We start from the raw sequence: 111,250 nt of genomic DNA on the forward strand, positions 1-111,250 counted from the left end.
TCAGCAGGGCTCGTTACAACTTTGATTGGAACAAGCAGTTTGAGCTTTCACTTGATCCTGAGCGGGCCAAGGAGTACCACGACGAAACTCTTCCGGCCGATATCTACAAGCAAGCGGAATTCTGTTCGATGTGTGGACCTAAGCATTGCCCGATGCAAACTAAAATAACCGATCAAGATTTAGAAAAGCTTGAGGCAAGGCTGACAGTGAATTCCTCTAAAATTTAAATATAGTATTAGGCTATGGATGCACTTGAGTTAAAATATTTACCTAAGATGTGGTCCGATTGTTTTTCGGGCAAAATCAACTCATTGCTAGAGCTAGAATTAATCTTATATCATAAATTTGCAAAATCTCCAGATACTGGATTAAATTTTCGAAGATTTTATCGATTATTTGAGCCTTTATTTCTAAATTTATCTCATCAATATTTTAGTAAGCTTAGTGATAATTTTTTTGAAAATCGATTTTTTCAAATTGCACAGAAAAAAAAATTAAAAAACTTCCTTGCTTCGTCTCAAAAGATAATAGTCTTAAAGGGTCCTATCGATTTAGCGCACGGCAAAGTACTTGAAAAACAAATTAGTAATCTTAATGAGCTAGAAAAATCAAAGGTTAGACTTTTCCTTATCGATTACGTCCCATCAAGTGAATTTGTTGTCAACAATACTTTAGGGGTTCCAATTTTTGCATTGGGTGATATCACGGCTTTAAAAGACAGGTATGCAATAATTGCTTTTGCTATCTATCTTCTTTCTCATCATTCAGGCAATAAATCTGAAGTAATATGGTGGGGTATACCATTTGGGATTGTATTCACATATTCACTTTCCGAGATATTTATAAAAAAGCTAGACAAAGCTAAAGATTTTTCTGGCACTCAGATCAAGAGATCATTGTTAACCGTCAAGCATCACTATTCATTTTCTAAGATCTATCTTGATCGTATATATACTAGTACACCGTTGGTCAAAGGATTTGAACAAATATTTTGCCCCGAGATAAGTGTATTTAAGCCTTCTTTCTATTGCAAAGAGGATCTTTTGCCTGGCCAATTAGGTAATTCAGAAAATAACAAATTCAATAAGATTGCTCGTCTACTACGTCAAAAAAAGGAAGAGAATTGTTTAATATTTTCTTCAGTGAGTCGTAGTGAAAAAACTTGTGGAAGGGAGTATTTAGTGACTGTTCGCCAAATACTTTCTAATGTTCAAAATTCAATATTTTTGTGTTTTGGAAGATCACTTCCAGACGAATATACTGAACTAGCAAAGGATTTTGGTTCAAACAGAGTCATTTTTTTGGGGTGGTTGACTCCATCAGTAACCATTAGCGTTATTCAATTTTTAGATTTGTTTCTCGACTCATATCCTTTCGGTGCAGGAATGACATTTGCTTCTGCAGGTTATCAAGGAATTCCTATTGTATCGACCAAAGATTTTGTTAATGACTCGCCATCTTCTGTTTCTATCTTATATTATTATTTTAAAAAAAACATATTCTCTAATATGTCTGGATCACTTTCTGAGATGTTATTTGGCACCTCTTCTACTATGGCTGCAAGGTCTGTTGCCTTGCTGCAATCGCCAGACCAAATTCAGTCTCTCGGTCAAGAGACACGCTCTCTAATTAAGGCAGTTTTTAATGACCAATCAAGTCTTCTTAGAGTTTCAAAAAAATGAGACATAAAGTTTCCACATCATCATACTATTCGCCACAAGAACTGAATTCTTTTGGATTTAAGTCTGTTGGTCATAATGTATTGGTAAGCAGTAAGTCTTCAATTTATGATGCCCATTTAATAGAACTGGGGAATAATGTAAGAATAGATGACTATTGTTGTATTTCAGGGAATATTGTTCTGGGTAATCACTGCCATGTGACGCCGTTTTGCTTGTTAGCAGGTGGCGAAAAGGGATTACTTGTTGGCAATTATTGTACATTTGCTTACCGTGTGAGTGTTTTTACCCAGTCAGATGATTACTTCGGAAATAGCATGGTTAATTCGACAATCCCAAAGAAATTTAAAAATGAATTCAAGAAAAATATATCTATTGAGGACCATGTAATTATTGGGGCTAACTCTGTTGTTTTACCTGGTTGCTCTCTAGCCGTTGGCACTTCCGTAGGTGCATGTAGCCTAGTTACTAAATCTACAGAAGCATGGGGTATTTATTATGGAAGTCCAGCACGTCGAAGAGGGGAGAGATCTAAAAAAATCTTAAAAATTACTTCTCAATTTGAGCAAATAATTTAAAATAAAATCAATTTTTTCATTATGAATAAAATTCCTTTTAACTCGCCCTTCTTGACGGGCAAAGAGATTGAATATATTCAAGATGCTCACCAAAATGGACAGCTTGCTGGTGATGGCAAGTATACAGAACTTTCTTCATCGCTGATTTCTAAGTTATTGGGTAGTGGCGATACTTATCTGACACATTCTTGTACAGCCGCCTTAGAAATGATTGCCATATTATTAGATCTCAGGCAAGGAGATGAGGTCATAATGCCGTCCTTTACTTTTGTCTCAACTGCAAATGCATTTGTGCTGCGTGGTATAACACCAGTGTTTGTTGATGTCGATCCAATAACATTTAATATCGATCCATCAAAAATCGAAGATGCTATTAGTTCAAAAACTAAGGCAATTATGGCAGTTCATTATGCGGGAATTTCCTGTGACATGGACGAATTAATTAGCATTGCAAAAAAATATAATCTTAAAGTTGTCGAAGACTCTGCACAAGCGCTGCTTTCAAAATACAAAGGCCAAAGCCTAGGAACGATTGGTGAACTCTCTGCTTTTAGTTTTCATGAAACAAAAAATGTAATATCTGGCGAAGGAGGAGCTCTAGTGATTAATGAATCTACATTCCTTGAAAGAGCTGAAATCATAAGAGAGAAAGGAACCAATCGAACTAAATTCTTTCGTGGCGAAGTTGATAAGTATACTTGGGTTGATATTGGATCATCTTTTTTGCCGGGTGAGATTATATCTGCATTTTTATATTCGCAGCTTATAGAAGCTCGCTCAATTACAGACAAACGAATCAGCCATTGGAACAAGTACCATAAATATCTTAAATCGTTAGAGTTAGAAGGTAAAATTAGGAGACAAATTGTTCCAGATTTTTGTGAACATAATGCACATATGTTCTTTATTATTCTAAATAGTCTTGATGAGCGAACACAGCTTATGTCTTATCTTAAATCCCAGGGTATCCAAGCAGTTTTTCATTATGTTCCTCTTCATTCCTCACCAGCAGGAATAAAATATGCGAAGAGTATTGGATCATTTGACAATACGCATACAGCTTCAACTTGTCTGCTAAGACTTCCGCTGGGTTGCAATGTAGATGTTGAACGAATCGTTGACGCAATAAATAAGTTTTTTATGTCTTAGATTCGAAGTAATCTTTTAAGTCTTTTTCATTTATAAACCTATTAATACTTTCGCACCATAGTTCATCCGGCAACTTTCTATGCACAATAGTATTTTGATAGAGATATGATTTGTCTCCCTCACCCGCCCAAGTTGCACTAGGCTTATCTTGAGTAAATACAACTGTTTTAATGCCCAGTGCCGATGAAATTTGCGCTATACCAGTATCACATGTGAAGAAATAATCACATTGATTAATAGCAGCAATAGTGTCAAAAAAGTTTCTTTTTTCAGACAATTCTTGTTGGCATGAAACAAAGCTTTCTTTAAAATCACATACATCAAGCTGCTCAGATCCATACCCATTTTGAAATGAGGCTAATTTGTAATGATCTAAGTTAGAGACTATTCTTAAATCCTCTAATTTAAAGCTTCTATTTGGATGGAGTGGACTTATTTGCTTTGTATTCCAGCATAATCCTATTAATTGTATTGAACCATCCTTTACTGAATTCATTTGTGCTCTCCAGTAGCTATCTAAATTTGGTTTAACATTGATGCTTTTTTCATGACGGAGTGGATGAGAGAAAATATCTTCATTCATGGCCATAATAGGCTCTGTTCGCACTAACTTAATTCCTGTATTTTGCTCCTGTATAAATTTTTCTCCGCCTTTAATCGGATTGTCTGAAAATAAGCAAAAGTCAATATTTTTTATTGACTCTGCAAGTTCATGAAACTGTGGCTTTGTGATGATTCCAATTCGCTTGGCATATTGACGTAAACTATTAATCTGACGAGACGCTAATACACATTCACCTACGCCGTTCGCAACAATCAGAATTGAGTCTTCTTTAGTTTGTCCATTCCAATAGAGTGGATTTTGTTTATTCAAGCATAAAAGATTTTTATTAAACGCTATTTTTGCATCTTGCCGCGCATTTGTGGTTTGATGAATTACTCCTAATAAGAAGTAAATGTCGTGGTTGTACGGCTCTTTCAGCATTGCTTCTAACAACAGCGAGGCTGCGTGCGTATAGAAGCTTTTAGAATACATAAATTTTGCAGTTATCAATAATAGCTTTGCGTTGGAGCTTATATTGCTTAAGAGCATCTTCGATTTCCAATAATAATAATCTGGGTCTGATATAGTCTTTGAATTATTCGAGTTAAATAACTCTTTAATTTTATTGTGTACGGCTCTCTCTTTCTCCTTCTCTTCGGCAGGGAAAATGTACAAGTTTTTGGTAGACATTTTTGATGGTGGTTAAATAAATTATACTCCTCTGATATATTTTGTATGATCAAATGCTATGGATCGTAGGGTGGCTACATAGCTTTACAGATCTGCCCATGCTCTTTTAATATGGTCTTTTAGCTAATGATCACCTGTCCTGTCTCTGTTGGAGAATTATTTGACAAGATCTCGATTTTGCAAATTAAGCTCAGGTATTTTCATGGCGAGGCAATTATATCTTCTATTACTAATGAAATGAATTTACTCTTGGATCAAAAAAATAATTTAACTTGCCACCATAGTGAGTCCTTGTTAAATGACTTGTACAATAAGCTGGTTGATGTTAATTTGGCTATATGGGATAATGAAGAAGATAAGAGAGCTCTCGATAGAAAACAAAGTTTTGGCAAAGAGTTCATCGAGGTAAATAAGCTTTCTTACAAGCTAAATGACCAAAGGGCGATACTTAAAAAGAAAATTAACGAAATCTCCGAATCTGAAATTCGCGAATTCAAGAGCCATGCATCCGTAAATCAGGATCTAGGCTAAAAAGAATTTCTGAGCATAATTCTCTAATGTTTATATTTGGCTTCCATCCCAATTCATAAAGTTGATATGCATCACCCATATAGACTTGTTTGGTTGTTTCTTGAGATTTTATTAGCGGTGGTTTTATATTAAGTAAGTCCATCATTATCTCAATTATTGCTTTTGCGCTATAAACTTTTCCGCTCGCTATTATTATTTCATTGCCATCGTATTTTTCTGCTATTAAAACCAATGCTCGCATTAGATCTGACGCATGGTTCCATTCTTTAACGATTCCTTCATTTCTAAGTGATATATAATCTATTTTGCCATTTCTATATTCTATAACATCCTTGGCAAGCTGCATTATTAGGCTAGATTTACTTCTATACTGGCTTTCGTGGTGAAATAAATGGGCAGTTATAGATTGAACTCCTATATTACTGTAGTACTTTGCCAGGTTCATCGTATTTATTCTCGCTAATGAATACGGGTTGTCTAATCTGTACGAACTTGAACATTTGATCTCTTTCTTTGTGTCTTCAGCTTTGAAACAATATGCTGAAGATGCAATTATAGATTTTGCTTTAAGTTCATTTTCTCTAACACTCTCAAGGATATTAAAAGTGCCTTCGTAGATAGTGCTATATATATCTGAAAAACGTTGTGGGTCTGTGCTTGGAATTCCTGCCAAGTTAAAAATATATCTAGGTTTGTATTTATTGATTATATTGTTGACTTGCCATCGATTTCTAATGTCAATTCCGCCCTCATGCCGATGACTTCTATATGAGATTGTTTCATAGTTAGCGAGATGTTCACTTAAGTAGGTCCCATCTTGATCAGAAAAGCCGAATATGATTGCTCTATTCATATTTCAGCTTCTTTGCAAAATCAAGAATCAGATATGCATCAGGTCCTTTATCAAAATTGAGTGGGAATTGATCATCATTTTTATCATCAAAGGTCGATTTGCTTTCTATTACCTCCGCTATAGCACCAAGAGTGATTGTATTACTTGCACCTATTTCTTGTATTTGCTTCATTATTTGAAAGTCCTTGATTATTCCTGCAATATATTCTGCCGCCCACTCGACGTTACAGTAGGCATACTTCGTGTTCTTTGAGTAATACACATGCTCATTATTAATAATGTCATGTAAGGTATCTTTATCTCTAGCTCCTCCGTACATTGGGCCAAGTCTTATTACTTTTCCTTTTTTTTCTATCCATGACTTTTCTGCATGGCACCTATTTCTGCCGTATGCAGTATTGGCTTCGGTTCTACATGATAATGATGATATCAATAGCAAATTCGATGACTTATGACGATTCATAATTTCACTTGTCGTTGCAAATATTGCTTCTTTATCTTCTTCTGGATGTGTATTTGCATAAAAGCGCCTTGCTGAGTTTGCACAGTGAATAACAAGATCATAGTGATCTTTTGTCTCTACTTGATTAAAGTTATCGCGTCCAACGCCCTTAACATTATGGCCGGAAGCCTTTAAAACTTTAAAAAGTTGACTTCCAACATATCCTTTAAAACCATAAAGCAGGATGTTCATGTCTCAGTAAATTTCATTTACAATAATTGGCTCCTTGCACTCATCCCAAGGCTTTGTCAAAAGACTAACACAAAGTGATGTATCGATTGCATGAAATGAGTGAGAGACCCCGATAGGAGTCCTAAAACACATCCCTGAAGTCGCCAGTAAATTTAAGCTCTCGCCACTACATTTGTCTTCAGTAGTGAGTAGTAGCTTTCCTTCAACAACCAAAAAATATTCAATAAATTCAGGGTGGTAGTGATTTCCTCTTACTTTGTCAGGTTTGATGACGACCAAATTGAATTCTTTGATGTCATGATCAGGTACCCATGTAAATATTCCTCCTCTTCCATCCTTGACTGTAGAGGGGTTGCATGAGTGTTTGAGGATCTCGATTTGTCCCAGCTTGCCGATTACTTCAACTTTAGACATGATTAATAATTAGATTAGGAAGAGGTTGGATCACAGTTAATTTCTCTAAAGTATCCGGTTTAAGCTTACTGATTAAATTCAGGAAATGGTTGTGATAATAATAGGGCAACGATATCAATGCCGATGGATTATGATGATCCATTTCTTTTTCGTCAAAAACTTTGATATTGCTTCCTAGCATTGACGTCCCAATCTTTTTGGGGCTATTATCAAATACACCTTTGATGATTGATTCATCGAGGTTTAGGAATTGAAGCAACATATTCCCTTTTGTGCTTGCTCCAAAGCCATAAATGTTTTCGCCTCTATTGTCCATGTATTCTAGGAGAGCAGAAAAGTTTTTCCTGAAATTATGAGATTTTTCGTTGAATTCAATCAAGGAAGATTCTTCATTCGTATTCCTTCTTCTTTCGTTTTCGATAATACTCTTGACGCTTCTTGTTATTGTTTTCCCCCCGCCGTTTGTTGATTTCTTTTTAATGAATGCTCTTATGCTTCCTCCATATACATCAATTACTTCCGCATCGAATATTTCAAGGTTGCAAATATCCATTAAATGCGACAGCGATTGGAATGTGTAATAAGTCACATGTTCGTGCACAATATTGTCTACCACACAGTTTTCAATCATTGAGGCCGCATAACTCATTTGGATGCACCATATTGTCGATTCATCCATTATGCTCGCAACATTGGTTGTGAACTCTACCGGATTGTGTAGATGATAAAACATAGCTGTTGACGTGATTAATCTTGGCGGCTTATTGAATCTTTGCTTGTATGCTTCAGCAGAAAATAATTCGTTGATGTATGTATAGTTATCGTCTATGCAGACTTGCTGAATATTTTGTGCTGCATCAATGTTTACTTTTTGAATTCTTGTTTCGTCATACAGTGCTAAAAATGTCCCATCATTTCCGCCAATATCTAATATCACATCATTGTCCACTAGGTTTTCTGTTAGCCTCTTGTTGCAAGAGTCTCTAAGGTCTGTAAGGATTGACCTCATTGAAATCGTTGTCGAGGTTTGATACGGATATTTGGCGAAGACGTCGTCTAGTGATATCGGATTGCTGAGTTGGATCAGATTACATGATCGATTGCTGCACTTGGTGACATTTAAGGAACTTGCTTTTAGTCTCTCCCTGAATGGGTCATTGGAATTGCAGAAGATTGCGCTTGGATATTGTTTGCCAATTTCTACGATGTCTTCTAGTAGTTCTGATCCACATACAACACAATTTGCCATTTTCCTTGTTTGCACTTTCTACATCTTACTCCATTCATCCCACTCTTCTTGGCTGTGCTTCCTGATTGTCTCCCCCCATCTCTCATCATGTTGGGCAGTTGTGTTGAGACCATTGTCACGCTGCATTCGGCGCACTGCCATTTGCTAAAATCAATCAATATCTGAGATTATGTCTTCTAAAACAGCATTGATAACAGGTGTCACTGGCCAAGATGGCGCTTATTTGGCCGATTTCTTGATTGAGAAAGGTTATGAAGTACATGGAATTCGCAGAAGGTCTTCTTCATTTAATACAAAACGGATAGACCACCTCTATCACGACATACATGATTCGGGCTTTAACTTTCACTTGCATTATGGCGATATGGCTGATTCGCTCAGCCTTACTAATGTCATAGCCAAGGTTCAGCCAGACGAAATTTACAACTTAGCCGCTCAGTCACACGTTATGGTGAGCTTTGAGCAGCCTGAATATACAGCTAATGTTGATGCCCTTGGTACTTTGAGAATACTTGAGTCCATTAGATTATTAGGTCTGCAAGATAAATGTCGTTTTTATCAAGCTAGTACTTCAGAGCTGTTCGGTAAGGTTCAGGAGATTCCTCAATCTGAAAGCACTCCTTTTTATCCGCGTAGTCCCTATGCTGCGGCAAAACTGTATGCTTATTGGATCACTGTTAATTATCGAGAGTCATATGGAATGTATGCTTGCAATGGTATTCTATTCAATCATGAGAGTCCGCTAAGGGGCGAAACATTTGTAACCCGAAAAATAACAATGGCATTGGCTAGGATTAAGTTGGGACTGCAAGATTGTCTTTATTTGGGTAATTTGGACGCTATGCGTGATTGGGGTCACGCAAAAGACTATGTAGAGATGCAATGGCTGATGCTACAGCAAGAGTCGCCTGTCGACTATGTAATTGCAAGTGGATGCCAATTTTCGGTTCGTGAGTTCGTCTCGAAAGCTGCCCATAGTCTGGATATTCCAATTAGTTGGCATGGGACAGGCTTGGACGAGTATGCAGTGGATTGGCAGGGTAAAAAGATTGTTCAAGTTGACCCCCTTTATTATCGCCCCGCTGAGGTTGAAACGCTCCTGGGAGATCCAGCCAAGGCTAAAGCCGAGCTTGGTTGGTCGCCGCGGCATACATTTGATGAATTAGTTGAAGAGATGGTTTTGCATGATCTTGAGTTGGCGAGACGTCAAATAGCCGCTGAATCCATGTGATGATTTTCGCTTGCAAAGGATTATCCTTGGCATGGGGGTCAATGTTTTTATAATTTAATTGTCTTTTAGCGGTTTTAGTTAGCTAATTCAGGATATTTGTTGTTTCATTTGTTCGATAATTGCTTAGAAAATTTTGTGGTCTCTTGTTTTATCTTTTCTCGTTGTGAATGTCTCTCTCTTTTGCGCCTCTCTCTAAAAATTCAAATAAAAAGCTCCATTGATTTGGGGCTTTTTATTTGAATTTTTAGCTGCCTGATCAGCCAAGCAAAGCTTTTGCTTTGGATACCACGTTCTCTACCGTGAAGCCGAATTCTTTGAGGCAGGTGCCGCCAGGAGCGGAAGCGCCGAATCGGTTCATGGTGACGCTGTCGCCATCAAGCCCGATGAACCGGTGCCAGCCGAAGGATTCAGCAGCTTCCACCACCATGCGCTTGCGCACTGCGTTGGGGAGCACTTCTTCCTTATAGGCGTCGGTCTGTTCGTCGAACAGCTCAACGCAGGGCATGGACACCACGCGCACCTTCTTACCTTCAGCGGTGAGCTGCTTGGCGGCCTGGACGCAGAGGTCCAGTTCGGTGCCGGTGCCGATCAGGATCAGATCAGGGGTTCCAGCGCAGTCTTCGAGCACATAACCACCGAGAGCCACCTTATCGATCGAGGAGTTGGCCTGGTTGGCCATGCCCTGGCGGCTGAGGCAAAGGGAGCTGGGGCGCTTGCGGTTCTCGATAGCCACCTTATATGCACCGCTGGTCTCGTTGCCGTCGCCAGGACGGAACACCAGCATGTTCGGCATCGCCCGCAGGGAGGGGATGGTTTCGATTGGCTGGTGGGTAGGGCCGTCTTCGCCGACACCGATGGAGTCGTGGGTCAGCACGTAGATCACACCCAGCTCACTCAGGGCCGACAGGCGCATGGAACCGCGCATGTAGTCGGCGAACACCAGGAAGGTGCCGCCGTAGGGGATCAAGCCGCTGTTGTGGTATGCGATGCCGTTGAGGATGGCGGCCATGGCGTGCTCGCGCACACCGAAGTGCAGGTAGCGCTTCTCAGGGCTGCTGGCCTGATAGGAGCCTGTCTCTCCCTTGATGTCGGTGTAGTTGGAGTGGGTGAGGTCGGCGGAGCCGCCGATCAGCTCGGGCAGGTTCGGGCCGAGAGCACCCAGGCAGATCTGGGAGTGCTTGCGGGTGGCCAGGCCACCGTCTTCGGGGGTGTAGGTGGGCAGATCCTTGTCCCAGCCCTCGGGCAGCTCACCGCGCAGCATCCGCTCGAACTCGGCGGCTTCAGTGGGGTACTTGGTGCGGTAGGTGGCCAGGGTCTGGTTCCACTCGGCTTCGAGGCTGGCACCGCGATCGATGGCCTGGCGGAACTGATCGTAGGCGTCCTGGGGGATCTCGAAGGGGGCGTAGTCCCAACCCAGTTGCTGGCGGGTCAGGGCTGCTTCCTCTTCACCGAGTGCAGCACCGTGCACACCGGCGGTGTCGGCCTTGTTGGGTGAGCCGTAGCCGATGGTGGTGGTCACCTTGATAATCGACGGCTTGTCGGTAACGGCCTTGGCGGCTTCGATCGCCTTGGCGATGGCGTCCACATCGGTGTTGCCCTCGGCCACGTGTTGCACGTGCCAGCCATAGGCCTCGTAGCGCTTCAGCACGTCCTCGGTGAAGGACACATCGGTGCGGCCATCGATGGTGATGCTGTTGTCGTCATACAGGGCGATCAGCTTGCCCAGCTTCAGGTGACCAGCCAGGGAAGCAGCCTCAGAAGAGACCCCTTCTTGGTTGCAGCCGTCACCCATCACCACATAGGTGTAGTGATCCACCACGGTGGCGTCGGCCTTGTTGAATTTGGCGGCCAGGTGGGATTCAGCGATGGCCAGGCCAACAGCGTTGGAGATGCCAGCACCGAGGGGGCCGGTGGTCACTTCAACGCCGGGGGTTTCAAAGGTCTCGGGGTGACCTGGAGTTTTGGAGCCCCACTGGCGGAACTGCTTGATGTCCTCGATCGTCACCGAGTCGTAGCCGGTGAGGTGCAGCAGCGCGTAGAGCAGCATGCAGCCGTGGCCAGCTGAGAGCACGAAGCGGTCGCGGTTGAACCACTTGGGGTTCTTGGGGTTGTGCTTGAGGAACTTGTCCCAGAGCGCGTAACCCATGGGTGCGCAGCCCATCGGCAGGCCGGGGTGGCCGCTGTTGGACTTGTTGATGGCGTCGACAGCCAGCATCCGAATGCTGTTGATGCAGAGCGTGTCGAGTGACGCGGGCGCAGCGACCATGGTGTTAAGAGGAAAAGTTGGAGCGATTTTGACGCACGGCGTGAGCCCGAAGGCTCAGCTGGCGCGTTTGAAAGCCAGGCAGACGTTGTGGCCGCCGAAGCCAAAGGAGTTGGACAGGACGGTCCCCAGTGTCTGATCCCGGGCCTGATTGGGCACGACATCCAGATCACAGTCGGGATCCGGGGTGGTGTGGTTGATCGTGGGGGGCACGACGCCCTGTTGCAGCGCCAGCACGCAGGCCACGGCCTCGATGCCGCCGGAGCCACCCAGCAGGTGGCCGGTCATCGATTTGGTGGAGCTCACCGGAATCTGCAGCGCCCGATCACCCAAGGCGCTTTTGATCGCCGAGGTTTCGTTCTTGTCGTTCGCCGGGGTGCTGGTGCCGTGGGCGTTGACGTAGTCGATCTCGGAGGGATCAATGCCGCCATCGGCCAGGGCCAGGCGCATCGCCTCAGCACCACCGACGCCGCCCGGCGTGGGTGAGGTGATGTGGTGAGCATCGCAGGTCATGCCGTAACCCACCACTTCGCCGAGGATTGTGGCGCCACGGGCCTGGGCGTGCTCGAGGGTTTCCAGCACCAGCACGCCGGCGCCCTCTCCGATCACAAAGCCATCCCGCTCCTTATCGAACGGACGGCTGGCCGTGGCCGGGTCGTCGTTGCGGAACGACAGGGCCTTGGCGCTGGCGAAGCCGGCCACCCCCAGCGGGGTGATCGCTGATTCGGCGCCACCGCACACCATCGCGTCCGCTTTGCCCAGCTGCAGCAGCCGGAAGGCATCGCCAACGGCGTTGGAGCCGGCAGCGCAGGCCGTGGCCACCGCAGAACTGGGGCCCTTGGTGCCTAAGGCAATGGCTGTCAGGCCCGTGGCCATGTTGGGGATCATCATCGGCACCGTGAACGGGCTCACCCGTCCAGGGCCTTTGCCCTCCAGCACGTGGGCTTGGGTCTCCATCGTCAGCAGACCGCCGACGCCAGAACCGATGATCGTGCCGATCCGATCCGCATTCGCTTCGTTGATTTCAAGGCCGGCATGGGCCACAGCCTGTTTGGCTGCCACTACGCCGAACTTGCAGAACCGATCCCAGCGCTTGGCTTCCTTCGGTTCGATGAAGCCGGACGGATCGAAATCCTTCACCTCCGCCGCAAAGCGACAGGCGTGCTCGGATGCATCGAACAGGGTGATGGCTTCAACTCCGTTGCTGCCGGAGGTGAGGCCGTTCCAGTAGTCCTGAACCGTGTTGCCGATCGGTGTGACCGCGCCGAGGCCGGTGATGACGACGCGATGGAGACCATCCACCATTGCGTTGCTCAGGCCTGTTTGTCTTCGATGTATTTGACGGCGTCACCAACGGTGGTGATGCCTTCAGCGGCTTCGTCGGGAATCTCGATGTCGAAAGCCTCTTCAAGAGCCATCACGAGTTCCACGGTGTCCAGAGAATCAGCACCCAGATCGTTCTGGAAGTTGGATTCGGGCTTCACCTCTCCGGAGTCAACGCTCAGTTGCTCCGCAACGATCGAGCGCACCTTTTCGAGAATCGCTTCCTGGGACATAGCCGTGGCAACGGGACGCTGCATCTTACGGGCACGCCTTCAGTTCATCCCTCGCCAACGACCGCGTCGTTAACAACGGTGACGGCCTGGCCATGGACCCCCAAAGGGCGGGTACGTTTGCCGCAAGCCTTCGTATGCATCGGGCACATGTCCCACGCCGTCAAGATCTACGACACCTGCATTGGCTGCACACAGTGTGTTCGCGCCTGCCCTCTCGACGTTCTTGAGATGGTGCCTTGGGACGGCTGCAAGGCCGGCCAGATTGCCTCGTCCCCTCGTACCGAGGATTGCGTGGGTTGCAAGCGCTGTGAAACCGCCTGTCCGACTGACTTCCTCAGCATTCGCGTCTACCTGGGTGACGAGACCACCCGCTCCATGGGTCTGGCCTACTGATTTGCCCCGTTTCACCTCATAAGCTCGGCCCGGCTTCAGCCGGGCTTTTTTTGTATGTGCGGAATCGTCGCCCTGGTGGGCTCCCGAGAAGCGGCGCCTCAGCTCCTGGAGGGCTTGCGGCAGCTGGAGTACCGCGGTTACGACTCCGCTGGGATTGCCACGGTGGCTGCTCAGGAGCAGCTGACCTGCCTGCGTGCCAAGGGCAAGCTGCGCAACCTCACCGCTCGTTTTGAAGCAGAAGGGGCCCCCGGCCAATGCGGCATCGGCCACACCCGCTGGGCTACCCACGGCAAACCAGAAGAGCGCAATGCCCACCCGCACCGCAGCAGCGATGGCGCGGTGGCGGTGGTGCAGAACGGAATCATTGAGAACCACCGGGCCCTGCGGGAGCAGCTCGAGGCTTCAGGGGTGGTGTTCCAGTCGGAGACCGACACCGAGGTAATTCCCCACCTGTTGGCGGCGGAACTGCAGCAGCTGCAAGCCGGGGGCGGCCCCCCTGGTGGTGGGTTGTTGCTCGAGGCCCTGCAGCAGGTTCTCCCCAAATTGCAAGGGGCCTATGCCCTGGCGGTGATCTGGGATCAGGCGCCGGGGGCATTGGTGGTGGCCCGCAAGGCGGCCCCTCTGTTAATTGGTTTGGGGGAAGGGGAATTCCTCTGTGCCAGCGACACGCCGGCCCTGGCGGGCTTCACCCGCACGATCCTGCCGATGGAAGACGGCGAGGTGGCCCTGCTCTCCCCCCTCGGGGTTGAGCTCTACGACGCGGCAGGGGTGCGCCAGCAACGCATGCCCACCCAGCTCAGCGGTGTGGATCACGTGGCCGACAAGCGCGAATTCCGCCACTTCATGCTCAAGGAGATCCATGAGCAACCGGAGACTGCAGAGTTGTGGGTGGCGCGCCATCTGCCCCAGGGACTGCCGCCGGAACAGCCAGTGGCGCTGCCAATGGACGATGCCTTTTACGCCGGGATTGAGCAGATTCAGATCCTGGCTTGTGGCACCAGCCGCCATGCCGCGATGGTGGGGGCCTACTTGCTGGAACAGTTCGCCGGGATTCCCACATCGGTGCACTTCGCCAGTGAGTTTCGCTATGCGCCGCCGCCGCTAGCTCCCCACACTCTCACCATTGGGGTGACCCAGTCTGGTGAAACAGCCGACACCCTGGCTGCCCTGGCCATGGAGGCAGAGCGGCGACTGGCTCATGGGGATCCAGCCTTTGCCCCCCGCCAGCTGGGGGTGACCAACCGTCCGGAGAGCTCCCTGTCACGCCAGGTGCCCCACATCCTCGACATTGGGGCCGGCATTGAAGTGGGCGTAGCAGCCACCAAGACCTTCCTCGGTCAGCTGCTGGCCTTCTATGGTCTGGCTATGGCCTTTGCGGCCCGCCGTGGTGCTCGCCCCGCGGCTGAGATCAATACTCTGGCGGACGAATTGCGCGGTCTGCCCCAGCAGTTGCGCCAGCTGGTTGATCTCCACGACCAACGCTCCGAGGCCTTGGCCTCTCGTTTTGCCGACACCCAGGATGTGATCTTTCTGGGCCGGGGCATCAATTACCCGATCGCCCTTGAGGGGGCCTTGAAACTCAAGGAGATCAGCTACATCCACGCCGAGGGCTATCCGGCCGGTGAAATGAAGCATGGTCCGATCGCCCTGCTCGATTCGCGGGTACCGGTGGTGTCGATCGCAGTGCCCGGTGTGGTGTTTGAGAAGGTGCTCAGCAACGCGCAGGAAGCAAAGGCCCGCGACGCCCAGCTGATCGGTGTGGCGCCCCAGGGGCCCGACACCGATCTGTTCGATGAATTGCTGCCGGTGCCCTCGGTGAGCGAGTGGATCAGCCCCCTGCTCACCGTGGTGCCGATGCAGTTGCTGAGTTATCACATCGCCGCCCATCGCGGCCTGGATGTGGATCAACCCCGCAACCTGGCCAAGAGCGTCACGGTGGAGTGAGCCTCAGCTGGCGCTGATGCTCAGATCGCTACGGCCATAGCGGTCCTGGAAACGGACGATGTCGTCTTCGCCGAGGTAAGTGCCGCTCTGAATCTCGATCAGCTCCACCGGGATCCGGCCAGGGTTGGACAGGCGGTGTTTGCAGCCCATCGGGATGTAGGTGCTCTGGTTTTCCCCCACCAGCTGCTCTTCACCATCACGTTCCACCAAGGCCGTGCCCTTCACCACCACCCAGTGCTCAGCACGATGGTGATGCATCTGCAAAGAGAGGCTGGCGCCGGGTTTCACGGAGATTCGCTTCACCTGCCAGCGGCTGTCTTCCACGACACCGGTGTAATGACCCCACGGGCGATAGATCTTTCGGTGTGCTTTGCCCTCCGGACTTCCCTCGGCCTCCAGTTGCTTCACCACGGTCTTGATGTCCTGGGCTTTGGAGCGATCCGCAATCAGGACGGCATCGTCGGTTTCAACCACCACCAGGTTTTCAACTCCCAGCCCCACCACCAGTCGGTGTTCGCTGCGCAAATAGCAGTCGCGGCTGCCTTCGGCGATCACATGGCCCTGCAGCACATTGCCTTGGGAATCCCGCTGTTCTGAGGTTTCCCAGAGCGCGCTCCAGCTGCCAACGTCGCTCCAGCCCGCATCCAGCGGCAGCACACTGCCCAGTTCTGTTTTTTCCATCACGGCCACGTCAATGGCCACGTTGGGACATTTGGCAAAGGCCTCCCGTTCCAACCGATGGAATTCCAGGTCAGCCGTGTCTTGTTCGAGAGCCGCGCGGCAGCAGCTCACCACTTCCGGGGCCAGTCGTTCCAGTTCCGCCAGCATGGCGCTGGCGCGGAACAGGAACATGCCGCTGTTCCAGGTGAAGCGGCCGGTGGCCAGGAATTGCTCCGCTGTGGTCTGATCGGGCTTCTCGACGAAACGCTTGATCGGCACATGGGCGGGTCCCCCAAGGGAGAAGGGTTCGCTGGCTTCGATGTAGCCGTAACCGGTTTCCGGAGCCGTTGGCACGATCCCGAAGGTCACCAGACGTCCCTCTTCGGCGGGTTGGCGGCCAGCGTCGATGGCCTGGCGGAACTGGGCGGCATCGCGGATCAGGTGATCCGCCGCCAGCACCAGCAGAAGGGGGTCCTCGCCGTTGGCCGTGGCCTGCAACGCGGCCACCGTTACCGCAGGAGCGGTGTTGCGGCCCATCGGTTCCAGCAGGATCGCGTTGGGCTCCACGCCGATCTGCCGCATCTGTTCGGCCACGATGAAGCGGTGGTCTTCATTGCAGATCAGCAGGGGGGCCGCCAGGGCATCAAGGCCATAGAGCCGCTGTTGGGTCTGTTGCAGCAACGTGGCCTCGCTGTCTCCGCTCAACGGCCAGTACTGCTTGGGGTAACTCGCCCGTGACAGCGGCCAAAGCCTTGTGCCGGTGCCTCCGCAAAGGATCACAGGGATCAGCGGTGTGGAGGCCATCACGTCCTGAAAGCGGTGACCCAGATTCGCTTGCTCTAGGGGCTTCTGTCGATGCCCTGAAAAAGATCTGTCAGAGCTCCAGAAGGCCCGGCGGTGGAGTGAGGAGCAGCCAGCCGTCCTCCAACTGCACCACCGGCACGATCGCCTCCACAAAGGGAATTAACAGCTTGCGGCCTTCGGATGTGGTGATTTCCAGCAGGTCGTTGCCGCCGTTGATTAGGTCGCTCACTGTGCCAACGGCAGGACCATCGGCTGTGAGCCGCGCCTCCAGGCCCAGCAGATCGAGCAGGTGAAATTCCCCCTCGTCCAATTCGGGGCGGTCATCCGCAGACACCAGCAGTTCCTGGCCAACAAGGGATTCGGCGGCGCTGCGGTTTTCGATTCCTTCAAACCGCACCACGAAGAGCGACTTGCCAGGCAGTTGCCGGCCCTTCTTGAGTTGAATCTCTGTCGGCTCACTCCCCTTGCGGCTGCGCAGCCAACGGGGCCCGGGAGTCGTAAACCGCTCGGGGAAATCGCTGGCGGGGTTCACGCGAAGTTCCCCCTGCAGCCCTTGTATCCCCACGATCTTGCCGACGCTGAGCCAGTCGTTGCTCTCCGCCATGCCATCCGCCACGCACTCTGCCGATAATGGCGCCAGACCCGTACGCGAACGAGCCATGGCGCCTGCAACCGCTCCGATCCTCCCTGGCTCCACCGTCACCGTGGCGGATGCCACCTCGATCTACAACGGCTACACCGGCTTTGTGCAGCGAATCAGCGGCGACCGTGCGGCCGTTTTGTTCGAAGGTGGAAACTGGGACAAGCTGGTGACCCTGCGGTTGAAGGACCTCCAGCCGGCCTGAGGCGATGGACATTCACCGAAGCCTGCGACAACGGCTGCAGTCCACGGTGCTGGAAGCCAGCACCCCGGCGGGCAAGGCCTACAACGCTGTCATTTTGGGGCGATTCTGCTGAGTGTTTTGGCCCTGCTGCTGGAACCTGACCCCCTGGGTAATTCAGCCCTGCGCCAAACCAATGTGCCCTGGATCGATCTGGTTCAGAACGTTTGCTTGGCGGTGTTTGCGGCGGATTTCGTCCTTCATCTGGCCTTGGTGGAGAGGCCTCGCCGTTACCTGTTCAGCTTCACCGGGCTGATTGACGCCTCGGCAGTCCTGTTTTTCTTCGTGCCGCAGGTGCGCAGTGAACTGCTGCTGTGGGTGTTCAAGTTCGGCCGCATCCTGCGGGTGTTCAAGCTGCTCAAGTTCATCGATGAAGCCCGCGTGCTGGGGCAGGCCCTGCGGGGAAGTGCCCGCACCATCGGCGTCTTCTTGTTTTTCGTCTTCCTGCTGCAGGTGGTGCTCGGCTACAGCATTTTTGTGATCGAGAGTGCCCGGCCTGATTCCCAGTTCCAGACGGTGGCGAGCGGCGTCTACTGGGCGATCGTCACCATGACCACCGTGGGTTATGGCGATGTTGTTCCCCAGACGGAACTGGGGCGGCTGCTGGCCTCAGTGGTGATGCTCTTGGGTTTCGGCATCATTGCCATTCCCACAGGGATCCTGACGGTGTCGGGGGTGCGCCATCACCAGCAGCGGTCGGCTGAACTGGTCTGCAGCAGCTGCGGGCGTCAGGGGCACCGCAGGGATGCCCGTCACTGCGATGCCTGCGGTGCGTCGCTGCCCTCCAGGGCCTGAAGAGCGGCTGTCGCCGCGCTCTGCTCGGCCTCCTTGCGGGATCGTCCTTTGGCCTCCGCCAGGTCTTGGCCTTGGATGCTCACCCGGCAGCGGAAGCGTTCGGGGTCGCCGTGTTGGCGGCTGCATTCTTCGGTGGTGTAGCTGGGCAGTCCCAGCCCTTGGCCCTGGCTCCACTCCTGCAGGGCTGTTTTGCCGCCGAACTGATGGGGGGTGGCCAGCACCGCTTCGGCAGTGGCGCACCAGTACGGGGTGAGCCAGCGGTGAATCGCTTCAACGTTGCCGAGGGCGCTGTACAACGCACCGATCAGAGCTTCGGTGGCATCGGCTCGCAGCCTGGATTCGGCGGAACGATCCCCCTGGGCGTGCCGCCCCAGCAGCAGATGCTGTTCGATGCCAAGTGCTGCACCCACGTCCGCCAGCCAGCGATCGCTCACCAGCTGGGCCCGCAAGTTGGAGCAGGCACCCACCGCCAGATCGGCGTGGTGGCGATCAATGAATTCGGTGGCGGCGAGCCGCAGCACCGCATCACCGAGGAACTCCAGCCGTTCCAGGTTGCGAGCTCGGCCGCTCGACACGTGGGTGAGGGCCTGATCCACCAGGGCGAGTAGCTCAGGGTTGAGTGGAATCTCAGCGTCGAGCTGCTGGATGAAGTCGGCGAGCTCTGCGGCGCGGGATGGATCCACAAAGACTCCTGAGCAACGCTGATGGGGGGTGAAAGCAGGACATAAGCCGGGTTCTGTTCACACCCCACAAATGTTGATCTGCGGAGGGTGGGTGGCTATCTATCTGGGACCGCCGTTACCGACGGCCTCAAGCGGCGCGTTCAAACGGAACGGGGCCAATGGCCAGCCGTCGTTCCTTGGCCTTGCTCCCAGCCGGGGTTTACCTAGCCAGCACCTCTCGATGCTGCTGGTGCGCTCTTACCGCACCTTTGCACCCTTGCCTGTGCCGGCGAACCGGCCATCGGCGGTGTGTTTCTGTGGCACTCTCCTCACGGTCACCCGCACTGGGCGTTACCCAGCAAGCCTGGCCATCAGGGAGCCCGGACTTTCCTCAGCCGACACTCAAAGAGATCGGCCGCAACCACCTCGCCTGCTTTCAGATCTCATCATGCCTCGTGGGCATAATTCAGAAGTCTGGGGCTGTAGCTCAGCTGGATAGAGCGACGGTTTCCTAAACCGTAGGTCGTGGGTTCGAGTCCCGCCAGCCCCGTGAGACTTGCTCAAGAGGTAGTTAGCGCTACATCTGGTGGGGTGTTCAGATCGTTCACCACCGCTAGGGTTGGTGCAACCGGGTTTGGGTGCCATGACCCAGCTTCACGATCTCCGTCTGCGGCTGTTGGTGCAACAGGAAAGTGAGCGGATTGCTGAATCCCAGCCCACGGATCTGGATTTATCCGTGGTGCAGGCTCGTTGCCTGTGTTGGCTCGCCCTCCTGGCGGAAGCCCATGAAGACCAGGCCAGTGACGCGGAACGTCGCGGCGATACGGAACAGGCCATGGGCTGGTTCGCCGATTCGATGCGGCTGCGGGATGTGATCGGTGTGGTGTCCTCCATTGAGATCCCTCTGCCCGACACCGCTGGTGAGGATGGCCCCCAGGCCGAGGAGGATCTGGGGCCTCAGGCGGCTTGATCGGTGGCATAGTGGGAAATGACCGCGAGGGACTGCATTGCCGGAAGAGCCCTGCCAGTGCCCGGATTGCCAACGGTTTTACCGGGAGCATGACCGGCTGATCCGGGAGTCCCCCACGCTTCGTCAGCAGCAGGAGCTCAACTGGGCAGCACTTCAGTCGTTCCGCACCTTGTCCGGCCGGGTGCTCGAGGATCTGCAGAAGCAGCACGGGTCCTGCCAGACCGCCGATGCAGGCGCTTCGAAGCCTGCAGCGTCCGGCGCCCCTGTTCCAGAGGAATCAGGTGATGGTATCCAGCAGGCCATTGCCGATCTGGAGAACATCAACGCCCATCTGTTCTCGATCGAGGCGTTGATGGAGCGGGTCTTTGATGTGCGCGTCCCAGAAGAAATCGAGCAGAAGTTCCGCGAACTGGCTGGTGAGCTGGCTCCTGATCCTTTGAATGTTGACCGTCTGCGGCTCAACCGCCTGTTGCATCAGACGCCTGATCTGCCTGATCGGAGCTGAAGCACTGCATCTTGGTTTCAAGCCCTGGACAGGATCCAGGGCTTTTTTTGTGGTTGTTTTCAGCGCACGTCGCAGGTGATCTCCACGTTGAGAGGATCCACGGCCCAGATGTTCTTGCAGTATTCGCCGATGGAACGGTCGGAGGAGAAGAACCCGGTGCGGGCCGTGTTCAGCAGCGACATCCGATTCCAGTGCATCCGGTCGCTCCAGGCACGGCTCACCGCCTCCTGGGCCCGCAGGTAGTCGGCGTAGTCGGCCATCACATAGAAGGGGTCGTTTCCTGTGAGGTTGTCGAGCAGGGGGCGGAACAGTTCGCCGTCGCCGTTGCTGAAGTGCCCCATCTCGATCAGCCGTAGGGCCTCCTGCAGTTCCGGCAGTGCGGCGATCACATCGCCAGGGCGGTAACCGTCCTGCTGCAGGGCCGTGATCTCTTCCACGGTCTTGCCGAACAGGAAGAAGTTCTGGCTTCCCACCAGCTCACGGATCTCCACATTGGCCCCATCAAGGGTGCCGATGGTGAGGGCACCATTCATGGCGAACTTCATGTTGCCGGTGCCGGAGGCTTCCTTGCCGGCGGTGGAGATCTGTTCGGAGAGGTCGGAGGCGGGATATACCTGTTCCCCCAGTTTCACGTTGTAATCCGGCAGGAACACCACCCGAAGCAGGCCATCCATGTCCGGATCGGCATTGATGGTGTCGGCGATGCCGTTGAGGAAGCGGATGATCAGCTTCGCCATGTAGTAGCCGGGAGCGGCCTTGCCGCCGAAGATCACGGTGCGGGGCGCCATGCCGTCGGTCTGGCCGTTCTTGATCCGCAGGTATTGGGTGATCACCTGCAGGGCATTGAGGTGCTGGCGCTTGTACTCGTGGATGCGCTTCACCTGCACGTCGAACAGGCTGGCGGGGTCCACCAGCACACCGGTGTTGCGGTGGATGTAGGTGGCCAGCTTGCGCTTCACCGACAATTTGGTGTTGCCCCAGAGCTCGAGGAAGCCCTGGTCGTTCTGCCGCTCCTCCAGCTTGCGCAGGTTCTCCATGTTGGAGATCCAGTCCGGCCCCACGTGCTGATCAAGCAGAGTCGACATCTCGGGGTTGGCCAGGGCGACCCAGCGGCGCGGGGTGACGCCATTGGTGACGTTGGTGAATTTCTCCGGCCACAGCGCCGCGAACTCAGGCAGCAGGTCGGTTTTCACCAGATCGGAGTGCAGCGCAGCCACACCGTTCACATGGTGGGCACCGATTGTGGCCAGGTGGGCCATGCGCACGGCCTTGCTGCCCTCTTCATCGATGATCGAGAGCTTGCGCTGGATCGCGTCGTTGCCGGGGTAGCGCAGCCTCACCTGCTGCAGGAAGCGTCGGTTGATCTCGTAGATCAGCTCCAGATGGCGCGGCAGCAGGCTGCTGAACAGGTTGAGGTCCCACTTCTCAAGCGCTTCGGGCAGCAGGGTGTGGTTGGTGTAGGCCACGGAGCGGGAGGTGATGTCCCAGGCCCGGTCCCACTCCAGATGCCGATCGTCGATCAGCAGTCGCATCAGCTCCGCCACGGCAATGGCCGGGTGGGTGTCGTTGAGCTGAACCGTCCAGTAGTTGGGGAAGTCCTCGACGGACAGTCCGCGGTTGTCGAGGCTGCGCAGCATGTCCTGCAGCGAGCAGCTGACGAAGAAGTGCTGCTGCTTCAGGCGCAGACGCCGGCCTTCGTCGGTGCCGTCGTTGGGGTACAGCACCTTGGAGAGGGTTTCGCTGCCCACCTTTTCCTCTACGGCGCCGTAGTAGTCGCCGATGTTGAAGGCATAGAAGTCGAAGCTTTCGGTGGCATCGGCACGCCAGAGCCGCAGCCGGTCGCAGATGTTCACCCGATAGCCCAGCACCGGCACGTCATGGGGAATGCCGATGGCGTGTTCTGCCGGGATCCAGCGGGAGCGGTAGTTGCCTTTGTCGTCGATGTAGCTCTCGGTTCGACCGCCGAAGCCCACGAAGCAGGCCTCATCGGGTTGGGGTAGTTCCCAGGGCCAGCCGCCCTTGAGCCATTTGTCGGTGATCTCCACCTGCCAGCCATCGCGGATCAGCTGATCGAAGATGCCGAACTCGTAGCGGATGCCATAGCCGGTGGCCGGGATCTTCAGGCTGGCCAGCGACTCCATGTAGCAAGCGGCCAGACGGCCGAGGCCTCCATTGCCCAGGCCCGGTTCCTCCTCCACATCCAGGATCTGCTGCAACGACTCGATGCCGAAATTCCTCAGGGCCTCCTCGGCTTCCTTCTGGATCCCGAGGTTCAGCAGGTTGCTGTTGAGCTGCGGGCCGATCAGGAATTCCGCCGACAGGTAGGCCACCGATTTCTGCGGGCGGGCCCGCATCGCTTCAGTGGTGGCCAGATAGCGCATCATCAGCCGATCACGCACCGCATAGCTCAGGGCCATGTAGAAGTCATGGCGGCTGGCGGTGGGGGCGAGCTTGCCGAGCGTGAAGAACAGGTGTTCCGTCATGCCGTCGAACACGCTCTTGGCATCGAGGCCGGCGCGTTCTGGGTCGTTGTGACAGCCGGGGGTCGGCAGACGCAGATCGAACGGTTGTGACGTGGTCATGGGGGTTCAGCGAGCCATGGAGCGTGGAATCACCGTCAGGCCAGGGGTGCTCGGAGCCCAACTCAATGAATTACCCGGACCGTAGCCATCACAACTGGGGCTGCCTGAAAAAAAGCGCTTAATACAGCATTCCCGGTCAATTGGGACCATCCAGCGAACAGTTCAGCGGCGGAATCACCATTAAGGTTCGACGTGAGACATGCCCGGCTTGATGCTGCTGCCCACTCTGCTGAGCGAAATCAGCAGTCACGACCTCGAATTGGCGGAAACGCTGATCGGCGTCCTTCGCTTCATGCTGATCTTTGTGGCGGCTCGCACCCTCGCCGAGGTGCTGGTGCGGTTCGAGTTGCCCACGATCCTCGGGGAACTTCTTGCTGGCGTGCTGATTGGTGCTTCTGGCCTTCACCTTCTGGTGCCGCCGGAGACCCAGGTGCAGCTTTCCGGGGCTTTCTCCGAGGTGGTCTCCGGCCTCTCGCATGTGCCGGTGGAGGAGATTCCAGCCCTCTACAACGAGAGCTTCGGCGCTTTGCAGGCGGTGGCCACGCTGGGGCTTTATTCCCTGCTTTTCCTCACGGGTCTTGAAAGTGAGCTGGAGGAACTGATGGCGGTGGGGGCCCAGGCCTTCAGCGTCGCCGTGGTGGGCGTGGTGCTGCCCTTTGCCCTCGGCACCCTTGGCTTGATGGCGATCTTCCACGTGGATGCGATCCCAGCCATCTTCGCCGGCGCCTCGATGACGGCCACCAGCATCGGCATCACCGCCAGTGTTTTCGGCGAACTGGGCTATCTGCGCACGCGAGAAGGCCAGATCGTGATCGGCGCCGCCGTGCTCGACGACATCCTTGGCATCGTCATCCTGGCCATTGTGGTGTCCCTGGCGGCCGGCGGCAGCCTGGAGATCGGGCCCATCATTCAGCTGGTTGTGGCAGCAGTTCTATTCGTGGTGGTGGCCTTGCTGTTGAGCCAGAAGGCAGCCCCTGCCTTTGATTGGTTGATTGATCAACTCAAGGCGCCCGGAGCCAAGTTGATTGGTTCCTATTTGCTCCTCGCGATCAGTTGCTTCGTGGCGTCAGCCATTGGGTTGGAGGCTGCACTCGGGGCCTTCGCCGCTGGTTTGATCGCCAGCACCTCCAAGCATCGCCACGAGATTCAGGCGGCAGTCACCCCCATCGTTGGGTTGTTCGCCACTGTTTTTTTCGTGCTGGTGGGTGCAGGAATGGACCTCTCAGTGATCAACCCCTCTGATCCGGGGGCCCGTTCCGCCTTGGTGGTGGCAGCATTCCTGTTCGTGGTGGCGATCATCGGCAAGGTGGCTGCCGGCTGGGCCATCTTCAGCAAGGAAAAGACCAACAACCTCGTGGTGGGGCTGGGAATGATGCCCCGTGGCGAAGTCGGCCTGATCTTCCTTGGCCTGGGCACGGCTTCAGGGCTGCTCAGCCCTGGGCTTGAGGCGGCGATTCTGCTGATGGTGATCGGCACCACGTTCCTGGCGCCGGTGCTGTTGCGCATCGTCCTCAAAGACAAGCCCCCTGAGGATGGCAATCAGGTTCCTGACGAATTCGCTGCCGATCCCCTGGCGGGTGCCTCCTGAATCAGTCGTCTTTCCCGGTATTGGCGAGGACGATCAGAACACTCCAGCCCACGGCCACAACACCAAGGCTTGATGCCCAGCTCGGACCCAGGACCCAACTGAATCCGAGCTGGGTGACAACGCCCGTGACGATGGCCAGCAGCAGGCTGCTGATCACCAGCACAGGTTGACCCACCGATTCGGGCAGCTCACTCTCCTTGAGGCTTGACTCCAACGTGCTGAGCGGTGCGCTCAGCGGCACGTACAGGGCGATGGCCCAGAGCAAAGCTCCGCGCCAGACGGATGCGTCCGCCAGCGGTCCGCCCATCACCTCGTAGCTCACCATCCAGGCCGCTTCAGTGCTGCTTAGCATCGCGTCCCTCGCAGCCGGCTGTGGATCGCGTCACCTGGAGCTATCTCGGCCACGCCGTGCACACGGTGCAGCAGCATCCCGAGCAGGACAGCGCCGATCATCCGGCGCTTCTGTTGGTGCATGGGTTCGGGGCATCCACCGATCACTGGCGCCACAACATTCCCGTGTTGGCCCAGACCCACGCCGTGCATGCGATTGATCTGCTGGGCTTCGGCAGAAGTGCCAAGCCGGCGGGTCTGAATTACGGGGGTGCCCTATGGCGCGATCAACTGGTGGCCTATGTGCGCGAGCGGATCGGCCGTCCGACGGTGATCGCCGGTAATTCCCTCGGTGGGTTTGCGGCCCTTGCCGCTGGGGCCGCGTTGGGATCGGACTGTGCGGGAGTTGTGCTGCTCAATGCCGCGGGTCCCTTCAGTGATGAGCAGAAACCGCCGCAAGGCTGGGGTGCCATCGCCCGCCAGAGCATCGGCACGGCCCTGCTGAAGAGTCCGGTGCTGCAGCGGTTGTTATTCGAGAACCTGCGCCGACCCGCCACGATCCGCCGCACCCTCAATCAGGTGTACGTCGACAAGACCAACGTTGACGATTGGCTGGTGGAGTCGATCCGGCGCCCCTCCCTCGATCCCGGAGCCTTCGGGGTGTTCCGCACGGTCTTCGATATCCCCCGCGGTCAGCCCCTCGATGAGCTTTTCGCGGAACTGACGGCGCCGCTGTTGCTGCTCTGGGGCATTCGTGATCCCTGGATCAACGCCCCCGGTCGCCGCTCTACCTTCCAGCGCCATGCTCCTGAGGCCACCACCGAGGTGGTTCTGGAGGCCGGGCACTGCCCCCACGATGAGGTGCCGGATCAGGTGAATGCGGCGTTGCTGCAATGGCTGGAGGGCCTCAAGTTGGCTGCGGCACCGACAAATTCGGATCTCCTGGCTAAGTGAATGAATGAGCCACCCCGCATTGGCGGATGCCCATGACCCTCACCCAGCAGTCGGCCCCCTACGCCCACTGGGACTTCGTGCATCCCAGCAGCGGTGATCGGTTGCGAATCATTCCCGAGCGGGGTGGTCTGGTTAGTGGTTGGTCCTGCGGGGGGCGGGAGATCCTGTATTTCGACCAGGACCGTTACGCCGATCCGAGCAAAAGCATTCGCGGTGGCATTCCGGTTTTGTTTCCGATCTGCGGAAACTTGCCCGGAGATGTTCTGCCGGTGGATGGCGTCGACCATCCCCTCCAGCAGCACGGCTTCGCCCGTGATCTTCCCTGGCAGCTTCAGTTGCTTGAGGATCAGAGCGGTGTGCGCCTCAGCCTCTCCAGCACCGACGAAACGCTGAAGGCTTATCCCTTCCCCTTCCGTTTGGAGATGGAGCTGCGCCCGGTGGCCTCTGCCTTGGAGATCTCCACCACGGTGCACAATTGCGGTGATGCTGCCATGCCGTTCAGTTTCGGCTTGCACCCCTACTTCAACGTGAGCGATCTGGCCCAGACCCGGCTCACGGGTCTGTCGGAGCGCTGCCTCAACCATCTGGAGATGGCGGAGGCCGCCACCGCCGATCAGCTCAAGCGCTTGCCCGAAGGGGTGGATTTCCTCTGCCGGCCTGCGGGTCCTGTCAGCCTGATCGACGACGCCACCGGTGTGACGCTGCAGCTGCAGCATCAGGCACCGCTGGACCTCAGTGTGGTTTGGACTGAGCCCCCGCGGCCAATGGTTTGTCTGGAACCGTGGACCGGTCCGCGCCAGGCCCTGGTGAGTGGTGATCGAAAACTGGTGCTCGAGCCCGGTGCAATGCAGACCCTGGCCTGCCGCTACAGCGTCTCCTGATTCACCCCCGGCAGTCGGCCGCGGCTGAGCTGCAGCTTGGGGTCGAACTGGCGTTTCACCGCTTCGATCAGCGGTCGGGACGGACGGTCAAGCCAGACCGGCACGGTTGACCCAGCCGCGCGTTTCAACAGCGTCATTTCGCCGCCGAGGCGGATCACGCTGCGGCGCAGCGCCTCCATCTGGTGATCCGCTGTCGCTGCGTCGCACCAGCCATCACCGCAGCCGGCTCCTGCGGCCAGTTCCCAGGTGAATGGTTTGAGGGCCCTCATCGCCTCATCCCGCAACAACCCGTGCAACTGGGCCGGAGGTAGCACCAGCCGCACCAGCTGCGCAGAGGGGCTGGCATCGAAGGGTGTGGTCAGGGCATCGGGGCAGGGCTGGCGTTCGGCGCTGAGCTGTTGGTTCAGCGCCAACCCCTCGAGCTGCTTCAGCTGATCGTTTACCGCCTGCTCCGACACGCTGCTCACCACCAGCCGCAGCCGCCAGGCACCATCTCCGCCGTTGATCCAGTCGCAGCGTTCCGGCGTCAGGCTGGAGCGCAGCAGTTCGCTACGAAAGGCCTCCTGGGCCTTCAGGTCGCCGTCCACAAGCAGGCCGCTCCGGGCAGGGCGCAGCGGTTGCAGCCGCAGGGTGAGTTCGGTGATCAGTGCCAGGCTGCCCCAGCTGCCGCAGAGCAGCCGCATCAGGTCGTAGCCCGCCACGTTCTTCACCACCCGTCCACCGGCGTGGGCTTCGACGCCATCCGCCCGCAACAGGCCGATGCCAATGATCTGATCGCGCACCCCCAAATGGCGCTGCCGCAGTCCCCCCGCCAGTCCACGGGCCACCAGGCCGCCAATGCTTCCGGGAGCGCCGGCCCGGGGCCAGTCAATGGGCAGCCATTGCCCCTGCTCCGCCAGTAGATCCTGCAGGTCCTTCAATGGCAGGCCGGCTTCCACCGTGATGGTCAGATCGTCCACGGCATGGTCGATCACCCCGTTGAGCTGCCGGCAGGAGAGCACCTCATGGCGGGGATCCAGCGGCGGACCCCAGTCCAGGCGTGTGCCCAAACCACTGGGACTCCAGGGGGTGCCGCTCTGGTGCCACTGGCGCACCAGATCAATCAGGGCACTGCGGTTGGCGGGGGAATGGCTCACGGCACGATGGTGCCATGAAGGTTGTGGTCATTGACGACGATCCCACCGGCTCGCAGACGGTGCACAGCTGCCCGCTTCTGCTGCGCTGGGATGTCGACACCCTGCGCCGTGGGCTGCGCCATGCGTCGCCCCTGTTGTTTCTGCTGGCCGACACCAGGGCGCTGACGCCCACGGATGCTGCGGAACGCAACCGCGGCATTGCAGTTGCCTTGGATCAGGCGCTGCAGCGGGAGGGATTGGCGCGTGATCAGGTGTTGCTGGTGAGTCGTGGGGATTCGACCTTGCGCGGCCACGGGGTGCTGGAGCCGGAGGTCTTACAGGGGTCTTTCGGGCCCTTTGATGCCACCTTCCATGTGCCGGCGTTCTTGGAAGGGGGCCGCACCACCGTGAACGGCGTGCATCTTCTCCACGGGGAACCGGTGCACGCCACGCCGTTTGCCCAGGACCGGCTGTTCGGCTTCAGCAGCAGTGATCTGGCCCGTTGGCTGGAGGAGAAAAGTGATGGGTCCATTGCCGCGGCGTCGGTGCAGCGCATCTGTGGCCGGGAGCTTGATGCCGCCTGCTCAGCAGGCCTGCCGCTGTTGATCGAGCGTCTGCGTGGGCTCCAGGGCAATGCCTCTGTAGTGGTGGATGCCGAGCGGCAAGAGCAGCTCACCGCTCTGGCCGCAGCGGTGCGCGCCCTGCAGGGACAGAAACGCTTTCTGTTCCGTTCCGCCGCCAGCATGGTGAAGGCTTTGGCGGATCCAGGCCCGCCGCCGCTTGATCCCAAGGGCTTGGCGGGGTTGCGACGGTTGGCTGCTGATGGAACGCCCCTTCCGGGCCTGGTGATGGTGGGCTCCCACGTGCCCTTGGCGGATCAGCAGCTGGAGCTGTTGCTGGCGGAGGCGGCTTGCCAAGGGGTTGAACTGCCGGTGCCGCGCATCGCCCGGGTGCTGGAGGGGCCGACACCCGACCTGTTGCTGGCGGATCTGGAGCAGGTCTGGCTGCAGCAGCTGCGAGAGCTGCTTGATCAAGGTCTGACGCCGGTCCTGTTCACCAGCCGCGGTGAGCTGCGTTGTGCTTCCGAGCAGAAGGGCCGGCGCTTGTCCTGCGCTCTGGCCGAGTTGATGGGTCGATTGGCGGCAGCTCTTGCGCCTGATCTGGGCTACCTGATCAGCAAAGGCGGCATCACCAGCCAGACGCTGCTGGCACGGGGGCTGGCCCTCGAATCGGTGCAGCTGGAAGGGCAGCTGCTGCCGGGTCTGTCGGTGGTGCGTCCCTCAGCATGGCCCTGCAGCGGACTGCCGATCCTCACCTTCCCCGGCAATCTCGGCGTTGCCGGCACCCTGCGGGAGGCCTGGCAGCGGATGGAGGCCGGCTGAGGCGGCCAGCAGTTCCATCGGGTGCTGCACCCGGGCCCGATCGCCCAGGTGCCGCCGAAGTTGCAGGGTGCAACCGATGTTGGCGCTGGCCACCAGTTCGGCGCCGGTGCCGCTGAGGTCGTCGGCCTTGATCCGGCCCAGTTCGGCGGCTTCATCCGGCTGCACCAGGTTGTAGATGCCGGCGCTGCCACAGCACACCCCCGCCTCGGTTGCTTCCCGCAGCTGAATCTTGGGGATGGCCCGCAGCAGCTGACGGGGCTGGGCCTGGATTCCCTGGCCGTGAATCATGTGGCAGGCGTCATGCATGGCCACGACGCCGGCGAGCGGTTGCAATTGGTCGCGGAACGACTCCAGGAGGCCGCGGTCCGCCAGGAATTCCTGCACATCCAGCACCGGAGCGCGGAAGGCCGCCTTGCCGTTCAGGAGTTCGCCGTAGGCCTTCATCGTGTGGCCGCAGCCTGAAGCGGCCACCAGCACCGCATCCAGATCTCCCTCAACGGCATTCATGCTCCGGATCAGATCCGTCGCCAGTTGACGAGTTAGCTCCAGCTCCCCCTGGTGATGGCTCACTGCCCCGCAGCAGCCCTGGTCTGCTGGAATCACCACCTCAAAACCGTTGGCCTGCAACACCTTCACCGTTGCGTTGCTCACGTTGGGATCGAAGCAGCGCTGCACGCAGCCCAGCAACAGCGCCACACGGCCGCGGCGTTCGCCGGAGGCGGGATTGATCTGGGGCAGCCGGTCGCTGAAGCTCTCCTGCACCAGGGGTGGCAGGAGTTGCTCCATCGCTTCGATTTCCGGCCCGAACAGACGGGTGAGCCCCGAGCGGCGGGCCAGCTGTTGCAGCGGTGTGCCGGCATAGGCCCGCAAGGGTTGCAGCAGGGCCCGCAGGCGCTTGGGGTAGGGCAGCACCTGCAGCAGCAGCTTGCGGAAGCTGGTTTGCCAACTGCTGCGCTGGTTGGCCTGATTCAGCTTGGGCCTGGTGGCCTCGATCAGCTGGTCGTAGCGGACTCCCGACGGGCAAGCTGAAACACATGCGTAACAGCCCAGGCAGGTGTCGAAATGGCTGGCCACCGTGGCATCCAGCTCCAGGTCACCGGCTTTGATCGCCCTTAGCGCGTGAATGCGGCCGCGGGGCGAGTCCATCTCACTGGCCAGCACGCGATAGCTGGCACAGGTCGGAAGGCAGAAGCCGCAGTGCACGCAGGGGTCTGCTGCGCCGGCGGGAAGCCCGGGGAGCTGGGTGGGAGAGGCCATCGCCTGAGTCTGGCGTGAATGGCAGCTCTGGTGATCAGAAGCGCTGGATGATCGCTTCGGCGAAACCGCTGCAGCTCACCGGATCCACCTGGGGTTCCATCAGTCGGGCCAGGTCGTAGGTGACCTGCTTGTCGGCAATGGCGGCACTGAGGCCCTTGGTCACGAGATCAGCAGCCTCCTGCCAGCCGAGGAACTCCAGCATCATCACGCCGCTGAGGATCACCGAACCGGGGTTGATCCGGTCGAGGCCAGCGTGTTTCGGGGCGGTGCCGTGGGTGGCTTCGAAGATGGCGGCGTTCTCGCCGATGTTGGCGCCGGGGGCCATGCCCAAGCCACCGACCATCGCGGCGGCGGCGTCGGAGATGTAATCGCCGTTGAGGTTCAACGTGGCGAGGATCGAATACTCCTGAGGGCGGGTCTGGATCTGCTGGAAAATGCTGTCGGCGATGCGGTCATCCACCAGCACCATCGACCTCCACTTGCCGCCACCATGGCTGCTGCCGATGGCGTCGATCACCGCCTGCACCTCGGCGTCGATGTCGGCTTTCTTCTCTGGAGTGAGGCTGTCGTAGCCAGGCTCGATCATGCGGGCGTTGGCCTGCACGCTCAGGTTGGGATCCTTCTCCAGGTTGCCCAGGATCCAGCTTTCCCGCTCGGTGATGCATACGTCGCGGAATTCGGTGGTGGCCAGTTCATAGCCCCAGTCGCGGAAGGCCCCTTCCGTGAACTTCATGATGTTGCCCTTGTGTACCAGGGTCACATGGCGCTTGTCGCCCTGAAGACGCAGGGCGTGTTGGATGGCCTTGCGGATGTGGCGCTGGCTGCCGGCTTTGCTTACCGGCTTGATGCCGATGCCGGATCCCTCGGGGATCTGGCGCTTGCCCAGTTTGCCGTTGGCAGGGATCACAACCTCGTTGAGGTGTTTGCGCAGCTCCTGGCCAACGGCGTCATCGGCTTCCCATTCCACCCCCATGTAGATGTCTTCGGTGTTCTCCCGATAGACGATCACGTCCAGATCCTGGGGACGCTTGTGAGGGCTTGGGGTGCCCTCGTAGTAGCGGCAGGGACGCACGCAGGAATACAGATCAAAGATCTGGCGCAGGGCCACGTTCAGCGAACGGATGCCGCCACCCACAGGAGTGGTGAGGGGACCTTTGATGGCCACGCCATAGGTGCGGATCGCCTCGAGGGTGTCTTCCGGAAGGTATTGGTAGGTGCCGTAGAGGTCGCAGGCTTCATCGCCGGCGTAAACCTTGAACCATTCGATGCTCTTGCTGCCGCCGTAGGCCTTGGCCACGGCCGCATCCAGCACCTTCTGGGTGGCGGGCCAGATGTCCACGCCGGTGCCATCGCCGCGGATGAAGGGGATAATCGGGTTTTCGGCCACGAGGGGCTGGCCGTTCTCGAAGCGGATCGGTGTGCCCTGGCTGGGGGCGGTGAGCTTCTCGAACTGGGCCATGGCGATTGGTCGGGCGTCAGCAAGCCGAGCCTATGACTGAGCCGGGAGCCCTTCGGTTTCAAACAGTGCAGACCGCGCATTGATGGCCAGCGAGCAGGTGTTTTTGGTGGCGACCTGCTTTAACGAAGCCGAGTTGAGCAGCGCCTTCATGGAGTGGGTTATGGCCTTGCCGGAGATGGAGCATCTGCTGCTTGTTGATGACGGTTCGTCCGATGCCACGTAGGCGATGGGGTTGGACCAAGCTCAGGCGCATCCTCAGGCCCAGCAGCAGCACACGCAGGTGTGAACGGCTGCGGCCGTGCCCTCTCTCACCATCAGGCCAAAGCGCAGCAATCAGTTCAGCAGAGGCATCATGAGCAGTGTCGAGGCGTGTTGTTGCAGCGCTGCAGCAGGGCCTCAATGAGCCGCCATGCCTGTTGTTCGTAGAGTTTGACGAAGTCTTCAAAGCTCTGGGCCGCCGCCGCATCGGCACCATCGGAAATCACCCGCAGCACCAGCCAGGGGATGCCCTCTTGCTCAGCCACCTGTGCGACGGCGGCGCCTTCCATCTCAACGGCCCGCAGGTCGGGCAGGGCATCCCGCAGCGCTTGCAGCACAGCTGGATCGCTGATGAAACGATCTCCAGTGGCGATTAGACCACTGCTGGGCTGAGCGAACCCGTCCAGATCGCCTGCGCTGTGAGCCTCACGCAGGGCGGTCTCGGCCCAGTTGAACCAGGCCGGCTGCGGTTGGAGCTGGTCCTTCTTCAGCGCTGGGACCGTGAAGCGTGGGAACAGGGGTCGGGCATCCATGTCGTGCTGCACCACGGCATCGGCCAACACCACATCCCATTGACGCAGGGCGGGCTCCGCAGCCCCGGCAACGCCAGTGAAAACCAGCAGATCGATTTTGGGATCACTTGCGAGCAGGCGTGTGGCGGCCCGCGCAGCGCTCACCTTGCCCCAGCCACTCCAGGCCAGGCTGAGGCGCACTGTGTCGTCCCACGATCCCCTGTGGATTTTCAGGTCGCCGTGGTCGCTGCAGCTCAGATCCTTGAGGTGACTGAGATCCGAGCCGATCTCTTCTGGCATGGCGCCCAGCAAGCCGATATGCAGGGGTTGCGTCATGGTTTCGTGAACCTCGTGCAACCGTAACGGCGACCTTTTGCTTCTCCCTGCACACTGTGCGGAATTAGGAGGTTGCAGTGAACGCGGGCGAGTCGGTACACAGCGTGGCCCGGATGCGAGCACTGGCGTCGACAATCACCCTCGTGCGCCGTCAGTTTCCGGCTGCGCAGGCCAACCTCAGCCCCTGGCGGGACGACCCGCAGACTCGACAGTGGAGTGAAACGGAATCGCTCGACCTCTCCTTTCATTTCCCTGGCTGGAGTCCACGCCTGGAATGCCGCAGTTTGCTGATGCAATTGCGAGTTAGCGCTGAGCGGGGTGACGACCAGCTGCGCCTCCTGGGGGTGTTGATGCGGGGCATGACTTACGACGGCGAACGCTGGCGCCTCGCCACGGTCGGTGAATGGTTGCCGGAAGGCCCCCACCTGCCTCAGCAGCAGCAGGTGAAGCAGCTTCAGCAGATTTGTCGCGAGCTGTTCGAGCTCTTTGATGGAACCGCTGCTTCTGAACCTGCGGCGTAACCCTTCGCAACGCACACAGCCGTTCTGCCTTGAACTCCTTTTAAGTTTGAGGTCAGGCCATTTCTCGCAATCATGTCTGTCGCCCTTGCTGCCCAGCTCCGGGAAGGCACGAAAAAGTCGCACACCATGGCCGAGAACACCGGCTTTGTGAGCTGCTTTCTGAAGGGAGTTGTTGATAAGGCCAGTTACCGCAAGCTGGTGGCTGATCTCTACTTCGTTTACTCCGCGATGGAGGAGGAGATCACCAAGTTGGCTGACCACCCGGTTGTTGGTCCTGTCGCGATGGCTCAGCTGAACCGTCGTGAGGCGTTGGAGCAAGACCTCACCTATTACTTCGGTGAGAGCTGGAAGGAAGACATCAAACCCTCGCCCTCAGCAGCGGCCTACGTGGAGCGCATTCACGCTGTGGCACAGGAGTCGCCTGAGCTGTTGGTAGGCCATCACTACACCCGCTACCTCGGTGATCTCTCCGGTGGTCAGATCCTCAAGAACATCGCCCAGAAAGCGATGAACATGGAGGGGGATGCCGGCCTCCGCTTTTACGTCTTCGACGACATCGCTGACGAAAAAGCGTTCAAGACGACATATCGCTCCGCCATGGACACGCTGCCGATTGATCAGGCCATGGCCGATCGCATCGTGGAGGAGGCCAACCATGCCTTCCACCTGAATATGAATATGTTCAAGGAACTGGAGGGCAACTTGGTCGCCGCCATCGGCAAGGTGCTGTTTGGCTTCCTCACTCGCCGTCAGCGGGCCGGCAGTACTGAAGCTGCCGCTGCTTAGAGTCAGATTAGTGACTCTTTGATTTCCCTTGCGTGAAATTCGGGTTCTAGTCCCAGGTACTGGACCACGCTTTCGTTGTGGAGGTCTCAATGTCGCGAAGCAGACAGCGGGTTTGCTTTCGCAAATTCGAAGCACAACAATTGTTACTTATAGAGAGCGAAGCGATAAATACCCTTTTTTTGACCACCTATTATCTAGTGAACGATCTATATATGATGATTCAATATGGATAGTTAGTTGGGGATTTGATATTCCTAAATTGATAAAACGTCTTCGCGGAAGAAAGGTTGTTTACCAAGCTCATAGTACTGGATATGGATTTACTCTTCCTCCGAGCGTTCCTATTGTAGCTGTTAGTAGAAATACTATGGGCTATTGGGGGCATCGTGCACCAAGAAATCCTTTATTCCTAATACCTAATGCACTTGAATCTCAATGGTTGGCAAGAGGAGATCGTAGAGGAGATGTATTGAGTAGACCAATCGATGTTCTTGTTCAAAAAAGAAAGAGTAGTAATTATCTTTTGTATGAATTAGTCCCGGCTCTGCGTGCCAAGGGCCTTCATGTAGAGATACAGAATGATTGGGTGGAAGATTTGGTGCATTTGTTTAATAGCGCTAAAGTTTTTTTATATGATTCTACTGAACATTGGAGTAGAGCTGGTGTGAGCGAAGGATTTGGTTTGCCTCCTTTGGAAGCCATTTCTTGCGGTTGCATTGTATTTAGTAGTTTGAATCATGCCCTTGCAGATACCTTTACACCTGGCGTCATGGGGCATCAAATTGGTTACGGATGTTTATCGAACGATGTGGATAGAATAGCTGCAGCAGTTGCAAATCCCGATCAGTGGAAGCCGTCAGAGTCTGCTTTGGACTTTGCATTGAGAGATTTTTCAGAGCCCCTATCCATTCAGAGATGGCGTGCTGTTTTGACAGAGTTAGATTCTCTTATGCCGATTTTAATTAATAATCCTCGCCTTTTGTTGAAGCCAAACTATGGGTTGACTCTACTTCTTAACTATTTTAAGCAAGCCCTAAGGAAAATTTTGGATTTTTCCGGTTTTTGACTATAATTATATTCCACAAAAATCTTGTTGTTCCGAGATAATTTCCATCTTCTCGACTTCTGTTTGCCAAATTTTTTGCCTTGCTAAAATTTTCCTTTGTTTTTTAGGCGCATTGGCCAATCGGTTGGTTAACTGTCTATCAAATGTTAAAGTAAAGGCAATATAGCGTAAGATGAATTATTAGTGTCGTCGCTATGTTAAAAGTATTTTCTAGCGAGACGCTCTATGAGCTAAAAAATTTATTTAGGTATGTTGAAAAGCAAAGTTTAATTAGGTTATGGATACTTATACCAGTCTCTATTTTTTCTGGCTTTCTTGATATTGCTACTGTCGCAGTTATAGGTAGGCTCACAGGAACGCTTGTTGGTACTGATCTCATCAACTTGCTGCCTGGCGTAAAGGTATTTGGAGCGAGTCCATACATACAATCTTTGTGGTTAATTGCAATTTTTGTCCTAATTAATTGGTTGCAGTCTGGGGTCCGACTCTTACTTCGCTTCATGCAGGAGAATCTTGCAGGAGAATTGTGGCTTGACTTATCTAGTCGAATCTTCAAACAGACACTGTGTCAGCCTTATGAATATCATTTAACGGGTAATATATCAGCACTTGCTTCGGATCTACTATCAAATCTGGAGTGTCTGTTGAGGGATATACTAACTCCGGCCTTGAGGGCAATAAGCTGTCTAATTAATATTGTATTTCTGGTTGCAGGGATTTTGTATGTCGGAGGAAGTTCCGCATTTGTATTGATACTATCGATGTTTATTCTTTATATTCTTATTGGCTATTTGATAAATCCTGCCTTACGTAAAGCCTCAAGGCAAAAGATAGTCATGAGAGAGAGATACACCAAAGGATTCTTTGAATCTTTCCAGGCAATAGTTGACTTGAAGCTTGGTCTAAGCGAGCCCTACTTTTCAAGAAGATTTAATCGATCTACATCGATATTTAAGGAATCAGTCGTTAACGCGACAGTTCTTCCCGAAATACCGAGGCTGCTTATTGAGCCCCTTGGTATCTCAATGATCTTTATTATTGGAGTTGTTCCACCAGTTTTATCTGGACAACAAGAAAAAATTATTGAGGTTCTTCCCTTTTTATCTATTTTATCTGTAGGGGCTTTGCGTCTTGCAAAGCCACTTCAAGACTTTTTCTCTGCAATATCAATTTTGAGAGGGGGATTACCTGAAATCATGAATATAACATCATTGCTTGAGGATACTGTCAATTTTCAAGCATCTGCGCTGCTTCTTAATAGGACTCCAGAAGGAATTTTCCCTCTCAGGTCAATAGGCCTTCAGAACGTTACTTATAGATATCCAGATGCAACTAAGAATGCACTTGACAATGTGTCACTAAGTATTCCAGTCGGATCTCGTGTGGCATTTGTAGGTCCCACAGGTAGTGGAAAGACTACAGCTGCAAATGTTTTGCTTTCATTGCTAAATCCACAACGAGGAGATTTGATTCTCGATGGCATCCCTGTTCTTGTAGATGAAATAACTTCTTGGCATTTATGTTGTGCTCAAGTTCCTCAGTCTATAAATTTGTTGTCTGACTCTATTATCTCTAATGTCGCTTTTGGTGTTAGTTTAAATGATGTCGATGAGGATAAGGTTTGGGATGCTCTTGAAGCCGCACAATTAGATGTTGTTGTATCTGATCTTCCTTACGGTTTGCACACACCCATTGGTGATAATGGTATTAGCTTGTCAGGTGGACAACGTCAAAGATTAGCTCTAGCTAGAGCCTTTTATAGGTCTGCGAAGTTTTTAATTCTAGACGAAGCTACGAGTGCTTTAGACAATAAAACTGAATCCGAAGTTATACAGTCTCTAGAGATAATTGGAAGAAGATGTACTACTTTGGTTATAGCCCATCGTCTTTCTACTATTCAGAAATGTGATCGTATATATGAGTTTGATGCAGGTAAAATTGTTGCAAGTGGCAACTTTGATGAGCTTAAAGAACTATCATCGAGCTTTAGGCAAATGATTAACCTTCAATCTTGTGCCAAACATTAATCTGATATTTGCTTTACACGATTTCACTTGCACGTGATGCATATCATGGAAAGAATTTTACATTTTATGCGAAAAAATTCTGTAGAGTTTGCAGCCTTAGTCCTTTCGTTTGCTCTTTTTGGTCAAGTATTCTTTTCTTCTATCGTCAACGTATTGTCCTTAGATAACCGTTCGGTGATGCTTGCTTTTCGTCTGTGCCTAATGCTTATAAATGCCTGTTATATTTTATTTTTCTTCTTTCAGAAAAAAGTCTTCTCGATTACTGTCAAATCATGGATTAATGTAATTGTAGTTTTTTGGACTCTGTATACTATCAGGCTTTTTTATGATGTGTTCCTAGCGAAAGTTAACCTATCTGTTCCCCTTTGGGAACTTTTGGCATGGGGTTTGGGTAGTTCATTGGTTAGTGGTGTGGCCGCCTTTCTCTTCGCGCCATTTATCAATCTTGGAAGAGTTTTGTACAAAGCAATTGAGTTTGGTGTTGCTTTACTTGGCATTTCGGTTATTTGTTTTGCGCTTAAGCCAGGATTTGATCAAGGTGGTTTTTATTTGGACCATTTAAATGCAATTACTGCTGCCAATGCTGGCTGTTCTCTCGTCTTGCTGAGTTTGTCCAGCCTTATTGTAAGAGACTATTACTTGAATCCTTATTGCTATTCAAAGTATGTGTCATTTCTTGGAATAGCAATTGGTTCTTTTATTGTAATTTTTAGTGCTACGCGGGGCGCAATTTTGGCAATGATCATTATTTCTTTGTTTGGTATGTTGTCTGCAAAGTGCTCTTTGTCTTCCCGATTTTCTCTCTCAGCTCCCAGTCTCTTGACAACCTTTTCTTTGGGAATACTAGTTGTTGTTGTCCTATTTAATTCTGATCTCTTGCTTGACAAAATTTTTACTAGTAGGCTGTGGGATACGGTTTTTACAAGAATTGAGTTCTGGAAAGTTTGCTTGAGTGAATTTTTAACAAGTCCATTTTATGGCGTTGGCTTCAACATACAGTCATTGCTTGGAAGCCTTGAGATTGAGCAGGGTATTTACTTCCCTCATAATTATATATTTGAATCCTTGGCTATTGGAGGCTTATTATTGACTGTACCATTGTTGGCCTGCTTTGTAATTCCAATAACTAGAATCTTTGGTTTTAAACGCATGGATTTTTTGTATTTATCCCTCTCTTTGTTGGCCTCTCAAGTAATAATATACTCCATGCACAATGGTCACTTGGGCGAGTATCCTGCTTTTTGGCTTATTCTTGGGCTTGTTGCTGGGAGGGAAGAGCAAGTTGATTAGTATTTATTTGCCTAGTTATGGCTTATTCATTTGTTTTCCAGACAGAAATTAAAGTATTAATCAGGCCTGATCTTCCGATTACCGTCATAAAGCATGTCGGAATATACTTGAGTCTTGGCTTAAGAACTAGCCGCACAATTGGTTGCAAAAGATTTACAAAGTAGATAAAAATACCAAGATTATTTCTCTTGATTAGTTCATATCTACCCATTCCGTATTGCAGTGTTTTCTTTAGTGAGCCCTGGCAAGAATGATGAATAATTCTGATTGTTTCGTCTTTCGCTATAAGTACATTCTTTTGTAGCAGCCTCACTAGTAAATCTGTTTCTTCATTTGAGGCCCATTCTGTGACTTTCCCAGGGCCAATATTGATATCAAAAACATATTCTAAATTGCTTAATACTTTTTTTCGTGCAAATATATTGGATGTTTCCGCCTTGGCCTTGAATAGATCCAAGACTGTATGTATTTCTGTCATTGTATTTTCCCGCTGATTGACTTTAGGTGCAGCATTTAAAATTTCGTCTTTACCTGCTATTAATACTCCAAGTTCGTTATTTCGTTCAAATCCGCGTACGACATTTTTTATTGTATCTTCTCTATAAGTGCAATCGTCGTCGGGGAATGCAATTAAATCGCCTGTGGCGATGCTTTCTCCAAAATTTCTTGCTTTTGAGGCCCCTGTAAATGTGACTCTTTTGTGAATAATATTTAGTTTTCCTGCGCAATCCTCTAGTAAGTCGTCTAGGAATCCGGGCGGGTTTTGATCAATGATTATAATTTCTTTTGGCGCCACTGATTGACATCTAATTGATTGAATAGCGTCTGCCAATTGCTGTGTTCTGCCGTATGTGCATATTACTAATGACAAGTCGACTTTGCCTGCAGGCTTCTTGGGAGCCATCGTTTCGGCCTATGGATGGTCAGAGCCTAGTTCATTCACGTCGTGGTGATGAGGATATTTGTTTTTAATATGAATTCGTTGCCTAATTTTGCTTGCATTTTTAGATGCGGTTTGGATGGTTGCTTCTTTCTCGAATGTCTGTCGAGTGTTCTTAGGTTTCTTGTTGCATGCTGCCATTGCCTTGTGATTCTTAGCAGACTGCGCGTATCTGGTGCGGAAATTTGTGCTTGCATGTGGATTCCACGGTCGCTACAAAATTTCTTGCGCAGTTATCGATCGTCTCTCCCCATTATGCCTAGAATAAGTTTCTATGAGCTTCTTGGATGGCCTCAACGATGCCCAGCGTAGGGCTGTCGATCACCATCAAGGTCCCATGTTGGTTGTTGCTGGCGCCGGCAGCGGCAAGACGAGGGCCCTAACCCATCGAATAGCCCATCTAATAGGTGAGCACGGTGCAGATCCGGCGCAGATTCTGGCTGTTACTTTCACCAACAAAGCTGCTCGAGAGATGAAGGAGCGCCTTGAGCTGCTCTTGGCTCAGAAGCTTGCGCAAGGACAGTACGGCCAGCCCTGGAGCACTTTGCCGCCGGTAGAGCAGCGTCAGTTGCGTTCGCGCATCTACCGCGACGTCACCAAAGAGCTCTGGATAGGCACCTTCCACGCATTGTTTGCGCGGATGCTCCGTTACGACATCGATAAATTCCAGGACTCAGAAGGACTCACCTGGACCAAGCAGTTTTCGATCTACGACGAAGCTGATGCTCAGAGCCTGGTCAAGGAGATCGTCACCCAGGAACTGCAGCTTGATCCCAAGCGCTTTGACCCCAAGAAGACTCGTTGGGCGATCAGCAACGCCAAAAACCAGGGCTGGCTGCCCGACCAGCTCGAGGCCAATGCTGAAGGGCAACGGGGCAAGCTCACTGCCGATGTCTACAGGCGTTACCGCAAGGCATTGGCGGCAAATAATGCCCTCGACTTTGACGACTTGCTGCTCCTCCCGGTCCAGCTCTTGCAGCAAAACAAGCAGGTGCGCAGCTACTGGCACCGTCGTTTCCGTCACGTTTTGGTGGATGAGTATCAGGACACCAACCGCACCCAGTACGACCTGATCAAACTGCTGGTTACTGATGGTAAGGAACCGCAGGATTACGACGACTGGGCAGGGCGTTCGGTGTTTGTGGTGGGTGACGCCGACCAGAGCATTTACAGCTTCCGGGCTGCAGACTTCACGATCCTGATGGGCTTCCAGGAAGATTTCGGTGATCAGGCTCCCGATGAGGCCACTCGGACGATGGTGAAGCTGGAGGAGAATTACCGCTCCACCGCCACAATCCTGGAGGCGGCCAACGCGCTGATTTCCAACAACAGCGAACGGATCGACAAAGTGTTGCGCCCCACGCGTGGTGTGGGGGAATTGATCTCTCTCACCCGCTGTGATGACGAAATCGCTGAGGCGGAAGCTGTAGTGCACCGGTTGCGCACGATGGAAGCGGCCAATCCCGAGCTCAGCTGGGGTGACATGGCTGTGCTTTATCGCACAAATGCCCAGTCTCGTGCGGTCGAGGAATCGCTGGTGCGTTGGGGCATCCCTTACATCGTTGTGGGGGGACTGCGCTTCTACGACCGGCGTGAGATCAAAGATCTTCTGGCCTATCTGAGGCTGCTGATCAACCCGGCGGACACCGTCAGCCTGCTGCGGGTGATCAATGTGCCCAAGCGTGGCATCGGAAAGACCACGATCCAGCGGCTTACCGATGCGGCCAATCAACTGGGCATTCCTCTGTGGGATGTGGTCAGTGACCCTGAAGCGGTGCGTTCCCTGGGTGGTCGTTCAGCTAAAGGGCTGCTGCAGTTCTGCGATCTGGTTAACGATCTCCAGTCGCGCAGCCGTGAGGTGGCTCCCTCGGAACTGATTCAGCAGGTGATGGAGAAAAGCGGTTATGTCAGCGAGTTGATCTCTGATGGCACCGATGAGGCCGAGGAACGGCGTCGCAACCTGCAGGAATTGGTGAACGCCGCTCTTCAATACCAGGAGGAGAACGAGGAGGGTGATCTGGAAGGATTCCTGGCCAGTGCAGCACTGGCCAGTGATGCCGACAGCAAGGACACTGCCGCGGACCGAGTCACCTTGATGACGCTTCACAGCAGCAAGGGGCTGGAGTTTCCTGTGGTTTGCCTTGTGGGTCTAGAGCAGGGTTTGTTCCCTAGTTATCGCTCCCTCGACGACCCGGCATCCCTGGAGGAGGAACGACGTCTTTGCTACGTCGGCATCACCAGGGCGAAGGAGCGTTTGTTCCTCTCCCACGCCAGTGAGCGACGTCTCTGGGGTGGGATGCGCGAGGCGGCGGTTCCGTCGGTGTTTCTTTCGGAGTTGCCGGAGGCCTTGGTGCAGGGAGACATTCCACAGAGTGGTGGAGCGGCGCTCCGGCGTGAGCGGCGCCTTGAACGGCTCACCCGTGTGGATCGGGATAAACCCTCATCGGCCCCTGCTAATGCTGTACGTCGTCGTCAGGCAGGGCCAGCTCCGGGCCGGAGCTGGCAGGTGGGTGATCAGGTAATGCATGCCAGCTTCGGTGTTGGTGAGATCACCCATACCTTTGGCAGCGGTGAAAAGATTTCTATCGCAGTGAAGTTCGCAGGGATGGGCCCCAAAATCCTTGATCCGCGCCTCGCTCCAATCGAGCCTGTGGTTTGAGGTGGTTGAGTTCAAGAAGTCAATCCTGCACAAAGGCCAATGATCTGTTTACGCATTTGACTGTTGATGCAGTGAATTTGAGTAACGTGTTCCGTAATCATTGATTTGTAGCAGTAGCGCACACCGGTTTCTCAAATTTTCAAGCCGACTAAGGCGGCACGCACTGCTAAAAGTAATTTGTCTTAGCAATTCCTTTCTGCCAAGACACAGCATAGTTTTAGTACCTCTTGCCCGGACCCAGTGGTACTTGTATTTCTTGGGAAGTCGGTCACAATGTACGAGCCTGCTGGTACGGTCTCTCCGCAGCATTGAGGAAAGCATCGAGTCAACTATGTAGTCTGAAAGTTATGTTCTTACAAACACAGCACATTTGCAGGTGACAAGAGTAAGGCTGGGTGAGATCGAGATCGGGAATGACTGCCCGATGGTGCTCCTTGGTGGCGTGAATGTGTTGGAGGATGAGGCCTTCGCGCTGCGCTGCGCCGCGCATTACCGCCAGGTCTGTAGCCGTCTGGGTATCCCCTTGGTGTTTAAGGCCTCTTATGACAAGGCCAACCGTTCTTCGATTCACTCTTATCGGGGCCCCGGTTTACGAGAAGGTTTGCGCATCCTCCAGGCGGTGAAAGATCAGTGTGGTCTCCCTGTTATCACTGATGTCCACAGCCCAGAAGAGGCTGCTGTTGCCGCTGAGGTCGCTGATGTAATCCAGTTACCCGCTTTCCTGGCTCGTCAGACGGATCTTGTTGAGGCGATGGCAGCCACGGGGCGGGTAATCAACATTAAGAAACCCCAGTTTCTGAGCCCCGACCAGATGAAAAATATCGTGGATAAATTCCGCGAGTGCGGGAATGAGCGGCTTCTGCTCTGTGAGAGAGGCACCAATTTCGGTTACGACAATTTGGTGGTCGACATGCTCGGCTTCGGTGTGATGAAGTCTCGTTGTGATGATTTTCCAGTCATTTTTGATGTCACTCATGCGCTTCAGTGCCGTGATCCCGGTGGCAAGGCTTCGGGAGGGCGGCGTGCTCAAGTGCTTGATCTGGCTCGTGCAGGGACGGCCGTGGGTTTAGCCGGCCTTTTCTTGGAGTCTCATCCAGATCCCAGTCAGGCGTTGTGCGATGGGCCTAGTGCGCTGCCGTTGGATCTTCTAGAGCCCTTCCTAGACCAGGTTAAAGCGGTTGATGTACTGGTTAAGGGCTTTCGTCCTCTCCAGATCGACTGATTTCAGCGGCGCTGACACTTCGCTTACTCTCCTAACAATTCCTGGTCAAATTCGAATGGCGTGCGCGACGCCGCTGCCAATTTTCATCGGCTACGACCCAAGAGAGCGGGCGGCTACCAATGTTCTGATAGACAGCCTTTACCAGCACAGCAGTGTGCCCTTGGCGATCACGCCGCTGGTGACGCCCCAGTTAGAAGCACAGGGATTGTTTCGCCGCAAGCGGGACCCTAAACAGAGTACGGCGTTTTCTTTTACCCGTTTTCTTGTGCCCCATCTGATGGGGTATCAGGGCTGGGCCCTTTTCATGGATTGCGACATGCTCTGCCGGGCTGACATCAAAGAGCTCTGGGATCAGCGCGATGACACCTATGGCGCCATGTGTGTGCAGCACGAGCATGTTCCTGGTGAGACCGTCAAATTCCTCGGCGAGGTTCAGAGCCCATACCCCAAGAAGAACTGGAGTTCTTTAATGCTGCTCAACTGCAGCCGCTGCACCAAGCTCACGCCCGAGTACGTGAACACGGCAACGGGACTGGAGTTGCACCGCTTCCACTGGCTCGAGGGTGATCATGAGATCGGCGCCATCCAGGGGAGCTGGAATCACCTGGTGGATGTACAGGCTCCGCCGGAGTCCGAGGAGGCTGCTCCGATGCTGCACTGGACGCTCGGAGGCCCCTGGTTTCGCGAGCAGCGCACCATGGGAGGTCCCCTGGCAGCTGAGTGGTTCAGCGCTCGTGACGATGCAATGAAGCTCTGGGATTGATGGCGATTCGTAAGTGTGTGGTGGCCGTTCCGGCCCGATTGCAGTCCTCCCGACTGCCAAACAAAGTCCTGGCGGACATCGGCGGCCAACCGATGATCCAGCGTGTTCTTGAACGGTGCCGCCAGGCCCGCAGCGTTGAAGCGGTTGTGCTGTGCACCGACAGCACCGAGTTAAAGGCCCAGGCCGAGGGCTGGGGCTTTCCGGTGCTGATGACCGCGGAGTCGTGCAGCTCCGGCAGTGAGCGCATCGCATCGGTCGCCCCATCCCTCATGGCCCTGGCCTGGGGGGACGCGGATCCCGTTGCTGAAGAAACTGCCGTCATCAACGTGCAAGGCGATCAACCGTTCATCGATCCTGCTGTGATCGATGCCATGGCCGAGGAGTTCCAGAGCCGGGACCCGGTGCCTGCTGTGGTCACCCCCGTTTATGGGCTCAAGCCCGAATCGGTGCACAACCCCAATGTGGTGAAGACCCTGCTGGCCCACGACGGCCGTGCTTTGTATTTCTCTCGTTCCGCCATTCCCCATGTGCGTGATGTGGCAGAGGCGGAGTGGCATCAGCACACCACCTACTGGGGTCATGTGGGCATGTATGGCTTCCGGGGAGACGTGCTCGCTGGCTGGGATCATTTGCCGGCCTCCCCGCTGGAAGACCTGGAACGGCTCGAGCAGCTGCGGCTTATCGAAGCAGGCCTCACCATTGCCACTTTCCCGGTGCAGGGCACCTCGCTGTCGGTGGACACTGCTGAGCAGTTGGAACAGGCCCGGGCAATGGTCTGATCTCAGTCGTTGCGGTCCTTCCAGCCGTCGCGACTCAGACGTCCCCAGCGTCCACGTGCCTTAAGGATTCTCTCCGCTAGCTCGCGGACGGCTCCATGGCCACCACGCCGGCGAAGCACAGCATCCGCGCCGCGGCGGACGGGCTGACAGGCGTCGGCGGGGGCGAACAGCAGACCAATCACCGGCCGAACGGCCAGATCGTTGAGGTCGTCTCCCACGAAGGCGGTCTGCTCGGCGCTAACTCCAAGTTGGCTTTGGAGTTCCGTGAGGGCTGCCGGCTTGTCTTTGATGCCCACGAGGCAATTGTTGATGCCCAGTTGCCGTGCACGCACCTCCGTCGCTCCTCCCTGGCCACCGCTGAGGAAGGCGATGTCAATCCCCGCCTGTTGTAGCAAGCGGATCCCAAGCCCATCGCGCACATCGAAGCGCTTGCTCAGATGCCCCTCGGCGTCAAACCAAAGACCTCCATCGGTGAGCACACCGTCAACGTCCAGGACGAGCAGCTGAATTGATCTCAGCTGGCGCTGCAACAACCACCAACGCAGTGCCTTCACGCGAGTCCTGCCTGAACTAGATCATGCAGGCGCAGTAAACCCATCAGTTGGTGCTCTTGATTCACCACCGGCAGCACCGAGATCGGTTTTCGTCGGTTGTGCTCCATTTGCTCCAGGGCCTTCACCACCAAAACGTCGGCTTCCACCGTGATTGGATCAGCGGTCATCAAATCCTTTGCGGTCAATTGGCTCCAGGTTTCTGCACCGTGATCCAGCAGGGCACGGCGGAGATCACCATCCGTGAGGATGCCGAGCAGGCTTCCCGGACTGTCTGGATTCTCGACCCAACCACTGCCGATGCCGCCGCGCGTCAGACCGCCGATCACTTCGGGCAAGGGGGTGTGGGGCTGTAGGGGGTGCAGTTGGCTAGCGGGAACCATCAGGTCGGCGGCCGTGAGGGTCAGCTGCTTGCCAAGGGATCCGGCGGGGTGATTCAGGGCAAAATCTGCCGGTGAGATGCCGCGTCGTTCCATCCACACCGCTGCTAGGGCGTCGCCGATGGCCATGGCCACGGCTGTGCTGGCGGTGGGGGCAAGGTTCAGAGGACATACCTCACGGTCCACGCCGGCTTCCAGCACCACGTCACTGCCTCGTGCTAGCGAGGAGTCCGCCCGTCCAACGATGGCAATCCGTCCGGTTCCGCGTCGGGTGAGGTGGGGCAGCACTTCCAACAACTCGCTGGTTTCACCGCTGTTGGAGAGCAGTAGGCAGACGTCCTCGGCGGCCACAACCCCCAGATCGCCATGGAGTGCGTCGGTGGGATTGAGGAACAGGGCCATCAGCCCGATCGAGGAGAAGGTGGCCGCGATCTTGCGGGCCACGATGCCGCTCTTGCCCACACCCGTAATCACCAGCTTGGCCTTGCGATCGGCACATCGCTCCAGCAGATCGAGGGCTGCTTCCACCTGGTCGCTGCTCAAGCGTTCGGCAGCAGTGGCGATCGCTGAGGCTTCCTCCTCAAGGCAGCGGGTGAGAGCGGACAAGAACAGAATCCGTGATGATCAGTCCATTCTCCTGCACGCCCACCAATGGATCTTCGAGGTGTGCCGTCTTCCGTTCTGGAGGCGTTGCAGGGAGCGGCTCGAACTCTCGGTATCTCACGTCTGGCGTTGGTCGGTGGCGTCGTGCGCGATCAGCTGCTGCATCAGCGCTGTGGTCGAGCCTGGTCGGGTGTACACGATCTGGATTGGGTAGTGGAGGGAGATGCCGCTGCGTTTGTCTCGGAATTGATTCGCCAGGTCGGTCCTGAACGCATTACCGATGTTCAGGAGCATGGGGCCTTCGGCACGGTGGCGTTTCAGCTGGATGGAATTCCCCTTGATCTGGCGACGGCGCGACAGGAGCATTACCCCGCCTTTGCGGTGAATCCTGTTGTGCAAGCGGGCACCCTCCAGGCTGACCTTGCGCGCCGCGATTTCACGGTTAATGCCATGGCCCTCGATCTGCTGGGCAATGAGCTGATCGATCTCCACCATGGTCAGGAGGACCTCGCAGCCGGACAGTTGCGGTTTCTGCATGCTGGAAGCGTTCAGGACGACCCCACCCGGGTGATTCGAGCTGCCCGCTATGCCGCTCGGCTGGGTTTCCAACTTGCGATGGAGAGTCGTGCCCAGATCAGCAGCACCATTCAAATGTGGCCCTGGAACTGGCGTCAGGGAGATCCCGCCATGGCGGCACCGCCTGCTCTTGCAACACGACTGCGGATGGAGTTGGAGCGGCTGCTGGAACGGGAACCCTGGCCTCAGGCGCTGGACCTGTTGGATCAGTGGCAGGCAATGCCGTTGTTGGACCCCCAACTTCAGAACGATTCACGGCGCACGCAGCGGCTGCGCTGGTCTCGACGGCTGGGCCTTCCCCTGATGCCTGCTCTTCTGTTGGGAGCAGCAGACCCTGTTGCGGTCGCGCAACGGTTGCAGATTCCTGGCAAGCAACAGCAATGGCTGCAGCAGTGCGTGACCTTTTGCGATTGGTTGGTGGATGCTTCTCCTCCCTTGGAGGCTCCTCCATCGATGTGGTCTTCGGCCCTCGAGCATCAGGGTTGCTCGCCGGAGGTGGTGGCCCTTGCGGTGACCCTCCGTCCTCCGCAATGGAAATGCCTGCTGCGCTGGTGGGGCCGCTGGCGCAGGATTCAGGCGCAGCAAACGGCGCGTGACCTGATCGCCGCGGGATGGCAGCCGGGGCCGGCGATCGGTGTGGAGTTGCGCCGGCAGCGCAGTGAAGCTCAAGACCGAAGCCGATGAAACGTATTTGGCTCTTTCTGGTGATGGTTCTTTGCTTGGCCTTTGCCGTACGCACTTTTTGAGGAGACCTTGGCCAGGGGGCTTGGGCTTTGGCCGCTCCCCAAGTTGGGATTGATTCTGCTGATGGTGGTGGTGTTCAGGCGTTGGGGAGGACTGCATCGTTTGTCTCGGCCTGAGCGTGGTGTATTGGATCGAAGCGGCTTGATTCCGTCCCTGTTGATGGTGGAGGGAGTTGTTGTTGTGTCGTTTGTGAAGCCGATGGCGTTCAGCCGCTATTTCGTGGTGCTGCTGCCGGCGGTGGTTCCTGTCCTGGCGGTTCAGTTCGGTGCTCTAAACCTCAATCGCCTTGGTCGCGGCTGTGCCGTTGGGGTGCTGGGACTCTTGTTGGCCAGTTGGTGGGGGCCAGGTTTTTCCGAACTGGATCCTGCTCTGGGGGGAGTGCGTGAACAGGATCAGTTCCGTCTGGTCAGCCAACGCACCGCTGGCCTTGTGGAGCGTTATGGCCCGCGGGCCCGTTTGCTCAATCTCAGCGATCGTATGGAAGTTGCCATGGGTCGGATCCCATCGGATCCCCTGCCCTGGGGTGATGCCGACGATCTGGAGAAGCGTTTGGGAGTGCCGCCGTTGCCTTTGGAGCTTTGGCTGGCCAGCAGTGGACCTCCACAGGCCATGGAGCGCAAGCTCAAACCCTTGCAGTCACAAGTTGTGCAGGCTGGTTACCACTGTGAACAAATTGCGAACGACCTCAGTCATGCGCGGTTGTTGCGTTGCCGATCTGAAGCCATGGGCCGCTCCGAGTGAGTTGAGCGGCGGCTTTGCTGGTGCAGGCCAGCAGCAGGGGGCCACAGGTCTGTGGGTCCACCAGTAGTTCGAGCAAGGCTGGAGACGCGGGATCTTTTAGCTGAACCGGGCCTTCGAGCCACCGCCACGCAGCACGGTTCGAGGGGGCCAGCGTGCTGGAGATGCCGCGTTCGAACAGCTCCAATGCGCCGGGGTACGCCGGGATGGCAGAACCCTCCAGTTCGATGGTCAGTTCTGGACTGTTCTGGAGCATCTCGCCCAGATGCCCAAGCAGGCCGAAACCGGTGATGTCGGTGCAGGCGTGAATGCCCTCGCGGATCGGCTCGATCTGTTCAAGCAGCGTGTGCTGGCTGCAGGCCATGTTCTGCAGCGCAGTATCCAGGTCAGCCGCCTTGGTGGCGCCACTCATGGCCCCCGCAAACAGCACCCCGGTGCCCAGGGGGCGACTGATCAGCAAGGCGTCGCCAGCCTGAAGACCCGATTTCAGCCAGGGGGGTTGGTGGCTGTTGCCGTTCACCGTGAGGGTGATCTGCACCCCGAGGCTGGCCGGTCGCGGTGAGGCGCTGCGGGATTCCATCGTGTGTCCACCGATCAGCTCGGCGCACTGTTCTTCCAGAACCGAGCAGATGCCTGCCAGGGTCTGCACCAGAAGCTCCTGCTGTTCGTCGGCTGAAACCATCGGCAGCGTGATCGTTGCCATGGCGCTGGAGACCGGGGCACCGCAGGCCCAGAGATCAGAGCAGGCGTGCAGGGTCGTCAGACGGCCGTTGAGCCAGGGGTCACTCACCAGGGCTGGAAAGCCATCCGTGCTTTGCAGGAGTCCTGGATGCCCAGCGAGATGGGCGGCGTCTTCGGGCTGTCCGCCAAGCCCCACCTGTTCCAGTGCTGCTGTCAGGGGTTGGGCCGGCAACTTGGCCGCGCAGCCCCGGCAGGCCATCGGTGCTGCATCGGCCATTGCTGCTTGCTGCAGAAATCCAGTCATGAAGGACCGATCAATGCGTTGCTTCAGGTGCCAAAGCAGGCGGGATGGCCCCAGTCGCCAGCCGCCCCAACGCGCCCAAGCGGCATTCTCATGACTGCCGATGAGCTGCAGCGCCTTGCGCTGGGGATGCCAGGGCCGCAGGGGTTGCCCCTGGCAGGCCGCTTCCAGATTGATGGCCAAGGGGCGTCCGGCGCGCACCGCCCACACCCCAGATGCCGGCCGGGGTGATGCGCTGATCACGGCACAGTCGCCGCTGGCGAACAAGCATGGATGGCCTTCGACCCTCAGGTGGCGATCGGTACGGACCCGGCCATCGGGAGTTAAGGGAAGACCAGTCGTCGCCAGCCAGGCGGGCCCTTGGCTTCCCGTGCAGAGCAGGCTGGGTCCGTTGTGGCGGCTGTCGTCGTCGGTAACGGCGATATTGGCCTTTCGCAGCACGTGTTGGACGGCTGGATCCAGCTGTCCCCTGCGCTGTTGTAGCTGGAGCTCGCGTTGTGGCCAGCGACGGCGCAGGGCCAGGACCACCTCCAGGCCCGCAGCTCCCGCTCCGATCACCCGCAGTGGATTGGGATCGCTTGGATCTTCGCTTTCCAGAAAGGAAAGCGAGGCTTCCAAAGGTTTGATGGGGACCCCTGCGGCGCTCGGTCGGCTCACCGCTCCCACATCCAGGCTGAGCCAACTGAAGTGGAGTGCAGGGCGGTTGCGAAGGTGCAGAAGGTTTTGCTCAGGATTCAATCCGGTGATTTCTGCTTCCACGAAAGCCACCCCGGCTCGGTCACAGAGCTGACGCAGGTCGATGGCGAGCTCGTCGCGTTGATACATTCCAGCGATCAACCCTGGCACCATTCCTGAATACAGGGTTGTGCTGCAGCGGTTGACCAGAGTGATGTTCTGCGGTGGGCGTCGCTGTGGCTGCATGGCCCAGCGTTTGAGCAGAAGTGCATGGCTGTGGCCGCCACCGGCCAGAAGCAGCCCACTAGCTCCAGTCATGGGTTCTGCCGATACCCCGCTGGATTGCCCTGCTGCCAGGACCAGCCATCGCGGCACATCTCTTCAAGAGTTCGATGGGCACTCCAACCGAGCACGGTTTGCGCTTTCTCAGGGGATGCCAGTGAGCGAGGCACATCGCCAGGACGGCGCCCCACAAATTCCAAAGGGATGGTTAGTCCTGTGGCTTGCTCGAATCCACGCACCATCTCCAAGACGCTGAGACCGCGGCCAGTTCCAATGTTCAGGGTCAATGGATCAGGCGTTGTTCTTTCCCATAGGTGCTCCAGTGCCATGCCATGGGCTTCGGCTAGATCCATTACATGCAGGTAATCGCGGATGCATGTGCCATCTGGTGTGGGGTAGTCCTGCCCGAAAATCAACAATCGATCGCGTCGGCCTGCCGCCACCTGTGTCATGAAAGGGAAAAGATTGTTGGGAATTCCCATTGGATCTTCACCAATCCGTCCGCTTGGGTGAGCACCAACTGGATTGAAGTAGCGCAGGCAGGCCACTTGCCAGGAGCCCGAGCGGCAAAGGGCCGTCAACATCTGCTCTACAGCAACCTTGGTTTCGGCATAAGGATTCACCGGCGCCGTTGGCATGTCTTCTCGTAGTGGGAACGTCTCGGGTTTTCCGTAGGCGGTCGATGTGCTGCTGAATACCAGGGTTCGGCAGCCGTGGCGGTCCATCGCTGCCGCCAGAACGCGGCTTCCATTCACATTCACATCCCAGTAGTGGAGCGGGTCGGAGACCGATTCCTCCACGGCTTTCAGTCCGGCAAAGTGAATCACGCCATCCACGGTTCCGGCGGCACTGAAGGCCTGATCTACAGCGCTGGGGTCGCGCACGTCCCCCTCCACCAGGTTCAGTTGGGTTGAACCCGCCAGCTCCTGCACCCTCCGTAGAGCTTCCGGACTGCTGTTGTCAAAGTTGTCGAGTACCACGAGTTCATGGCCCTGTTCCAGCAGCACAAGGCAGGTGTGACTGCCAATGAAGCCTGCACCTCCGGTGATGAGCACGCGCCGAACCATATCTTTCCCCTCCCTCTGATTTATTGATCTTGGATCAAATGCATTGCGACAGCCTGCTGACGACCTGCGCGACTCAACTTAATTTTCGCCCATTGCCATGGGCTTGTGGAAAGAGGAAGCCTGCTTCCGTGCTTTAAGCGTTTGATCAGCGTGGAGGATTGCTCCCTGCTTGATCGGGGCAACTTGCTCAAGCCATTGGTGGTGCCGCTTGGTTCGCTTGAAGCGTGTGTGGAGGTGCCGAGCAACCAGATCGGTTTCGTACGGATGCCACAGGGATGGCAAGTCCATGTTGAAGCCTGTAAGCCTGCTGGCATCAGCATCGACTCTTTCCCCTTCAGTAACTTCGTAGTACTCAGGGGAAAAGCAACCCGCATCGGTTCCGATGAACTGGGGCTTGGTTCCCATCAGCAGCGTCGGGAACTCAATTTTCCAGTCATAGTTTAACTGGAAGATCATGAGCTCAAGCTAAAGGGTTGGTAGTCTTTGCCCTGCAGGTGGGCATCGGTTTGACGGTGCACTTCAAGCTGCACACGGTGTCTTTTTCCAGTTGCTCCTGAGAGAATCTCAAGACAAGGCGGAATCGCTGCAGCTTCTCTGAGTCAGTGCGAATTCTTTTCATTCATCAGAACTTCCCCGGGCAGTACGTCCACATCATTCGGAGGCTGGCCCAGCAGGGTCAGCATCACTTGGTGGCACTGGGCATTAATGAGTTGGATCGCGGGCGTGGAATTCCAGAGGGCCTCAACCACTTCAGTTACCGCCTCGATCGCGGCAACACTGATGGTCTTCATCCCCTGTTGATGGAAACTGAATCCAAGATCATCCGTGCCGAGGGCTGTGCCTGTGCGGCTGAGCAACTTAAGGCGCAAGGATTCACGCCTGATTTGATTTGTGCCCATCCAGGGTGGGGTGAACCTCTTTTCCTGAAGGCGATTTGGCCCGATACGCCACTGCTTTGCTACCAAGAGTTCTTTTACAACGAGTTCGGTTTCGACACCAATTTTGACCTCGAATTCGAGGCCAATCGTAGTTGGAAAGAGCAGGCGAAGTTGGCTATGAAAAATGCTTATTTGCATCTCACCTTTGAGCAGGCGGACTGGAACATCTCTCCTACCCATTTCCAGGCCAGCAGCTTTCCTAAGCACTGGCGCCAAAAAATCAGTGTGATCCATGACGGTGTAGACCTTCACTATGCCCGTCCCAATTCATCCCCCGCACCGCTCAAGCTTCCAGACGGCACGGTGTTGGAGAAGGGGCAGCCGATAGTCACCTTTGTGAACCGTTGTCTGGAGCCCTACCGGGGCTGCCACACCTTCATCAGGGCCATCCCCGAATTGCAGCGGCTATACCCCGAAGCGCGTTTGGTGATCGTCGGCAAGACCAAGGGGGTGAGCTACGGCGCTGCGTGTCCCGATGGCGAATGGATGGATCATTTTTTGGCGGAGATCAAGGGCAGGTACGACCACAGCCGTGTTCATTTCACCGGAAAACTTCCCTACAGCCAATTCATTCCCCTACTGCAGCTCTCCGCCTGTCACGTCTATCTCACCTATCCCTTTGTGATGAGCTGGAGCTTGTTAGAGGCCATGGGCTGCGGTTGTGCGGTTGTGGGTTCCGATACGGCTCCGGTGCGGGAGGTCGTTCGTCACGGCCAGAACGGTTTGTTGGTGGATTTCTTTTCGCCCAACGACCTGGCCGCGGCGGTGGTTGAGATGCTCAACGACCCAGATCGCGCTGCTGCGTTTGGTGTGTCTGCCCGCGAGACGGTGGAACGCACCTATGAACTGAATGCTTGCGTCACCCGACAGCTGGCCTTGATGGATCTGGTGGCAAGCCGCAGCCTCATGGGCTGAGGCCACCCGGCAGACTGAGTCGCTGTACCCGAATCCCGTACGTGAGTCAGCTCCAGAGCCTCAGGGGCATGGTGGATCTACTGCCGGAGGCGCTTCGGCGCTGGCAAGCGGTGGAGGCCGTGGCGCGGGAGCATTTCCAGAGTTCTGGGTTTGGTGAGATTCGGACGCCGCTTCTGGAGACGACGGACCTGTTCTGCCGTGGCATCGGTGAAGCCACTGATGTGGTTGGCAAGGAGATGTACAGCTTTCAGGATCGCGGCGATCGCTCCTGCACCTTGCGGCCGGAGGGCACTGCATCCGTGGTGCGTGCTGCCCTTCAGCACGGTTTGCTCAGTCAGGGCGCCCAGAAGCTTTGGTATGCGGGTCCGATGTTTCGCTACGAGCGCCCGCAGGCGGGCCGGCAGCGGCAGTTTCATCAGATCGGGGTGGAGTGGCTCGGGGCAGAGCGGGCTCGCAGCGATGTTGAGGTGATTGCTCTGGCCTGGGATCTGCTCGCCAGCCTGGGTGTCGGTGGCTTGCAGTTGGAGCTGAACAGCCTCGGCACCGCAGAAGACCGTCAGGATTACCGCAACGCCCTGGTGGCTTGGCTTGAGCAGCGGTCTGAGGCCCTCGATCCTGATTCTCAGACGCGGTTGAGCACCAATCCCCTGCGCATCCTCGATTCCAAAAACAAAGCTACCCAGGCGCTGTTGGAGGAGGCGCCAACGCTGGCGGATGCCCTTTGTGAGGCCAGTCGTGAGCGTTTTGCGGAAGTGCAGCGCGGGCTGACCGCCCTGGGCATTCCTTTCCGGCTCAATCCGCGGCTGGTGCGTGGTTTGGACTACTACAGCCATACGGCCTTTGAGATCACAAGTCATCAGCTCGGGGCTCAGGCCACCGTTTGTGGTGGTGGTCGTTATGACGGCTTAATCGGCCAGCTTGGAGGAGCCCCAACCCCCGCCATCGGTTGGGCTCTTGGCATGGAACGGTTGTTGTTGGTGCTGGAAGCAGCAGCCCAGGCGGATGCTCAGGGGGTAGCTGCGAGGTTGACGGCGGCCGCAGCCCCTGATGTATACGTCGTGAACCGTGGTGATGCGGCGGAGCGGTCTGCTCTTGCGTTGGCCCGGGACCTACGGGCTTCAGGGCTGCGGGTGGAGTTGGATGCGTCGGGCTCCGCTTTCGGCAAGCAGTTCAAGCGGGCCGATCGCAGTGGTGCGCCTTGGGCCTTGGTGATCGGTGAGGACGAGGCTGAGCGCGGTGAGGTTCGCCTGAAGGCGTTGAAGCAGCAGGCTGAGGAATCCACCGTTGCACTCGCGCCTGTGTCCGCGATCGTGGAGAGACTGCTGACCCCCTGAGGATGCAGATCCACCTCGTCACTGGCGGTGCCGGCTTCCTTGGCTCCCACCTGATTGATCGCCTCATGGAGGCGGGCGATGAAGTGATCTGCCTGGACAATTACTTCACAGGACGCAAGGCCAACATTGAGCGTTGGATCGGCTACCCCCGTTTCGAACTCATCCGCCACGACGTCACGGAGCCGATCAAGCTTGAGGTGGATCGGATCTGGCATCTTGCTTGTCCTGCCTCACCGATTCACTATCAGTTCAATCCGGTCAAGACGGCCAAAACCAGCTTCCTAGGCACTTACAACATGCTGGGCCTGGCCCGGAGGGTGGGGGCACGGTTGCTGCTCGCCAGCACCAGCGAGGTTTACGGGGATCCAGAGGTGCACCCCCAGCCTGAGAGTTACTGGGGCTCCGTCAATCCGATTGGTGTGCGCAGTTGTTACGACGAGGGCAAGCGCATCGCAGAGACGCTCTGTTTCGACTACCAGCGCATGAATGGCGTTGAGGTGCGGGTGGCGCGCATCTTCAACACCTATGGCCCACGCATGCTTCCGGATGACGGCCGGGTTGTGAGCAACTTCATTGTCCAAGCGCTGCGCGGTGAACCCTTGACGCTTTATGGGGATGGTTCCCAGACCCGTTCGTTCTGTTACGTGAGCGATTTAGTCGAGGGAATGATGCGCTTAATGAATGGCGCTCATACGGGGCCGATGAACATCGGTAATCCGGATGAATTCACCATCCGTCAGCTGGCCGAGCTGGTACGCGCACGGATCAATCCGGCCTTGCCGTTGATCGAGAAACCTTTGCCCGAGGATGACCCGATGCAGCGCAAGCCCATCATTGATTTGGCGCGCGAGCAGTTGAAGTGGCAGCCGACTGTGTCACTGGAGCAGGGCTTGGGCCCCACAATCGATTCGTTCCGTAGGGTCCTGGGACTTAGCGATCAGCCTGAGGCGTGACGATTCAACGCATCTGCTGCATTGGTGCTGGCTACGTGGGCGGCCCAACGATGGCGGTGATCGCGGATCGTTGTCCGCAGGTGCAGGTCACGGTGGTGGACCTCAACCAGGCCCGCATTGATGCCTGGAACGATCCAGACTTGAGCCGACTGCCGGTGTATGAGCCTGGTCTGGATGCCGTGGTCGGCCGGGCCCGGGGGCGCAATCTCAGCTTTTCCACGGCCGTGGAAGCCGCGATTGCGGATGCCGACATGGTGTTCATCTCGGTGAACACACCAACAAAGACGAAAGGCCTGGGGGCGGGCCAGGCCAGCGACCTGCGCTGGGTGGAGGCCTGTGCACGCACTGTGGCCCAGGCAGCCCAAGGCCACACGATCGTGGTGGAGAAGAGCACCCTGCCGGTGCGCACGGCGGCTGTGATCAAAACCATTTTGGAAGCGGCATGTGACGGAGAGGATCAGCGCACGTTCTCGGTGCTGTCCAATCCCGAGTTCCTGGCAGAGGGAACAGCCATTCGCGATCTGGAAGCCCCAGACCGGGTGTTGATCGGTGGTGACGATTCGATCTCCATCGATGCCCTTGCAGCGATCTACGCCCAATGGGTTCCGCAGCAGCAGATCCTGCGCACCAACCTTTGGAGCAGCGAGCTCTCCAAGCTCACGGCCAATGCCTTCCTGGCTCAGCGGATCAGCTCGATCAACTCGATTGCTGCTTTTTGCGAGGCCAGCGGCGCAGACGTGCGTGAGGTGGCTCGGGCGATTGGTACCGACAGCCGTATTGGCCCGAAATTCCTCAATGCTGGGCCAGGTTTCGGTGGCAGCTGTTTCCAGAAGGACATCCTCAATCTGGTGTATCTCTGCAGGCATTTCGGCTTGCCCGAGGTGGCGGATTACTGGGAGAGTGTGGTCGCGTTGAACACCTGGCAACAGCACCGCATTGCCCGCTTGGTGGTGAAGAACCTGTTCGGCACAGTGACTGGGAAGCGTTTGGCGATTCTTGGTTTTGCCTTCAAGGCCGACACCAACGACACCCGTGAGGCCCCGGCGATTCGCATCTGCCAGGATCTGCTGGAGGAGGGCGCGCAACTCATCATCCACGATCCCAAGGTTGCAACCGATCAGATGGCACGGGATCTTCAGCTGGAGTCAGCCTCCCAGGTGGATGTGCTCATTGGATCCGGTAGTTGGGCCAGGGCCAACAGTGTTGAAGATGCCGTGATGGGTGCTGATGCCGTTCTGGTGCTCACGGAATGGCAGCACTACCGCGATTTGAATTGGCAGGCTTTGGCCGCACGGATGCGCAAGCCGGCCTGGGTCTTTGATGCCAGGGCTGTCGCCGATCCTGCCCAGATCAAAGCCGCTGGCCTTAGCCTCTGGCGCGTTGGTGACGGGGAGGGGTGATGGCGCGCACGATCCTGGTTACTGGAGCTGCCGGTTTCATCGGAGCTGCCCTGAGTAAGAGGCTTCTCCAGCAGGGAGACCAGGTAGTCGGCCTCGACAACCTGAACGATTACTACGACGTAAGCCTGAAGCAAGCGAGGCTGCGTCAGATCGAGGCGGTCGCCCAGAAGGGTGATTGGCGCTTTGTGGAAATGGCTTTGGAAGACGGCGATGCCCTGATGGCGTTGTTTGCTGCCGAGAAGCCGACAGTGGTGGTCAACTTGGCGGCTCAGGCCGGGGTTCGTTACTCCCTGGAGAACCCGGCGGCTTACATCCAGAGCAATCTTGTGGGCTTTGGCCATCTGCTGGAAGGTTGCCGCCACCACGGCACCGAAAACCTGGTCTATGCCTCGAGCAGTTCGGTGTATGGCGGAAACCGCAATCTGCCTTTTCATGAGCAGCAGCCGGTGAACCATCCGGTGAGCCTCTACGCCGCCAGCAAGAAGGCCAACGAGCTGATGGCGCACACCTACAGCCACCTCTATGGCTTGCCGGCGACGGGTCTGCGGTTTTTCACGGTGTATGGCCCCTGGGGTCGCCCCGACATGGCCCCGATGCTGTTCGCCAAAGCGATCCTGGCGGGGAACCCGATTCGGGTGTTCAACCACGGCCAGATGCAGCGCGACTTCACCTACATCGAGGACATCGTGGAGGGGGTGCTGCGCTGCTGCGACAAACCCGCCACCGCGAACCCCGAGTTCGACCCCCTGGCCCCTGATTCCGCCACGGCCGCGGCACCGCACCGGGTGTTCAACATCGGCAACAGCCAGCCCACGCCTTTGCTGCGCTTCATCGAGGTGATGGAGGAGGCCCTGGGTTGCGAAGCCATTAAGGATTTCCAGCCCATGCAGCCGGGCGATGTGGTGGCCACTGCAGCCAATACCTCAGCTCTGGAGGCGTGGGTGGGCTTCAAGCCTTCAACGCCGATTGAAACTGGCGTGCAGTGTTTTGCCGATTGGTATCGCTCCTTCTACAGCGTCTGATCGCTTGTCGTCAGGCAGCAGTCGTCGCAGCGTTGTTGCATCAAAAAAGCCCCCTGGACAGAGACCAGTGGGCATTTTTATTTCGTAAGTGGCTTCCGATCAGGCGGAACCAACACCGGTGTAGGAGCCGTAGAAAAACAGGCCCACTACGAACAAAACAGCCATTCCGCCCGCCGTAGCCACCAGCCATAGAGGAAGAACGCCCTCGGTCCAGCGGCTTCTCCAGGGAACAGCAGGTGTCCCATCGGGGTTACGGTCGGGAATTCGACCGTCGGGATATGGGGATTTTTTTCCGCTCATCGAATAATCCTCAGTTGAAGAAGTAGCTGGACATGAGCACGCCGGTCACGAAGACAAACAGCAGACCCAGATACAGGCTGGTGCGGTTGAGTTCAACCGGCAGGTTGTTGGGATTGGGATTGCGTTCCATGGGTTGGATCAGCGGCGGATGAACTGCATCGCGGCGAGGGCGCCAAGGAAAAACACCGTCGGGATGCCGAGGGTATGCAACGCCAACCAACGCACCGTGAAGATTGGATAGTTGCGTGGCGTTGTGGCGACGGGAGGTGCTTGGGTCATGGCTTATTTCAGACGGATGTCGAGTTCGGATTTGCCCTCGTAGCGCTGGCTCACAACGGGAGCTTTGCTTTCCGAAGCTTGGAAGTAGGCGTCGGGACGAGGTGTTCCGAAGGCGTCGTAGGCCAGGCCGGTCGACACGAACAGGAAGCCTGCCAAAAAGATGGAAGGCAGTGTCACGGCGTGGATCACCCAGTAACGGATGCTCGTGATGATTTCGAAGAACGGGCGTTCTCCTGTTGAGCCGGCGGCCATGGCGTTGGGCGTATCAGGACGATGATCTTAGGAGGTGGCTCTGGTGAGCTGAGACTGAGGAAGATCCTCAGTTACACAGCGTTGCCGACCCAACGGAGCAAGTTGCCCCGCTCACCCAGCACAAAGGCGTGCTCTCCGTCGAAGACCATGCGGGTGAAATTGCTGGGTTGGCGGTCCCCGACGGGGTCGTTCTCCCAGCTGTCGCCGCCGTCCCGGCTCACCAGCAGAGTGCCGTTGCCGCCGCCGGCCCAGATGGCGCCATCGTCATCCCAGGCCAAATCCATGTAGCCGTAGCCGTTGGTGATCGGAATGATGGCTTTGCTCCAGCTGTCGAAATTCCCGGGCTCATCGTTGAGGCGAATCTGAGCGCCGCGGGCCACCATCCAGAGGTTGCCGTCGGGTTGAAAGCCGATGCTCTGCAGCCGCTGGCTGCTCACCCGCTGGTGGACTTGCCAGATCGATTCGCCCGGCTCCCAGGTGGCATAGAAATTGCCGAGGCCACTCACGCTCACGTAGCTGCCGTCTTTGCTGCGCCGCAGATCTCGGACGGCACCCGCCGCATCGGTCACCTTGGCTTCCCAGCTGCTGCCGTCGTTGTGGGTCTCATAGACCGCACCCACGTTGGTGGCAAGCTCTGCTGAATGACTGCCCAGGGCAGTGATCAGGTATGGCTCTCCGGGCAATTTGGTGTCGAGGAACAAGCGTGTCCAGTTCTGCCCCCCGTCGTCGCTGTGCATGAGCAGCCCGGGTTGTCCGGCGATCCAGCCTTCATCGCCGTCGAAGTCGATGCTGATCAGACGGAAGTTTTCTTCATCAGGCAGATCAAGGCTGCGCTCATTCCAATGGGCACCGCCGTCGTTGGTTTCACGGATCATCCGGTTGCTGCCCACCAGGTAGCCATGACGGCTGTCGGTGAAAGCCACATCAAGCGGATTGGCCTGGGTATCGAGATCCATGGCCTGCCATGGGCTCGTGCTGGCCGTGGGCACGTGGGTGGTGACGCAGCCGCTGAGGCTGACCCCCAGTACAAGCACCAGCAAAAGTTGACTGAAAGAGTTCAACAGACGTTTCATTGGTGGGCCTCAGCGCAGGGAATAAAGGGACAGGAAAAAGGCGAAGCCGAGGGCAAGGCTGCCGAAGATCAGAACATTCTTCTGCCCGGGCGTCATCCGATTCACCCCGAGGCCGAAATCGAGGTTCTCGTCGAAACCGCTGGCTTTAGCACGTGGACCGATGTCGCGGAAGGCGGCCACCTTGCTGCGGCAGACGGGGCAGCGGAATGCCAATGCGTCGAGATCCTCGAACGCTGTACCGGGTTCAATTCCGACCTTCTTGACCCCTTCATCGGGGTCATAGACGTAGCCGCAGCTGCGACATTCAAAACGGTGGGTCCGTGGGTCGCTCTCCGGAGCGGTTTCAACCGCTGGCTCCACCGTTTCGGTGGTTTCGACCGGCTGGACGGACTGTTGTTCGTCGCTCACCGCTGTGTTGCTGGGCCAGACGACTCTATCGACGACAACTTCAGGCGGTGAATGCCAGACTGGCCCGGTCTACGGGGACCTCCATGTTTGCCCTGCCCGGCTACGACGCCTTTCTGGGGTTTCTGCTGATTGCGGCTGCTGTGCCAGCTTTGGCGCTGATCACCAACAAATTGGTGGCGCCGAAAAGCAGTGCCGGTGAGCGCCAGCTCACCTATGAATCCGGCATGGAGCCCATTGGCGGGGCCTGGATTCAATTCAATATCCGGTACTACATGTTTGCGCTGGTCTTCGTCATCTTCGATGTCGAGACTGTGTTCCTTTATCCCTGGGCTGTGGCGTTCAACCGTCTCGGCTTGCTGGCCTTCATCGAGGCCCTGATCTTCATCGCCATCCTGCTGGTGGCCTTGGCCTACGCCTGGCGCAAAGGCGCCCTTGAGTGGAGCTAGTCATGCCTGAGAACACATCCCCTTCCATTGCTGCAGTTCGCGATCTGCGCGAAGCCAGCTGCGGTCCGATTGGTGCTCCAACTGTCACCAATGACTTAAGTGAGAACGTCATCCTCACGAGTCTGGATGACCTGCACAACTGGGCCCGTCTGAGCAGTCTCTGGCCGCTTCTTTATGGAACGGCCTGCTGCTTCATCGAATTTGCAGCACTGCTGGGATCCCGCTTCGATTTCGACCGCTTCGGTCTGGTTCCCCGCAGTTCCCCTCGTCAAGCCGATCTTCTGATCGTTGCCGGCACGGTCACTATGAAGATGGCCCCGGCCTTGGTGCGGCTCTATGAGCAGATGCCCGAGCCGAAGTATGTGATCGCCATGGGTGCCTGCACCATCACCGGAGGCATGTTCAGCGCTGATTCCACCACCGCTGTGCGCGGTGTTGACAAGCTGATTCCTGTGGACCTCTATCTGCCGGGCTGTCCGCCTCGCCCTGAAGCGATCTTTGATGCTGTGATCAAACTGCGTAAGAAAGTGGGGGATGAGTCGCTGGCGGAGCGGCGCAAGCACCAGCAGACCCATCGCTACATGTCGGTCTCCCATCAGATGAAGCGTGTTGAACCTGTCGTGACAGGTTCTTACCTTCGGGCTGAATCTCAGAAAGCCGCCCTGGCTGCAGCGCCGGCTGGTCAGACTTTGGCCACCGATGCCGCTGTGCTTACCCCTGCTTCTGAATCTGTCGAGTCATGAGCGAAACCCCTTCTAAGAAGACTGCCGCCTCGGATGACGCGGGTGCGGTTGTTGCTCCGGAGCCTGGTCCGGTGAGCCAATGGCTGAACAAGCAAGGTTTTGACCACAACAGCCTCGAGCCTGATCATCTCGGCGTTGAGCAGATCGGCGTTGACGCTGCCGTTCTTCCGATAATCGCTGCGGCGCTTAAGAGCAACGGTTTCGACTACCTCCAGTGCCAAGGGGGCTACGACGAAGGCCCCGGTGAGCAACTGGTTTGTTTCTATCACCTGTTGGCGATGGCTGAACAGGTTGAGGCCATGGCGGCCGATCCCTCAGCAAAGCTGCGGGAAGTGAGGATCAAGGTCTTCCTCGATCGTGAAGGCACCCCCTCGCTGCCGTCGATTTATGGACTGTTTCGTGGCGCCGATTGGCAGGAGCGTGAAACCTTTGACATGTATGGCATCCAATTTGTGGGACACCCGCATCCCAAACGGTTGTTGATGCCAGAGGACTGGAAAGGATGGCCGTTGCGCAAGGACTACGTCCAGCCTGATTTCTATGAAATGCAGGACGCCTATTGATCGCGTTCTCGTCGATGGGTTCGGTAGAAGCGCATCACCGCAAGGGCAAGGCTGCGCGAGTCGTGGCGCAGCGTTGCTGTTGGCCTCACCCCCTGCAGTGGTGCCTGCGTGACGTCGTAGCCGTCTGAGCGGAGCTTTTCCGCATCGCAACGCACGGGATCAGCGCCGCGGCTTTGGTAATACCGCACCAGGTCTGAATCGGGCAGGTCGTCCTGGGCCAGGACGGCATTGAACAGTCTGGGCTCAATGCCGAGAGTGGCGAGCTGTGCCTCGATGGCCCGGATGTGACCGCGCACATCCAGGCCATCGGTCTCGCCGGGTTGCGTCATCAGGTTGCAGATGTAGAGCCTGGGGGCCTTGCTGCGTTTGATGGCGCCCACCAGTTCCGGCACCAGCAGATTGGGGAGCAGGGATGTGTAAAGGCTGCCCGGTCCGAGCACGATCAGGTCGGCATTGGCGATCGCTTCGAGGGCCCGGGGCAGGGCCGGCGGTCGTTCAGGACTGCAGCCCAGGCGAACAATGGGGCTGGGGGCGTGGCCGATGTTGCTCTCGCCTTCGATCCGTTGGCCGTTTTCAAGTTCGGCCCAGAGCTGCACATCCACATTGGTGGCGGGCACCACCTGACCTTGCACGGCCAGCACACGACTTGATGCGGTGATGGCGGTTTCCAGATTGCCCGTGATCGCTGAGAGGGCAGAGAGAAACAGATTGCCGAAGCTGTGCCCCTCAAGACCGCTCCCGGCCGCAAAGCGGTATTGGAACAGGCGGGTGAGCAGTGGCTCTTCGGTGGAAAGGGCTGCCAGACAATTACGGATGTCACCTGGGGGTAGCACCCCCAGTTCCCGCCGGAGCACCCCACTGCTTCCGCCGTCGTCAGCGACGGTGACGATCGCGGTGATGTTGCTGCTGTAGCGCTTCAGACCGCTGAGCAGGGTCGATAAGCCTGTCCCGCCGCCGATGGCCACGATGTTGGGCCCCCGGTTCAAGCGGCTTTTGGCCCGCAGGGCATCCACCAGAACGGTGTCCTTGTCAGGGGCGAGAGCCTGTTGAATCGAGCCGAAGCTGCGGCTCTGTCCCCACAGCAAAAGACCGCTGCCGATCAGCAGCACCAGGGGTCCGGTGATCTCGCGCGGCAGCACGGTGGTGATGGTGCTCAGCAGCCAGCTGAGGGTTTCCAGGATCCAGTAGATCGGCTTCAGATCGGCCCAGACGGCGGCCCCTAGCAGTGCCGTCAACAGGCCCAGGCCGGAGGTGAGCAGCCAGCGCTTCACCACTAGGCCAGGTTGCAGCCAGCGCACGGCTCGTTGGGAGCGGGTCATCAGATCCCGTCGCCGCTGATTGCGCATCATCCGGGCTTGGCGTCTGCTTGTTGGGGGCTTCAGCGCCAAGGAACGGCTTTGTGAGCAATTTCACCGAACTGTACGGAGCTTGTGGAAAGGCGGCAGGATGACGTTGTTTTTCGGCCCAGATCGTGCCGCAGTCTCAACCTGTTGTGGAGATGCGGAACCTCACGATGCAGTGGGGTCCACGGCCTGTGCTTGATCGGGTCAGCCTGACGGTGCATCCCGGTGAACGGTTGGCCGTGGTCGGCCCATCGGGGGCTGGGAAGTCCACGGTGCTGCGGCTTCTGGCCGGTTTGCAGCTGCCCACCAGTGGTGAGCTGCGTTTGTTCGACCAGCCTCAGACCTACCTGCGACTTGATCAGATCGATCCGCCGGACGTGCGGCTCGTGTTCCAGAACCCCGCGCTCCTGGCATCGCTCACCGTGGAGGAGAACGTCGGGTTTCTCTTGCGCGAACGGACGCAGCTGTCGCGGCAAGAGATTCGCGATCGCGTGCATGTCTGCCTGGAGTCGGTGGGGCTCTATGACGTGGCTCATCTCTATGCCGGTGAATTGAGTGGTGGCATGCAGAAGCGGGTGAGCTTTGCCCGTGCCCTGATTGATGACCCTCAGAGGGGGGATCAGTCCATGCCTCTTTTGTTGTACGACGAGCCCACTGCAGGGCTTGATCCAGTGGCTTGTACGCGAATCGAAGATTTGATTGTCAAAACCACCACCGTGGCCCAGGGATGTTCCGTGGTGGTGAGTCACGTGCGCAGCACGATCGAACGCTCTGCGGAACGGGTGTTGATGCTCTACGACGGACAGTTCCGGTGGGAAGGGTCGGTGGAGGCGTTTCGCACCACAGAAAATCCCTATGTCGTCCAGTTCAGGACGGGTAGCCTGCGCGGACCAATGCAACCGGCGGAGCACTGATCACCATGCGACGCAGCGTTCGTGATGCCATCGTCGGATTCACGTTGATCGGCGGCATCATCGGATTCTCCTCCACCGCCCTCTGGCTTCGCGGGGTTCGTTTGGGATCAAGCCATTGGACGCTGACCGCACGTTTTAACGATGCGGCAGGTATGGCCGAGCGTTCTCCTGTCACCTACCGGGGCATCCTGGTGGGTTCAGTGCGCTCGATTTCGGTCACATCTGAGTCGGTGGTGGCCGAGCTCGAAATCAACAAAGCTGATCTGCGCCTGCCGCTGCCCGTGACTGCCACGGTGGGCTCGGCTTCCTTGTTGGGGGGGAGCGCCCGGGTGGCCTTGGTCAGTAGCGGAACCCCGCTTCCGCCGGATGCACCCCTCCCTCAATCGCCTGCTTGTCAGCCAACGCGACAACTTTGCAGCGGTGAAACTGTTGTTGGGCAAGAGGTCCCCAGCCTTTCCAAACTGCTGGCACAGGTTCAGGGCGAGCGGGTGATCCCCAATGTGGCGGCCTCGCTTGAACAGATTGAGGCCACCACGAAGTCATTTGAGCTGCTGACGGTGCGGCTTCAGGATGAGCTGGTCAAGGCTGGTCCCGTGATCCGCAATCTGGAGTTGGCCACGGCTCACATCAACAACATCGTGGCTTCACTCGACAATCCCCAAACGCTGCATGAGCTCAAGCAAACGGCCGCCAATGCCGCCCAGCTCACCGCCACGATCGATGCAGTGGGTGGTGACGTGGTTCAACTCACCGGTGATCCCGAGTTCATGGAGGGCGTGCGCAATCTCACCATCGGCTTGGGTGAATTGTTCGGCGAAATCTATCCAGCGCAAACCGCTCCATAGGCACGATATAGGGTCAGTATTGGTGTGATTTCGACCCGATATCGTGCTCTAGATGGTGTTGATAGCGTCCATCGCAACCGCTGCAATCGCTTGATCGCTGGCCTTGGGCAGCTGCACATATTTGCCACCGGCGGCTTCGGCGAGGTCTTTGCCCATGCCGCTGCCGATGAACTTGCGCTCGGTGTCGATCACCAGCAGCTTGATCCCGAGCATCCGGTAGCGGGCGGCCACATCCAGCACCTCCTGCTTGAGATCGGGCTTCTCTTCGCCCTCCAGCTCGGGTTGGCCCAGGGAGGTGCTCAGGGGCACGTTGCCGCGACCGTCGGTGATGGCCACCACCACCACCTGGCCGAGATCCCCGGTGGCCAAGGCATTGGCGCCAACGCGGGCCGCTTGGGTGAGGCCATGGGCCAGGGGCGAACCGCCGCCACAGGGCATCGATTCCAGCCGGCGCCGGGCCGCCGTAATCGAGCGGGTTGGAGGCAGCAGCACTTCGGCCTGATCCCCGCGGAAGGGGATCAGAGCAACTTCATCGCGGTTTTCGTAGGCCTCTGTGAGTAGGCGGATCACGGCGCCTTTGGCGCTCTGCATTCGGTTCAGGGCCATCGAGCCGCTGGCATCCACGAGGAACACCACCAGAGCACCGGCCTTGCGCTGCAGCAACTTGGCCCGCAGATCGCCCTCTTCCACGATTACGGAGCGGCCCGGTTCCCGCTCACGGCGAATCTTCTGGTAAGGCGCCGCTGCCCGCAGGGTGGCATCCACGGCGATGCGGCGCACCGGCCCTCGGGGCAGCATCGGTTTCACGTAGCGACCACGGCTGTCGCTCAGCACCACGGAGCGGCTGCCGCTGTTGCCGCTTTTCGCCTTCGCGGCATTAAACAGCAGCAGATCAGGGTCCACCTCGATCGCTTCGGGATCGAGCATGAACTCTTCGGGCACCGCCGGTGGAGCCTGATCCTCTTCGCCGTCACCCTCGTCATCGTCGCTGGTGTCGTCTTCGCTGTTGTCCTCCGGCGGGTCGTTGTCCTCTTCGCCGGACCCCTCCGGTGGTGGGGGCGGGTTGTCCTGCTGCTGATCGCCCTGGTCCTGGGGCGGCGGCGGCGGTTCCTGATCCTGCGGTGGCGGTGGTTCCATCTGCTGATCCGGAGGGGGCATCTGGGACGCCCGCGGTGCGATCACCAAGGCCACGGCCACCTGGAGGTCTTCGGCTTCAACCAGGTCACGGCCGCTGAGGGCGGCATGGGCCTTGGCCACCCGCACCGCGTAGAGCTCGGATCGGTGCCCTTCGACGCCTCCGCGGATGGCCTCAGTCACCAGGTACTCGATCTGTTCGCCGCTGATCTGAACATCCGGCAACCATTGGCGGGCCAGCAGCAGCTGGGTGGCCAGAGCATCGGTTTCTTCGCTCCATTTCTCAGCAAAGCTGCGGCTGCACTGGCCATGGCTGATCACAGCGTTGGTGATCTCCACCCGCTGCTCGGTGCTCACGAGCTGGTTGGCGGAGAGCGCGATGGCGAATCGGTCCAGCAGGTGATCGCGGACGTTGCCCTCCTCAGGGTTGTACGTGGCGATTAGCAGCGGCCGGCAGGGGTGGCTGAGGCTGAGACCTTCCCGTTCGACTCGGTTTTCGCCGCTGCCCACCGCCGCCAGCATCAGGTTGACGATGCCGTCGTCAAGAAGATTGAGCTCGTCGACGTAGAGCACGCCGCGATGGGCATCCGCCAGCAGTCCCGGCTGAAAAACTGCACTGCCGCTGGAGAGTGAAGCGGCCACGTCCACAGCTCCCACCAAACGGTCTTCGGTGATGCCAAGGGGGATCTGCACGAAGGGGGCGGGAATGACCGTGGACGGTGCTTCGCCTGTGATCCGCTCACGGGTGGTGTCGTCCCATTCCTCTGGGTTCTGGGGATCGAGGTTGCGGCCGACACCCCCTTCGGCATCGAGGATGTCGATCGGGGGCAGCAGGGCATGCAGCCCCCGAGCCAAAACTGATTTGCCGGTGCCGCGTCCCCCCGCGATCACCACACCGCCCAACCCAGGATCCACAGCCGCCAGCAGGAGGGCCAGCTTCAACGTGCCATGGCCCGTGATCGCTGCCAGCGGAAAGGCGCGGGTGGCCTGGTCGTCCTTCACCGCTACTCCGGTTGCCACCATGGACGCGTTTAGCCCGTTCGTGCGCGCCAGTCTCGCTGATGCCCTCCATCGATGACGCTTCTGTTGCGGTGGCGCTGGGGGCGAACCGACCCAGTGTGGCGGGATCGCCGCGCGAGACGTTGGTGGCGGTGCGGCCTTTGCTGGAGGATCTGCTCAGGGTCTGGTCCGATCAGGAGCTGGTTTGCCGCTGGTCATCCCTGCACGACACCGCCCCCGTAGGTGGCCCCCCGGACCAGCCCCGCTACTGCAATGCCGTGATGCTGGTGGAGGGGCTGCGAGCCTCGCCAAGCGAGGCCTCCGCACTGCAATTGCTGGATGAGCTCCAGCGGTTGGAACAGCAGTTCGGCCGCGACCGATCGCGGGAACAGCTCTGGGGGCCGCGCAGCCTCGATCTGGATCTGCTGTTTTGGGGTGAGCTGCGGCTGGAGCACCCGCGCCTACAGCTCCCGCATCCACGCCTGCATCTCAGGCGTTTCGTGCTGGCGCCGTTGCTGGAAGCGATGCAGGGCTCGGCTGCACCGTGATCACCTGATCGGCCTGGGCCAGGAGCTCCGGGTCATGACTGCTGATCAGCATCAGCCGTTGCTCGGCGCGTTCGCGAATGACCGAACGAACCTGCTCAGCGGCCTTGGTATCGAGGAAAGCGGTGGGCTCATCGAGCACCTCCATCGGCTTGTCGCGCAGCCAGGCGCGAAGCAGGCCTAGCCGGTGAATCTCGCCGCCTGAAAACGGATCCTGTGCCAGGGCCAGCGCTGCATCCAGCCCGTCGGGTCGCTCCAGCAGGTGGGCCAGGCCCAGCCGCTGCAGCCAGGCTGCGATGTCTTGCTGTGGGCATTCAGCCCCCAGCAGCAGGTTCTCGCGCAGGCTGGCCTCAAACAGCACGGCATTCTGGGGCGCGTAGGCGATCAGCTGGTGCATCTGCCGAGCGCCGGCCAGCCCGCTCAGCGACCAGGCCCCCCCATCGCAGCTCAGCTGCCAATGGCTGTCTTCTTCGCGGAGCAACCCGCAGATCCGATCGAGCAGGGTGGTCTTGCCGCTGCCGGAGGGTCCGGTGATCGCGACCAGTCCGTTGGCGCGCAGGCAGAGGGAATCCAGGCTTTGTGTTTCGTCATCACGACGGCTCCACTGCAACTGATGCCAGCGTTGACGGCTGAGCCTCGACAGCGTGTCGTCAGTGATGGTGAGGTCGCTGGCTTCGCCTTGGCGGGGGATCAGCTGGTCGCGCCGTTGGCGCAGGGCCTCGTAGCCAGGCAGGTTGCCCAGGCAGAGCCGGCGGGCCTGCACCACCGTGCTCAGCGAAGCGCTGGCGCGGTAGGCCAGCACCAGGGTGGTGGTGAGCGCTTCGGCGGTGAGGGACTCCCCCTGAAGCAGCATCCACAGACCAGCGACGGCCACCACCAGGGTGTCGCGCCAGGCGTTGAAGCTGGCCCGGCGGCGCACTCGTTCCCGCAGCAGCCAGCGCCCTTCCGCTGTTTCCCTGGCGAAGCGCTGCAGCAGCCAGGCCTCCGCCGTTGCTGCGCGCAGGGCCTTGAGGCCATGCAGCCCATCGCCGACGGTGCGTTGCAGGGCGGCGTTGAGGCGGCTCTGGATCCGCCCCAGTCCCCAACTGCCGGAGCGCTGCAGCAACGCCGCTGCAGTGGTGGCCAACAGGGCCAGCAACAGCGGCCAGGCGGTGGCCTGGCCCACCAGCAGCACGCTGGCGAGGTAGATCGCCATCGCCAGAAGCGACTGCCCCATGCGCACCGCCTGATCCAGGCTCAGTGCCGTGCGGTTGATGTCGGCCATCAGCAGGGCGAGCAGCTCACCGCGTCCCAGCCGGTCGAGTTGGGCCGATGAAGCCTCGAACACTTCATGCAGCAGCTGTTGCCGAAGTCGATCGGTGAAGCCGGAGCGCAGCCGTTCCCGGTTGATGTCGACCTGGGCCTGGATCAGACCCCGCAGCAGGATCAGGCCGACCAGCAGCCCGAGGCTGGCGGCAATGGGAAGGCCGCCGATCAGGGGTGCGGCGTCCGTGCTGGAGCCTGATCCCAGCAGCAGCGTTACCGCCAGGCCGAGGCCGGCGATATCGAGCAAGCTGTTGAGGGTGCTCAGGCCACTCAGCAGAGCCAGATGGCGCCATCCTGCCTCGAGGGCCAGGGCCTTGAGCAGCTGGACCTGGCGCCGACGGGGCAGTGGTTGCGGGCCTGTTTCGGTCAAGGCAGACGACACAGGGGCTGGGTTTACCCGCCATGCTGGGCCCTAGCAATGCCCTTGAGCCATGGCGCCCCTGCCGTCGCCGGAACCGTTCGAGCTGCTGGACACCGTTGAAGTGGTGGATGCTCGCAAGCTTCGTTTCGAGCGCAACAGGATCAAGTTGCCGATGGGTGTCGAGGCCACCTTTGGGATGATTCGTCACCCAGGCGCCTCTCTGGCGGTGCCGATCACCAACGATGGCCAGGTGGTGTTGTTGCGTCAGTACCGCTTTGCGGTTCAGGCCCGGCTGCTGGAGTTCCCTGCGGGCACCCTGGAGGAGGGGGAAGATCCTCTGGAATCAATGCAGAGGGAGCTGGGGGAAGAGGCCGGTTACAGCGCAGCGAAGTGGGATGTTTTGGGGCCGATGCTCCCCTGCCCTGGTTATTCCGATGAAGTGATCCATTGCTTCCTGGCCCGGGAGCTCACGCCCTTGGAGAACCCGCCAGCCGGCGATGACGACGAAGATCTGGAGGTGGTGCTGATGAGCCCAGCTCAGCTGGATGCAGCGTTGGCCTCGGGCGACGAATGGCTCGATGGCAAAAGCGTGACCGCCTGGTTCCGTGCCAAGCAGCTTCTCGGCCTCTGATGACCAGCTCTCGCGTTCTGTTCTGGCACCGCCGCGACCTGCGCCTGGCGGACAACCTGGGTTTGGTGGCAGCTACGGACATCAGTCCGGCGGTGACGGGGGTGTACGTGCTCGACCCGCAGCTGATCAACCCGCCGGATCATCTGCCGCCGATGGCGCCGGCCCGGCTGTGGTTTCTGATCGAGAGCCTGGTGGAACTGCAGCAGCGCTGGCGGGAGGCCGGCAGCCGATTGTTGGTCGTCAAGGGAGACCCGGTGGCGGTGTTGCCGCAGCTGGCGCAGCAGATCGGTGCCGAAGCTGTGGTGTGGAACCGCGATGTGGAGCCCTATGCCCGTGAGCGGGACCGCCAGGTGGCCAAAAAACTGCAGGCCGATGGCCGCAAAGTGGTGGTGGATTGGGATCAGCTGCTGATCGCTCCGGAGCTGCTCAAGACCGGTGGTGGTGACCCATACCGCGTCTATGGCCCGTTCCTGTGCAACTGGCGCGGCCAGGTGCTGGCCAAGCAGCCCAGCACCGTTGCCGCCCCCACCGGGCTGCTGGATCTCGATCCTGCACAGCTGCCGGCCGGTGAGTCCCTGGAGGCTCTGCGTGAGACCCATGGTTTCAAGGGCGCTGAGATCTGCCCCTGCCGCCCCGGCGAGGTGGCGGCCTTCGAGCAGCTCACGCGCTTCTGTGATGGGCCGCTGCTCGGCTATGAGCCGGACCGCAATTTCCCCGGTACCGCAGGCACCTCCACCCTCAGTGCTGCCCTGAGCGTCGGCACCCTCAGCCCGCGCCAGGCCTGGTGTGCGGCCCAGGACTCCCGTGAGCAAGCCCGCAGCGAGGAGCATTTGCAGGCCATCGCCGTGTGGGAGCAGGAGCTGGGCTGGCGCGAGTTTTACCAGCAGGCTCTGTTTCATTTCCCGGAACTGGCCGATGGCCCCTACCGCGAGCAGTGGCGCCGCTTCCCCTGGGAGAACAACGAGGACTGGTTCGACTTCTGGAAGGAGGGGCAGACCGGCATGCCGATCATCGATGCCGCCATGCGCCAGCTCAACCAAACCGGCTGGATGCACAACCGCTGTCGCATGATCGTGGCCTCCTATCTGGTCAAAGACCTGATCTGCGACTGGCGCTGGGGCGAGCGTGCCTTCATGGAACTGGAGGTGGACGGTGATTTGGCCGCCAACAACGGTGGCTGGCAGTGGAGCGCCAGCAGTGGCATGGACCCCAAGCCCCTGCGCATCTTCAACCCTGCCACCCAGGCCTCCAAATTCGATTCAGCCGGCGACTACATCCGCCAGTGGGTGCCGGAACTGCGCCATGTGAATACCAAGGATCTGCTCAGCGGTGAGATCGGAGCCCTGGAACGGCGCGACTATCCCGAGCCGCTGGTGGATCACAAGAAGCAGCAGGCGAAGTTCAAGGCGCTTTACGCCACCATCCGCTCCTGATCGCCTGGGTCGCTCCGGAGAAACTGGGCCGGCACGTTGGGCGCCAGCAGCTGGCGCACCGTGTCGATCACAGCCTCTTGTTGCTCTTCACTCAACTCAGGGAAGATCGGCAGGCTCAGCACCTGGCTGCAGAGCTGTTCAGTCACCGGTAAGGAGCCCTGTTGCAAGCCCAGATGGGCGTAGGCCGGCTGCCTGTGGATTGGAATGGGGTAGTAGATGATCGTGCTCACTCCACGCTCCTGCAGGGTCTGCCTTACCCAGTCGCGGCAGCAGCTTTCGGGGATGCGATGGCGTGCACTGGTGGTGGAGGGAGTGCAGCTGGCGTTGCAGAGCGGCTGGCCGCTGGGGCAACTGCCGATGCGCACCACGAATTGGTTCCAGCTGTGGCCGTCGTCGGCTGTCGGCAGGGTGACGCCGTTGAGATCGCCAAGGGCATCCCGGTAACGCTTGGCGATGGCTGTTCGTTTGCCGATCCACGCCTCAAGCCTTGGCAGCTTCACGTTCAAGACAGCCGCTTGGATCGCATCCAGCCTGCTGTTGTAGCCAAGGCTGGTGTGCAAATAGCGCTCGGGCATGCCGTGCACGGCGAGCTCACGCATGGCCTGGGCCAGTTGGGCATCGCTGGTGGTGACGGCACCGCCGTCTCCCGCCGCACCGAGGTTCTTGGTGGGGAAGAAGCTGAAGCAGCCTGCATTGCCGAAGCTGCCCACCGCCTGGCCCTGCCAGCGGGCTCCCGTCGCCTGGGCGCAGTCTTCGATCACCTTCAGCTGATGGCGTTCGGCAATGGCCATCAGCAGGGTCATGTTCACCGCGCGCCCGAACAGGTGCACCGGCATCAGGGCCCTGGTGGCGGGGGTGATCGCAGCTTCGATCTGATTGAAATCGATCAGATAAGTGTCGGGGTCGACATCCACGAACACCGGCGTGGCGCCGACGGCGCTGATGGCCTCAGCCGTGGCGAAAAAACTGAACGAGCAGGTGATCACCTCATCGCCGGCACCAATCCCGAGCCCACGCAGGGCCAGGATCAGAGCGTCGGTGCCGCTGTTGCAGCCCACGGCGTGCTCGCAGCCAACACTGGTGGCAAACGCTTCCTCGAAGCGTTTGATTTGCGGGCCACCGATGTACTGACCGCTTCGCAACACCTCGAGCACCGCCTCTTCGAGGTCCACACCAAGATCGTCGATCTGCTGGCTGAGGCTGAAGGGAGGTACTTGCATAAAACAAAGCTTAAGTGGCTCAGCCGAACCACTCCGGCTCCTGTCCAGGGTTCCACTTCACATTGCAGCCCACCGAGGCGGTCTGGTCTGGATTCACCAAAGATCCCGTCAGCACGGCCTCGAGGGCGGCCCGCAGGTCACGACCATCGAGGGGCTGATCGTTGCCGGGTCGGCTCCCGTCCAATTGGCCGCGATAGCGCAGGCTCTGCAGGCCTTCGCCATCAGGTGAAAACAGGTAGAACTCCGGCGTGCAGGCGGCCCTGAGCGCTCGGGCCAGGGTTTGCTGCTCATCCAGCAGGTAAGGGAAGCTCCAGCCGTGGCGCCTGGTCTGGTCCGCCAGTTGCTCCGGCCCATCCTGGGGGTGGGTGATCAGGCTGTTGCTGCTCACACCGATCAGTTGCACCGCATTGCTGAAGTCGTGGTCCAGCCGAGTGATCTCGGGCTCCAGATGTTTCACAAAGGGGCAATGGGCGCAAAGCACCATCAGCAGCACGGGCCGTTGGTCCAGAGAACTACTGTTCAGCCGACCACCCGTGACCTGGGGAAGATCAAAACAGGGCAGGCCTGTTCCCAGCGCCAGCATCGTGGATGGTGTCAGGGCCATAAGGCGCGGGCAGATGCGGCGAATCTGCTTCAGGATGGCCACCTCCGGTGGTGATGGATGCCGCGCCTGCGTCTTCTTTGGGGAATCGCCCTGCTGCTGGGGGCCTGCGCTGCTCCGAAGGAACCACCCAGCTGGCGCTTGTTCCCTCTCGAGCGCCATTCCTCCCATGACGGGGTGGCTGTGGTGAACCAGCCCGATGGCTATGGGCTCCACATTTATCTGGAGACAGACACCAGTTTCCCGGGGGTGTGTCGGCCCCGATGGCTGCCGGATCCAGCCCGCCTGTTCAACGGCAATGGATCCACTCCGTTCAGTTCCGGGTTGGCGACCCGTGAGGAGTTTTTCGATGCCGTGGCCCGGCGCGATGTGCGTGGCCTGTTGAAGAGCGAGCTGAAAGCTCTGTGCCAGGCGCGCGCTCCGGAAGACCGCTGGCAGTGGATCGAGCCGCCCCGTAAGGAGGAACAGGTGATCCCTGTGCAGCTGCCCTCCCTCGAAGAGGAAGACCTGCTCACCAATCCCGTGGAGGAATTGAAGCGGGCCCGGCAGCTGCTGAGGGATCAACGGGCTGGTGAGTAGCCCTCCCACACGATGGCCTCGGCGTCGCGCCAATAGCGGCTGAACCGCCCCAGCCGGGGTGACCGCGGCAGCATCACGAACGGTTCGGGATCCAGCAGTTCCAGCGGCAGTTCTGCATCGATGGCCTCGCCGATGCGCTCCAGGCGTGGATCCACCGCACTGCTGCTCACCACACCATCGGCTTGATGGCGGCGGGCAAAGGCCAGCACCTCAGCGGCCACATCCCCCTTGCGCAGGGTGACGGGAAGGTCGAGGGCGTTTTCGTAGAGGAAGCCGAGCCGTTTGCGGCTGATTCGTGCGTCCTGGATCCAGTGGGTGTCGAACACGAACACGGCAGGTGCCTCGGGCCAGGCCTGAAGCGCTGGGTTGTTGGCACCAAGGGCCTCCTCGTGAATCCAGAGGATCGGGCGTTGAAATGTCATTGATGAATCTCCTGCTTATCGCTTGGGACGGGCCAGGGCGGCACTGGCGCCTCCGCTGCTCCGGCGTTGGCGGTTGCGCTGCTGATTTCGGTTGTTGTCGGTCTCCCGTATGGCCGGCATCGGGGCAAACAGCTGGTTCTCCAGTTGGTCGTAGCTGCCTTCGAATGGACAGCTGTTCGCACTTGGGCAGCCGTCGCAGTAGTGCCCGTCGCTGTAGCGCTCCAGGTTGCCGCGGTTGAAGAAATAGGGCTTGTGGCTGAAGGTGCTGGCCACCCACTGCCAGCTCAGATGGTTGCTGGCCGGATCGCCATCCAGCAGGTGCTCCATGAACCAGTCGGCACCGGCCTTCCAGTGCACCCGTCGCCAGTGCACGAGCCAGGCGGCCATCCACATGCGGGCGTGGTTGTGCAGCCAGCCGGTCGTCACCAGTTGATCGCGGAAGCCGTCCATGCAGGCCAGTCCCGTGGTCCCTGCGCGCACATCGGCCGGCAGCTCTCGGGCATAGGCCCCGGCGTCATGGCCCGTTTTGAACGGTTCCTGATCGTCATGGATGCCATCCCCCAGATCGAGCCACATCCGTTGCCAGAAGTCCCGCCAGCCCAGTTCGTTGATCAGCTTTCCGCCCTCATCGCGGTTGCGGATCCGTGCAAACACTGAATCCCGCACCTCCGCGAGGGTCAGCACGCCGTGGCGGATGTAGGGCGACAGCCCGGTGACCGCACCCTTGAGGTGATTGCGACTTTTGGCGTAGCGCCTCGCGTCAATGCGCCGCAGTTTGTTTTCGGCTGCTTCACGCCCACCGCGGATCGGGCTGAGCTCCCCTTCTGCTCTTGGGAACTCTTGCGCCAACAAGGTGTTGAGGGCATCGCGGGACGCGAATTGCCGCGGCAGGTCGCCGTTGATCGGGGGTGACGCAACGCTGGGCACCGGCCTTTGTCAGCAAAGGAGCGGTGATCTTGGCGGGGGATGGGGGAGAATCGCGCGAATTCAACCCGTTCCGGTCTGTCCCGATGCTGCTTGATCTCACCGGCAAGAAGATTCTCGTCACCGGCATCGCCAACAACCGTTCGATCGCCTGGGGCATCGCTCAGCAGCTGAAGGCGGCCGGTGCTGAACTCGGCATCACTTACCTGCCTGACGACAAGGGCCGCTTTGAGGCCAAGGTGCGCGAACTCACCGCTCCCCTGGAGCCCAGCCTGTTCCTGCCCCTGAATGTGCAGGATGCCGACCAGATGGCTGAGGTCTTCGGCGAGATCAAGGAGAAGTGGGGCGTTCTCGACGGTCTGGTGCACTGCCTGGCCTTTGCCGGCAAGGAAGAGCTGATCGGTGAGTACAGCGCCACCACCGCTGAGGGTTTTGCCCGTTCCCTCGACATCAGCGCTTATTCCCTGGCGCCCCTCTGCGCCCATGCCAAGCCGCTGTTCAGCGAGAAGGCCGGCGTGATCACGCTCTCGTACCTCGGTGCTGAGCGGGCGATCCCCAACTACAACGTGATGGGCGTCGCCAAGGCTGCGCTGGAGGCGTCCGTTCGCTATCTAGCGGCAGAGCTGGGCCCCGAAAAGCAGGTGCGCGTCAACGCCATCAGCGCCGGCCCGATCCGCACCCTGGCCAGCTCCGCCATCGGCGGCATTCTCGACATGATCCACAACGTGGAGGAGAAGGCTCCCCTGCGCCGCACCGTCACGCAGATGGAAGTGGGTGGTACCGCTGCCTTCCTGCTCAGCGATCTGGCCAGCGGCATCTCCGGTCAGACCATCTACGTGGATGCGGGCTACTGCGTCACCGGAATGTGAGGCACGATGAGGGCACTGAAGCTCGGGTGATGGCACGTCAGGCAACGATCCATCGGGTCACCGGTGAAACCGATGTGAAGGTGCTTCTGGATCTGGACGGTTCCGGCCAGTGCCAGGCCAGCACCGGTGTGCCGTTTCTCGACCACATGCTGCATCAGATCAGCAGCCACGGCCTGATCGACCTGGAGATCAATGCGGTGGGAGACACCCACATCGACGATCACCACACCAATGAGGACGTTGGGATTGCCGTGGGGCAGGCCCTGGCACAGGCCCTGGGGGACCGGCGCGGCATTCATCGCTTCGGTCACTTCGTGGCACCGTTGGATGAGGCCTTGGTGCAGGTGGCCCTGGACTGCTCCGGTCGGCCCCACCTCAGCTACAGCCTGGCGATTCCCAGCCAGAAGATCGGCACGTACGACACCGAGCTGGTGAAGGAGTTCTTCGTGGCGGTGGTCAACAACAGCGGGCTGACCCTCCACATCCGTCAGCTGGATGGGGCCAACTCCCACCACATCGTTGAAGCTTGCTTCAAGGCCTTTGCCCGGGCCCTACGCATGGCCACGGAGGTGGATCCACGCCGGGCCGGCGCCATCCCCAGCAGCAAAGGAGTGCTGGAGCAGGCCGGCGCCAGCTGAGGGCGGCTCCGCGCTTCACAGTCCGTTACGAGAAGATGGGCGAACGTTGATCGTTCGCCCGTGACCGTCGCCCCCGCCCGCAGCTACGACCGCAGCGACTGGGCCAGTTCCTTTGTGAATGTGGAGCAGGAACTCACCGACGTGGCGCTGACCCCGGTGCGTGGCGTGGTTCCTGCCGAACTTCAGGGCACGTTCTACCGCAATGGCCCCGGCCGTCTTGAGCGGGACGGACATCGCGTGCATCACCCCTTCGATGGCGACGGCATGATCGCGGCGATGCGGTTTGAGAACGGCAGCGTCTGCCTCAGCAACCGTTTCGTGTGTACTGAGGGTTGGCTGGCGGAGGAGAAGGCCGGCAAGGTTCTCTACCGAGGCGTGTTCGGCAGTCAGAAGCCGGGTGGTCGGCTGGCCAACGCCTTTGACCTGCGCTTGAAGAACATCGCCAACACCAACGTGGTGCGTCTGGGTGATCAGCTGTTGGCCCTCTGGGAGGCGGCGGAACCCCATGCGCTCGATCCACGGAGCCTGGAGACCCGTGGCCTGTCACGCCTCGATGGTGTGTTGAAAAAGGGCGAGGCCTTCAGTGCTCACCCCCGCTTCGATCCCGGCCACAACGGACGGCCCTGCATGGTCACCTTCGGGGTCAAGACCGGGCCCCGCAGCACCATCCGTCTGATGGAGTTTGCCACCGATGGCCCAGAGGCGGGCGCCTTGCTGCATGACCGTTCTGACAGCTTCCCCGGTTTCGCCTTCCTTCACGATTTCGCCATCACCCCCAACTGGGCGGTGTTCCTCCAGAACGCCATCGCCTTCAATCCCTTGCCGTTTGTGACTGGCGAAAAGGGTGCGGCCCAGTGCCTGGCATCTCAACCCGGCGGCAAGGGGCGTTTCTGGCTGATTCCCCGCGATTCCGGCCGCTTCGCTGGTCAGAAGCCCCGCATCCTCGAAGCTCCCGACGGTTTCGTCTTCCATCACCTCAATGCCTTTGAGGATGGCGATCACGTTGTGGTTGAGAGCATCGTCTACGACGATTTCCCGTCCATCGGACCTGATGAGGATTTCGCCGAGGTGAATTTCGACACGGTGCCGGAGGGGATCCTGCACCGTTGCCGCCTCGATCTCAGTCGGGAATCGGTGCAGACCGAGCGGATCAGCGAGCGCACCTGTGAGTTCGCCATGGTCAATCCCGAGCGTCAGGGCCTCAGCGCCCGTTTCGCCTGGATGGCGGTGGCGGAGCGGGAGAGGGGCAACGATCCGTTGCAGGCCATCCAGAAACTTGATCTGGATTCCGGGGAGACCCACACCTGGAGTGCGGCGCCCAGGGGCTTTGTGAGTGAGCCGTTGATGGTGCGTCGTCCCGGTGCTGAGGCGGAGGACGACGGCTGGGTGCTCGATCTGGTGTGGAACGGGGCCCGGGCCGCATCCGATCTGGTGATCCTCAACGCCCGTGATCTGTCGGAGGTGGCGGTGCTTGAGCTGCCGTTGGCCGTCCCCCATGGCCTGCACGGGAGCTGGGCACCCATCAGCTGATTAGCTGAGTCCTTCGCGCTTGGCTTCCCTCCAGGCCAGCCTTGGCGCGCTCCAGAGGGTGGCCAGCACCAAGGGGGTGACCGGCACCGCGGTGATCACGATGAAGGCCTGCAGGGCATCGATGGAGGTGCTGTCCCCTAGGCCCGAGCCGATGCGTAGCAGCACCAAGGTGAGGCTGCCGATCATCAAGGCCCAGAACAGGCGCAGCAGAGCAGGGGGCTCGTTGCGGCCGCTCACCACCATGGCCGCGGCGTAACTCATTGAGTCGGCGCTGGTGCACATGAATAGCACCACCAGCACCAGGCCGATCGGAATCAGCAGACCGGCCAGGGGGAGTTGGCTGAGGATCGTGAGCAGGGCAGCGGCGGCTCCGCTCTGGGCCAGGGCTTCGCTGATTCCGCCCCCCGCCAATTCGAGATGCAATCCGGTGCCCCCCAGCAGGGTGAACCAAAGGTTGGTCACGATCGGGCAGAGGATGGCCACCGCCAGCACCAGTTCACGAATGCTGCGGCCGCGGCTGACGCCGGCGGTGAACAGCCCCATCAAGGGCGCATAGCCGAGGAACCAGCCCCAGTAGAACACCGTCCAGCCGTTCACCCAGTTCGCCGGCACGGCATTGGGAGTGAGGGCCATCTGCGGCAGGTGGATCAGGTAGGTGATGAAGCCGCTGAAGAAGTGCTGCATCAGCCAGAGGCCCGGGCCTAAAAGCAGTAGGCCCGCCGCCATGGCCAGGGTGAGCCACACATTGAGCTCCGACAGCCACTTGATGCCTTTTTGAATGCCGCTAACGGTGGAGGTCGCGAAGACGGCGGTCAGCAGCACCACCACCAGGGATTGCAAGCCGGCACTGTCGCTGAGCCAGGGCAGTTGCCCTGCGGCATTGCTGAGCTGCAGCGAGAGGAAACCCAAGGGGCCAACCGTGCCGGCGATTGCGGCCACCACAGACAACCCATCCGCCAGGTGACCGAGCGGACCATCCACCCAGCTGCGCGGCACGATGTTCACCAGCAGTGAGCGGGGACGCAGGGGTTCACCGCGTCGCTCCAGGATCGAGAAGGTGATCGTGGTGGTGGTGGCCACCAGGGCCCAGGCGAGGAAGCCCCAATGCAGAAAACTCACCGCCAGGGCGGGATCCACCGCTGCGGCTGTGCTGCCCTCGACCCCCGCAAACACCGGTGATGGGGTCTGGAAGTGATACAGCGGTTCGGCTGCCGACCAGAACACACCACCCCCCGCCAGCAGGGTGCAGATCAGCACTGCGCACCAGTCGAAGAATTTGAGACTGGGCTTGCTCTCCGCGCCTCCAAGCCGGAGTTTGCCGACTGGGCTGATGGCCAGGATCAGCGCGATCAGAAACAACAGCACCACCATCCACTGCCAGACCCCGCCGAGGGCATCACTGATCACGGCTTTGCCGTTGTCGGTGAATTGCTTGGCCAGCGCCAGGTCGATGGCCGACACCAGCAGAAAGATCAGCAGTGGAGCAGCACCCACCCAGATGGGGGGCTGGCGCCACCAGGAGCGCTGGTTCGCGGGGGTGTCAGACATTGGATGAGGGGTGAGGGGTCAGGCGCGGACGGCGGCGCGTTGGTGGCTCCAGCAGGAGAGATCCACCGCTGGTTGTTCTCCACTGGCGAGGCGTGCCAGGGAATCACCGATCAGGGGGGCGAACTTGAAGGCCTGGCCGGAGCCTCCTGCGAACAGGCTCAGCTTCGGGGTGAGCCGGTCCAGCACGAAGTTCACGTCGCTGGCCATGGAGTAAGGGCTGATTACGGTCTCCACCCGCTCCTGCACACCCTCCAGTTCGTTGAACAGGAAGGTGTCGAGCAGCTCCACCAGGCGAGCGGGTGGCTCGGTCACCATGGCGTTGGGTTCGGCGACGCGCAGCTCCCGCGGAGCCCAGTCGATGCCCGCCTTGATCCGGGGGCGGCCATCCGCCGTTTGGCTGAGGACGGGGAATCCGTAGTAGAGGCCACCGTCATCGTCGCGTTCCTGCTGGAAGCAGAACCACTGGGGGTAGCGATCGGCCAGTGCCGGGTCGACCGTGTAGTGAGCCCAGAGCATGGGCCATACCTCCAGTTTGGGTGAGAGGCCCAGAGGGGCCAGTAACAGCTGGCTCCAGATCCCGCAGGCCACCACCAGCTGTCCGGCGGCGATGTGTTCGCCGCTCTCCAGGGTGACGCCACCGCCATCGGCATCGAGGCCCGCTACGGGGCAGTGCTCGATCAGCTGATGGCCGGCATTGCGGGCGGTGTTGATCCAGTGGGCCACGACCCTGTCGCTGCGCACGGCGCCGGCGGTGGGCTCGAACAGTCCGGTGAAGCTCGGCTTCGGCTTCAGCGGGAAACGGGCCGCGATCTGGTCGGCGTTGAGGGCCTCATAGGGGATGCCCTGATCGTCCATGACCCGTCGGGCCCCAGGGATCGACCCCTCGATCGTCTCTTCATCCCAGCTTTCGCCGTAAAAGAGCAGGCCGTGGGTCTCCCGCAGTTGCTGACCGGCGTGGTTTTCTTCCTCGCGCCAGAGACGGTTGGCCTCCTGGGCGAGACGGCAGAGCACCGGGTCGGAATACATCTCCCGGAACATCCGGGTTTCGCCATAGCTGCTGGCTTTGGCGTGGGCCAGAGTCTGAGCTTCCAGCAGCACCACATCGCGCACGCCACGGCGGGCCAGGGATGCAGCGCAGCTGAGGCCGGCCATGCCGCCGCCAACAATCACGACGGCTGCCCGGCTGGGCAGGGACGCTGGTGTGCTCATTCGCTTTCTCCAAAGCTGAGGCCGATGGGCTCGGTGGAGGGTGTTGCAGCCACCTCCTCAAGGGCTGCACCCACAGACAGGCCCTGTTCGCGCTGATTCAGATACTCGCTGGCCCGTCGGCGCACCTCATCGCGAACGAAGGCATAGACGTCCTTGGCACCAGCGTCTTTCCAGGCGTCGGGGGAGAACCGCTCGATTGAGTCGGCGATTACAGCTCCTGCCTTCACCAGGGGGTCCGGCAGCACCCGCACACCGCGGCGACGCAGGTCATCCGCCAATTGGGGTTGCTGGAAGGGGGCATTGGCGGCAGGCACCACGGCGGGGGTTTTCAGCGCCGTCGCCATTTCGGCGTTGATCAACCCGGAGATCGAGCAGGGCAGCAGCAGGTCGAGGTTCAGTTCCCACCAAGCGCAGCTCTCCGGCAGCGGCGTTGCGCCGGGAAAACTGGCTTTCTCGCGGTCCAGATCCACGGTGAAAACGGTCCAACCGTGCTCGACGAGATGGCGGGCAACGGTGCCACCAACGGCACCGCAGCCGTGCACGAGGGCCCTGCCGGGGCGGGCGTCGTTGAGGTCCTTGTCCAGAACGGCCTCCACAGCACCGAGGGTGCCGTGAGCGGTGGCGGCACTGGCGTCCACAGGGCTGCCGACCGCCGCCAGCACATGGGGGGTGAGCGCCGTCAGACGCTCCATGTCCTTCAGGCTGGTGTTGAGATCGCAGCCAGTGATCATCGCGCCGTCAAGCGACTCCAGCAGCTCAGCGGTGACGCTGATCAGCTCATCCTTGACGGCATCGGGCTCAGCGGCCCGGGCAACGATCTTGCCCCCGGCGAAACCGGTGCCGTAAAGATCGTGCTTGTGGGTCATCAACCCCGCCAGTCGCTGGCCGTCTGCGATGCAGGCCTCGTCGCTGGGGTAATTGAGCACCCGCAGGCCTCCGTTGGCGGGGCGCTTGGCATCGGTGTCTTCCGCCACCACGAACACCGAGAGGTGATCGGAGACGTGTTCCGCCAGCACCGACACGGTCGGCGCTGTTTTCTTGCCGCTGCTCATCAGGCCACCTTCTCCATCATCTGGTGGTGTTCGACGTAGTCGAGGCTCCATTCGCTGGGGGCTTCGGCGATGCGCTGCTGCAGCCGCTCGAACACCGTGTCTGCTGCGGTGTCGCCGGCAGCACTGGCGAAGCTGTGGCGGCTCCAGCTGCGGATCGTCGCCATCAATCCGGCGGCGAAAGTCGCCGTGTCACCGCTCTCGTTCCAGCGGCGTCGGTAAGGGCACTTCACGTAAACGGTGCGCTCGTCCACCAGCCGCAGGCCGTTGCGGTAGGCGGCGCTGCTCTCGTCCTTCAGCGGAGCCATGAACTCCTCGGGGGACTTGTAGAAGTTCAGAACCGTGCCTTGTTGGTACTGCTCCTGGCTGATCAGGCCTTCCTCGGTCATGCCCCGCCAGATCTGGTGCAGCTGGTCGTGCACGTTGCGGGTTTCGCCGCCGTTGTGGCCGAGATAGAGCCCTGCTTCATCACGGGAGAGGTTCACCGTCAGCAGGCGCCCGCCCACTTTCAGTTCGCGGCTGCGCAGCTCGAGGATGTAGTTCCAGTCCTTCATCGCCTGGGCGGTGAAGCGCTGAAGTGCGTCGGCATCACCGGACGCCAGCACATGGGTGTGGCTGTTCAGGGGGCCGGGGGAGGCGCTCAGCCAGTGCATGGCCGTGGCAGAAAAACCTAAGCTCACCGAGTTCGGCGCCACGGAGGGCTCGTAGAAGCTGCGGGCACTCACCAGCACCGTTGGCTTCGGATCCCGGGGGATCTGCAGGGCCAGGTTGTTGGCCAGAGCGATGTTGTCGTTGCTCGGCAGGTCGTTGCCGATCAGCGTCAGGTGCGCCGTCGGCTGGTTGGCGTGCAGGCGATCTAGCACCTGGTTCCAGAGCCCAACGGCGGTGCCGCCGTCGGCAGCTCCGTAATCGATCAGGACATGGCTGTCAGCGACAGCCAGTTGATTCACACAAGTCAGGGCCCAGTCCGAGGCGGCTTCGATGCACAGAAGAGCGCCCTCGGTCTGCGCGCTGTAACCCGTGGTCATGGCGATGGCCATGGACCTCGTCAGCGGCAGGCCTCACCGTACAGACCATGCCCCGAGAGCCTTTGTATCCGTGGTTCTTCTTCAGCTTGCTTCGAGCAACTGGCGCAACTTGGGTTCCAGGAGGCTGAAGGCTTTGCCGCGGTGGCCGTGCTGCTTTTTCTCCGCCAACGGCATCTCCGCGAAGGTGCGGCCGGTTCCAGCAACTTCGAAGATCGGGTCGTAGCCGAACCCCTGATCTCCCCGGGGTGCGGCCGTGATCAAGCCGTCGCAGCGGCCTTCCACCTCCAGCAGGATCGTGCCGTCTGGGGCGGCGACACAGAGCGCGGCGCAGAAATAGGCCTGGCGTTGGTCTGAGCCGTTCAGGGCCTTCAGCAGCCGGGCAATGCGTTCCGGGTCGGTGGGGGCGTAGCGGGCGGAATGAACCCCCGGAGCGCCATCAAGCGCATCAACGCTGAGGCCTGAATCGTCGGCCAGGGCCCATTCCCCTGTGGCGGCGGCAACCGCCTGAGCCTTGAGCCGGGCATTGGCGGCAAAGGTGGTGCCCGTCTCCTCCACCTCCAGGCCTTCTGGCTGGGGTTGCACGCTGACGGGCAGGGCCTGCAGCAGACCCTGGAATTCACGAATCTTGCCGGCGTTGCCGCTCGCGATCACAAGGGTCTTCATGCGGCCTCCGCAAACTGTCGGGCCCAGGCGAGCACCTCGTTCACCCGCTCGGCATCCGGCCCTTCGCAGTAGAGCCGCAGCAGCGGTTCCGTGCCGGAGAAGCGCAGCATCAGCCAGTGGTTCGGCCCCATCCTCAGTTTAATCCCGTCGGTGCTGATCACCTCCAGCACGTCTGCGCCGGCGACGCTCGAGGGCGTGCTCTGGTCCAGCAGCGTCTCGAGCCGTCGGCGTGCCTCCATGTCGGCCAGGCGCAGGTCGAGTCGGTCGTAGTGACTGCTGCCTCCATGTTGTTGCTGGAGTGCATCCAGACGCGCACCCAGGGGTTGCTTTCCTTCCACTAGGGCTTCCAGCACCAGCATCGCCGCGAACAGGGCGTCCCGCTCGGGCAGGTGCATGCCGAAGCCCACGCCACCGGATTCCTCTCCGCCGATCAGCACATCCCCGGCCAGCATCTCTGCGGCGATGTACTTGAAGCCCACCGCGAGCTCCAGAACCTTGCGTCCCTGGGCCTCCGCCACCAGCCGCATCAGATCCGAGCCGCTCACGGTTTTGACCACGGTGCCCGGCAGCTGGCGGGCTCGTGCCAGGTGATCGATCAACAGGGGCATCAGCAGCTGGGTGCTGCAGAACCGGCCGGTTTCATCCACGGCAGCGATGCGGTCACCATCGCCGTCGAACACCAATCCCACCGCAGGAGTTCCGGCGGCCGTTGAGGCTTTCACGGCCGCGATCAACGCCCCGAGGTAGGGCGCCAGGGGTTCCGGTGGATGACCACCAAACAAGGGATCACGTTCGCTGCGGATCTCTTCCACAACGCCAGCGGCTTCAGGGCCGAGCAGCTCCGTCACACAGCCGGCGGCTGATCCATGCATCGGATCGACGATCACCTTGAGGTTGATGGCCTTGAGGCCATCAACCAGGGCACTGAGGTCCAACTTGCGGCGCAGCCCTTCCAGATGCTCGCCGCGCCCATCAAACCGGGGGACTTCCGCCTTGATCGGTGCCGTGATGCCGCCGGCCGCCAGACGTCGTTCGACTGCGGCCGTGAAGTCTCCCTCGACCGATCCACCAAAGGGTCCTTTGATCTTCAGCCCCAGCCATTCCGGTGGGTTGTGGCTGGCGGTGATCACCAACGCTCCCAGGGCTTTGCGCTCCACCACGGCCCAGCTGCAGGCCGGCGTGGGCACAGCGGTGTCGGTGAGCAGGGGTTCCAGTTCACAACCCCGCACAGCGGCCGCGATGGCTTCCGCCAGTTCTGGAGCCAGAAAGCGCCGGTCGTAACCGATCACCACCGTTCGGCTGTTGAGACCTTCGGGGGCGCGATGGGCGAGCTCCTGAGCTGCGGCAGCGGCAACGGGCAACAACCGCTCAACAGTGATGTCGACGCCGGTGATCCCGCGCCAGCCATCGGTGCCGAACTTGATCGGAGCTGGACTCAAAGGGAGGGGAGCCGATGCCATGGCACAGCCTGCACTTCAGTGGATCTAGCAGCTGGCAGCCGTAGGGTCGGCGGATGGGTGACACCCCGGCTGCCGACAACGCTCTCACCGACCGGTTGCTGCGCAGTTGGCTGCGTTGCCGTCGCAAGGCCTGGCTCGATCGCCACGGGAATCCTGCCGAGCGGCGTTGGACGGCCCATCGCAATCTCCTGCTGGACGACCAGCAGCGCTGTTTTGTGGCCTTGCTCCCCCGCAAGCCTGGCCATGGCATCGCTGCCTGTGCTGCCGGAGCCGAGGCCGTGGTGGGTCTGCGCCTGAAGGGGCTTGGCCCATCCGGTGAGCCGTTGGAGGCACACCCTCCACTGCTGCGGCGGGTCAAGGGGCAGAGCCGCTGGGGTGACTTCGCCTATCAACCGGTGCTGGCCCGTCAGGGCCGCCGCACCACCCGGGAACATCAGCTGCCGCTGGCGCTGATGGCCCTGTTGCTTGAGCAGCATCAGCAGGGGGACGTTCCCTCGATGCTGGTGCTCGGCGGTGGTGGCCGGCGCCTGGAACAGGAGCGGCTGCATCTCTCCAGTGGTCTGCGCCGACAGCTGTCGGAGGGGCTCCGCAAACTGCGCTCTGACCTCGAGCGCCCGGTTCCTCCTCCGCTGGCCGCTGACCGGCGCAAGTGCTCACTTTGCAGCTGGCGTGTCGCCTGCAATGCCGTTGCGGCGGAGGAAGGGCATCTGAGCGAGGTCAGCGGCATCGGGGCCAAGCGGCGCGAGATGTTGCTGGAGCTTGGGATTCGCGGCTTGTCCGATCTGGCCGCGGCTGATCCGTTGCAGCTCGCCGAGCAGCTGCAGCGTTTTGGGGATCAGCATGGTGAGGTGGCCGCATCCCTGGTGGCTCAGGCCCGGGCGCAGCGGGATGGACGGGTGGAGCGTTTGGATGCCTCAGCGGTACTGCCGGAACTGCAGGACTGTCCTGGTGTGCTGCTCTACGACATCGAATCCGATCCCGACGCCCGTCACGACTTCCTTCACGGTTTTCTGGTGTTGCCCAGAACCAAAAGCGGAAACTGGGATCTGGCATCCGTGGCGTATCACCCGATCCTGGCTCTGGCGGAGCATGGTGAAGCACGTTGCTGGCTCCGTTTGCAACGGTTGTTGAACCGCTATCGGGGTTGGCCGATCCTCCACTACGGGGAGACAGAAAGCCTGGCCTTAAGGCGTATGGCTGAGCGGCAGGGTGCTGCCGAGGCCGAGGTGCTGCAGCTTCGTCAGCGGTTGGTGGATGTGCATGCCCGGGTCAGACATCACTGGCGCCTACCCCTGGCCAGTTATGGCCTCAAGGCCGTGGCTGTTTGGCAGGGGTTCCAATGGAGTCAGGCGGGTGCGGATGGGGCCAGGGCCCTGCTCTGGTGGCGGCAGTGGCAGGGGGAGGGGCCCGATCGACGCGGCACCAGGCACGGGCTGCGCTGGATCTTCGATTACAACCGCGACGACTGCCTGGCCACCTGGGCCGTAGCAGACTGGTTGCTTGAACAGGATCAGGCGTCGGGATCCTGAAACGCCTCAGGTTGACGGATCTGGAGCTGTTCTGCGTTGGGACCTTCCAGCGTTGGACTGGCCAGGCACTGGCGGCGCACCAGGGCCAGCCCAAGCCAAGTGCCATCGCGTTCGAGCGCACTGGTGATCACCCCGGCTCGCTCGCCATCCAGCGTGAGCTTGGCGGCGGCCGCTAACGGACTGGGGCAGCTCCAACAGCGCAGCTGTTGCTTCACCCCTGCCTGGCCGATGAGTTTGGCCATGGTCTCCTGGCCGAGGTAGCAGCCTTTCTCTGTGCTGACCTGAGCGATAAGCCCAAGCTCCAGGGGGTTGGTCTCGCCATTGAGTTCACCGGGTCCCGGGGGGAATCCGCTTTGAAGCCGCCATTGCTCCAGAGCCGTCGCGCTGGCTGCTTCCCCTGATGCCCAGGGCTCCGGCAGGGCCGCATCCGGATCGCACCACACGGCTGCAGCCATGGGTTCGAGCCACTGCAGTCGGCGCAACTGGCCCAGGGGTTGGAGGCGAACCCGATCGGCTGGAAAGATCACCTGATCGAATCCAGCGTGAACGGCAGAGGCCTCTCCCGCCAGAACGATCACATCGGCACCCTCTGCATCGAAACGAAGTTCCAGCACGGCCCGCAAGCGTCCCGTTGCGGTCAGCCAGCAGGTCTGAAGCAGATCCCCGGATTGGAGTGCGTTGAGGTCAGCACTGGTCTGCCCCTGAAGAAACTGGCGTGCTCCGCTGCCGTTCAAGCGCAGCCAGGGAACCTGGGCGTCCCAAAACAACTTGCTCATGCCGGCGTGAAGGCGGCGATTTCAGACAGCTTGAAAAGGCTGATCAGTTCAAGATTTTCAGCCGTCATCGCAGCGTCACCTCCTTCTTCCCGGTCGACGATGGTGACGACCCGCTCCACTTTGTAGCCGGCGTCGCGCAGCTGCCGAACCGCCTTGAGGGATGAGCCTCCTGTGGTGACAACGTCTTCCAGCACGGTGATGCGTGCCCCGGGGGCAGGGAGCGGACCCTCCAGCCAGGCACCGGTGCCGTGGCCTTTGGCTTCCTTGCGCACGATCAGCGCATCAAGCTCCCGACCTCGATCGGCGGCGGCCATGGCAACACCGCTCACCAGTGGGTCTGCTCCGAGGGTGAGACCAGCCACGGCCAGCGCATCGGCCTCCACGTGGGTGAGCATCGCCCGGCTGATCAGCGCCAGACCGGAACCGCTCAGGCTCACGGGTTTGCAGTTCACGTAGTGCTCGCTCTTGCGGCCTGAAGCCAGGGTGAAGTCTCCGCGTCGGTAGGCCAGGGTGGCCAGACGGTTCAGCAGTTGCTCCCGCTCAGTCGGGACACTCGACGATTCAGGCATGGGGCTGGCCGCGCTTCGCAGATGTCCTTAGTTTGCGCTTAGAGCTGATTCATCCGGTGCTGCTGCGGTTGTTCTTTGGTTCGAGCCTGCTTCTGCTTGCCGGCCCATCGGTGTTGGCGGGTCCGTTGGTCTGCACCACCAGTGTTGAGGCGCCTATGCCCGGTAGTGGTGGTGCTCCCGTCGAAGTCACGGTGTGCCACCCCACGGAGACCACCAGTGAGCTGGTCAACCGTCGCTTCTACAACTGGACCTCGCCCATGGCCCAGGGCGTGGACCCCCTGCATCAATTAACAGATTTTCTGGGGATTGCAGTTGGCGGTATCGAGGGGAATCGGGTCATGGGATTCGGCTTCCCTGACCAGACGCTGATCTGGGATGGGTCTGCACTTCAGAACACGACGGGAGCTCTGCTGGAGGAGCAGAGTCCGCCGTTGCCGATGCGAACCATGGATATTTCAAGCGGTTTCAACGGCAGCCTGGCGGCCACCGAGACCATCGAAGCCGTGCCGGATGCGCCTTCAAGCGATCACTTCCCTGGCATGACTCCCCTGTGGTAACACTCTCACCATGGGGGTCTAGCAATCTGGTGAATGCAGCGAACTCATAATTCGCCTAAGGCGAGTTCGATCCTCGCGACCCCCATTCCCCCCTGTTGATGCGGCTTCTTCTGCTGGCTGTTCTGCTGGTTCTGCCGGCCTTCTTCGCGGCTGCAGAGGTGGCCCTGCTGCGGCTACGCCCCAGTCGCGTTGAAGTGCTCGTTGAGGAAGAGCAGGCCGGGGCCCGTTCCATCCAGCGTCTTCAGCGACGCCTGCGGCGTGCTCTGCTGGTGTCTCAACTGGGTGCAACCCTTGCTCTGGTGGCCCTTGGCTGGGCTGGCCGTGGTCTCGGGGGGCGGCTCTGGTCGGATGGGTCCGTGGGTGTCGCTTGGCGCGACACAGGCTTGTTCCTCAGCATCGTGTTGCTGGCCACGCTGGTGGCTGGTTTGCTGCCCAAGGCCTGGGTGTTGAACCGTCCGGAATCCTCGGCGCTTCGCCTGGTACCGCTGCTGGAGGTTGTGATGCGCTGCCTGGCCCCACTCCTCAATCTGCTTGAGGCGCTGGCGGGCCTGTTGATGCGCCTGCTGGGCCTGGCTCCCCAATGGGATGTGCTGGTGCCAGCCCTTTCCGCTGGTGAGCTGGAAACCCTTGTGGAGTCTGGACGGGTCACGGGGTTGTTCCCCGATGAGAAAAACATCCTGGAGGGGGTCTTTGCCCTGCGGGACACCCAGGTGCGGGAGGTGATGGTGCCGCGTTCCGGGATGGTCACCTTGCCGGCCACGGTCCGTTTCGCCGAAATGATGGAAGCCGTGCATCACACCCGTCATGCGCGCTTCCCAGTGATTGGTCAGTCGTTGGATGACGTGCGCGGTGTGCTGGATCTGCGCCAGATGGCCGAACCGATCGCACGGGGAGAGCTCCAGGCGGATTCGCTGCTCGAGCCCTATCTCCAGCCGGCGGTGCCCGTGCTGGAAACCTGCACCCTGGCGGAACTGCTGCCGATGATCCGCAGCGGTCAGCCGCTCCTGCTGGTGGTGGATGAGCACGGCGGCACCGAGGGGCTGGTGACGGCAGCGGATCTCACCGGAGAAATCGTTGGTGATGAGGATCCGGGTGAGACCGATGAACCGGATCTGCTGGAAGAGAAGGATTGCCCTGGTGCCTGGCTGGTGGCTGGAGATCTGGAGATCTTTGAGCTGAATCGTCAGCTCGACCTCGACCTGCCTGAGGCGGATGACCATCACACCTTGGCGGGGTTTCTGCTGGAGCGTCTGCAGCACATTCCATCCGCCGGGGAAGCGCTGCATTTCAACGGCCTGCAGTTCGAGATCACGGCCATGGCAGGGCCGCGGATCGAGCGGGTCCGGCTCGTTCTCCCCAGTTCAGAGGATGATTCCGACTGAAGGCCGATAGTCTTCCCCCAATCGACCGCCCGTGCTGATGTCTCCCGACCCCATGGTCCCAGTCAAGGTCGGGGTGATTGGCATCGGCAACATGGGCTGGCACCACGCCCGGGTGCTCAGTCTTCTGCGGGATGCCGATCTGGTGGGGGTCGCGGACCCCGATGCCGAGCGCGGAAAGCTCGCCACCGAGCAATTCGGCTGCCGTTGGTTTGCGGACTACAACGCGATGCTCTCCGAGGTGGAGGCCGTTTGCATTGCCGTTCCCACCCTTTTGCACCACCCCGTCGGTCTGGCCTGTCTTCGTGCGGGGGTGCACGTTCTGATCGAAAAGCCAATTGCGGCAAGTCAGGACGAGGCCACTGCGTTGATCGAGGCCGCATCAGCGGCGGGTCGGCTGCTGCAGGTGGGTCACATTGAGCGCTTCAACCCCGCGTTCCGTGAGCTCACCAAGGTGGTGGCGAACGAAGAGGTGGTGGTCCTTGAGGGGCGTCGCCACAGCCCCCACTCCGATCGGGCCAATGACGTCTCCGTTGTGCTGGATCTGATGATCCACGACATCGACCTTGTGCTGGAACTGGCCAAGGCTCCCGTGGTGCGGCTTGCCGCTGCCGGCGGTCGCAGCGCCGAGGGCCCGATCGATTACGTCAATGCCACGTTGGGCTTTGAGAACGGCGTGGTGGCCAGCCTGACGGCCAGCAAGATGAGTCACCGCAAAATCCGCAGCCTCAGTGCCCACTGCCGCTCCAGCCTGGTGGAGACGGATTTTCTCAACCACACCCTGCACATTCATCGCCGGGCCCACGAGTGGTATTCAGCTGATCACGGCGAGCTGCTGTATCGGAATGATGGCTTCATCGAGGAGGTGAGCACCACCTCGATCGAACCGCTCTATGCCGAGCTCGAGCACTTTCTGCAGTGCGTTCGCGGCCGCGAGACCCCTGCGGTGGATGGTCTTCAGGCCTCGCGGGCTCTCAAGCTGGCAGACCTGATCGAGCAGGCCGTTGAACACCCGGATACGGGAGCGCCCCTGTGCGCACCGATCTGAGGGCTTTCACTGGGATTACACCAGCCCCTGCTCTTCGGCCAGTTCCCGCAACGCCGTGACCTGCCAGCGACGGCAGTCACCGGGTGAGGACCGATAAAACTGCCCCCAGGCCTGGGCCTTGTGTTGCGGGTAGTTCTCTGGAGGAAGAGAGGGATGGCTCTGCTGCCAGCCCACCCTGACGGCATGACCGATCACCACGTCGAGGGCCAGGTCATCCTCGAAGCGCACCTCTGGATTGGCTTCGACAAAGGCCATCAGCGAAAGCAGGCATTCGCTGCACAGTTGGCGGTATTCCGGTGCCTTGATCCGACTGAGCAAATGGTCGACCTGGGCGGCGAAATTGCGCTCCCCTGGCGTCTTCTCGAGGATGAGGCTGCTGTTAAGGCGATTGCGCCGCTCCAGCTTGTCGCCAATCACCAGGCCGCGGCAGTGCTGCAGCAGCGACCAGATCCCGGCATAGAAATCGCGGGGAACTTTCTGGAAGGAACCCAGGCGGATGCGGTGTTGAAGCCAGTCCCCACCACCCGGTGTTTCCTCCAACGGGTCAGGCACTGACCACTGCACCCGGCCGCTCACGTGCAGCTGTTCGCCGCGTTGTAGGGCTGCTCTTGCATGGTCCACATCGGCGAGCACGGCGCGCAAGCGCTTGCGAATCGCGTGGGGTGCTTCGCTGCAGAGGGCTTCAAAGGCTTCGTCCTGACTGAGCGTTTTCTCCACGGCCAGCTCTGATGTCAGCAGCAGCATCAGCTGCCCCAGCTGCAGGGTGAGGCTCCCCTTCAGCAGCGCTGGCTCCCGCCGCGCCACGCTGTCAAGGGCGAGCAGGAGTTCCTGTTCGACCATGCGTTCACGGCCGTCGATTCCGCTGGTGGTTTCAATCCGCTCGGCGATGGCGGCACTGTCCATCGGCTGACGCAGCCGGGAGTCGCCGGTGTAGTTGCGCCCCACCACCACCTGTTTCTGGCGAACGAGAAGATCGGTGAGGGCATCTTCGAGTTGGGGATGCACCATTCCCATGGCGCCAGCACAGCGCCGCACCACATTCCAGTCTTCACAACGCAAGCCCCGTTGATAGACCTCCTCAAGCAGGGTGCGCAGGGCCACCGGATGGCCCTCGGGGCTGCGTTGAATCCCCTGGGGGCCAAGACGCCGTTGCAGCAACTCGAGCACTTCCGCCTGTTCATGCAGCAGCGCACTGTTCCAGAGGCGCTGGCTCAATTGTTCGATCGGTGTGTCATCCAGCTCCTGCTCCTCTGCGGCGGTCAGATCCCGCAGATCGGTGGCGTCGCGCAGAAGTGGCTTGGCTGGCTCGGAGCATGGAACCGGTTTCTGTTGGAGCGGCGGCAGCTGCACCTCCTGCGCCTGATCCACCAGTTCACTGAGGCAGCCCAAGCGGACGTGGATGCTTTCAATGACGCCGCTGCCGAGTTGCCGGGCCAGTTTGAGGATGACGTCGCGGTGCTGCAGGAGGGCTGCGTCGCGAATGGGGATCACCAGTAGGGGACGTCCCATGCCGCGCCAGTGCCGTTGCAGCAGATGCAGTTCGTCCACAACGGTTTCCACCAGTTCCTCCGGGTCATCGGCCAGATAGCTGCTGACGTCTTCCAGCACGGACGGGGTGAACACACTGATGGCGCCGTCCTGGCGGTAGACCCGAGCCGTGTCCTCGGTTTCCACCCGGTGCCCGGGGCGCCCGGTGAGCTCAAGCCGCGGATTGGTGCCGGCGGCTTTCAACCGTTGCTTCAGCTCGTCGGACGACTGCACGGAAATCATTGAGGTTGGGTCGATCGGCACCTCTGCAGCCAGCAGTGCCTGGCGCACGTCATCCGTCTCCGCAGCCATTGCCACAAGAACAGTGTCGGCGCCGAGCGACTGCGGCTCCCTGCGTCCACAGGGGTCAATGTCCTCGGGACGGATCAGATCGTCCAGCAGCATTTCCCCAAGCCACACCAGGCTCTGGGTCCAGATCAGCGGCAGGTTGGTGTTGGCCACCCGCTCTTGGCTGCCTGGATTGAGCCGTTCCTGATCGACAGCACTGGCCGGAACCTGATAAAGCTCGGGGTAGAGACGTTCCCCGTCCTGTTCAACGGCCAGGGTCTTGAGCTGGCTGTGCAGGCGCCGGGCCTCCTCCCAGCGTCTTTCGCAGCATGCGGTCACCAGTTCGAAGGCCAGAAACAACGGCCACTCCGACTCGATTCCTTCAAAGGCGGCGAGCTCCTCTGGTTCGTAGTGCAGGCGGTTGACGTCTTCCACCGCCGTCTGGTGACCATCCCGTAGGAAGCGTTTGTAGCCATAAGCCCCGCCGAGTTCCCGTCGAATCCGCCGGCCGGTGCGCTCCACCAGGGCGGCATCTTCCACGGCCCAGGCGGGATAACCAATCACTGAGAGGCAGGCACTGTCTGCTTCCTTGCTGGCGGATTCCCGCGGCAGGAGCCCTTGCAGGGCGCGACGGAGGCGCACGATGGCCCCTTGGGGAATCAGCAGGATGCAGCTGCCGTCGCCATGGGGGCCGTAGAGGTCAAGCCCATCCATGGCCTCCAGGGCGGCTTTGGCCATGCCGATGGAGCTGGCATTGCGCTCCGGTAAACCATGGTTGCCTTTGTCGCCCCGTTCCCAGATCCCGTAGTCGGGAGTGCGGTAGGCCCTGGCGATGTAGTGCACCAGGTTTTGGAGGAAATCCACTTCATCACGGCTTTGCACCACCGCGCAGCCGCCCTTGGTCAACTGCGCCAGCTGCAGCAGAAACAGGGAGGTGGCATCGAGTTGGAGATGCCCCCAGGCGTCGTCGGCCACCACCGGCTCGCCGGTGCAACTGTCGTATTTGGCGTGAAGGGCGTCGAGGGGGTTAAGGCTCTCTTTGAAGCGCTCCACCTTCTCGGACTGGCGCATCATCGAGCGCATCAGGCCGCGCATGAGGGCCACCACCCGCTGCTCCAGCTCCCAGGCGCGCAGGCTGTTCTGCCCCTGCTGACGGCGGTGGGCCAGGGCCAGTCCCCAAACACACTGCACCGAATAGACGCAGTCCCGCACCCAGGCATCGCCGTAGTTGCCATGGATGGTGTGAGCGGTGCTGGCGGGGAGCAGGCCGCTGATCGGGTCCTGCCGATCGAGAACCACCCGTTGGATGGATTGATCCAGACGCTGAAGGGTCGTGGCGTGGTTCTGCGGAAGGGTTTCCGTCGTCGTCACAACCATGCCCTCATCCATTACCGCCCCTAAATTCTCCAACGCAGCCCCATGGCCATGGACTCTGTTAGCACTGCTCCCGACGACCGTCGTCGCTGCCAGGTGCTCGGCGTGCCTGTGGATGCTTGCCGTGATGTCTGTGCTGCTGCACTCGGTCTGCATGCCCGGGGCGGCGGACGCATCGTCACCCTCAACGCTGAGATGACGATGTCGGCCCGGGCCGATGCAGCCTTGGGGCAGGCGATCGCAACGGCTGATCTGGTGATCCCTGATGGTGCGGGAGTGGTCTGGGCCCTGGGCCGTCAGCAGATCCGGGTTGTTAAAACAGCGGGCATCGAACTGGCCTGGACCTTGCTGGAGTACGCCGCACACCACCAATGGCGTGTGGCATTGGTGGGTGCATCACCTGAGGTGATGGCAACGCTGCGTGCGGAGTTGCCGCAACGCATCCGTGGTCTGGACCTTGCTCTCGCGGTGGATGGTTATCAAGCTCCCGAGGCCTGGCCGGGCGTTGAAGCTCAGCTCAGGGCGTTGAAGCCTGATCTCGTTCTGGTGGCCCTGGGGGTGCCGCGCCAGGAAACCTGGTCCGAACGCGTGGCGGCCGATCAGCATGGATTGTGGATGGGTGTCGGCGGCAGTTTTGACGTCTGGGCTGGCACCAAAAGACGTGCCCCCGGTTGGATGTGCCGGATGCGGCTTGAGTGGCTGTATCGGCTCATTCAGGAGCCGTCACGCTGGCGACGCATGCTGTCGCTGCCAGCGTTTGCTTTGAAGGTGATCCGGTTGGGCTGAGGCTTCAGCGGAAACCCACAGAGGCCTGCCAAACGAAGGCAAGGAGCAGGAAGAAGACTGGGATCAACGGGAGAATGTCGATCAGCGGAGAGAAGGCCTGATAGGCCTCGGGCAGCTGTGCCAGCAGGTCGAGGGTGAAGGCGGCCATCCCTTGCATCAAAAAGGCGTTGGGCTGGACGCTACCACGTGTGATGGGCTGGCGAGTCTGGCTCCCAGGGAGCGAAATCCTCTGAAAAACAGCCGTCGCGAATCGCTTGTGCCATGGCCGAGGTGAAACGCACCAGATGGGTGATGTTGTGAATGCTCAACATGGTGAGGCCCAGAAGCTCCTCGCTGCGAATCAGGTGATGCAGGTAGGCCCGGGTGTGACCGGTGCAGGCCACGCAGGAGCAGCTCGGATCCAGGGGAGTGTGGTCGTGTCGGAAGCGTGCATTGCGCAGGTTCCAACGTTCACTGCCCACCAGGGCGGTGCCATGACGGCCGAGTCGGGTGGGCAGGACGCAGTCGAACAGGTCGATCCCGTTGGCCACGGCAATGGCCATCTCGCGCAGGGTGCCGATACCCATCAGGTAGCGCGGTTTGTGTGAAGGAAGCAGGGGCGTGATGTCCCGCACGATGCGATGCATCTCCTCAGCGGGCTCACCAACGCTGACGCCACCGACGGCAATGCCCGGCAGATCAAAGGAGGCGACGGCCATGGCACTCTCCCGCCGCAGATGGGGGAAACAGCCGCCCTGAACGATGCCGAAAAGCGCCTGATCCTCGCGGGTGTGGGCTGTGACGCAGCGCTCGAGCCAGGCATGCGTGCGGCGACAGGCATCGATGACGTCGTTCTCCTTCGCCGGATAGGGCGGGCACTGGTCGAAAGCCATGGCCACATCCGCCCCGAGGGCCATCTGGATCTGGGTGGCATGTTCCGGGGTCATGTCGATGGTGCGTCCATCGCGGGGGTTTCGGAACACCACCCCACGGTCATCGATCTTGTTCAGGTCTCCCAGGCTGAACACCTGAAAGCCTCCGGAGTCGGTGAGCATCGGGCCGTTCCAGCCCATAAACCGGTGCAGGCCACCGGCCGCCGCCACGATCTCCTCCCCCGGTTGCAAGTGCAGGTGGTAGGTGTTCGAGAGCACCATCTGGGCTCCCGTGCGCCTGAGCTGCTCCGTGCTGATGCCCTTGACGGTGGCCAGGGTTCCCACCGGCATGAAGCGTGGTGTGTGCACCGGCCCATGCGGGGTCTCAAAGGTGCCGCACCGTGCTGATGTGTTGGCGCAATGCGCGTTGATCTCGAAGCCGAACACGACTGATCCGCCCCTGCATTGACCCTACGGTGAGGGCCGACTTGCATCCCTAGCGCCATTCCCAGGATCGTTCCGCCTTGGCTTTCCGATCTGGCGGGAGCCTGGATCTTCTACACGGTGCTGCCAGCATGGCCCTGGCCGCAGCCCTCGTTTCAGCGCATTGCCCGCTTCGCCCCCTGGATTGGGCTGCTGATCGGTGCGTTGCAGGGGCTGCTCTGGATTGGTCTGTCCAGGCTCTCCTGGCCTCCGGCGGCCTGTGCCCTTTGCGTGGTGGCTCTCGGCATCCAGCTCAGTGGTGGCTTGCACCACGACGGCCTGATCGACACGGCGGATGGCCTCGGGGCGCCAGCGGAGCGGCGGCTCGAGGCGATGGAGGACAGCCGGGTGGGCGCCAGTGGTGTGCTGGCTCTCGTGATGGTGCTGCTGCTACAGGTTGCGGCATTGATCCAGCTGGGGGGGCAGGCCCCGCTCGGGCTCTGCCTGGCGGCGTTCTGGGCCCGAGTGGCGCCGCTCTGGGCCATGGCACGTTTCGACTACCTCCGCGCTGATGGAACCGCAGCGTTTCATCGCGAGCACGGCAGGCCGCTCTGGGATGCCCTGCCCTCACTTCTGGTGGTGCTTCTCTCGGCCGGTTGGGTGGGGGCCATGCCCCTTCTCCTGGGGGGCGTGGTGGCGATCCTTGTCGCCCAGAGCCTTGGGCGACGATTGGGGGGGCACACCGGTGACAGCTATGGCGCGGTTCTTGTGCTCACCGAGATGATCACGTTGTTGGGTCTGGCCTTGCTCCTGCCGGCCAGCTGAGGACGAATGCATTGCCCTGAGCGGGCAGATCCGGAGCGATCGTGGAAGGCTCCACGCAGAGCGTGAGCTTGCGGCCCTGCTGCTCCGCCAGGGAGCGTGCAAGGGCGAGCCCAAGGCCGGTGCCCGCCCGCTCCTGTCCGGTGGACCCCCGTGCTCCCCGCTCGAAAATCAGGTCGCGCTCCTCCAGGGGGATCGGCGGCCCGTTGTCCCAGACGCAGAGCCCATGGGGCAACAGGCACAGCCCCACGCTGCAGCCCGCTGGGCTGTAACGGAAGGCATTCTCAAGGAGGTTGGCGACGATCTCCGCGATCGTTCCGTCCTGGGACGGTTGATCAATCCACTGGGGCCACAGGTCTGGTCCCCGCCAGGGTCGGCCCTGCAGGCTTGCCGTCGCTTCCGCCCGCTCCAGCAGAGGCATCAGCAGGGTTTGCATGGTGGCCTCACCTTCGGCAGGCCCGGGGGGCAACAGGGTGGGGCCAAGGGGGTCCTGTTCGGGGAGACGTTGTTGCCCGAGGCCATCGAGCACGTCGATGTATTGGCCGAGTTGGCGTTGTTCCGAGAGCATTCCCTCCACGAGTGGACGGTGGGAGCTGTCGGCTTCGAGCCGCCGCAGCAGCAGTTGGGCGTAGGTGCGCAGGGCAGCCAGTGGATTGCGCAGCTGATGCACGAGGGTGCGCAGCTGCTCGTTTTGTTGGCTGAGTTCCTGGCGAAGTTGCAGGCATTCCAGGTCACGCCCCAGGGCGTGGCTGATGGCGGCGGCACTGCGCCGCATCCGTTGGTCCAGGGTCAGCGTCCAGCTCCGCTGCGGATCCAGGTCCGCGCGCAGGGCTCCCAGGATCAGACCGGCATCCTGGAGGGGGTACCAGCGCCGACTCTCGTGCGGCAGGCGCAGGTTCGGGTCTGCGTCAGCAGGGGGAAGCGATCGTTCATTGGCTGACCATTGCCGGATCAGCAGCAGTGGCGGGCCTTGCTGATTGGGTGGCGCACTGACGTACAGCCCCAGATGCTGGATGCCTTCTTTGGCGGTTAGATCAGCCAGCTGTTGATCGGTGAAATCGAAGAATCGATCGGTGAGCTGCATCAGTTCCGGACGATCAATTCAGGCGCTTGGGCAAGCCTGCGCCAGGGGGACTTGAAAAATCTGGGAAAAGTCTTAAGATCCTCTTATCGACCGAGGCGCTGTTCACCATGAACAGACGCCCGCCAGCTCTCACAACGGTTGCAATTGCTTCGCAACCAAAGCTACAGCAGAGGTTGCAGTGTCCTCCGCTGATTCCCGCTTGGGTGTTGGTGTCCTGCCGGTGATTGTGGTGTGTCTGCAATTGCCCCGACGCTTCCCTTGCGTCTGGCGTTTTCGCGCCGACGGCACCTGTTTGTTCTGACGATCCACCCCGTTCTTCACTTTCGTACCGGAGCCCTTCCATGTCCAAGAAGCGCAAGCGCATTAGCCGTCGTCGCCTGGCAGGTCAGCGGGTCCTGGCCCATGTGCCAACCCATCACCTCGAAACCGGTGAGTACAAGCCCGTGACCGCCGCTCGTCGTTACATCGCTGAGGGTGGACTGGTGCCTCCGGCGTTGCTGAATGTGCGCCGCAATGAGCACACCACCGACCGCTTCTTCTGGGGTGAGAAAGGTCTGTTCAGCGCTCAATACGCCGAAGAGAACCATTTCCTCTTCCCCTCATTGCGCACGATTGTTGATTCCATCGGTGAAGACAAGCTCTTCGAGGGGCTCGAGCTTGGCGCCGATGATTGGGAGGAAATGGAGGAGTACGAATACGCCTTCGTTTGATCAGGCGTTCTCCAGAACACGCTCGATAAACATCAGGATCGGCTGCACCGTCTCATCAGGGATGGTGTGGCCGTTTTTGAATGGAACTGTCTGACATTGATCGGGCTGCAACTGCGCAGCGATCGACTGCATGGCCTGGAACGGCACCACGGGATCGTCTGAACCATGCATCAGCAACACAGGGGGGTGTTGCTGGGGCGGAGCCCAGTTGGGGTGTGGATAGCCGCTGCAGCTGATCAGCCCTGCGATCGGCAGGGCGCAGCCGCCTTCCAGGGCCATGGCTCCCCCCTGGGAAAAGCCGAACACCACCGTTCGTTCGAGTCCAAGGCCTGAGCTGCTCAGGCTCTGAAGTTGAGCCTTGAGGCGCTCAACGGCCGCGGGAACGGCATCCCACTGGGCTGGGAACAGGCCATACCACTGACGCCCTCCCGGTTGGTCGGGATGGAGCTCAGGAGCCTCCAGGCACACCACATCAAGGGTCTTGGAACACTCTCGCGCCAGGCGATCGCCCAGGGGCTTGAGATCCTCTCCGTTGGCTCCCCAGCCGTGGAGCAGCACCAGCCGGCCATCCATGGGGCATGAACATCACTGCTGCGTAGGTTGGCTCACGACCCAGTCACGACCCTTCGATGGCTCCTGTCGCTCTGCTGAGTGTTTCCGATAAGTCCGGGCTGGTGCCCCTGGCGGAGGCCCTGCATCGGACCCATGGCTATCAGCTGCTCTCCAGTGGGGGCACGGCCAAGGTGCTCGAGCAGGCCGGCCTTCCGGTGACCCGTGTGTCGGAGTACACCGGGGCTCCAGAAATTCTTGGCGGTCGTGTGAAAACGCTCCATCCAAGGGTGCATGGCGGGATTCTTGCCAAGCGGGGTGACGCGTCCCACCAGGCTGATCTTGAGCAGCAGAACATCGCCCCCATCGATGTGGTGGTGGTCAACCTCTATCCCTTCCGCGAGACGATTGCTCGACCTGACGTCACCTGGGATCAGGCGATCGAGAACATCGACATCGGTGGCCCCGCCATGGTTCGGGCGGCCGCCAAAAACCATGCTGATGTGGCTGTTCTCACCAGCCCTGACCAATACGACCGTCTGTTGACCGCCATGGCGGAGTCGGGCGGGAGCGTGCCTTCAGAGCTGCGGCGCCAACTGGCTCTTGAAGCGTTTCAGCACACGGCGTCGTACGACACGGCGATCAGCCGCTGGATGGCCGACCAAACCGCGGCAGAAGACAGCCCCTGGCTGGAGGCGGTGCCGCTGCGGCAGACCCTTCGGTACGGCGAAAATCCTCACCAGAAAGCGCGTTGGTTCAGCCATCCCAAACAGGGTTGGGGCGGGGCCATTCAGCTGCAGGGCAAGGAGCTGAGCACCAACAACCTGTTGGATCTGGAGGCGGCCCTCGCCACGGTGCGGGAGTTCGGCTACGGAGCCGACGGTTCCGCTCCGGCGTTGCAGCCTGCGGCCGTGGTCGTCAAGCACACCAACCCCTGTGGTGTGGCGATCGGAGCTTCGATTCCTGCTGCACTGACGCGGGCCCTGGATGCCGATCGGGTGAGTGCCTTCGGCGGCATCATCGCCATCAATGGTGTGGTGGAAGCCACGGCGGCCCGTGAGCTCACCAGCCTGTTTCTGGAATGCGTCGTGGCACCGGGCTTCACGCCCGAGGCTCGGGAGGTGCTGGCGGCCAAAGTCAATCTGCGCCTGTTGGAACTTGCTCCGCAGGCCATTGACCTGGCCGGCCCCGATCACGTGCGCAGCATCCTGGGTGGTCTCCTGGTTCAGGACCTCGATGACCAGGCGATCACGCCGGCCGACTGGACCGTGGCCAGCCAGCGGCCGCCCACACCGCAGGAAAAGCAGGACCTGGAATTTGCCTGGCGATTGGTGCGTCATGTTCGCTCCAACGCCATCGTTGTGGCCAAGGATGGCCAGAGCCTCGGCGTGGGTGCTGGTCAGATGAATCGCGTGGGCTCAGCGCGGATTGCGCTGGAGGCTGCGGGTGAGAAAGCCCAGGGGGCTGTTCTGGCCAGTGATGGTTTCTTCCCGTTTGACGACACGGTGCGTCTGGCTGCCAGCCACGGCATCACCGCCGTGATTCATCCCGGTGGGAGCATGCGCGATGCCGATTCGATCAAAGCTTGCGATGAGCTCGGCCTGGCGATGCAGCTCACGGGGCGCCGCCATTTCCTGCATTGACGCTGGTGGGGGCCGCCGGCCCCCTAGCCTCGCGGCACTGAAGAGTCCCCTTCAATGCTCGCCACCCTCCCCTTCAGCCTCAATTTCGCTCACCCCCTAGCGGAGTGGGGCCTGCTCGCCGTTGGTGGTTGGGCTCTCTACCTGGGGATCAAGGCCAAGAAAACGCGCACCGGTACCCCAGAACAGCGCAAAGAACTGGTGCCGAAAAAGTTCGCCCAGCGCCACTACCTCTGGGGCAGCATCCTGCTGGCCGTGATGACCCTCGGGACCCTGGGCGGCATGGCGGTCACCTATCTGAACAACGGCAAGTTGTTTGTCGGTCCCCACCTGTTGGTGGGTCTTGCCATGACCGGGATGATCGCCGTTGCCGCCTCACTCTCCCCCCTGATGCAGCGGGGCAATGTGATTGCGCGCAAGGCTCATGTGGGCCTGAACATGGGCATGCTCACGTTGTTCCTCTGGCAGGCCGTCAGCGGCATGGAGATCGTCAACAAGATCTGGACCAACCGCTGAAGATCGTTCAGAAGGCTGCCCGCTGACGCGGTGGGCAGCTCAGGCCATGGGCGGCGTGGAAATCTTCCTGGACCTTCCAGGTGAGCCGTCGTGAAATCTGACGGACGATCTGCTTGAGCAGATGATCACCACTGCTCTGGACCAACTGATCCGGGAGCATGGTGATCACCTTGGGCAGACGGATCCAGACCTTGAGATCCAGGTCCCACTGGACGGAAGTGTGCTCCTGTTCAGGGATCAGGCGCATACCCGCGCGGAAGTCAACGTCGTAGTGATGCCGCAGGGCGAGCGACTGCGGCACGGTTCGAACGGTTTCGATCCGGTAGATCCCTTCCTGCTGTGGCAACAGTCGCAGAGCGATCGTGGGCTCCACCTCGAAGCCGAAGTTGCCGAATCGGCCGAGGGTCAGGCTGTAGGACTGCCGATCGATGGCCTCGACCTGCATCGGGCTGGCGCATCGTTCAAACCAGCTCTGATGGTCATCCAGGTAGCGAGCCACCACCGCTTGGGGCGCCAGCATCTGCATCGAATCCTCGAAGTGGCTGCTGTAGCAGCGCACTTGCGGGTCGGCACCGTGCAGCTGATTGTCGGTTTCAGTGGGCGACAAGACCGTCACGGATGAGGAGCTGCCGGCGGAGGGCGATTAAAGATGAACCAATGTAAAGCTCTCTGCGCTTCAGTTTTCGCTCAATTGCATCAGTTTTTCGATCACCTCTTCCACCGCCCGATCCGGGGTTGAGGCACCGGAGGTGATTCCCACCCGCACAGGGCCTTCAGGCAGGAAATCGCCCTCACGACAGAGGTCGGCTGCCAGCGGTTTGTGCTCGATCGAATTGGTGCCGACGTCGAGGCGCTCGGGCGTGTCGATGTGGAACGAGCGAATCCCACGGCTGATGGCAATCTCCTGCAGGTGGGTGGTGTTGGAGGAGTTGAAACCACCGATCACCACCATCAGGTCCAGGGGTTCATCCACCAGGGAGAACATGGCGTCCTGACGCTCCTGGGTCGCGTCGCAGATGGTGTTGAAGGCCAGGAAGTGGTCGTTGAGCTGGGTTGGACCGTATTTGCTCAACATCGTGCGTTCGAACAGGCGTCCGATCTCTTCCGTCTCGCTCTTCAGCATCGTGGTCTGGTTGGCCACGCCCAGACGTTCGAGGTCCCGATCGGGATCGAACCCTGGAGAGCAGGCTTTGGCAAACCGTTGAATGAAGTCATCTCGGTCCCCGTTGCCGAGGATGTAATCGGCGACGTACTGGGCTTCTTCCAGATCGAGCACCACCAGGTAGGTGCCGGCAAATGAGCTGGTGGCCAGTGTTTCCTCGTGCTTCACCTTGCCGTGAATGATCGAGGTGAAGGTGTGCTTCTTGTGTTTCTCCACGGTGTTCCAAACCTTGGACACCCAGGGACAGGTCGTGTCAACGATGTGGCAGCCCCGTTCATTCAGCAGCTGCATTTCCTGAACGGTGGCACCAAAGGCCGGCAGGATCACCACATCACCGGAGGTGACACCTGAGAAGTCCTTCACTCCCTGTTCAACAGGGATGAACTGCACATCCATTTCCCTGAGGTGATCATTCACGGAAGGGTTGTGAATGATCTCGTTCGTGATCCAGAGACGCTCGCTGGGGTAGTGCTTGCGGGTCTCGTAGGCCATCGCCACAGCCCGTTCAACACCCCAGCAGAAGCCGAAGGCTTCTGCCAATCGGACGTTGAGCCGGCCATGTTCCAGTCGGTAGCCGTTGTCCCTGATCGTGCCGATCAGGCCGCTCTGGTAGGCCTGCTCAAGGCTTTCCGCCACTTCTTCGGCGCGCCCGAAGCCTCGCCGGTTGTAACGCTCGGAATGGTGGAGGGAGCGCTTGAAGGCGTGGGTGTCCATGGAGGGCGCTGGAGTGGGGCAACTCTATGTGGCCTGAAGCAGCGCTTCAGGCAGTAAAAAAGCCCGGCCAGTCGGCCGGGCTTGAGAACAGCAACTGATCCGAAGCGGAATCAGTTGTTGGTGGTGGAGAAACCGGCGTAGGCCTCCATGCCGTGTTCGCCGATGTCCAGACCTTCGGACTCTTCCTGTTCGGTGACGCGGATGCCGCCGAAGAGGGAGCCGATGATCTGCCAGGCGATGAAGCAGGTGACCACGGTCCAGATGGCATAGGCAGCAGCACCCAGAGCCTGGATGCCGAGCTGGTCGATGCCGCCGCCGACCAGAAGGCCGAGGCCGGAGCCGTCGCCCTGGACGTCGTAGCCCCAGAGGCCGATCACGATCGTGCCCCACACGCCGCACACACCGTGCACGGAGAAGGCGCCGACGGGGTCGTCAATGCCTGCGGCATCGAGAGCGGCAACGGAGAAGACGACGATGATGCCGCCCACCAGGCCAGCCACCCAGGAACCCGTCAGGGTGAGGTTGCCGCAACCGGCAGTCACGCTCACCAGGCCGGCCAGGATGCCGTTGATGATCATGGTGAGGTCAGGCTTCTTGGAGGTGATCGTGGAGATCACCGTGGCGCCGATGGCACCACCAGCTGCACCGAGGGTGGTGGTGACGGCCACATATGGAACCCACTGGTCCATGGCCAGCTGGGAACCGGGGTTGAATCCGTACCAGCCGATCCAGAGGATCAGGGCGCCAAGGGTGGCGATGGACATGTTGTGGCCAGGGATGGCCTGAACCTTGCCGTCGACGTACTTGCCGATGCGGGGTCCGAGCAGCATGGCGCCGACCAGGCCGGCCCAAGCGCCGACGGAGTGCACGATCGAAGAACCAGCAAAGTCGATGAATTCGACGCTGCCAACACTGTTGAGCCAGCCACCGTTCCATTCCCAGCTGCCAGCAACTGGATAGATGAAGGCGGTGAGGACCAGGGCGAAGATCACGAATTCGCCGAACTTGATCCGTTCAGCCACAAGACCGGAAACGATCGTGGCGGCGGTTCCGGCGAAGGCCGCCTGAAATAGGAAATCAACGGTGGGAACCAGGCCGGCTTCGCTGATGGTCTCAGCGGTGACGGTCGGGTCGAAGAAGAGGCCCCCGAAATACAGCCAGCCGTCGATGACGGAGTCGCCGTACATCAAGGAGTAGCCCACGAACCAGTAGGCGGTCACCGCTAGGGCGAACACGAACAGGTTCTTGGCGAGGATATTGACGGCATTCTTTTGCCGGCACATGCCTGCTTCGACCATGGCGAAGCCGGCGTTCATGAAGATCACCAGGATGGTGGCGACCAGAAGCCATAGGTTGTTGGCCAGGAAAGCGGCGGAGAGCTCAGGAAGTTCTTCGGCTTTGGCCGACAGGGTGAAGATGCCAAGGCCCATCAGCGCCAGAGGCGCGCAGGCGAGCCAGGTCATGGCGCGATTGGAGCTGAAGCCCCGGATGCTCTTAAGAAGCAGCATCGGGCCTTCCAGGAGGCTGGCCTCCTGCAGGGTTTTGCGCCGCCTTTGCGGTGGCGCGTGGAATGCAGTTGTCATGAACGAGGGTGCAGAGCTGCGTGAGGCATCTGGAAATGTTCCCAGATGAACACACCCACCGTGCCTTGCGATGGCTCAGTTACGTGTTCGATCTGCTACCAAAATCAATCTAGGTGGACTAGGCGTGTCCCCTGCCAGTGCACCGCATCGGCGCTGAAGCTGAAGCAGCACGGTAGAACTTCTACACCGCTTTTGGTGGCCTGGCGGAACAGCTCTCCATAGCGCGGATCGGCGCTGTCGCCGGGAGCAAAGGCAGTCACGTCCGGACGGCTGAGGCAGGGCACCAGCACCGCCCGCGCGTCCGGAAGGATCCCCATTAGCTCAATCAGATGCTTTTGCCCCCGTTCGGTCACCGTGTCGGGGAACAGGGCCGTGCTGCCGTCGGTCCAGGTGGTGTTCTTCACCTCCAGATAGATCGGTCGTTGATCAGGGTTCTGCGCGGATGGCGTCAGCAGGAGGTCGATCCGGCTGCGTTTGTTCGTGCCGTAGGCCACTTCAGCGCGGATCTCCTCAATGCCCCCGAGCTGGGCCTCCAAGCACCCCGCTTCGACCGTGGAGCGAATCAGTCGGTTTGGCAGGGCCGTGTTGATGCCTACCCAGCAAGGTTGGCCATCGGCGCCTGGCACCTCGGCTTGCTCCCAGGTCCAGGCCAGCTTGCGTTTGGGGGAGGGGGCGTAGCGCAGACGCACCCGTTGGCCAGGGATCAAGACTCCGGTCATCGGGCCGGTATTGGCGCAATGGGCGGTGACGGTCTCACCGCTGCTCAGCTCCACATCGGCCAGGAAGCGTTTGTAGCGCTTCAGCAGCACGCCCTCCGTTAGGGGTTCAAAGCGCAGCAGGGGATCGCCCGGAGAGGGAAGGCCAGTCATGGCAGCAGCCGAGATTGGCCCATGGTCTCGTGTGGCGCCTCCACAATGCGCCCAATGCTGGGGGCCGAATGGCGCGTTCACTAAAGGGGATCGCACTGGTGGTGACCCTCGGCACCTTGCTGAGCAAGGTGGGTGGCCTGATTCGGCAGCTGGTGATCGCTGCGGCCTTCGGGGTGGGAGCTGCCTATGACGCCTACAACTACGCCTACGTGCTGCCTGGATTTCTCCTGATCCTGCTCGGGGGAATCAATGGACCCTTCCACAGCGCCATGGTGAGCGTGCTGAGCCGGCGCCCCCGGGCTGAAGGAGCGCACATCCTTGCGGCGCTCAATACCAGCGTCAGTGCTCTGTTGCTCCTGGTCACCATCGTTCTGGTGCTGGCGGCGGATCCCCTGATCACCCTTGTGGGCCCTGGCCTTGCCCCCGAGCTTCACGCCATCGCACGGGTCCAGCTGCAGGTGATGGCGCCGATGGCGCTGCTGGCGGGGTTGATCGGGCTCGGCTTCGGGTCCCTCAACGCCGCCGACGAATTCTGGATCCCTGCGATTTCACCGCTGATGTCCAGCGGGGCTTTGATCCTGGGGGTGGGACTGCTCTGGTGGCAGCTCGGTGCTGACATCGCCTTGCCATCCGCCGCCATGACAGGTGGTGTGGTGCTGGCCTTGGCCACGTTGGTGGGGGCCTTGCTGCAGTGGTTGATCCAGCTGCCGGCGTTGATCCGCCAGGGGTTGGCTCGTTTCCAACTGGTCTGGGACTGGCGGCACCCGGGAGTGCGGGAGGTGTGGCGTGTGATGGGGCCGGCGACGTTGTCGTCCGGAATGCTTCAGATCAACGTGTTTACGGATCTGTTTTTCGCCTCGGGCATCGTCGGTGCGGCGGCGGGTCTCGGGTACGCCAATTTGCTGGTGCAAACCCCCCTGGGCCTGATCTCGAATGCACTGCTGGTGCCCTTGTTGCCCACTTTTTCCAGGCTTACGGCTCCGGAGGATCGTCCGCAGCTGATCGATCGGATCCGCCAGGGGTTGATGCTGTCTGCGGCATCGATGATCCCCCTGGGCGGACTATTCATTGCGTTGGGTGGCCCCATCGTCGCCCTGGTGTACGAGCGGGGTGCCTTCGATGCATCAGCCGCACAGCTGGTGACGGGTCTGTTGATGGCCTATGGCCTGGGCATGCCGGCTTATCTCGGCCGGGATGTGCTGGTGCGCGTCTTCTATGCCCTTGGCGATGGAACAACGCCTTTTCGGCTCTCGCTGGCGGGGATCGGTCTGAACGTGGTTTTTGACTGGCTGCTGGTGGGTGGTCCGACCCCTTGGGGGAATCAGTCGCCGTTCAATTTCGGTGCGCCCGGGTTGGTACTCGCCACGGTTGCCATCAATCTGATCACCTGCTTCGCCCTGTTGCTGGGCCTGCAGCAACAGATTGGAGGCCTGCCGCTGCGGCGCTGGGGGATGGACCTGCTGCGGCTCGCCATCGCCGGAGTTCTGGCAGCGGGGGGCGCGGGGATCCTGGTGACCGTTGTGCCCTGGCCGGCAGGGTTGCTGGGCCTAGTGCTGCAGGTGTCTGCCCCTGGCCTGCTGGGTTTGGCCTTGTTTGCCTTAATCGGTGCGCAACTTCAGGTGCCGGAGGTGCGTGAGGTCACGCAATTGGTGGTGGGCCGTTTCAGGGCTCGCTGAGACGAACATCGAGCTCTTCACGCACCTGAATGGGAAGTTCCAGCTGCTCGCGACCCACGAGTTGAGGGCCCTGAACAGACACAATCCGGGCCTCGATGCCGAACTCTTTAAAGGCGGTTTCCAGTTCCTGAATCAGGGCTTTTTCAACCTGAGCCTCCGCATCCACGACCCGACCGATCAGCCGTTCACCAAGGCGGCCGATGCGTTGGCGCACCAGATCTCTGGAGTTGGTGACTTCAATGATCAGCACACCAACCGCTGCGGATGGACTGCAACCTTATCCGCAGTACGGCTCGAGGATCTCTTCAAGATCCCTCAGCTGGGCGGGGGGGATCAGCTTGGAGAGCGGGAGCTGACTGGCGCCTCCTGCCAGAGGCACCTTGACGGCGTCGAGGGCCTGCCGGGCCGCTACCTCAGCAACTTGATTGACGCGGGCACTGCATTCGATCGCCAGGGCTGAGGCCAGGTCGGCATCGCCGAGGTAAAGATGCCAGCCGCTGATCTGCACGTAGAGGCGGTCAGCCAAAGCACTCTGAAGGTCCTGCAGGTCGCTGGCGGAGAGGGACATCAGCCCAGAAAGATCGAGGTGGGGAATGCATCCATGCTGGCTTTATTCCTCCGGCTTGGGGCGCTGAACAATCACCCAGATCAATTGGCCCAGCCACAGGCTTGCCCAGAGGCTGGTGACCCAGGTCAGGCTTCCTTCGGGGAAGGGGTGGCGCATCTCCTGCAGAAACCAGCTACCGCTGTTCACCGCGGCGAACACGCCGCCATGCAGGCACAGGTTCACGATGCGTTCGAAATGCCGGTAGGTCGGATCCTCAGGGTTAGCGGGGCCATACCAGCGGATCGGCATTGCTCAGGTTCAGAAACACCTGAATCCTGACGCGGCCCGCACCCAGTTGACGAGCGGACCCTCGATGGGGTCTGATGGTTTGGCGCAAGCGCTTGTAGCTCAGCGGATTAGAGCATCTGACTACGGATCAGATGGTCGGGAGTTCGAATCTCTCCAGGCGCGTTCCAACTGCCCCATGTGGGCAGTTTTTTTTTGGTTGATCGCTCGGGCTGATCGCTGCGGTTTCTTACGATTGGTCAAAGCTTTACTGACATTTCATGGGCCAGATTTCTGGACGCGCCATCGACGCTGATCTGGCTCAGTCGGATCCGGATATCGCCGCGTTCATCAATCAAGAACGGCAGCGCCAGGAAACCCACCTGGAACTGATCGCATCGGAGAACTTTGCTTCCCGTGCGGTGATGCAGGCCCAGGGTTCCGTGCTCACCAACAAATACGCCGAGGGGCTGCCCAGCAAGCGGTATTACGGCGGTTGTGAGCACGTTGATGCCATCGAGGAGCTGGCCATCGAGCGCGCCAAGCAGTTGTTTGGTGCCGCCTGGGCCAATGTCCAGCCCCACAGTGGGGCCCAGGCCAACTTCGCCGTCTTCCTGGCCCTGCTGCACCCCGGCGACACGATCATGGGACTGGACCTGTCCCATGGTGGTCACCTCACCCATGGTTCACCGGTCAACGTCAGCGGTAAGTGGTTCAACGTTGTTCAGTACGGCGTCGACAAGGAGACCCAACGCCTTGATATGGGGGCGATCCGCCAGCTGGCTTTGGAGCACAAGCCGAAGCTGATCGTTTGCGGCTATTCCGCTTATCCACGCACCATCGACTTCGCCGCCTTCCGTGCCATCGCTGATGAGGTGGGTGCCTATCTGCTCGCCGATATGGCCCACATCGCCGGCCTCGTGGCCGCTGGAGTGCATCCCAGCCCGGTGCCCCATTGCGATGTGGTGACCACCACCACCCACAAGACCCTGCGCGGCCCCCGCGGCGGCCTGATCCTCTGCCGCGACGCCGAGTTCGCCAAAAAGTTTGATAAGGCCGTGTTCCCTGGCAGCCAGGGCGGCCCTCTGGAGCACGTGATCGCTGCCAAGGCTGTGGCCTTCGGGGAAGCGCTGCAGCCTTCGTTCAAGGCCTACAGCCAGCAGGTGGTTGCCAATGCGGCAGCCCTCGCTGAACAGCTGATCGCCCGCGGCATCGATGTCGTCAGCGGCGGCACCGACAACCATGTGGTGCTGCTGGATCTGCGTGGCATCGGGATGACTGGAAAGGTGGCTGATCTGTTGGTGAGTGATGTGCACATCACGGCCAACAAAAACACCGTTCCCTTCGACCCCGAATCTCCTTTCGTTACCAGTGGCCTGCGGCTGGGAACCGCTGCGCTTACCACCCGTGGTTTTGATGCGCAGGCCTTCCGGGAGGTCGCTGATGTGATTGCTGATCGTCTTCTCAATCCTGAGGATGATGCGATTCGTCAGCGTTGCCTCGACCGGGTGGCTGCTCTCTGTGAGCGCTTCCCCCTCTACGCCGACAGCAAGCAGCCTGTTCTGGCGTGAGGCTTGGCCCTGGCTCTCGAATGGGCCGGGGCGGTGCCTGGTTGAACGGATGCAGGCTCCCTAGGATTGGGGTGACTCCTTCTGACCGGGGGATCGTCTCTTTCCCGGAGCCTGCGTGAACCTCTTGGCCAGCCCTATCGCGGTCGCCTCGGTCAGCTTTCTTCTGGCTGCGGTGACCACCATGGTGCT

General features: G+C 59.3%; 112 protein-coding genes, 3 tRNA genes, 1 other RNA gene and 1 pseudogene (2 of these 117 running past the window's edge). 60 read left to right on the plus strand and 57 right to left on the minus strand.

Features of this window, described 5'->3' with window-relative positions:
- The 4 genes in view from thiC to rffA are tightly spaced (at most 21 nt apart) and all read left to right on the plus strand, a layout consistent with a single transcriptional unit that may run on beyond the window.
- Positions 1-227: the end of a phosphomethylpyrimidine synthase ThiC gene (gene thiC / locus DXY04_RS04390; RefSeq protein ID WP_115161132.1), read on the plus strand. The gene continues 1,144 nt to the left of window position 1, outside the view; 227 of the gene's 1,371 nt are visible here — the last part of the coding sequence; its start codon lies beyond the left edge, outside the window; the stop codon is at positions 225-227.
- 15 nt (positions 228-242) lie between these two features.
- A complete protein-coding gene (locus tag DXY04_RS11775; protein ID WP_136975367.1) occupies positions 243-1,682 on the plus strand; it encodes a hypothetical protein in 1,440 nt (479 codons plus the stop codon).
- The gene (locus tag DXY04_RS04395) at positions 1,679-2,257 is read left to right on the plus strand and encodes an acyltransferase (protein ID WP_115161133.1); all 579 of its coding nucleotides are present in this window, start codon (positions 1,679-1,681) and stop codon (positions 2,255-2,257) included. The genes DXY04_RS11775 and DXY04_RS04395 overlap by 4 nt, the downstream gene beginning before the upstream one ends.
- Before the next feature lie 21 nt (positions 2,258-2,278).
- Positions 2,279-3,406, plus strand: coding sequence for a dTDP-4-amino-4,6-dideoxygalactose transaminase (gene rffA, locus DXY04_RS04400; RefSeq protein WP_115161134.1), 1,128 nt, complete (start codon positions 2,279-2,281; stop codon positions 3,404-3,406).
- Here the strand turns inward: rffA and DXY04_RS11780 are convergent.
- Positions 3,396-4,640 (minus strand): hypothetical protein, encoded by a 1,245-nt coding sequence (locus DXY04_RS11780; RefSeq protein WP_136975368.1) that lies wholly within the window; start codon positions 4,638-4,640, stop codon positions 3,396-3,398. The genes rffA and DXY04_RS11780 overlap by 11 nt on opposite strands.
- 126 nt (positions 4,641-4,766) lie before the next feature.
- Here DXY04_RS11780 and DXY04_RS12620 point away from each other — a divergent pair, with 126 nt between their 5' ends.
- Positions 4,767-5,171 (plus strand): DUF6165 family protein, encoded by a 405-nt coding sequence (locus DXY04_RS12620; RefSeq protein ID WP_115161135.1) that lies wholly within the window; start codon positions 4,767-4,769, stop codon positions 5,169-5,171.
- Here the strand turns inward: DXY04_RS12620 and DXY04_RS04410 are convergent.
- From DXY04_RS04410 to DXY04_RS04425, 4 genes are read right to left on the minus strand one after another with little or no spacing between them, the layout of a single operon-like run.
- Entirely contained in the window at positions 5,134-6,024 is an 891-nt protein-coding gene (locus DXY04_RS04410; protein WP_115161136.1) for a GDP-mannose 4,6-dehydratase, read from the minus strand. The two genes, DXY04_RS12620 and DXY04_RS04410, sit on opposite strands and share 38 nt — an antisense overlap.
- Positions 6,017-6,718 (minus strand): NAD-dependent epimerase/dehydratase family protein, encoded by a 702-nt coding sequence (locus DXY04_RS11785; RefSeq protein ID WP_136975369.1) that lies wholly within the window; start codon positions 6,716-6,718, stop codon positions 6,017-6,019. Before DXY04_RS11785 ends, DXY04_RS04410 begins: the two co-directional genes overlap by 8 nt.
- Before the next feature lie 3 nt (positions 6,719-6,721).
- Entirely contained in the window at positions 6,722-7,132 is a 411-nt protein-coding gene (locus DXY04_RS04420) for a cupin domain-containing protein (protein WP_115161138.1), read from the minus strand.
- Positions 7,125-8,381 (minus strand): methyltransferase domain-containing protein, encoded by a 1,257-nt coding sequence (locus DXY04_RS04425; RefSeq protein WP_115161139.1) that lies wholly within the window; start codon positions 8,379-8,381, stop codon positions 7,125-7,127. Before DXY04_RS04425 ends, DXY04_RS04420 begins: the two co-directional genes overlap by 8 nt.
- Positions 8,382-8,550: 169 nt before the next feature.
- Between DXY04_RS04425 and gmd the strand changes: the two genes are divergently transcribed.
- Entirely contained in the window at positions 8,551-9,612 is a 1,062-nt protein-coding gene (gene gmd, locus DXY04_RS04430) for a GDP-mannose 4,6-dehydratase (RefSeq protein ID WP_115161140.1), read from the plus strand.
- A 256-nt stretch (positions 9,613-9,868) separates the two neighbouring features.
- Here gmd and tkt read toward each other — a convergent pair whose 3' ends face one another.
- The 3 genes from tkt to acpP are packed head-to-tail and all read right to left on the minus strand — an operon-like array spanning position 9,869 to position 13,431.
- Positions 9,869-11,878, minus strand: a complete 2,010-nt coding sequence (gene tkt, locus DXY04_RS04435) for a transketolase (protein WP_115161141.1) — start codon at positions 11,876-11,878, stop codon at positions 9,869-9,871.
- A 54-nt stretch (positions 11,879-11,932) separates the two neighbouring features.
- Positions 11,933-13,180, minus strand: a complete 1,248-nt coding sequence (fabF, locus tag DXY04_RS04440; protein ID WP_115161142.1) for a beta-ketoacyl-ACP synthase II — start codon at positions 13,178-13,180, stop codon at positions 11,933-11,935.
- A gap of 8 nt (positions 13,181-13,188) precedes the next feature.
- Positions 13,189-13,431: an acyl carrier protein gene (gene acpP, locus DXY04_RS04445; protein ID WP_011363161.1), complete on the minus strand. Its 243-nt coding sequence runs from the start codon at positions 13,429-13,431 to the stop codon at positions 13,189-13,191.
- 147 nt (positions 13,432-13,578) lie between these two features.
- Between acpP and psaC the strand changes: the two genes are divergently transcribed.
- Positions 13,579-13,824 (plus strand): photosystem I iron-sulfur center protein PsaC, encoded by a 246-nt coding sequence (gene psaC, locus DXY04_RS04450; protein ID WP_006850103.1) that lies wholly within the window; start codon positions 13,579-13,581, stop codon positions 13,822-13,824.
- 54 nt (positions 13,825-13,878) lie between these two features.
- Entirely contained in the window at positions 13,879-15,768 is a 1,890-nt protein-coding gene (gene glmS, locus DXY04_RS04455; protein ID WP_115161143.1) for a glutamine--fructose-6-phosphate transaminase (isomerizing), read from the plus strand.
- 3 nt (positions 15,769-15,771) lie between these two features.
- On the opposite strand, the gene DXY04_RS04460 is transcribed toward glmS, so the two are convergent.
- Together DXY04_RS04460 and rimM are read right to left on the minus strand one after the other, a co-directional pair.
- Complete coding sequence (locus DXY04_RS04460) at positions 15,772-17,232, minus strand: mannose-1-phosphate guanylyltransferase/mannose-6-phosphate isomerase (RefSeq protein ID WP_115161144.1); 1,461 nt, start codon at positions 17,230-17,232, stop codon at positions 15,772-15,774.
- A gap of 70 nt (positions 17,233-17,302) precedes the next feature.
- Complete coding sequence (gene rimM, locus DXY04_RS04465; RefSeq protein ID WP_115161145.1) at positions 17,303-17,836, minus strand: ribosome maturation factor RimM; 534 nt, start codon at positions 17,834-17,836, stop codon at positions 17,303-17,305.
- 55 nt (positions 17,837-17,891) lie between these two features.
- Between rimM and DXY04_RS04470 the strand changes: the two genes are divergently transcribed.
- Together DXY04_RS04470 and DXY04_RS04475 are read left to right on the plus strand one after the other, a co-directional pair.
- On the plus strand, positions 17,892-18,077 hold the full coding sequence (locus tag DXY04_RS04470) for an NAD(P)H dehydrogenase subunit NdhS (RefSeq protein ID WP_114988059.1): 186 nt from the start codon (positions 17,892-17,894) through the stop codon (positions 18,075-18,077).
- A 4-nt stretch (positions 18,078-18,081) separates the two neighbouring features.
- A pseudogene (locus tag DXY04_RS04475) lies at positions 18,082-18,908 on the plus strand (ion transporter).
- On the opposite strand, the gene rnc reads toward DXY04_RS04475, so the two are convergent.
- Both rnc and rnpB read right to left on the minus strand, forming a co-directional pair.
- Positions 18,866-19,591, minus strand: coding sequence for a ribonuclease III (gene rnc, locus DXY04_RS04480; protein WP_115161146.1), 726 nt, complete (start codon positions 19,589-19,591; stop codon positions 18,866-18,868). The pseudogene DXY04_RS04475 and the gene rnc overlap by 43 nt on opposite strands.
- A 26-nt stretch (positions 19,592-19,617) precedes the next feature.
- Positions 19,618-20,008, minus strand: an RNA gene (gene rnpB, locus DXY04_RS04485) — RNase P RNA component class A.
- A 38-nt stretch (positions 20,009-20,046) separates the two neighbouring features.
- Here rnpB and DXY04_RS04490 point away from each other — a divergent pair.
- The 3 genes from DXY04_RS04490 (at position 20,047) to DXY04_RS04500 (ending at position 21,045) form a co-directional block, all read left to right on the plus strand.
- Positions 20,047-20,120: transfer RNA gene (locus DXY04_RS04490), tRNA-Arg, on the plus strand.
- 93 nt (positions 20,121-20,213) lie between these two features.
- The gene (locus tag DXY04_RS04495) at positions 20,214-20,540 is read left to right on the plus strand and encodes a hypothetical protein (RefSeq protein WP_025362017.1); all 327 of its coding nucleotides are present in this window, start codon (positions 20,214-20,216) and stop codon (positions 20,538-20,540) included.
- Between the two features lie 37 nt (positions 20,541-20,577).
- Positions 20,578-21,045 carry a hypothetical protein gene (locus tag DXY04_RS04500; protein ID WP_115161147.1) on the plus strand — a complete coding sequence of 156 codons (468 nt, stop codon included), beginning with the start codon at positions 20,578-20,580 and terminating at the stop codon, positions 21,043-21,045.
- Positions 21,046-21,104: 59 nt separating this feature from the next.
- Here the strand turns inward: DXY04_RS04500 and DXY04_RS04505 are convergent, their stop codons facing one another.
- The gene (locus tag DXY04_RS04505; RefSeq protein WP_115161148.1) at positions 21,105-23,627 is read right to left on the minus strand and encodes a glycogen/starch/alpha-glucan phosphorylase; all 2,523 of its coding nucleotides are present in this window, start codon (positions 23,625-23,627) and stop codon (positions 21,105-21,107) included.
- 211 nt (positions 23,628-23,838) lie between these two features.
- On the opposite strand from DXY04_RS04505, the gene DXY04_RS04510 reads away from it, so the two are divergent.
- The gene (locus DXY04_RS04510) at positions 23,839-25,215 is read left to right on the plus strand and encodes a cation:proton antiporter (protein ID WP_115161278.1); all 1,377 of its coding nucleotides are present in this window, start codon (positions 23,839-23,841) and stop codon (positions 25,213-25,215) included.
- Position 25,216: 1 nt separating this feature from the next.
- Here the strand turns inward: DXY04_RS04510 and DXY04_RS04515 are convergent, their stop codons facing one another.
- Positions 25,217-25,567, minus strand: coding sequence for a hypothetical protein (locus DXY04_RS04515; protein ID WP_115161149.1), 351 nt, complete (start codon positions 25,565-25,567; stop codon positions 25,217-25,219).
- Between the two features lie 20 nt (positions 25,568-25,587).
- On the opposite strand from DXY04_RS04515, the gene DXY04_RS04520 reads away from it, so the two are divergent.
- Both DXY04_RS04520 and DXY04_RS04525 read left to right on the plus strand, forming a co-directional pair.
- Positions 25,588-26,499, plus strand: coding sequence for an alpha/beta fold hydrolase (locus DXY04_RS04520; protein ID WP_115161150.1), 912 nt, complete (start codon positions 25,588-25,590; stop codon positions 26,497-26,499).
- 26 nt (positions 26,500-26,525) lie between these two features.
- The gene (locus DXY04_RS04525) at positions 26,526-27,380 is read left to right on the plus strand and encodes a galactose mutarotase (protein WP_170951332.1); all 855 of its coding nucleotides are present in this window, start codon (positions 26,526-26,528) and stop codon (positions 27,378-27,380) included.
- On the opposite strand, the gene DXY04_RS04530 is transcribed toward DXY04_RS04525, so the two are convergent.
- Positions 27,365-28,516 (minus strand): FAD-binding oxidoreductase, encoded by a 1,152-nt coding sequence (locus DXY04_RS04530; protein ID WP_115161151.1) that lies wholly within the window; start codon positions 28,514-28,516, stop codon positions 27,365-27,367. The genes DXY04_RS04525 and DXY04_RS04530 overlap by 16 nt on opposite strands.
- Before the next feature lie 14 nt (positions 28,517-28,530).
- On the opposite strand from DXY04_RS04530, the gene DXY04_RS04535 reads away from it, so the two are divergent.
- Positions 28,531-29,877 carry a four-carbon acid sugar kinase family protein gene (locus DXY04_RS04535; protein WP_115161152.1) on the plus strand — a complete coding sequence of 449 codons (1,347 nt, stop codon included), beginning with the start codon at positions 28,531-28,533 and terminating at the stop codon, positions 29,875-29,877.
- On the opposite strand, the gene DXY04_RS04540 is transcribed toward DXY04_RS04535, so the two are convergent.
- Together DXY04_RS04540 and DXY04_RS04545 are read right to left on the minus strand one after the other, a co-directional pair.
- Positions 29,776-31,134, minus strand: a complete 1,359-nt coding sequence (locus DXY04_RS04540; RefSeq protein WP_115161153.1) for a (Fe-S)-binding protein — start codon at positions 31,132-31,134, stop codon at positions 29,776-29,778. The genes DXY04_RS04535 and DXY04_RS04540 overlap by 102 nt on opposite strands.
- 34 nt (positions 31,135-31,168) lie before the next feature.
- Positions 31,169-32,593, minus strand: a complete 1,425-nt coding sequence (locus tag DXY04_RS04545; protein WP_115161154.1) for an NADP-dependent isocitrate dehydrogenase — start codon at positions 32,591-32,593, stop codon at positions 31,169-31,171.
- Positions 32,594-32,675: 82 nt separating this feature from the next.
- Here DXY04_RS04545 and DXY04_RS04550 point away from each other — a divergent pair, with 82 nt between their 5' ends.
- The gene (locus DXY04_RS04550; RefSeq protein ID WP_179948479.1) at positions 32,676-32,816 is read left to right on the plus strand and encodes a hypothetical protein; all 141 of its coding nucleotides are present in this window, start codon (positions 32,676-32,678) and stop codon (positions 32,814-32,816) included.
- 127 nt (positions 32,817-32,943) lie between these two features.
- Here the strand turns inward: DXY04_RS04550 and DXY04_RS04555 are convergent, their stop codons facing one another.
- Positions 32,944-33,699, minus strand: coding sequence for a 5'-methylthioadenosine/adenosylhomocysteine nucleosidase (locus tag DXY04_RS04555; RefSeq protein WP_115161280.1), 756 nt, complete (start codon positions 33,697-33,699; stop codon positions 32,944-32,946).
- A gap of 113 nt (positions 33,700-33,812) precedes the next feature.
- Between DXY04_RS04555 and DXY04_RS04560 the strand changes: the two genes are divergently transcribed.
- The 5 genes from DXY04_RS04560 (at position 33,813) to DXY04_RS04580 (ending at position 39,389) form a co-directional block, all read left to right on the plus strand.
- Positions 33,813-34,220, plus strand: a complete 408-nt coding sequence (locus DXY04_RS04560; RefSeq protein WP_115161155.1) for a hypothetical protein — start codon at positions 33,813-33,815, stop codon at positions 34,218-34,220.
- Between the two features lie 72 nt (positions 34,221-34,292).
- Entirely contained in the window at positions 34,293-35,006 is a 714-nt protein-coding gene (locus DXY04_RS04565) for a heme oxygenase (biliverdin-producing) (protein ID WP_115161156.1), read from the plus strand.
- 28 nt (positions 35,007-35,034) lie between these two features.
- Positions 35,035-36,072, plus strand: a complete 1,038-nt coding sequence (locus DXY04_RS04570; RefSeq protein WP_115161157.1) for a glycosyltransferase — start codon at positions 35,035-35,037, stop codon at positions 36,070-36,072.
- A 194-nt stretch (positions 36,073-36,266) separates the two neighbouring features.
- Positions 36,267-38,099: an ABC transporter ATP-binding protein gene (locus tag DXY04_RS04575; protein WP_115161158.1), complete on the plus strand. Its 1,833-nt coding sequence runs from the start codon at positions 36,267-36,269 to the stop codon at positions 38,097-38,099.
- A gap of 36 nt (positions 38,100-38,135) precedes the next feature.
- Entirely contained in the window at positions 38,136-39,389 is a 1,254-nt protein-coding gene (locus DXY04_RS04580) for an O-antigen ligase (RefSeq protein ID WP_115161159.1), read from the plus strand.
- Positions 39,390-39,411: 22 nt separating this feature from the next.
- On the opposite strand, the gene DXY04_RS04585 is transcribed toward DXY04_RS04580, so the two are convergent.
- Positions 39,412-40,293 carry a glycosyltransferase family 2 protein gene (locus DXY04_RS04585; RefSeq protein ID WP_115161160.1) on the minus strand — a complete coding sequence of 294 codons (882 nt, stop codon included), beginning with the start codon at positions 40,291-40,293 and terminating at the stop codon, positions 39,412-39,414.
- A 310-nt stretch (positions 40,294-40,603) separates the two neighbouring features.
- Here DXY04_RS04585 and DXY04_RS04590 point away from each other — a divergent pair, with 310 nt between their 5' ends.
- From DXY04_RS04590 to kdsB, 4 genes are all read left to right on the plus strand, one after another.
- Positions 40,604-42,988: a UvrD-helicase domain-containing protein gene (locus tag DXY04_RS04590; RefSeq protein ID WP_115161161.1), complete on the plus strand. Its 2,385-nt coding sequence runs from the start codon at positions 40,604-40,606 to the stop codon at positions 42,986-42,988.
- Positions 42,989-43,358: 370 nt separating this feature from the next.
- Entirely contained in the window at positions 43,359-44,210 is an 852-nt protein-coding gene (kdsA, locus tag DXY04_RS04595) for a 3-deoxy-8-phosphooctulonate synthase (RefSeq protein ID WP_115161162.1), read from the plus strand.
- A 55-nt stretch (positions 44,211-44,265) separates the two neighbouring features.
- Positions 44,266-44,973, plus strand: coding sequence for a hypothetical protein (locus DXY04_RS04600; protein WP_115161163.1), 708 nt, complete (start codon positions 44,266-44,268; stop codon positions 44,971-44,973).
- Entirely contained in the window at positions 44,973-45,752 is a 780-nt protein-coding gene (gene kdsB / locus DXY04_RS04605) for a 3-deoxy-manno-octulosonate cytidylyltransferase (protein ID WP_115161164.1), read from the plus strand. The genes DXY04_RS04600 and kdsB overlap by 1 nt, the downstream gene beginning before the upstream one ends.
- A gap of 2 nt (positions 45,753-45,754) precedes the next feature.
- Here kdsB and DXY04_RS04610 read toward each other — a convergent pair whose 3' ends face one another.
- A complete protein-coding gene (locus tag DXY04_RS04610; protein ID WP_115161165.1) occupies positions 45,755-46,306 on the minus strand; it encodes an HAD family hydrolase in 552 nt (183 codons plus the stop codon).
- Positions 46,303-47,289, minus strand: a complete 987-nt coding sequence (locus tag DXY04_RS04615) for an SIS domain-containing protein (protein WP_115161166.1) — start codon at positions 47,287-47,289, stop codon at positions 46,303-46,305. Before DXY04_RS04615 ends, DXY04_RS04610 begins: the two co-directional genes overlap by 4 nt.
- Positions 47,290-47,334: 45 nt before the next feature.
- On the opposite strand from DXY04_RS04615, the gene DXY04_RS04620 reads away from it, so the two are divergent.
- Both DXY04_RS04620 and DXY04_RS04625 read left to right on the plus strand, forming a co-directional pair.
- A complete protein-coding gene (locus tag DXY04_RS04620) occupies positions 47,335-48,546 on the plus strand; it encodes a CCA tRNA nucleotidyltransferase (protein ID WP_115161167.1) in 1,212 nt (403 codons plus the stop codon).
- A 42-nt stretch (positions 48,547-48,588) separates the two neighbouring features.
- Positions 48,589-49,347 carry a hypothetical protein gene (locus DXY04_RS04625; RefSeq protein WP_206749651.1) on the plus strand — a complete coding sequence of 253 codons (759 nt, stop codon included), beginning with the start codon at positions 48,589-48,591 and terminating at the stop codon, positions 49,345-49,347.
- Here DXY04_RS04625 and selD read toward each other — a convergent pair.
- The 3 genes from selD to DXY04_RS04640 all read right to left on the minus strand — a co-directional run bounded on the left by selD (position 49,292) and on the right by DXY04_RS04640 (position 52,806).
- Entirely contained in the window at positions 49,292-51,319 is a 2,028-nt protein-coding gene (gene selD, locus DXY04_RS04630) for a selenide, water dikinase SelD (protein WP_115161168.1), read from the minus strand. The genes DXY04_RS04625 and selD overlap by 56 nt on opposite strands.
- On the minus strand, positions 51,316-52,350 hold the full coding sequence (galE, locus tag DXY04_RS04635) for a UDP-glucose 4-epimerase GalE (protein ID WP_115161169.1): 1,035 nt from the start codon (positions 52,348-52,350) through the stop codon (positions 51,316-51,318). The genes selD and galE overlap by 4 nt, the downstream gene beginning before the upstream one ends.
- Before the next feature lie 78 nt (positions 52,351-52,428).
- Positions 52,429-52,806: a hypothetical protein gene (locus tag DXY04_RS04640; RefSeq protein WP_115161170.1), complete on the minus strand. Its 378-nt coding sequence runs from the start codon at positions 52,804-52,806 to the stop codon at positions 52,429-52,431.
- Positions 52,807-53,039: 233 nt separating this feature from the next.
- Between DXY04_RS04640 and DXY04_RS04645 the strand changes: the two genes are divergently transcribed.
- From DXY04_RS04645 to DXY04_RS04665, 5 genes are read left to right on the plus strand one after another with little or no spacing between them, the layout of a single operon-like run.
- Positions 53,040-54,203, plus strand: a complete 1,164-nt coding sequence (locus DXY04_RS04645; protein WP_371634517.1) for a glycosyltransferase family 4 protein — start codon at positions 53,040-53,042, stop codon at positions 54,201-54,203.
- A gap of 41 nt (positions 54,204-54,244) precedes the next feature.
- Positions 54,245-55,537: a histidine--tRNA ligase gene (gene hisS / locus DXY04_RS04650; RefSeq protein ID WP_115161172.1), complete on the plus strand. Its 1,293-nt coding sequence runs from the start codon at positions 54,245-54,247 to the stop codon at positions 55,535-55,537.
- A gap of 2 nt (positions 55,538-55,539) precedes the next feature.
- Positions 55,540-56,490: a UDP-glucuronic acid decarboxylase family protein gene (locus DXY04_RS04655; RefSeq protein WP_115161173.1), complete on the plus strand. Its 951-nt coding sequence runs from the start codon at positions 55,540-55,542 to the stop codon at positions 56,488-56,490.
- Positions 56,487-57,890, plus strand: coding sequence for a nucleotide sugar dehydrogenase (locus tag DXY04_RS04660; protein WP_115161174.1), 1,404 nt, complete (start codon positions 56,487-56,489; stop codon positions 57,888-57,890). Before DXY04_RS04655 ends, DXY04_RS04660 begins: the two co-directional genes overlap by 4 nt.
- Positions 57,890-58,912, plus strand: coding sequence for an NAD-dependent epimerase (locus tag DXY04_RS04665; RefSeq protein WP_115161175.1), 1,023 nt, complete (start codon positions 57,890-57,892; stop codon positions 58,910-58,912). The genes DXY04_RS04660 and DXY04_RS04665 overlap by 1 nt, the downstream gene beginning before the upstream one ends.
- 99 nt (positions 58,913-59,011) lie before the next feature.
- Here DXY04_RS04665 and DXY04_RS04670 read toward each other — a convergent pair whose 3' ends face one another.
- The 6 genes from DXY04_RS04670 to DXY04_RS04695 all read right to left on the minus strand — a co-directional run bounded on the left by DXY04_RS04670 (position 59,012) and on the right by DXY04_RS04695 (position 61,224).
- Complete coding sequence (locus DXY04_RS04670) at positions 59,012-59,212, minus strand: photosystem II reaction center protein J (RefSeq protein ID WP_011363231.1); 201 nt, start codon at positions 59,210-59,212, stop codon at positions 59,012-59,014.
- Positions 59,213-59,222: 10 nt separating this feature from the next.
- Positions 59,223-59,342 (minus strand): photosystem II reaction center protein L, encoded by a 120-nt coding sequence (locus tag DXY04_RS04675; RefSeq protein WP_006852026.1) that lies wholly within the window; start codon positions 59,340-59,342, stop codon positions 59,223-59,225.
- An 8-nt stretch (positions 59,343-59,350) separates the two neighbouring features.
- Positions 59,351-59,491 carry a cytochrome b559 subunit beta gene (gene psbF / locus DXY04_RS04680; RefSeq protein WP_006851435.1) on the minus strand — a complete coding sequence of 47 codons (141 nt, stop codon included), beginning with the start codon at positions 59,489-59,491 and terminating at the stop codon, positions 59,351-59,353.
- A gap of 3 nt (positions 59,492-59,494) precedes the next feature.
- Entirely contained in the window at positions 59,495-59,743 is a 249-nt protein-coding gene (gene psbE / locus DXY04_RS04685) for a cytochrome b559 subunit alpha (RefSeq protein ID WP_006850675.1), read from the minus strand.
- Between the two features lie 71 nt (positions 59,744-59,814).
- Positions 59,815-60,816, minus strand: a complete 1,002-nt coding sequence (locus tag DXY04_RS04690) for a photosynthesis system II assembly factor Ycf48 (protein WP_115161176.1) — start codon at positions 60,814-60,816, stop codon at positions 59,815-59,817.
- Positions 60,817-60,825: 9 nt separating this feature from the next.
- Positions 60,826-61,224 (minus strand): rubredoxin, encoded by a 399-nt coding sequence (locus tag DXY04_RS04695; RefSeq protein WP_115161177.1) that lies wholly within the window; start codon positions 61,222-61,224, stop codon positions 60,826-60,828.
- A gap of 83 nt (positions 61,225-61,307) precedes the next feature.
- On the opposite strand from DXY04_RS04695, the gene DXY04_RS04700 reads away from it, so the two are divergent.
- Genes DXY04_RS04700 through DXY04_RS04710 form a run of 3 tightly spaced genes read left to right on the plus strand, consistent with a single transcriptional unit; the run spans position 61,308 to position 62,976 of the window.
- Entirely contained in the window at positions 61,308-61,670 is a 363-nt protein-coding gene (locus DXY04_RS04700; RefSeq protein ID WP_115161178.1) for an NAD(P)H-quinone oxidoreductase subunit 3, read from the plus strand.
- Between the two features lie 2 nt (positions 61,671-61,672).
- Positions 61,673-62,413 (plus strand): NADH-quinone oxidoreductase subunit NuoB, encoded by a 741-nt coding sequence (gene nuoB / locus DXY04_RS04705; RefSeq protein ID WP_115161179.1) that lies wholly within the window; start codon positions 61,673-61,675, stop codon positions 62,411-62,413.
- Positions 62,410-62,976, plus strand: a complete 567-nt coding sequence (locus tag DXY04_RS04710) for an NAD(P)H-quinone oxidoreductase subunit J (RefSeq protein ID WP_115161180.1) — start codon at positions 62,410-62,412, stop codon at positions 62,974-62,976. The genes nuoB and DXY04_RS04710 overlap by 4 nt, the downstream gene beginning before the upstream one ends.
- Here DXY04_RS04710 and yvcK read toward each other — a convergent pair.
- Entirely contained in the window at positions 62,970-64,325 is a 1,356-nt protein-coding gene (yvcK, locus tag DXY04_RS04715; protein WP_115161181.1) for a gluconeogenesis factor YvcK family protein, read from the minus strand. The genes DXY04_RS04710 and yvcK overlap by 7 nt on opposite strands.
- Before the next feature lie 149 nt (positions 64,326-64,474).
- Between yvcK and DXY04_RS04720 the strand changes: the two genes are divergently transcribed.
- On the plus strand, positions 64,475-65,233 hold the full coding sequence (locus tag DXY04_RS04720; RefSeq protein WP_170951345.1) for an ABC transporter ATP-binding protein: 759 nt from the start codon (positions 64,475-64,477) through the stop codon (positions 65,231-65,233).
- A 5-nt stretch (positions 65,234-65,238) separates the two neighbouring features.
- On the plus strand, positions 65,239-66,078 hold the full coding sequence (locus DXY04_RS04725) for an MlaD family protein (RefSeq protein WP_115161183.1): 840 nt from the start codon (positions 65,239-65,241) through the stop codon (positions 66,076-66,078).
- Between the two features lie 48 nt (positions 66,079-66,126).
- Here the strand turns inward: DXY04_RS04725 and DXY04_RS04730 are convergent, their stop codons facing one another.
- Complete coding sequence (locus DXY04_RS04730; RefSeq protein WP_115161184.1) at positions 66,127-68,235, minus strand: magnesium chelatase subunit D family protein; 2,109 nt, start codon at positions 68,233-68,235, stop codon at positions 66,127-66,129.
- A gap of 38 nt (positions 68,236-68,273) precedes the next feature.
- Between DXY04_RS04730 and folK the strand changes: the two genes are divergently transcribed.
- The gene (gene folK / locus DXY04_RS04735) at positions 68,274-68,759 is read left to right on the plus strand and encodes a 2-amino-4-hydroxy-6-hydroxymethyldihydropteridine diphosphokinase (protein WP_115161185.1); all 486 of its coding nucleotides are present in this window, start codon (positions 68,274-68,276) and stop codon (positions 68,757-68,759) included.
- Here folK and DXY04_RS04740 read toward each other — a convergent pair.
- A complete protein-coding gene (locus DXY04_RS04740) occupies positions 68,701-70,431 on the minus strand; it encodes an ABC transporter ATP-binding protein (RefSeq protein ID WP_244278573.1) in 1,731 nt (576 codons plus the stop codon). The two genes, folK and DXY04_RS04740, sit on opposite strands and share 59 nt — an antisense overlap.
- A gap of 61 nt (positions 70,432-70,492) precedes the next feature.
- On the opposite strand from DXY04_RS04740, the gene DXY04_RS04745 reads away from it, so the two are divergent.
- Positions 70,493-71,053 (plus strand): NUDIX hydrolase, encoded by a 561-nt coding sequence (locus DXY04_RS04745; RefSeq protein WP_115161187.1) that lies wholly within the window; start codon positions 70,493-70,495, stop codon positions 71,051-71,053.
- A complete protein-coding gene (locus DXY04_RS04750) occupies positions 71,053-72,486 on the plus strand; it encodes an FAD-binding domain-containing protein (RefSeq protein WP_115161188.1) in 1,434 nt (477 codons plus the stop codon). The genes DXY04_RS04745 and DXY04_RS04750 overlap by 1 nt, the downstream gene beginning before the upstream one ends.
- Here DXY04_RS04750 and DXY04_RS04755 read toward each other — a convergent pair.
- Complete coding sequence (locus DXY04_RS04755) at positions 72,465-73,706, minus strand: DegT/DnrJ/EryC1/StrS aminotransferase family protein (RefSeq protein WP_115161189.1); 1,242 nt, start codon at positions 73,704-73,706, stop codon at positions 72,465-72,467. The two genes, DXY04_RS04750 and DXY04_RS04755, sit on opposite strands and share 22 nt — an antisense overlap.
- A gap of 19 nt (positions 73,707-73,725) precedes the next feature.
- Positions 73,726-74,310, minus strand: coding sequence for a thioredoxin family protein (locus DXY04_RS04760; RefSeq protein WP_115161281.1), 585 nt, complete (start codon positions 74,308-74,310; stop codon positions 73,726-73,728).
- 57 nt (positions 74,311-74,367) lie between these two features.
- On the opposite strand from DXY04_RS04760, the gene DXY04_RS04765 reads away from it, so the two are divergent.
- Entirely contained in the window at positions 74,368-74,886 is a 519-nt protein-coding gene (locus DXY04_RS04765) for a hypothetical protein (protein WP_115161190.1), read from the plus strand.
- Here DXY04_RS04765 and DXY04_RS04770 read toward each other — a convergent pair.
- Together DXY04_RS04770 and DXY04_RS04775 are read right to left on the minus strand one after the other, a co-directional pair.
- Entirely contained in the window at positions 74,868-75,308 is a 441-nt protein-coding gene (locus DXY04_RS04770; protein WP_115161191.1) for a hypothetical protein, read from the minus strand. The genes DXY04_RS04765 and DXY04_RS04770 overlap by 19 nt on opposite strands.
- Before the next feature lie 15 nt (positions 75,309-75,323).
- Positions 75,324-76,235 (minus strand): FAD-binding domain-containing protein, encoded by a 912-nt coding sequence (locus tag DXY04_RS04775; RefSeq protein WP_115161192.1) that lies wholly within the window; start codon positions 76,233-76,235, stop codon positions 75,324-75,326.
- A gap of 83 nt (positions 76,236-76,318) precedes the next feature.
- On the opposite strand from DXY04_RS04775, the gene fabI reads away from it, so the two are divergent.
- The 3 genes from fabI to DXY04_RS04790 are packed head-to-tail and all read left to right on the plus strand — an operon-like array spanning position 76,319 to position 79,269.
- Positions 76,319-77,101, plus strand: coding sequence for an enoyl-ACP reductase FabI (gene fabI, locus DXY04_RS04780; protein WP_115161193.1), 783 nt, complete (start codon positions 76,319-76,321; stop codon positions 77,099-77,101).
- 29 nt (positions 77,102-77,130) lie between these two features.
- Entirely contained in the window at positions 77,131-77,739 is a 609-nt protein-coding gene (hisB, locus tag DXY04_RS04785; RefSeq protein WP_115161282.1) for an imidazoleglycerol-phosphate dehydratase HisB, read from the plus strand.
- Positions 77,740-77,799: 60 nt separating this feature from the next.
- Positions 77,800-79,269, plus strand: coding sequence for a carotenoid oxygenase family protein (locus tag DXY04_RS04790; protein WP_115161194.1), 1,470 nt, complete (start codon positions 77,800-77,802; stop codon positions 79,267-79,269).
- Here DXY04_RS04790 and DXY04_RS04795 read toward each other — a convergent pair whose 3' ends face one another.
- The 6 genes from DXY04_RS04795 to DXY04_RS04820 form a co-directional block, all read right to left on the minus strand.
- Positions 79,270-80,817 (minus strand): BCCT family transporter, encoded by a 1,548-nt coding sequence (locus tag DXY04_RS04795; protein WP_115161195.1) that lies wholly within the window; start codon positions 80,815-80,817, stop codon positions 79,270-79,272.
- Between the two features lie 18 nt (positions 80,818-80,835).
- Positions 80,836-82,026, minus strand: coding sequence for an FAD-dependent oxidoreductase (locus DXY04_RS04800; protein WP_115161196.1), 1,191 nt, complete (start codon positions 82,024-82,026; stop codon positions 80,836-80,838).
- Positions 82,023-83,078: a Glu/Leu/Phe/Val dehydrogenase dimerization domain-containing protein gene (locus tag DXY04_RS04805; RefSeq protein WP_115161197.1), complete on the minus strand. Its 1,056-nt coding sequence runs from the start codon at positions 83,076-83,078 to the stop codon at positions 82,023-82,025. Before DXY04_RS04805 ends, DXY04_RS04800 begins: the two co-directional genes overlap by 4 nt.
- Positions 83,078-84,115 carry an SAM-dependent methyltransferase gene (locus DXY04_RS04810; protein ID WP_115161198.1) on the minus strand — a complete coding sequence of 346 codons (1,038 nt, stop codon included), beginning with the start codon at positions 84,113-84,115 and terminating at the stop codon, positions 83,078-83,080. Before DXY04_RS04810 ends, DXY04_RS04805 begins: the two co-directional genes overlap by 1 nt.
- 69 nt (positions 84,116-84,184) lie before the next feature.
- Entirely contained in the window at positions 84,185-84,766 is a 582-nt protein-coding gene (gene rdgB, locus DXY04_RS04815; protein WP_115161199.1) for an RdgB/HAM1 family non-canonical purine NTP pyrophosphatase, read from the minus strand.
- Positions 84,763-86,226, minus strand: coding sequence for a phosphoglucomutase/phosphomannomutase family protein (locus DXY04_RS04820; RefSeq protein WP_115161200.1), 1,464 nt, complete (start codon positions 86,224-86,226; stop codon positions 84,763-84,765). Before DXY04_RS04820 ends, rdgB begins: the two co-directional genes overlap by 4 nt.
- 53 nt (positions 86,227-86,279) lie before the next feature.
- Between DXY04_RS04820 and DXY04_RS04825 the strand changes: the two genes are divergently transcribed.
- Positions 86,280-87,755 carry a TM0106 family RecB-like putative nuclease gene (locus tag DXY04_RS04825; protein WP_115161201.1) on the plus strand — a complete coding sequence of 492 codons (1,476 nt, stop codon included), beginning with the start codon at positions 86,280-86,282 and terminating at the stop codon, positions 87,753-87,755.
- Here DXY04_RS04825 and DXY04_RS04830 read toward each other — a convergent pair.
- Complete coding sequence (locus DXY04_RS04830) at positions 87,737-88,531, minus strand: glycine cleavage T-protein (protein ID WP_115161202.1); 795 nt, start codon at positions 88,529-88,531, stop codon at positions 87,737-87,739. The two genes, DXY04_RS04825 and DXY04_RS04830, sit on opposite strands and share 19 nt — an antisense overlap.
- Positions 88,528-89,100, minus strand: a complete 573-nt coding sequence (gene pyrE / locus DXY04_RS04835; RefSeq protein WP_115161203.1) for an orotate phosphoribosyltransferase — start codon at positions 89,098-89,100, stop codon at positions 88,528-88,530. Before pyrE ends, DXY04_RS04830 begins: the two co-directional genes overlap by 4 nt.
- Before the next feature lie 62 nt (positions 89,101-89,162).
- On the opposite strand from pyrE, the gene DXY04_RS04840 reads away from it, so the two are divergent.
- From DXY04_RS04840 to DXY04_RS04850, 4 genes are all read left to right on the plus strand, one after another.
- The gene (locus tag DXY04_RS04840; RefSeq protein ID WP_244278583.1) at positions 89,163-89,657 is read left to right on the plus strand and encodes a hypothetical protein; all 495 of its coding nucleotides are present in this window, start codon (positions 89,163-89,165) and stop codon (positions 89,655-89,657) included.
- A gap of 12 nt (positions 89,658-89,669) precedes the next feature.
- Positions 89,670-89,742: transfer RNA gene (locus DXY04_RS12045), tRNA-Ile, on the plus strand.
- A 13-nt stretch (positions 89,743-89,755) separates the two neighbouring features.
- Positions 89,756-91,039 (plus strand): hemolysin family protein, encoded by a 1,284-nt coding sequence (locus DXY04_RS04845; protein WP_115161205.1) that lies wholly within the window; start codon positions 89,756-89,758, stop codon positions 91,037-91,039.
- Positions 91,040-91,076: 37 nt separating this feature from the next.
- Positions 91,077-92,084 carry a Gfo/Idh/MocA family protein gene (locus DXY04_RS04850; RefSeq protein ID WP_115161283.1) on the plus strand — a complete coding sequence of 336 codons (1,008 nt, stop codon included), beginning with the start codon at positions 91,077-91,079 and terminating at the stop codon, positions 92,082-92,084.
- Positions 92,085-92,099: 15 nt separating this feature from the next.
- On the opposite strand, the gene DXY04_RS04855 is transcribed toward DXY04_RS04850, so the two are convergent.
- Complete coding sequence (locus tag DXY04_RS04855) at positions 92,100-95,276, minus strand: glycoside hydrolase family 15 protein (protein ID WP_170951334.1); 3,177 nt, start codon at positions 95,274-95,276, stop codon at positions 92,100-92,102.
- A gap of 48 nt (positions 95,277-95,324) precedes the next feature.
- Between DXY04_RS04855 and DXY04_RS04860 the strand changes: the two genes are divergently transcribed.
- On the plus strand, positions 95,325-96,059 hold the full coding sequence (locus DXY04_RS04860) for a WecB/TagA/CpsF family glycosyltransferase (RefSeq protein ID WP_115161284.1): 735 nt from the start codon (positions 95,325-95,327) through the stop codon (positions 96,057-96,059).
- 4 nt (positions 96,060-96,063) lie between these two features.
- On the opposite strand, the gene DXY04_RS04865 is transcribed toward DXY04_RS04860, so the two are convergent.
- Positions 96,064-96,207 carry a photosystem II reaction center protein K gene (locus DXY04_RS04865; RefSeq protein WP_025362038.1) on the minus strand — a complete coding sequence of 48 codons (144 nt, stop codon included), beginning with the start codon at positions 96,205-96,207 and terminating at the stop codon, positions 96,064-96,066.
- 31 nt (positions 96,208-96,238) lie between these two features.
- Positions 96,239-97,357, minus strand: coding sequence for a tRNA guanosine(34) transglycosylase Tgt (tgt, locus tag DXY04_RS04870; protein ID WP_115161207.1), 1,119 nt, complete (start codon positions 97,355-97,357; stop codon positions 96,239-96,241).
- A gap of 45 nt (positions 97,358-97,402) precedes the next feature.
- Between tgt and cobS the strand changes: the two genes are divergently transcribed.
- Complete coding sequence (gene cobS / locus DXY04_RS04875) at positions 97,403-98,158, plus strand: adenosylcobinamide-GDP ribazoletransferase (RefSeq protein WP_115161208.1); 756 nt, start codon at positions 97,403-97,405, stop codon at positions 98,156-98,158.
- On the opposite strand, the gene DXY04_RS04880 is transcribed toward cobS, so the two are convergent.
- Positions 98,118-99,239 carry a sensor histidine kinase KdpD gene (locus tag DXY04_RS04880; protein ID WP_115161209.1) on the minus strand — a complete coding sequence of 374 codons (1,122 nt, stop codon included), beginning with the start codon at positions 99,237-99,239 and terminating at the stop codon, positions 98,118-98,120. The two genes, cobS and DXY04_RS04880, sit on opposite strands and share 41 nt — an antisense overlap.
- Before the next feature lie 341 nt (positions 99,240-99,580).
- On the opposite strand from DXY04_RS04880, the gene DXY04_RS04885 reads away from it, so the two are divergent.
- Complete coding sequence (locus DXY04_RS04885; protein ID WP_011363271.1) at positions 99,581-99,949, plus strand: DUF3155 domain-containing protein; 369 nt, start codon at positions 99,581-99,583, stop codon at positions 99,947-99,949.
- Here DXY04_RS04885 and DXY04_RS04890 read toward each other — a convergent pair whose 3' ends face one another.
- Positions 99,950-100,522, minus strand: coding sequence for an alpha/beta hydrolase (locus DXY04_RS04890; RefSeq protein WP_115161210.1), 573 nt, complete (start codon positions 100,520-100,522; stop codon positions 99,950-99,952).
- Positions 100,523-100,578: 56 nt separating this feature from the next.
- Between DXY04_RS04890 and purH the strand changes: the two genes are divergently transcribed.
- Both purH and DXY04_RS04900 read left to right on the plus strand, forming a co-directional pair.
- Entirely contained in the window at positions 100,579-102,141 is a 1,563-nt protein-coding gene (gene purH, locus DXY04_RS04895) for a bifunctional phosphoribosylaminoimidazolecarboxamide formyltransferase/IMP cyclohydrolase (protein WP_115161211.1), read from the plus strand.
- A gap of 54 nt (positions 102,142-102,195) precedes the next feature.
- Entirely contained in the window at positions 102,196-102,654 is a 459-nt protein-coding gene (locus DXY04_RS04900; RefSeq protein WP_114988117.1) for a DUF4079 domain-containing protein, read from the plus strand.
- A gap of 7 nt (positions 102,655-102,661) precedes the next feature.
- Here the strand turns inward: DXY04_RS04900 and DXY04_RS04905 are convergent, their stop codons facing one another.
- The 4 genes from DXY04_RS04905 to sfsA form a co-directional block, all read right to left on the minus strand.
- Positions 102,662-103,270: a DUF1997 domain-containing protein gene (locus DXY04_RS04905; protein ID WP_115009566.1), complete on the minus strand. Its 609-nt coding sequence runs from the start codon at positions 103,268-103,270 to the stop codon at positions 102,662-102,664.
- A 60-nt stretch (positions 103,271-103,330) separates the two neighbouring features.
- Positions 103,331-104,530: a 4-hydroxy-3-methylbut-2-enyl diphosphate reductase gene (locus DXY04_RS04910; RefSeq protein WP_115161212.1), complete on the minus strand. Its 1,200-nt coding sequence runs from the start codon at positions 104,528-104,530 to the stop codon at positions 103,331-103,333.
- 110 nt (positions 104,531-104,640) lie between these two features.
- A complete protein-coding gene (locus tag DXY04_RS04915; protein ID WP_115161213.1) occupies positions 104,641-106,113 on the minus strand; it encodes an ammonium transporter in 1,473 nt (490 codons plus the stop codon).
- A 104-nt stretch (positions 106,114-106,217) separates the two neighbouring features.
- A complete protein-coding gene (gene sfsA, locus DXY04_RS04920) occupies positions 106,218-106,982 on the minus strand; it encodes a DNA/RNA nuclease SfsA (RefSeq protein WP_115161214.1) in 765 nt (254 codons plus the stop codon).
- 68 nt (positions 106,983-107,050) lie between these two features.
- Here sfsA and murJ point away from each other — a divergent pair, with 68 nt between their 5' ends.
- Positions 107,051-108,658: a murein biosynthesis integral membrane protein MurJ gene (gene murJ, locus DXY04_RS04925; protein ID WP_115161215.1), complete on the plus strand. Its 1,608-nt coding sequence runs from the start codon at positions 107,051-107,053 to the stop codon at positions 108,656-108,658.
- On the opposite strand, the gene DXY04_RS04930 is transcribed toward murJ, so the two are convergent.
- The 3 genes from DXY04_RS04930 to DXY04_RS04940 are packed head-to-tail and all read right to left on the minus strand — an operon-like array spanning position 108,645 to position 109,514.
- Positions 108,645-108,908, minus strand: a complete 264-nt coding sequence (locus DXY04_RS04930) for a cytochrome-c oxidase (protein ID WP_114988123.1) — start codon at positions 108,906-108,908, stop codon at positions 108,645-108,647. The genes murJ and DXY04_RS04930 overlap by 14 nt on opposite strands.
- A 27-nt stretch (positions 108,909-108,935) precedes the next feature.
- Positions 108,936-109,226, minus strand: a complete 291-nt coding sequence (locus tag DXY04_RS04935; protein WP_115161216.1) for a DUF3181 family protein — start codon at positions 109,224-109,226, stop codon at positions 108,936-108,938.
- A 42-nt stretch (positions 109,227-109,268) separates the two neighbouring features.
- Positions 109,269-109,514 carry a hypothetical protein gene (locus tag DXY04_RS04940; RefSeq protein ID WP_115161217.1) on the minus strand — a complete coding sequence of 82 codons (246 nt, stop codon included), beginning with the start codon at positions 109,512-109,514 and terminating at the stop codon, positions 109,269-109,271.
- An 88-nt stretch (positions 109,515-109,602) separates the two neighbouring features.
- On the opposite strand from DXY04_RS04940, the gene DXY04_RS04945 reads away from it, so the two are divergent.
- The 3 genes from DXY04_RS04945 to DXY04_RS04955 all read left to right on the plus strand — a co-directional run.
- Positions 109,603-109,676, plus strand: a tRNA-Arg gene (locus DXY04_RS04945).
- Between the two features lie 95 nt (positions 109,677-109,771).
- Positions 109,772-111,061, plus strand: a complete 1,290-nt coding sequence (gene glyA / locus DXY04_RS04950; RefSeq protein WP_115161218.1) for a serine hydroxymethyltransferase — start codon at positions 109,772-109,774, stop codon at positions 111,059-111,061.
- 115 nt (positions 111,062-111,176) lie between these two features.
- Positions 111,177-111,250: the 5' end (the start) of an MraY family glycosyltransferase gene (locus DXY04_RS04955; protein ID WP_115161219.1), read on the plus strand. Its footprint extends 1,069 nt past the window's final position; the window shows 74 of its 1,143 coding nt (coding positions 1-74); it begins with the start codon at positions 111,177-111,179; its stop codon lies off the right edge, out of view.

This window comes from Synechococcus sp. UW86 (assembly GCF_900474085.1).
GTDB lineage: Bacteria > Cyanobacteriota > Cyanobacteriia > PCC-6307 > Cyanobiaceae > Parasynechococcus.

Excerpts from the sequence above, each read along its gene's own strand:
- DXY04_RS11775 (WP_136975367.1), top strand. The coding sequence starts at position 243 with ATGGATGCACTTGAGTTAAAATATTTACCTAAGATGTGGTCCGATTGT.
- DXY04_RS04395 (WP_115161133.1), top strand. The coding sequence starts at position 1,679 with ATGAGACATAAAGTTTCCACATCATCATACTATTCGCCACAAGAACTG.
- rffA (WP_115161134.1), top strand. The coding sequence starts at position 2,279 with ATGAATAAAATTCCTTTTAACTCGCCCTTCTTGACGGGCAAAGAGATT.
- DXY04_RS11780 (WP_136975368.1), bottom strand. The coding sequence starts at position 4,640 with ATGTCTACCAAAAACTTGTACATTTTCCCTGCCGAAGAGAAGGAGAAA.
- DXY04_RS12620 (WP_115161135.1), top strand. The coding sequence starts at position 4,767 with ATGATCACCTGTCCTGTCTCTGTTGGAGAATTATTTGACAAGATCTCG.
- DXY04_RS04410 (WP_115161136.1), bottom strand. The coding sequence starts at position 6,024 with ATGAATAGAGCAATCATATTCGGCTTTTCTGATCAAGATGGGACCTAC.
- DXY04_RS11785 (WP_136975369.1), bottom strand. The coding sequence starts at position 6,718 with ATGAACATCCTGCTTTATGGTTTTAAAGGATATGTTGGAAGTCAACTT.
- DXY04_RS04420 (WP_115161138.1), bottom strand. The coding sequence starts at position 7,132 with ATGTCTAAAGTTGAAGTAATCGGCAAGCTGGGACAAATCGAGATCCTC.
- DXY04_RS04425 (WP_115161139.1), bottom strand. The coding sequence starts at position 8,381 with ATGGCAAATTGTGTTGTATGTGGATCAGAACTACTAGAAGACATCGTA.
- gmd (WP_115161140.1), top strand. The coding sequence starts at position 8,551 with ATGTCTTCTAAAACAGCATTGATAACAGGTGTCACTGGCCAAGATGGC.
- tkt (WP_115161141.1), bottom strand. The coding sequence starts at position 11,878 with ATGGTCGCTGCGCCCGCGTCACTCGACACGCTCTGCATCAACAGCATT.
- fabF (WP_115161142.1), bottom strand. The coding sequence starts at position 13,180 with ATGGTGGATGGTCTCCATCGCGTCGTCATCACCGGCCTCGGCGCGGTC.
- acpP (WP_011363161.1), bottom strand. The coding sequence starts at position 13,431 with ATGTCCCAGGAAGCGATTCTCGAAAAGGTGCGCTCGATCGTTGCGGAG.
- psaC (WP_006850103.1), top strand. The coding sequence starts at position 13,579 with ATGTCCCACGCCGTCAAGATCTACGACACCTGCATTGGCTGCACACAG.
- glmS (WP_115161143.1), top strand. The coding sequence starts at position 13,879 with ATGTGCGGAATCGTCGCCCTGGTGGGCTCCCGAGAAGCGGCGCCTCAG.
- DXY04_RS04460 (WP_115161144.1), bottom strand. The coding sequence starts at position 17,232 with ATGGCCTCCACACCGCTGATCCCTGTGATCCTTTGCGGAGGCACCGGC.
- rimM (WP_115161145.1), bottom strand. The coding sequence starts at position 17,836 with ATGGCGGAGAGCAACGACTGGCTCAGCGTCGGCAAGATCGTGGGGATA.
- DXY04_RS04470 (WP_114988059.1), top strand. The coding sequence starts at position 17,892 with ATGGCGCCTGCAACCGCTCCGATCCTCCCTGGCTCCACCGTCACCGTG.
- DXY04_RS04495 (WP_025362017.1), top strand. The coding sequence starts at position 20,214 with ATGACCCAGCTTCACGATCTCCGTCTGCGGCTGTTGGTGCAACAGGAA.
- DXY04_RS04505 (WP_115161148.1), bottom strand. The coding sequence starts at position 23,627 with ATGACCACGTCACAACCGTTCGATCTGCGTCTGCCGACCCCCGGCTGT.
- DXY04_RS04510 (WP_115161278.1), top strand. The coding sequence starts at position 23,839 with ATGCTGCTGCCCACTCTGCTGAGCGAAATCAGCAGTCACGACCTCGAA.
- DXY04_RS04515 (WP_115161149.1), bottom strand. The coding sequence starts at position 25,567 with ATGCTAAGCAGCACTGAAGCGGCCTGGATGGTGAGCTACGAGGTGATG.
- DXY04_RS04525 (WP_170951332.1), top strand. The coding sequence starts at position 26,526 with ATGCCCATGACCCTCACCCAGCAGTCGGCCCCCTACGCCCACTGGGAC.
- DXY04_RS04535 (WP_115161152.1), top strand. The coding sequence starts at position 28,531 with ATGAAGGTTGTGGTCATTGACGACGATCCCACCGGCTCGCAGACGGTG.
- DXY04_RS04540 (WP_115161153.1), bottom strand. The coding sequence starts at position 31,134 with ATGGCCTCTCCCACCCAGCTCCCCGGGCTTCCCGCCGGCGCAGCAGAC.
- DXY04_RS04545 (WP_115161154.1), bottom strand. The coding sequence starts at position 32,593 with ATGGCCCAGTTCGAGAAGCTCACCGCCCCCAGCCAGGGCACACCGATC.
- DXY04_RS04550 (WP_179948479.1), top strand. The coding sequence starts at position 32,676 with ATGGCCAGCGAGCAGGTGTTTTTGGTGGCGACCTGCTTTAACGAAGCC.
- DXY04_RS04555 (WP_115161280.1), bottom strand. The coding sequence starts at position 33,699 with ATGACGCAACCCCTGCATATCGGCTTGCTGGGCGCCATGCCAGAAGAG.
- DXY04_RS04560 (WP_115161155.1), top strand. The coding sequence starts at position 33,813 with ATGCGAGCACTGGCGTCGACAATCACCCTCGTGCGCCGTCAGTTTCCG.
- DXY04_RS04565 (WP_115161156.1), top strand. The coding sequence starts at position 34,293 with ATGTCTGTCGCCCTTGCTGCCCAGCTCCGGGAAGGCACGAAAAAGTCG.
- DXY04_RS04575 (WP_115161158.1), top strand. The coding sequence starts at position 36,267 with ATGTTAAAAGTATTTTCTAGCGAGACGCTCTATGAGCTAAAAAATTTA.
- DXY04_RS04580 (WP_115161159.1), top strand. The coding sequence starts at position 38,136 with ATGCATATCATGGAAAGAATTTTACATTTTATGCGAAAAAATTCTGTA.
- DXY04_RS04585 (WP_115161160.1), bottom strand. The coding sequence starts at position 40,293 with ATGGCTCCCAAGAAGCCTGCAGGCAAAGTCGACTTGTCATTAGTAATA.
- DXY04_RS04590 (WP_115161161.1), top strand. The coding sequence starts at position 40,604 with ATGAGCTTCTTGGATGGCCTCAACGATGCCCAGCGTAGGGCTGTCGAT.
- DXY04_RS04600 (WP_115161163.1), top strand. The coding sequence starts at position 44,266 with ATGGCGTGCGCGACGCCGCTGCCAATTTTCATCGGCTACGACCCAAGA.
- kdsB (WP_115161164.1), top strand. The coding sequence starts at position 44,973 with ATGGCGATTCGTAAGTGTGTGGTGGCCGTTCCGGCCCGATTGCAGTCC.
- DXY04_RS04620 (WP_115161167.1), top strand. The coding sequence starts at position 47,335 with ATGGATCTTCGAGGTGTGCCGTCTTCCGTTCTGGAGGCGTTGCAGGGA.
- selD (WP_115161168.1), bottom strand. The coding sequence starts at position 51,319 with ATGACTGGAGCTAGTGGGCTGCTTCTGGCCGGTGGCGGCCACAGCCAT.
- galE (WP_115161169.1), bottom strand. The coding sequence starts at position 52,350 with ATGGTTCGGCGCGTGCTCATCACCGGAGGTGCAGGCTTCATTGGCAGT.
- DXY04_RS04640 (WP_115161170.1), bottom strand. The coding sequence starts at position 52,806 with ATGATCTTCCAGTTAAACTATGACTGGAAAATTGAGTTCCCGACGCTG.
- DXY04_RS04655 (WP_115161173.1), top strand. The coding sequence starts at position 55,540 with ATGCAGATCCACCTCGTCACTGGCGGTGCCGGCTTCCTTGGCTCCCAC.
- DXY04_RS04665 (WP_115161175.1), top strand. The coding sequence starts at position 57,890 with ATGGCGCGCACGATCCTGGTTACTGGAGCTGCCGGTTTCATCGGAGCT.
- DXY04_RS04670 (WP_011363231.1), bottom strand. The coding sequence starts at position 59,212 with ATGAGCGGAAAAAAATCCCCATATCCCGACGGTCGAATTCCCGACCGT.
- DXY04_RS04675 (WP_006852026.1), bottom strand. The coding sequence starts at position 59,342 with ATGGAACGCAATCCCAATCCCAACAACCTGCCGGTTGAACTCAACCGC.
- psbF (WP_006851435.1), bottom strand. The coding sequence starts at position 59,491 with ATGACCCAAGCACCTCCCGTCGCCACAACGCCACGCAACTATCCAATC.
- psbE (WP_006850675.1), bottom strand. The coding sequence starts at position 59,743 with ATGGCCGCCGGCTCAACAGGAGAACGCCCGTTCTTCGAAATCATCACG.
- DXY04_RS04690 (WP_115161176.1), bottom strand. The coding sequence starts at position 60,816 with ATGAAACGTCTGTTGAACTCTTTCAGTCAACTTTTGCTGGTGCTTGTA.
- DXY04_RS04700 (WP_115161178.1), top strand. The coding sequence starts at position 61,308 with ATGTTTGCCCTGCCCGGCTACGACGCCTTTCTGGGGTTTCTGCTGATT.
- nuoB (WP_115161179.1), top strand. The coding sequence starts at position 61,673 with ATGCCTGAGAACACATCCCCTTCCATTGCTGCAGTTCGCGATCTGCGC.
- DXY04_RS04710 (WP_115161180.1), top strand. The coding sequence starts at position 62,410 with ATGAGCGAAACCCCTTCTAAGAAGACTGCCGCCTCGGATGACGCGGGT.
- yvcK (WP_115161181.1), bottom strand. The coding sequence starts at position 64,325 with ATGATGCGCAATCAGCGGCGACGGGATCTGATGACCCGCTCCCAACGA.
- DXY04_RS04720 (WP_170951345.1), top strand. The coding sequence starts at position 64,475 with ATGCGGAACCTCACGATGCAGTGGGGTCCACGGCCTGTGCTTGATCGG.
- DXY04_RS04725 (WP_115161183.1), top strand. The coding sequence starts at position 65,239 with ATGCGACGCAGCGTTCGTGATGCCATCGTCGGATTCACGTTGATCGGC.
- DXY04_RS04730 (WP_115161184.1), bottom strand. The coding sequence starts at position 68,235 with ATGGTGGCAACCGGAGTAGCGGTGAAGGACGACCAGGCCACCCGCGCC.
- folK (WP_115161185.1), top strand. The coding sequence starts at position 68,274 with ATGCCCTCCATCGATGACGCTTCTGTTGCGGTGGCGCTGGGGGCGAAC.
- DXY04_RS04745 (WP_115161187.1), top strand. The coding sequence starts at position 70,493 with ATGGCGCCCCTGCCGTCGCCGGAACCGTTCGAGCTGCTGGACACCGTT.
- DXY04_RS04750 (WP_115161188.1), top strand. The coding sequence starts at position 71,053 with ATGACCAGCTCTCGCGTTCTGTTCTGGCACCGCCGCGACCTGCGCCTG.
- DXY04_RS04755 (WP_115161189.1), bottom strand. The coding sequence starts at position 73,706 with ATGCAAGTACCTCCCTTCAGCCTCAGCCAGCAGATCGACGATCTTGGT.
- DXY04_RS04760 (WP_115161281.1), bottom strand. The coding sequence starts at position 74,310 with ATGGCCCTGACACCATCCACGATGCTGGCGCTGGGAACAGGCCTGCCC.
- DXY04_RS04765 (WP_115161190.1), top strand. The coding sequence starts at position 74,368 with ATGCCGCGCCTGCGTCTTCTTTGGGGAATCGCCCTGCTGCTGGGGGCC.
- DXY04_RS04770 (WP_115161191.1), bottom strand. The coding sequence starts at position 75,308 with ATGACATTTCAACGCCCGATCCTCTGGATTCACGAGGAGGCCCTTGGT.
- fabI (WP_115161193.1), top strand. The coding sequence starts at position 76,319 with ATGCTGCTTGATCTCACCGGCAAGAAGATTCTCGTCACCGGCATCGCC.
- hisB (WP_115161282.1), top strand. The coding sequence starts at position 77,131 with ATGGCACGTCAGGCAACGATCCATCGGGTCACCGGTGAAACCGATGTG.
- DXY04_RS04795 (WP_115161195.1), bottom strand. The coding sequence starts at position 80,817 with ATGTCTGACACCCCCGCGAACCAGCGCTCCTGGTGGCGCCAGCCCCCC.
- DXY04_RS04800 (WP_115161196.1), bottom strand. The coding sequence starts at position 82,026 with ATGAGCACACCAGCGTCCCTGCCCAGCCGGGCAGCCGTCGTGATTGTT.
- DXY04_RS04805 (WP_115161197.1), bottom strand. The coding sequence starts at position 83,078 with ATGAGCAGCGGCAAGAAAACAGCGCCGACCGTGTCGGTGCTGGCGGAA.
- DXY04_RS04810 (WP_115161198.1), bottom strand. The coding sequence starts at position 84,115 with ATGGCCATCGCCATGACCACGGGTTACAGCGCGCAGACCGAGGGCGCT.
- rdgB (WP_115161199.1), bottom strand. The coding sequence starts at position 84,766 with ATGAAGACCCTTGTGATCGCGAGCGGCAACGCCGGCAAGATTCGTGAA.
- DXY04_RS04820 (WP_115161200.1), bottom strand. The coding sequence starts at position 86,226 with ATGGCATCGGCTCCCCTCCCTTTGAGTCCAGCTCCGATCAAGTTCGGC.
- DXY04_RS04825 (WP_115161201.1), top strand. The coding sequence starts at position 86,280 with ATGGGTGACACCCCGGCTGCCGACAACGCTCTCACCGACCGGTTGCTG.
- DXY04_RS04830 (WP_115161202.1), bottom strand. The coding sequence starts at position 88,531 with ATGAGCAAGTTGTTTTGGGACGCCCAGGTTCCCTGGCTGCGCTTGAAC.
- pyrE (WP_115161203.1), bottom strand. The coding sequence starts at position 89,100 with ATGCCTGAATCGTCGAGTGTCCCGACTGAGCGGGAGCAACTGCTGAAC.
- DXY04_RS04845 (WP_115161205.1), top strand. The coding sequence starts at position 89,756 with ATGCGGCTTCTTCTGCTGGCTGTTCTGCTGGTTCTGCCGGCCTTCTTC.
- DXY04_RS04850 (WP_115161283.1), top strand. The coding sequence starts at position 91,077 with ATGTCTCCCGACCCCATGGTCCCAGTCAAGGTCGGGGTGATTGGCATC.
- DXY04_RS04855 (WP_170951334.1), bottom strand. The coding sequence starts at position 95,276 with ATGGTTGTGACGACGACGGAAACCCTTCCGCAGAACCACGCCACGACC.
- DXY04_RS04860 (WP_115161284.1), top strand. The coding sequence starts at position 95,325 with ATGGACTCTGTTAGCACTGCTCCCGACGACCGTCGTCGCTGCCAGGTG.
- DXY04_RS04865 (WP_025362038.1), bottom strand. The coding sequence starts at position 96,207 with ATGGCCGCCTTCACCCTCGACCTGCTGGCACAGCTGCCCGAGGCCTAT.
- DXY04_RS04880 (WP_115161209.1), bottom strand. The coding sequence starts at position 99,239 with ATGCAGCTCACCGATCGATTCTTCGATTTCACCGATCAACAGCTGGCT.
- DXY04_RS04885 (WP_011363271.1), top strand. The coding sequence starts at position 99,581 with ATGTCCAAGAAGCGCAAGCGCATTAGCCGTCGTCGCCTGGCAGGTCAG.
- DXY04_RS04890 (WP_115161210.1), bottom strand. The coding sequence starts at position 100,522 with ATGGATGGCCGGCTGGTGCTGCTCCACGGCTGGGGAGCCAACGGAGAG.
- purH (WP_115161211.1), top strand. The coding sequence starts at position 100,579 with ATGGCTCCTGTCGCTCTGCTGAGTGTTTCCGATAAGTCCGGGCTGGTG.
- DXY04_RS04900 (WP_114988117.1), top strand. The coding sequence starts at position 102,196 with ATGCTCGCCACCCTCCCCTTCAGCCTCAATTTCGCTCACCCCCTAGCG.
- DXY04_RS04910 (WP_115161212.1), bottom strand. The coding sequence starts at position 104,530 with ATGGACACCCACGCCTTCAAGCGCTCCCTCCACCATTCCGAGCGTTAC.
- DXY04_RS04915 (WP_115161213.1), bottom strand. The coding sequence starts at position 106,113 with ATGACAACTGCATTCCACGCGCCACCGCAAAGGCGGCGCAAAACCCTG.
- sfsA (WP_115161214.1), bottom strand. The coding sequence starts at position 106,982 with ATGACTGGCCTTCCCTCTCCGGGCGATCCCCTGCTGCGCTTTGAACCC.
- murJ (WP_115161215.1), top strand. The coding sequence starts at position 107,051 with ATGGCGCGTTCACTAAAGGGGATCGCACTGGTGGTGACCCTCGGCACC.
- DXY04_RS04935 (WP_115161216.1), bottom strand. The coding sequence starts at position 109,226 with ATGTCCCTCTCCGCCAGCGACCTGCAGGACCTTCAGAGTGCTTTGGCT.
- DXY04_RS04940 (WP_115161217.1), bottom strand. The coding sequence starts at position 109,514 with ATGCCGATCCGCTGGTATGGCCCCGCTAACCCTGAGGATCCGACCTAC.
- glyA (WP_115161218.1), top strand. The coding sequence starts at position 109,772 with ATGGGCCAGATTTCTGGACGCGCCATCGACGCTGATCTGGCTCAGTCG.